The sequence below is a fragment of the Kushneria sinocarnis genome, from assembly GCF_003633775.1.
In the GTDB taxonomy this organism is placed as follows: domain Bacteria; phylum Pseudomonadota; class Gammaproteobacteria; order Pseudomonadales; family Halomonadaceae; genus Kushneria; species Kushneria sinocarnis.
In genome coordinates, this window is the sequence record NZ_RBIN01000001.1 from 56,884 (window position 1) to 170,874 (window position 113,991).

Sequence of the window (113,991 nt, forward strand, 5' to 3'; positions counted from 1 at the left end):
TGCCAGCCCACCGGGCGGACCCAGCACGGCGACCACGGCCAGCCCGAGATAGGTATTGAAGCGCAGGGTGGACTGCACCAGCACCCCGAAGCGGGCCGCCGGCCAGCCGGCCAGCCGGCGCATGCCGAGCAGCCCCAGCCAGCCGATGCCCAGTGCCAGCGTGATACCGAGGGCCAGCTGACCGAGCGCGGGGTCATCGAAGGACGCGGTAGCGAGATGGTGGAACAGCAGGGCGGGAAACAGCAGAAAGTAGTTCAGCCGCTCGGCAGGGCCCCAGAAGGTCTCATCGGGGAACCCGACCCGTCGCAGCCCGCTGCCCAGCAGCAGCAGGGCAAACAGCGGCCACAGCGCCGGCAGCAGTACGCTCATGCCGACCTCCCGGGTAATGGACGCCATGGCGGCTGTCGGCCGCAGCAACCGTCAGCCACACACAAAAGGGGCGACCCGAAGGTCGCCCCGAAGATCATGCCTGCGGCCCGCCTCAGCTGCCGCGCCGATTGCGCAGCTGGGAGAGCGTGCGCAGCCGGGCGGTCGCCTCGGCGAGTTCGGCCAGCGCCCGCGAGTAGTCGAGCTCGGAGTGCTGTTCATCCAGCGCCCGGCGCGCCTCGTCACGCGCCCGCTGGGCCTCCGCCTCGTCGATGTCGCGCGCCCGGTCGGCGGTGTCGGCCAGCACCGAAATGACATCGGGCTGGACCTCCAGAAAGCCGCCGGAGACGTAGTAGATCTCCTCTTCGCCACTCTCCCGGGTCAGATACACCGGCCCCGGTGCCAGCTCCGTCAGCAGCGGCGAATGACCCGGCATGATACCGAGCTCACCCTCGGTCCCGGTGGCGGAGAGCTGCGTCACTTCACCGGCAAAGATGCTGCGCTCGGTACTGACGATATTGCATTGCACACTGGCCATGACTGGGCTCCTGAATCTTTCCGGGACGCTTACATGCTCTCGGCTTTCTCGATCGCTTCATCGATCGTGCCGACCATGTAGAACGCCTGCTCCGGCAGCTCATCGTAATCGCCGTTGAGGATGCCCTGGAAGGCGCGGATGGTCTCCTTGAGGGAGACATACTTGCCGGGCGCGCCGGTGAAGACCTCGGCGACGAAGAACGGCTGCGACAGGAAGCGCTGGATCTTGCGTGCCCGGGCCACGGTCTGCTTGTCCTCGTCGGACAGCTCGTCCATGCCGAGGATGGCAATGATGTCCTTGAGCTCCTTGTAGCGCTGCAGCACGTTCTGCACCCCGCGGGCCACCTTGTAGTGCTCGTCACCGACCACCAGCGGATCGAGCTGGCGCGAGGTGGAGTCGAGCGGATCGATGGCCGGGTAGATGCCCAGCTCGGCGATCGAGCGCGCCAGTACCACGGTGGCATCGAGGTGCGCGAAGGTGGTCGCCGGCGACGGATCGGTCAGGTCGTCGGCAGGCACGTAGACCGCCTGCACCGAGGTGATCGAGCCGGTCCGGGTCGAGGTGATGCGCTCCTGCAGCATCCCCATCTCCTCGGCCAGCGTCGGCTGATAACCCACCGCCGACGGCATGCGGCCGAGCAGGGCCGAGACCTCGGTGCCCGCCAGCGTGTAGCGGTAGATGTTGTCGATGAAAAGCAGCACGTCGCGGCCTTCATCGCGGAAGTCCTCGGCGATGGTCAGCCCGGTCAGCGCCACGCGCAGACGGTTCCCCGGCGGCTCGTTCATCTGGCCGTAGACCAGCGAGACCTTGTCGAGTACGTCGGACTCCTGCATCTCGTAGTAGAAGTCGTTGCCCTCGCGGGTCCGCTCGCCGACGCCGGTAAATACCGAATAGCCGGAGTGCTCGGTGGCGATGTTGCGGATCAGCTCCATCATGTTGACGGTCTTGCCGACCCCGGCACCGCCGAACAGCCCGACCTTGCCGCCCTTGGCGAAGGGGCAGATCAGGTCGATGACCTTGATGCCGGTTTCCAGCAGGTCGCTGGAGGCCGCCTGATCGGCGTAGGAGGGCGCCTCGCGGTGGATCGGGCTGCGCTTCTCCTCGCCGATCTCGCCACACTCGTCGATCGGCTCGCCGAGCACGTTCATGATCCGGCCCAGCGTCTTCTGCCCCACCGGCACCGAGATCGGCGCCCCGGTGTTCTCGACCGCGAGACCGCGGCTCAGCCCTTCGGTGGTCCCCATGGCGATGGTGCGCACGATACCGTCGCCGAGCTGCTGCTGGACCTCCAGAATGGTATCGGTGTCGGTGACGCGAATGGCGTCGAAGATCCGGGGGACCTCGTCGCGGGCAAACTCGACGTCAATCACCGCGCCGATGATCTGTACGATACGTCCGCTCATGATGATTCCTCTTGAACCTGTAAAAAAACTGTCCGTTCGCTAGACCGCTGAAGCCCCGCCGACGATTTCGGAAATCTCCTGGGTAATCGCCGCCTGACGCGCCTTGTTGTACTGCAGCTGCAGATCGTCGATCAGGTCTCCGGCGTTGTCGGTCGCGTTCTTCATCGCGATCATCCGCGCCGACTGTTCGCTGGCGATGTTCTCGACCACCGCCTGGTAGACCTGGGACTCGACATAGCGCACCAGCAGTCTGGAGAGCAGCGCCCTGGCATCGTCCGGCTCATACAGGTAATCCCAGAGGCCATCCCGGGTCCTGTCCTCCTGGTCGGACTCGTCGTCGACCAGCGGCAGCAGCTGGCGAATCACCGGCTTCTGACTCATGGTGTTGATGAACTGATTGGAGACGATGTCGATCCGATCGATCTCACCATTGTCGAAGGCTTCCAGCATCACCCGGACGCTGCCGACCAGGTCGCCGGCCTCCGGGGCATCGCCGAGGTTGCCGCGCGCCGCGAGCAGATTGCCGCCGTACTTGCGGAAGAATACCGCTCCCTTGGTGCCCAGGGCACAGAAGGAGGGCTCGACTCCCTGCTCCCGCCAGGCGCTGATCTCGCGCATCAGCGAACGAAACAGATTGCTGTTGAGACCACCACACAGGCCACGATCGGAAGTCACCACGATATACCCGATCCGCTTCACCTCGCGCTCGGTCATGTACGGATGCTGATACTCCGGATTGGACCGGGCGATGTGCCGAACCACCTGCCGGATCTGGCGGGCGTAGGGCTGGCTCGTCGCCATGCGCTCCTGGGCACGACGCATCTTCGACGCCGCGACCATTTCCATGGCGCTGGTGATCTTCTGGGTGTTCTTGATGCTCCCGATCTGGGACTTGATCTCTTTTCCGGCTGCCATAGCGATGTCCTGTTGATCGACCCGTCAGCGGACGGGCGTGCTGCCCGTCCGCCCTGCGGCTGTCAGTAGCTCTGGGTCGATTTGAACTGTTCGACGCCCTGCTTGAGACCCTGCTGGATCTCGTCGTCGTAGCCGCCGGTCTGATCGATCTTCTGCATCAGCTCACTGTGCTCGGAGGACATGTAATCCTGCAGCGCATGCTCGAAGTCGAGTACCTTGTCGACCGGCACGTCCTCGAGGTAGCCCTCGTTGGCGGCATACAGCGATACGGCCATCTGGGACACCGACATCGGCGAGTACTGGCGCTGCTTCATCAGCTCGGTCACCCGCTGACCGTGTTCGAGCTGCTTGCGGGTGGCCTCGTCGAGATCGGAGGCAAACTGCGAGAAGGCCGCCAGTTCGCGATACTGCGCCAGCGCCAGGCGGATACCGCCGCCGAGCTTCTTGATGATCTTGGTCTGGGCGCTGCCGCCGACACGGGAAACCGACAGGCCGGCGTTGATGGCCGGGCGTACCCCCGAGTTGAACAGATCGGTCTCGAGGAAGATCTGGCCGTCGGTGATCGAGATCACGTTGGTCGGCACGAACGCGGAGACGTCACCGCCCTGGGTCTCGATGATCGGCAGTGCGGTCAGCGAGCCGGTCTTGCCGGTGACTTCACCGTTGGTGACCTTCTCGACGTGCTCGGCGTTGACGCGCGAGGCGCGCTCGAGCAGCCGCGAGTGCAGGTAGAAGACGTCGCCGGGATAGGCCTCACGGCCCGGCGGACGACGCAGCAGCAGCGAGATCTGGCGATAGGCGACGGCCTGCTTGGAGAGATCGTCATAGACGATCAGGGCATCCTCGCCGCGATCGCGGAAGTACTCGCCCATGGTGCAGCCGGCATAGGGGGCGATGAACTGCATCGCCGCCGGATCGGCCGCACCGGCAGCCACCACGATGGTGTGCTCCATGGCGCCGTGCTCTTCGAGCTTGCGCACCACGTTGGCAATCGTCGACTGCTTCTGGCCGATGGCCACGTAGATGCAGGTGACGCCCTTGCCCTTCTGGTTGATGATGGTATCGACGGCGATCGCCGACTTGCCGACCTGGCGGTCGCCGATGATCAGCTCACGCTGGCCGCGGCCGATCGGTACCATCGAATCGATCGGCTTGAGACCGGTCTGGACCGGCTGATCGACACCCTGGCGGGCGATGACGCCGGGCGCGACCTTCTCGACGGCATCGGTCTCGCTGGCTTCGAGATCGCCCTTGCCGTCGATCGGACGACCCAGGGCATCCACCACGCGGCCGAGCAGTTCGCGACCGACCGGCACTTCAAGGATGCGACCGGTGCACCGACCGGTCATGCCTTCCTGAAGCTGCTGGTAGTCACCCAGCACCACGACCCCGACACTGTCGCGCTCGAGGTTGAGCACCATGCCCTGGATGTTGTGGGGGAATTCGATCATTTCGCCGAACATGGCCTCGGTCAGGCCATGAATGCGCACGATGCCATCGGACACGCTGACAATGGTGCCCTCGTTGCGCGCCTGGGCATCGATGTCGAGCTTCTCGATACGACCCTTGATGATGTCGCTGATTTCGGAAGGATTCAGTTGCTGCATGCCATGTCCCTCGACTTCAGGCGTTCAGGTCGCGCTTGAGCCGGGCCAGTCGTCCGCGCGCCGAACCGTCGATGACGGTATCGCCGCTGCGAATGATGACGCCGCCCAGAAGCGTCCTGTCCACCGAAGTGGTCATAGTGATTTCGCGATCCAGGCGCTTTTTGAGCGCGCGGGCGAGACTGTCCTGCTGCGTCTGGCTGAGTTCGAAGGCAGAGATCACCTCCACCACGGCCACCCGCTCGAATTCGGCGCGCTCGGCTTCGAACAGCTCGCTGATCGCCGGCAGCGCTGCCAGTCGCTGCTGACGCGCCAGCACGCGAATGAATTCGCGGCCACGCTCATCCAGCGTCTCGCCCAGCAGCTCGATCAGGATCTCGGCCTGGTCGCCGGAGGTCCGGGTCGGATCGGCCAGCAGGTGCGCGACGCGTTCGTCGAGTACCACACGGGCGCCCTCGGCCAGCATGGTCGACCACTGATCCACCGCCTGCTGTTCACGGGCCAGCTCGAATGCGGCCTTCGCATAGGGGCGTGCCTGGGGTGCGTTGTCCGCCATGGAGGCCTCCTCAGAGCTCGGCAGCGAGCTTGTCGAGCATCTCGCGATGCCGGTTCTCGTCGATCTCGGTTTCGAGAATGCGCTCGGCACCGGTCACGGCCAGGGCCGCCACCTGCTGGCGCAGATCTTCCCGGGCGCGCTGGAGCTCCATGTCGATCTCGCTTCTGGCCTGATCGATCATGCGCTGGCCTTCGGCCCTGGCATCATCGCGCGCTTCCTCGATCATGCGATCGGCGCGCGAACGGGTCTGCTCGAGGATCCGGCTGGCTTCCTCGCGACTCTCGCGCAGGATCCGCTCGGACTCCTCGTTGACCCGCTCCATTTCCTGGCGAGCACGATCGGCCGATGCCAGGTCTTCCTCGATCTTGCTGCGCCGCTCTTCCAGCGCCTTGGTGATCGGCGGCCATACATATTTCATGCAGAACCATACGAACACCAGAAAGGCGATGGACTGGCCGATCAAAGTTAGGTTCAGATTCACGCCGTCACCTCTCGCTACGTGGTCATTGGGGCATCACACCGGATGCCGGGCATCCGCAACGGGGATGCTCAGCCAACGAACGGATTGGCGAAGGTGAAGAACAGTGCGATACCGACACCGATCATGGCGACGGCATCCAGCAGGCCGGCGACGATGAACATCTTGACCTGCAGCTGCGGAATCATTTCGGGCTGACGAGCGGCGCCCTCCAGAAACTTGCCGCCGAGGATGCCGAAGCCGATGGCGGTGCCCAGGGCGCCCAGACCGATCAGCAGCGAAACGGCAATCGCAGTCATGCCCAGAACTTGTGCTTCCATGGTGCTCTCCAGTTTTCAAGTCACGTTGAGTTGAGGGGGAGTGGGTGAACCGATCAGTGCTCTTCGCTGGCCTGACTGAGGTAGACGATGGTCAGCATCATGAAGATGAATGCCTGAAGAACGATGATCAGCAGGTGGAACGTGGCCCAGGCAAAATGCAGGGGCAGCTGGAACAGACCGACGGAGGCGATCAGCATGAAGATCAGCTCGCCGGCATAGAGGTTACCGAACAGACGCAGTCCGAGCGAGATCGGCTTGGACAGCAGGGTCACCAGCTCGAGCAGCAGGTTGGCCGGCACCAGCAGGGCCTGCACCAGGGGATTGCTGGCCGAGAAGGGTTTCAGGGTCAGATCGGCCACGAAACCGCTGATGCCCTTCATGCGCACCATGTAGATCAGGATCAGCGCAAAGACCGTCAGCGACATGCCCAGGGTAGCGTTGATATCGGCCGTCGGCACGATCCGGAAGTAGACGTGCGACGGGTCCTCGACCCCGATCACGCTGACACCGACCGCCTGGGCCAGCTGGGGAATCCAGTCGACCGGGATCAGGTCCATCAGGTTCATCAGGAAGACCCAGACAAAGATGGTCAGCGAGAGCGGGGCGATCAGCCGGCTCTTGCCATGGAACGTTTCGCGCACCGAGCTGTCTACGAACTCGACGACCATCTCCACGGCGTTGTTCAGTTTCGAGGGCACCCCGCTGCTGGCATGGCGGGCCACCAGCCGGAACACCCAGAGGAACAGCGCACCGAGCACGATCGAGAAGAGCATGGTGTCCAGGTTGATCGCCCAGAAGCCCATGTTCGACGCCTGCTCGGCACTGTGGGCGATGGTCCACCCGTGCCCGGGATCGTACCCGAAGGTCAGGTTCTGAAGGTGATGCTTGATGTACTCGGACGTTTCCAGACTATTACCTGCTGCCATGAAGCTGCCTCGGTGATCAGGTGCGCGATCCGGTGCGAACAAGCCAGAACCCCAGCCAGTGAACGCATTGAACCAGCACGTAAGCGCCAAAAAAGAAAGCGGGGTTTGAGGGCGGCACTGCCACGAAGACCAGCGTGAACAATGCCACTGTCAAACCGAACTTTCCGGCTTCGGCCCGGTAGAACCCGTTCATGATCTCCCGGGCCAGACGGGCGCCACGCAGCCTGAAGGCCCGCCAGGCAAAATAGGCGTTGGGCAGCAGACACACCAGCGCCCCGCTGACCGCCGACAGACCGTCGCTGACGCCTCCCAGGATCAGCGCCAGCAGGCTGACCGCGGCGCCCGTCAGCGTCTGCCCCAGCAGCAGGCGACCCACCTGCGGTCGCCGGGGTCTGGCCGGTGTCATGGACCGCATGCGCTGCTCCCTGCCGCTGGAGATGATACCGGCCCCCGGGCTGTCCCGAGCGCCGGCCACTTGCCAAACCGGGCGGATTATAGGGAAGCCGTATGCTCCCATCAACGCCCCGAAAGGCAAAAAGCCAAGCAGTAACACCCGTTTGTCGACAGGGGCGGATAGATGCTCGGTCAAACCGATCCGTCTGGCAATCCCGGATTAAGTTCTCTTTAAGTGCCGAAGACTAGCGGATATGGCCAAGAATGCCATCCAGCTCTTCAAGACTGGTATAGCGGATGGTCAAACGTCCCTTGCCGCTCTTGCCATGGCTGATCCGCACCCTGGCACCGAGCAGTTCCCCGAGCTGGGTCTCCAGCCGGCCGACATCCGGCGAGGCGGGGGCCGGCTCGGCCGGCGCCTTCGCCTCGTTCATGCGCTTCACCAGCGCCTCGGTCTGACGCACGGTCAGACCGCGATCGACCACCTCGTGGGCGGCCTGACGCTGCTTTGCCCCCTTGAGGGCCAGCAGGGCGCGGGCGTGGCCGACGTCGAGATCGCCGCGCTCGAGCAGGGTCTGCACGCTCTCCTCGAGCGCCAGCAGCCGCAGCAGATTGGCAATCTGGGCGCGCGACTTGCCCAGCGTATCGGCCACCTGCTGCTGGGTCAGTTCGAACTCGTCCATCAGCCGGCGCAGGGCAACCGACTCCTCGACCGGATTGAGGTTCTCGCGCTGGATGTTCTCGATCAGTGACATCGCCAGTGCGCCCTCGTCATCGAGCTCGCGCACCACGGCGGGGATCGTCTCGAGCTCGGCGAGCTGGGCAGCCCGCCAGCGGCGCTCCCCGGCGATGATCTCGAAACGCTGCTCGTCGCCGGCATCGGCCAGCGGGCGCACCACGATCGGCTGCATCACCCCCTGGCGACGAATCGAGGCGGCCAGCTCCTCGAGCCGTTCGGGCTGGATATCGCGCCGGGGCTGATAGCGCCCGCGGGAGAGCCGGGAGAGCGGCAGGCGCTCCAGCCGCTCGCCGGCCTCGAGCTCGGGGGCCTCGTGCAGGGCACCCTCGCCACCCTCTTCGGCCGGATCGATCGCCACTTCACCGCTGGAGCGCTGCCGGGCAGTGGCACCGGCACCGATCAGGGCATCCAAACCTCTTCCGAGCGCGCGTTTACGGGTCATGCGGAAGTCACCTCGATCAACACGATCATCACAGTGGTGTTACAGCGCCAGGCGCCGGATCAGTTCCTTGGCCAGCACCCGGTAGGCGTGGCTGCCCCGCGACATCCTGGCATAGCGGGTCACCGGCAGGCCGTGGCTGGGCGCCTCGGCCACCCGTACGTTGCGAGGGATGGCCGCCCTGATCAGCTGATCACCGAAATAGTTCGCCAGCTGATTGCTGACATCGCGGGTCAGGCTGTTGCGGCTGTCGTACATGGTGCGCACGATGCCGTCCAGCGCCAGCGTCGGATTGACGCTTTCCCGGATCTGCTCGACGGTGTCGAGCAGCGCCGACAGCCCCTCCAGCGCATAGAACTCGCACTGCAGCGGGATCAGTACGCCGTGGGAGGCGGTCAGGGCGTTGACGGTCAGCATGTTGAGCGACGGCGGGCAGTCGATCAGTACCACATCGAAATCGGCCACCATGTCGCCCACGGCCCGGTCGAGACAGCGCTCGCGCCCCTCGCGCTCGAGCAGATCGACTTCGGCGGCGGTAAGATCGCCGTTGGCGGGCAGCAGGGCATAGCCGGCGCTCTCGCTGCGCAGCATGACATCGCGCGCCGCCCGATCGCCCAGCAGCACATCGAGCATGCTGCCCTCCGGCAGATCGTGCTTGTCGATGCCGCTGCCCATGGTGGCATGGCCCTGGGGGTCGAGATCGATCAGCAGAACGCGGCGCTTGAGCGATGCCAGCGAGGCGGCAAGATTGACGGCGGTGGTGGTCTTGCCGACGCCGCCCTTCTGGTTGGTCAGCGCGATGATCCGGGTCAAGAGGACAATCCCTGGTTATTGGTCGGTAGTCGCCCCGGCGGCTTCGAGACGCAGCAGATGACGATCGCCCTGCGCGCCGGGCACCGCGAGCGGCACGCAGGCAAGCGGCGTGGCCCCAGTGATCGATCCGGTCCGCAGGCTGTCGTCGCGGCCGATCATGGCCAGCCACTCGCCGCCGGGAGCCAGCAGATGCCGACTGGCGTCGATGAACGCCTGCGGTGCGGCAAAGGCACGGCTGACGATCTGCTCGAAGGGGCCGCCCGGGTACTGCTCCACCCGGGCCTGTACGGCGCTGACGCCGCTCAGGCCGAGTTCGTGCGCCGCCTGACGCTGGAAGCGAACCTTCTTGCCGTTGCTGTCGAGCAGGGTCACGGCCAGCCGTGGCGCCATGATCGCCAGCACCAGCCCCGGCAACCCGGCGCCGCTGCCGACATCCAGCACTCGCGGACCGCGCAGCCAGGGCACGATGGCCAGCGAATCGAGCAGATGGCGCTGCACCATGGCAACCGGATCACGCACCGCGGTGAGGTTATAAGCCCGGTTCCACTTGTGCAACAACGCCACCAGCGCCAGCAGCCGGCTGCGCTGTTCATCATCGGCCTCCAGCCCCAGCGCCGCGACCCCCTCGTCGAGGGTGACCTCGCAGGCCGGGTTCATTCGCCGCTGGCCCGCGCCGGGCGCTGCTGCTTCTTGAGATGGATCAGCAGCATCGACAGCGCCGCCGGAGTCACGCCGGGAATACGGCCGGCCTCGGCCAGTGTCTCGGGGCGCGCCTCGTCGAGCTTCTGGCGGATCTCGCTGGAGAGGCCATCGACCGTGTGGTAATCGAGCTCCGCCGGCAGCGGGGTCGATTCGTGACGGCGCAGCTTGTCGATCTCTTCCTGCTGCCGGGCGATGTAGCCGTCGTACTTGACCTGCACCTGCACCTGCTGACGGACGTGCGGCTGTTCGGGTGCCCCCTCGGCCAGCCCGGCAAGATCCTCGTAGTTCAGCTCGGGACGGCGCAGCAGATCGCTCAGGCGCTGCTCCTTCTCCAGCTCGCCGATCTTCGGCACCAGCTGGCGCGCCGCATCGCTGCCGGGGCGGACGCGTACCCGATCGAGCCGCTCGCGCTCGGCAGCAATCGCATCACGCCGGGTCTCGAAGGCACGATAGCGCTGATCGTCGATCAGGCCCAGCTGACGACCGGTTTCGGTCAGGCGCAGGTCGGCATTGTCCTCGCGCAGCATCAGGCGGTATTCCGCCCGCGAGGTGAACATCCGGTAGGGCTCGCGGGTGCCCATGCGGATCAGGTCATCGACCATGACGCCGAGATAGGCCTCGTCACGCCGCGGCCACCAGGCGTCCTGCCCGCTTGCCCGCCGGGCGGCGTTGAGCCCGGCGAGCAGCCCCTGGGCCGCGGCTTCCTCGTAGCCGGTGGTGCCGTTGATCTGACCGGCGAACCAGAGATTGTGGATCACCTTCGTTTCCAGCGAGTGCTTCAGATCCCGCGGATCGAAGAAATCGTATTCGATGGCGTAGCCCGGGCGCACGATGTGGGCGTTTTCCAGCCCTTCCATCGAGCGTACCAGCTCGAGCTGGACATCGAACGGCAGCGAGGTCGAGATGCCGTTGGGGTAGAGCTCGGGGGTCTCCAGGCCTTCCGGTTCGATGAAGACCTGATGGCTCTCCTTGTCGGCAAAGCGGTGAATCTTGTCCTCGATCGACGGGCAGTAGCGCGGCCCCACGCTGTCGATGGCGCCGGAAAACATCGGCGAGCGCTCGATGTTGGCGCGGATGATGTCATGGGTACGCGTGTTGGTATGCGCGATGTAACAGCTGCGCTGGGACGGATGCATGTCGGGCGTTCCCATCATCGACATCACCGGACGCGGCTCGTCCCCCGGCTGGGCGGCCAGCTTCGAGAAATCGACGCTGCGGCCGTCCAGTCGCGGCGGGGTACCGGTCTTCAGCCGATCCACCCGCAGCGGCTGTTCACGCAGGCGCCGCGCCAGCGCCGAGGCCGAGGGATCGCCGCTGCGGCCACCACCATGGTGCTGCTCACCGATGTGGATCACGCCCCCCAGGAAGGTACCGGTGCACAGCACCACGCTTTCGGCGAAAAAGCGGATGCCGCCCTGGGTGACCACGCCGCGGGCGGTATCGCCCTCGACAATCAGGTCATCCACCGACTGCTGAAACAGCGTGAGATTGGGCTGATGTTCGAGCGTGTGCCGGATGGCCGCCTTGTAACGGACCCGATCCGCCTGTGCCCGGGTGGCGCGCACGGCCGGCCCCTTGCGGGAGTTCAGCACCCGGAACTGGATGCCCGCCCGATCGGTAGCCAGCGCCATGGCACCGCCGAGCGCGTCGATCTCGCGTACCAGATGGCTCTTGCCGATGCCGCCGATGGCGGGATTGCAGGACATCTGGCCCAGCGTCTCGATGTTGTGCGTCAGAAGCAGGGTCTGACAGCCCGTTCGGGCGGCGGCGAGTGCGGCTTCGGTTCCGGCATGACCACCGCCGATGACGATGACGTCAAAGCGGTCCGGGTAATCCACGTATTGACCTCGAGCACGTTGGCCACGGCCACGCCTGCCTGATCGGCTGCTGACCGTAACGGAAATGGGGAAATCAGGGTTCGCGATTATAACGCGCCTGTGGGTAACCGTCAGGGGTTTTCCACACGAGCTCGCGTTTTCCTTCAATCAATCAATACAGGGTGTATAAAAAGGAAGTTCTGTTGTGGTTGTGATTATGGGGAGCCGCAATTTCTGTGGATAACCGATTCATTGCACCATGAATCAGTTATCTGGCGTGTTGATACGGTTGCGCACGAGTGGCGTATGAAGGGCGGATGACCGTTGCAGGAGCTGTGGATGAAAGGCCTGGTTATGCACAGGGCAGCTTATCCCCCGAGTACTGCCCAGCCTGTCCCGATGGTTGTTACCGCACTCGTCCAGAGCAGGGCAGCAGTCGGCCCCGGCAGCCACGAGCGCCGTGTGGCGTGGCTCGGAGCGACGCATGCAGGTGATGAGCGATGAATGTTATCCACAGCCATCGGAAGAGCGGATCGGCGATCCGGATGGCGGATTCAGGGAGGGTGGACATGAAAAACCCCGGCACGCTGGCCGGGGTTCGAGGAGAAGTGATCAGGCTTTCGAAGGGTCAGACGGTGAAGGATGCCCCGCAGCCACAGGTGGTAGTGGCGTTGGGGTTCTGGATCATGAAACGGGCACCCGCCAGCCCTTCCTCGAAGTCGATGGTCGAACCGACCAGGTACTGATAACTCAGCGGATCAACCACCATGGCCACCTCGCCGTTCTCGATCACGGTGTCTTCCTCGTCCACCGCTTCGGCAAAGTCGAAACCGTACTGGAAGCCCGAGCATCCGCCACCTGTCACGTAGACCCGCAGCTTGAGCGCCGGGTTGTGCTCCTCGGCGATCAGGGCCCGCAAGCGGCCTGCTGCAGCATCGGTGAAGATAAGCGGCGTCGGGACGAAGGATTCTGCCCCGCTCATCGCGGCCTCCCGAAGTATCTTGAATGAATGCCTGCATTATCGGACCCAGGCGCAACCGGGGTCAACCTGGGTGGCCGCGGGAAAGGTCGTGCTCTTTGAATTGCACCGGGGGTTGTGGCAACAATGAAGGGTCGGCAGGGTGGCTGCCAGCGACAGCCGCCTCGTCAGCGTCAGGGATGTACGAGCAGCCGGCATGACATCCATTCCTGCGCCTGTCCGCTACCGGGGAGAACCCGACTTGCCGCGTTATCGTCTCGGCATTACACGCTTCAGTCTGGATCATTTCCGCCGGCGTCTGGCGTCGGTGGATGCGCTGCCGCAGCTCTGTCTGCTTGCTGTGCTTTCCGGTGCCCTGACCGGTCTGCTGATGGCAGCCTTTCGTGAACTGATCGATGTCATCACGCTGGGATTCATGCCCGGTGGTCGTTCGGACGATTTCGAGGCGCTGCCGCCACCGATCCGTGTGCTGCTGCCGCTGGCCGCGGTGGCCCTGATCGGGGTCGGCCTGTGGCGCCAGCCGGCCGCAGCGCGCAAGCTCGGCATCGGCCACGTCATCGAGCGGCTGACCTACCATCAGGGGCAGATGCCGCTGGCCAACTGGCTCAATCAGTGGTGGGTAGGGGCCGTGACCCTGATCGGCGGACTCTCGGCCGGTCGCGAAGGACCGGCCATTCATCTCGGCGCCGGCGGTTCCTGCTGGATCGGCGAACGCCTGCGGCTGCCGCACAACAGTCTGCGGGTGCTGGTCGGCTGCGGCACCGCGGCCGGCATTTCGGCCTCCTTCAATACCCCCATTGCCGGGGTCATCTTCGCCATGGAAGTGGTGATGATGGAGTACACCCTGACCGGCTTCATGCCGGTCATCCTAGCTTCCGCCACCGGCGCGGTGGTCACCCAGATGATCTACGGCAGCATGCCCGCCTTCACCGTACCCGATACCATCGAGGCCCGGCTGTTCGATATCCCGTGGATCATTACCATGTCACTGGTCATCGGTCTGCTGGCCGGCGGTTTCATCCGGCTGGCCAGGCTGGGCCCGCAGCTGACCCGGGTGCCCCGCTGGCTGCGCCTGCTGCTGGCCGGCAGTACCACTGCGGTGGTGGCGTTCTGGTACCCCCAGGTGCAGGGAATCGGCTACGACACCGTGGGCAGCATCCTGACGCAGACCCCGGCACTCGATGTCCTGCTGGTGGTGGCGGTCGGCAAGCTGGCACTGACCGCACTGACCCTGGCCTGCGGCGTGCCGGTCGGGATCGTCGGCCCGGTGCTGGTCTGCGGGGCCGCGATCGGCGCGCTGTTCGGCATGGCGGGGCTGTTCCTGCTGCCCCAGCTGGTGCATGATCCGCACCTCTACGCCATGCTGGGCATGGCGGCGATGATGGGCGCCGTGCTGCAGGCGCCGCTGGCGGCGATCATGGCGCTGATCGAGCTGACCCACAATCCCGATTTCATCCTCTACGGCATGCTGGCAGTGGTGGTGTCCGGGCTTACCGGACGCCAGGTCTGGCACTGTCGCGGTTTCTTCATTTCGGCCCTGTTCAACCAGGGGCTGCATCCGCTGCAGCAGCCATTGACCCAGGCGCTGTCGCGGGTGGCCGTGCCGGCGGTAATGGAGCGCGCCGTGGTTCGTACCCGGCCGCGGATCACCCGGGATCAGGCGCGGACACTGCTTGATTCACGGCCGGTGTGGCTGATGATCGGCCGCGGCGAGGACAAGTCGCCGGTGGCGCTGGCGGCGTCCGATCTGGCGCGGCTGGTGCTCGGTGACAACCGCGATCCGGCGGCCGAAGGCAAGGGCGAGGATGCCATTCCGGGAGTGTCACGTTCGCGCTCGCGCAACCACGAGTCCGGCGGCGCCGAGGAGGAGGCGATCGAGGAGATCGACCTGCTGGCGATTCCCGGTCAGCGTCTCGAACTGGCTTCCGTGGATCTGCAGGCTACCCTGTCGGAAGCCTTTGATTGCATCAACGAATACGGCGTCGATGCACTCTACGTGCAGCATACGACCGCACCGATGATTCGCAAGGTTTCGGGTATCATTACCCGCGAAGCGATCGAGAACTACTATCGCTACAAGCGTTGAACGGGGCTTTCACGGCGCGGCCGCCGGGCGGGTGGTAGCGCCATGCGCGTGCTATACCCCGGCGGCCTCCCGGCCCGACCGTGTCATTCCAAGCCTGATCAGGAGCCTGCATGTTTGCCTGGATACTCGCCTTCCACCTGATTGCCGTCATCTGCTGGTTTGCGGCACTGCTCTATCTGCCACGCCTGTTCGTCTATCATTCGCAAGCCCTGCGTGATGACGATGCGCGCGGCACCCGGCGCTTTCAGCTCATGGAGCGCAGGCTCTACAAGGCCATCATGAATCCGGCCATGATCGCCTCGGTGATCTTTGGCGTCTGGCTGCTGGTGATGGATTTCCAGACCCTGATGGCGGCTGGCTGGTTCTACGCCAAGGCGGTGCTGGTGATTGCGCTGATCGGTTATCAGCATATCTGTCTGGCGCACATCAAGCGCTTTGCCGACGGTACCAACCGTCACGGCCGCAGCTATTACCGGGTCTTCAGCGTGGTTCCGGTGGTGATCCTGCTGGCCGTGGTGATCCTTTCGGAGGTGCACCCCTTCTGATGGCCACGCCTGTCGGTACACCACCCGTGGTGCTGGTGCTGGCCGGCCATGACCCGACCGGCGGCGCCGGCCTGATTGCCGATGCCGAGGCGATCCGGGCGCTGGGCGGCTGGGCGCTGACGGTGCCGACCGCCCTGACGGTACAGACCTCCCGCGACGTCGAGGCCGTCACCCCCTGTGCGGCGGGCGGTCTGACGGCGGCGGCCCGGGCGGTGGCGGCGGACATGCCGCCGGCGGCGCTCAAGGTGGGGCTGCTGGCCGATCTGGCCACGCTCGAGGCGGTGGTCGAGCTCCGTGCCCGCTGGCTGGAACTGCCGCTGGTGATCGATCCCGTGCTGCGGGCCGGCGGCGGGCAGGAACTCTCCTCGGAGGCCCTGCTGGCGGCCTTTCGCCAGCGGTTGCTGCCACTGGCGAGCGTGATTACTCCCAATCTGGCGGAGCTGGCGCGGCTGGCGCCCGGTGCCGGAACGGTGGCGGCGCGGGCCGAGGCGCTGCTGGCGGCGGGGGCCGGGGCGGTACTCGCCACCGGCACCGACGGAACCGAAGGCGAGCAGGTTATCCACACCCTGTTTCGGCCCGGCGGGACGCGACAGTGGCAGTGGCCGCGGCTGCCGGGGCAGTACCACGGCTCGGGTTGTACGCTGGCGAGTGCGCTGGCGGCCGGGCTCGCGGCCGGCCTGCCGCTCGAGCCGGCCTGTGAACGCGCCCAGCGCTTCAGCTGGGCGGCCCTGCGCCATGCCGTGCGCCCCGGTCACGGTCAGGCGCTGCCCGATCGCTGGGCCGGCATGAATGATCTGTCCACACCCGGTGATCGAGATGCATGAGAGCAACTGGCAGCGCGGCGTCTACGCCCTGACCGATGCCACCCTGCTGCCGGATGACGACACCCTGCTGACGGCGGCCGAAGGCGCCCTGCGCGGCGGACTGGCGCTGCTGCAGTACCGTGACAAATCCTCCGATGAGGCCCATCGTTACCGGCAGGCGGCGGCGCTGGCGGGCCTGTGTCGCGAGTTCGCCACGCCGCTGATCATCAACGATGATGTGGCGCTGGCGGCGCGGCTGGGCGTGGGCGTGCATCTGGGACAGCAGGATGCCGCGGTGGCCGGGGCGCGCGAGCGGCTGGGCCCCGGCGTGCTGGTGGGCGCAACCTGCCACGGCAGTCTTGAGCTGGCTGCCCGGGCCCGCCGGGCGGGCGCCAGCTATCTGGCCTTCGGCCGCTTCTTTGCCTCGCGGACCAAGCCCGGCGCGCCGCCCGCCGAGCTGTCGCTGCTCGGCGAGGCCGCCCGGTTCGGGCTGCCGCGGGTGGCCATCGGTGGTATCGATGGTGATCGGGCTGCCCGGGCCGTGGCCGCCGGGGCCGATCTGGTAGCCGTGGTGCACGCCGTCTTCGGCGCCGGTGCCGCGGCCAGCGAGGCCGCCGTACGTGAACTGCGCCAGCGGGCCGGTTTCACGAGCTGAATTCAGTGCCATCGGTGCGCCGGTGGCCCATCCGTTTCGCGAGGAGAGTGCATGACCACTTCACAGCAACAGTTCGAGCGTGCCAGCCGCCGCATTCCGGGAGGCGTCAATTCACCGGTGCGGGCCTTCAAGGGCATGGGGCAGGCCCCGGTGTTCATGAAGCGCGCGCAGGGCCCCTACCTGTTCGATGTCGAGGAGCGGCGCTATATCGACTATGTCGGTTCCTGGGGGCCGATGATCACCGGCCATGCCGACCCCGATGTGCTGGAAGCGGTGCGGTCGCGGGTCGACGACGGACTGTCGTTCGGCACGCCGACGGTCCTCGAGTCCGACATGGCCGATCTGATCTGCGAGATCATGCCGTCGATCGAGATGGTGCGCATGGTCAGCTCCGGCACCGAGGCCACCATGTCGGCCGTGCGGCTGGCGCGGGGCTATACCGGCCGCGATCGGATCGTCAAGTTCGAGGGCAACTATCACGGCCATGTCGATTCGCTGCTGGTCAAGGCCGGCTCGGGGGCCCTGACCCATGGCCAGCCGAGTTCGCCGGGCATTCCGGCCTCGCTGGCCGAGCACACCATCACGCTCTCCTACAACGACATCGAGGGCGTGCGCGAGTGCTTCGCCGAGATGGGCGATTCCATTGCCGGCGTGATCGTCGAACCGGTGGCCGGCAACATGAACTGTATCCCGCCGAGCCCCGGTTTTCTCGAAACCCTGCGCGAAGTCTGCGACGATAGCGGTGCCGTGCTGATCTTCGATGAGGTCATGACCGGTTTCCGGGTCGCGCTGGGCGGGGCCCAGGCCCACTACGGCATCACCCCGGACCTGACCTGTCTGGGCAAGATCGTCGGCGGTGGCATGCCGGTGGGCGCCTTCGGTGGCCGGCGCGACATCATGGAGCAGATCTCGCCGCTGGGGCCGGTCTATCAGGCGGGCACGCTGGCGGGCAACCCGCTGGCGATGGCCGCGGGTATTGCGCTGCTCGACAAGATCCGCGAGCCGGGCTTTCACCAGCGGCTGGGTGAGCGGGTCGAGCAGCTCTGCGAAGGGCTGGAGCGCCATGCCCGCGAGGCCGGGATCGGGCTGATCACCCAGCGCGCAGGTGGCATGTTCGGCGTGTTCTTCACCGACCAGATCCGGGTGGAGAACTTCGCCGCCGCGACCGGCTGTGATGCCGACGCCTTCCGGCGCTTCTTCACTGCCATGCTGACCCACGGGGTCTACATGGCGCCGTCGCCCTTCGAGGCCGGCTTCATGTCCAGTGCCCATGAGCAGGAACATATCGAAAAGACCCTCGAGGCGGCCCGCACGGTGCTGACCGAAATGGCCGGCTGATCTGCGGTGTGACCGGCCCCGTGCCGGTCGCGCTGCCTCATTCACCACTGCCCAGCTGCAACAGGGAGAATCTCTTGTGAGTCAGAGCCTGATTGAAGCGCTGCAGGACAGCACCTGCTACCCCCATCCGGTTTCCGGCGTGTCACTGCGGGAGACGCACATCTCCTGGGTCCTGCTGGCCGGCGAGCACGCCTACAAGATCAAGAAACCGCTCGATTTCGGGTTTCTCGATTTCTCGACCCTGGCGAAGCGCCGCCACTTCTGCGAGGAAGAGATCCGGCTCAACAGCCGGCTGGCGAGCAACATCTATCTCGAGGCGGTGCCGATCACCGGTTCGCCCGAGGCGCCGCGCATCAACGGCGCGGGGGAGGCGTTCGAGTATGCCGTGCACATGCGGGTATTCGACAACGAGGGGCTGTTCGATACGCTGCAGGCCCGGGGTGAGCTGACCGAGGCGCACATGGATGACATGGTCGATCAGCTGGTCGACTTTCACCAGCGTGCCGAGCGGGCCGCCCCCGACAGCGCCTTCGGTACCCCCGAGGTGGTACATGCGCCGGTCGCCCAGAACTTCGAGCAGCTGCATGAGCTGCTCGAGGAGCCGGCCGATCTCGACCGGCTGGGTCGGCTCGAGCAGTGGGCCGACGAGCGCTACGAGCAGCTGGCGCCGCTGATGGCCGAGCGGCTGAAGAACGGTTTCGTGCGCGAGACCCACGGTGACATGCACCTGGGCAATGTGGTGCAGTCCGATGGCCGGGCAGTGATCTTCGACTGCATCGAGTTCAACGATGAGCTGCGCTGGAACGACATCTGCTGCGAGCTCGCCTTTCTGCTGATGGATCTCGAGGTGCGCGGCGAGTGGCGGCTGTCGCATCACGTGCTCGATCGCTACCTGGAGCGCAGCGGCGATTACGAGCTGGTGCGCCTGCTGCCGTACTACAAGGCCTATCGCGCCATGGTGCGGGCCAAGATCGCCATGTTCCGGGTCGGTCAGCCGGGGCTGGATGATTCCGAAAGGGCCGGGATTCATGCCGAGTATCGTCGCTACGCCGAACTCGCCGAGCGCTATACCGAGCTCGAGATCCCCTGGCTGCTGGTCAGCGCGGGCGTGTCGGGCAGCGGCAAGAGCCATTTCACCCAGCAGGTGGTGCATGAGCTCGGCAGCATCCGCCTCCGCTCGGATGTCGAGCGCAAGCGGCTGTTCGGACTGGCGTCCGATGCCGACAGCGACTCCGCCATTGACAGCGGCATCTACACCGCCGAGGCGACCGAGCGGACCTATCAGCGGCTGGCCGAACTGGCCGGCCTGCTGCTGGATGCCGGCTTTCCGGTCTGCATCGATGCCACGGCACTCAGGCGGGCCCAGCGTGACCGGCTGCGACACGAGGCCGAACGGCGCGGCCTGCCGGCCCTGACCATCAGCTTCGAAGCCGATGAAGCGACGCTGCGGCGACGTATCGAGAAGCGGCAGCAGCAGCGCGGCGAGGCCTCGGAAGCCGGCGTCGAGGTGCTCGAGCGTCAGCTCGAGAGCCGCGAGCCCTTCGGTGATGACGAGCAGGGGCAGGTGGTGCATCTGGATACCACCGCCGAAGGCGCCTCGCATCAGCTGGTGAAACTGCTGCGGGAGCGCTTGCAGCTCTCCTGACCGGCCCGCTCGTCCGATTCCGGAGTCTGCCGGAATCGGCTCGGGTCAGCGCCGCATGTTTGACGAGAAGTTGTCCGGCAGCCGGTTCGGCTGCTGGCGCAGCAGATGCAGGGCCTGGGTGCGATTGCGCACCTTGAGCTTGCGAAAGACGTGATAGAGGTGCGACTTGACGGTATGTTCGCTGATCATCAGCCGATCGGCGATATCCTGATTGCTGGCACCGCTGTCGAGCATCCCCAGGATCTCGCGCTCACGCGGGGTCAGTGACGCCAGCGGCGTGCTGGTGCCCTCCTCGTACTGACGATACCAGTAGGCCGTCAGCAGCCGCTCCATCAGCGGCCGTGACAGCCACATCTCGCCCTCCAGCATCCGCACGATGCCCTTGCTGATCAGGCTCAGCGGGTCGTTGCGATAGAACACCCCCTGCAGTGGCACATGCATCAGCAGGGTCATGGCACGATCCTCGTCGGCCATGTTGAAGGCGGCAAAGGCGGTCCGGTCATGGCGATGACCGAGCTGTTCGAGCCAGTGCCGGACGTCGTTTTCCTCCAGATGATCATCATCGAGCAGTACAACCATCGGACCCTCATCGTGCGCGGGATCGATGAAGGCGTCCGATGCCATCAGTGATACATCGCACTCCAGCTGACGGCGCAGATAGTCCAGGAACAGTTCGTTCTGTGGACTGCTCTGGGTGACCATTACGATCGAAGCGTTGGCAGCATCCATGGATAGCCCCGGTTGAGGGTGGAACTTGATGCTCGTGATTCTCTGCGTATAGCCCGTTCGGTGCTCTCTGAAAGAGATGACAAGACAATCGATCAACCGTTTCACGGTTCAGCCTGAAATCTGAACCACTGCCTGTTCGTCTGCGTCCCAGAAAACCGAAAATCCCCGGAAATCATCAGGTTAATTTTAATTAGGTTCAAGCTGTATTCAGTTCGATCCACTAGCCTGGAAAGTCTCTGAACAATAACAGCGGCCTCCCGCCCGCAGCGGGGATGACGCCGATAGCTCGACCGGGAACTGAAGGCAAGGGCGATTATAGAACGAACGTCGCTCCGATGAGAGCGCTATCCCCCTCCCCGGAGGGCTGATGGCGCTTCTTGCACAACGCTTACATCGTCGCAGGGCAAGTACGAGTACTGCGGCGAGCCAATGATGACCGACGGAGGGTTGAGCCGTGGAGTTTCACGAACGCGTCCTGCTGGAAAATCGCGCCTGGGTCGAGGAGATGTCCCGACGCGACCCCGAAGTGTTTACCCGCCTGAATCGCGGCCAGGCACCGGAGGCGCTGTGGATCGGTTGCTCCGACAGCCGGGTGCCCGCCGAACAGATCTGCAATGCCGGACCGGGTGAGCTGTTCATTCACCGCAATGTGGCCAACGTGGTGCGCAGCGACGAGGCCGGTTTCATGGCCGTGCTGCAGTATGCCGTGGCGGCCTTGCAGGTGAAGCACATCGTGGTCTGCGGCCACCATGGCTGTGGTGGCGTGAAGGCCGCCATGGCGGATGCCGCCAGCGGTCTGGAGCACGTGGACAGCCACCTCGCCGGCGTGCGTGACACCTGCCGGAGTGGCCAGGATGAACTGGCTGCCATCACCGACGAGCGTCAACGGGTCGATCGCCTGGTGGAGCTCAATGTCATTGCTCAGGTGCGTGCGCTCGGTGAAATGTTTGTGGTGCGCGAGGCTGCCTGTCCGCCACAGCTGCACGGCATGGTGTATGCGCTGGAGAGCGGACTGCTGCGCGAGATCGTGCGCTGGGAGCGCGGGGCCGGGGCGCCGCTGTTCCCCGAAGCTGCCGAACAGCCGTCCGCCGTGGCCACGGCCTGAGCTCGTCCGGGAACGGAGATGATGCAATGAAGGGACCCTTCTCGCTCGAACACTTCAATCGCGACCTGCCCGCCGGGATCGTGGTCTTTCTGGTCGCCATCCCGCTCTGCCTGGGGATTGCGCTGGCCTCCGGAGCGCCGCCGCTGTCGGGGCTGATTGCCGGCATCGTCGGCGGTCTGGTGGTCTCCTGCCTGAGCGGTTCGGCACTCAGCGTCAGCGGCCCGGCGGCCGGCCTGACGGTGGTGGTGCTCGCGGCCATCGACTCGCTGGGGCTGGGCGGTCTGCTGATGGCGGGTGTGCTGGCCGGTGCGCTGCAGCTGCTGTTCGGCATGCTCGGACTGGGCCGGGTCGGGGCCTATGTGCCCTCGGCGGTGATCCGCGGCATGCTGGCGGCCATCGGCCTGATCCTGATTCTCAACCAGATTCCGCTGGCGCTTGGCTTCGGCCAGGGCAAGGCTCCGTCACTGCTGGCCGTGGGCGAGCTGCTCGGCGGCCTGTCACCCACGGCGCTGCTGATTGCGCTGGTCTCGCTGGCGATCCTGGTCGGCTGGGAGCGCGGTCTGGTGCCGGCCACCCTGCGCCGGATACCGGCGCCGCTGGTGGCGGTCCTGTCGGCCATTGTCATTGATCGTCTTGCCGGTGGCCTCGGGGCCCTGCCGGCGCTGGAGAGCGCCCAGCGCGTGTCGCTGCCGGGGCTCGAGGGGCCGGTGGACTTCCTCGCCCAGCTGCGCCTGCCGGACTTCGCCAGCCTGGCGAACCCGCAGCTCTACATCACGGCCGTGACCATTGCGCTGCTGGCCAGCCTGGAGACGCTGCTCAGTCTCGAGGCGGTGGATCGCATCGATCCACTGGGGCGGCAGTCGCCACCGCATCGCGAGCTCAAGGCCCAGGGGGTCGGCAACATGGTCAGTTCGCTGCTGGGCGGGCTGCCGATGACGGCGGTGATCGTGCGCAGCTCGGCCAACGTCAACGCCGGCGGGCGGACCCGGCTGTCGAGCTTCATCCACGGCATCCTGCTGCTGGCCAGCGTGGCCTTCCTGGCGAGCTGGCTGGAGCTGATTCCGCTGGCCTGCCTGGCGGCGATCCTGCTGCATACCGGTTACAAGCTGGCGCGGCCGGTCATGCTGGTGACCCTCTACCGGGAGGGCTGGAGCCGGTTCATTCCGTTCGTGGTTACCGTGGGCGCGGTGATGCTGACCAATCTGCTGCAGGGCGTGATCATCGGTATCCTGTGTGGACTCTGGTTTCTGGTGCAGGCCAACTACCGCTCGGCCATGGCCTTTACCCGCCACGGTCGGCACTGCCTGCTGCGGCTGCGGACCGATGTCTCCTTTCTGAATCGGCAGGAGCTGCGCGGCTATCTCGAGCAGGTGCCGGATGACGCACAACTGATCATTGATGGCCGGGAGGCCGGTTTCATCGACACCGACCTGTACGAGGATATCGAGCATTTCGTGCAGGGGGCCGGCGCACGCGGGATCCGCGTTGAACTGATTGCGGTCAACGGCCTGTCGGCGACCTATTACCCCGGTGTGGGCGAACAGCCTGCAGTGGCCCCGGGGACCGCTGCCGCGACCGGCTGAGCCGCTGCGGCGGGCCGGAAGGAAGCGGAGGGCGGTCCTGCTGCCCTTCGCTTGCCGTTCAGGCGTCGGAGTGCTGGCGTGCCTGACGCGGCAGGGGGGCCGGCGCGCTGCCCAGATTCTGGCGGACCCAGTTCATGGCCTGAATGCGGTTGCGTACCTTGAGCTTGCGGAAGATGTTGTACAGATGCGACTTGACCGTATGCTCGCTGACGAACAGCTGATTGGCGATATCGGTGTTGGAGGCCCCGGTACCCAGCAGCTTGAGGATCTCCAGCTCGCGCTGCGTGAGACCGTTGGCCGGGCGGTAGGCATTGACCTGCTGTCGCCGGTAGAAGCGGATCAGGCGGGTCATCAGGGTACGTGACATCCACAGTTCCTCGCTGATCAGCTTGGCGATGCCCTTGCAGATCAGTGCCAGACTGTCGCGACGATAGAAGACCCCCTGCAGCCGAAAGGTGGTGGCCAGGCTCAGGGCCTGGTTCTCGTCGACCAGATTGAACGCTGCCAGCGTCAGCCCGGCGTTGTCGGCCGCGGCCAGTTCCTCCCAGTGATACATGTCCTTTTCGTTGACGTGGTCGGCATCCAGCAGCACAACCCTGTGAATGTCGTCATCACTGCCAACGGTTTCGCGCGGTGCCACGGTGGCCACCTCACAGCCGAGCTTGTCGCGTACGTACTGCATGAACAGTTCGCTTTGCGGGTTCATCTCGGTGACCAACAGCACGATAGCTGATGCTTCCTTATCCACGATGCCTCCCCTGTCACATGCTCCCCGATGCCAGGAGCGTGAGCATGCCTGTCGATATACTAATGCGAAATGCCTTCCTGTAAAGATACGTAAAAATCAAATCCGATGTTGCTCCGATTAGCGCATGTTCGCAGTGGCCTATTCAGACTGTAACCTCGGTTGATTCCCAGCTGCCCTGCGCCAGCCTAGAATGGCGGGACGTTTTACGGATCCGGGAACGCAACCCCATGTCTAGTCAGATCATGCCTGAAACCGACAAACGTTCGCTGGTGATTGCCAGCAGCAATGCCGGCAAGCTGCGCGAATTCCGTTCACTGCTCGAGCCGCTGGGACTGAGCGTCACTTCACAGGCCGATCATGCCATATCGGCCGTGGAGGAGACCGGCTTGACCTTTGTTGAAAATGCCCTGCTCAAGGCCCGTGCCGCGAGTGCCGGCAGCGGTCTGCCGGCACTCGCCGATGACTCCGGTCTTGCCGTGGATGCCCTCGATGGCGCCCCCGGCATCTACTCCGCCCGCTACGCCGGCGAGCCAAGCGACGACGAGGCCAACAACCGTCGGCTGCTGGAGGCCATGAGCGAGGTGCCCGAGGGGTATCGTGGCGCACGTTACCACTGCGTTCTGGTCCATTTGCGCCATCCCGAGGATCCGGTGCCTACCATTGTGCACTGCGACTGGGCCGGCGAAATCCTGTCGCTGCCGCGCGGCGAGGATGGCTTCGGCTATGACCCGCTGTTCTGGGTGCCGGAGCAGGGGCTGAGCGTGGCCGAGCTCTCGCCGACGCTGAAGAATCGGCTCAGTCACCGCGGCCGGGCGCTGGCCGCGCTGGTCGAACGGCTGCGTCCTTCATGAGTCTGCCGCCGCTGGCGCTCTACATCCACGTGCCCTGGTGCGTGCGCAAGTGCCCCTACTGCGATTTCAACTCTCACGCCGCAGCCCCCGAGGCCCTGCCGGAGCGGGCCTACATCGATGCCCTGATCGCCGATCTGGACGCCGATCTGCCGCTGGCGGGCGAGCGGCCGCTGACCAGCATCTTCATCGGCGGCGGTACCCCCAGCCTGTTCAGCGGCGAGGCCTATGCCCGGCTGCTGGCGGCGATTCGCGCGCGGCTGCCGCTGAGCGCGGAGACCGAGGTCACGCTGGAGGCCAATCCGGGCACGGTGGAGCGGGCGCATTTCGACGGCTACCGGGCGGCCGGGATCAATCGCCTGTCGCTGGGGGTGCAGAGCTTCGATGATGCCGTGCTCGAACGGCTGGGCCGGATTCACGGCGGTGATGATGCCGAGCAGGCGATCGCGCTGGCCCGCCGGGCCGGTTTCGACAATCTCAACGTCGATCTGATGCACGGCCTGCCGGGGCAGGATGCCGCCGGAGCGCTCAATGATATCGAACGGGCGCTGGCGCTGGCCCCGGAGCACCTCTCCTGGTATCAGCTGACCCTCGAACCCAATACGGCCTTTTACAGCCGCCCGCCGGTACTGCCGGAGGAAGAGGTGCTGGCCGACATCCAGGAGGCCGGCCACGCCCGGCTCGAAGCGGCCGGGCTGGGGCGCTACGAGATCTCCGCCTACTGCCGGCCGGGGCGGGCGTCGCAGCACAATCTCAACTACTGGCATTTCGGCGACTACCTGGGCATCGGTGCCGGCGCCCACGGCAAGCTGAGTGCGCCGGACGGGGCCGGCGGGCTTACCATCGAGCGGCGCTGGAAGACCCGGCAGCCGGAGGATTATCTGCGCCGGCGCAATGATCCCCGTGGTTTTGTCGGGGGGCACCGGAGCATCCCCGAAGACGAGCGGCCGCTGGAATTCCTGATGAATGCGCTGCGGCTGGTCCAGGGGGTGCCGCGTCACGAGTGGAGAGCGCGTACCGGGCTCGACGAAGCCACGCTCGATGCGCACACTGAACGGGCACAACAACTGGGGCTGCTCGAGCGCGGCCCGACGCAGCTGAAGGCAACCCCGCAGGGACTGTTGTTTCTCAATGATCTGCTGGCCATGTGCGATGACGCCGAGGCCGTCTGAGGGCGGCGGGCCATCGCCGGGTCGGATTTTCTGGCAATGGAGCGAGCAAGTGAAAGCAAGGACCGGATGGATCGCATCACTGGCACTGAGTGTGGCGGTGGCGGGCTGCAGTACCGTTAACCCCTATACCGGTGAGCAGCAGACCTCATCGCTGGCCAAGGGCTCGGGCATCGGTGCGCTGCTGGGCGGCGCCACCGGCGCCCTGGCAGACAACGATCACCGTCTCGATCATGCCGCCATCGGCGCGGCCGTGGGGGCGCTGGCCGGCGGCGGCGTGGGCTACTACATGGATGCCCAGGAGGCCAAGCTGCGCCAGAAGATGCAGGGCACCGGCGTGAGCGTGACGCGTCAGGGCAATCAGGTCATGCTCAACATGCCCAGCAACATCACCTTCGCCACCGACTCTGCCAATCTCTCCCAGCAGATTCGCTCGCCGCTGGATGGCGTTCGCCAGGTGCTCGAGGAGTATCAGGATACCCGGGTGCAGATCGATGGCTATACCGACTCCACCGGCTCCGACAGCTACAACCAGCGCCTGTCCGAGCTGCGTGCCCAGGCCGTGGGCAACTATCTCGCCCGCGGCGGGGTCGACTTCAACCGGCTGATCATGAGCGGTCATGGCGAGGACAACCCCATCGCCAGCAATGACAGCGCCCAGGGCCGGGCGCAGAATCGCCGGGTCGAGATCACCCTGGTGCCGACCCAGGGGTGAGCCGGCAGCGCCGGGTCTCATGGCCCGGCGCCATGGCCCCGGTGGTTCATGCGCTGTCGACGAGGGTCGGCAGCGCTTTTTTCATGCGAGGACCCCATGCTTGCCTATCAGCACGCCTATCACGCCGGCAACTTCGCCGATGTGCACAAGCACCTGGCGCTGTATGCGCTGACCGAAGCGCTGATGAAGAAATCCTCGGCCGTGACGCTGGTGGATACCCATGCCGGCCGGGGCAGCTATCCGCTCGATGCCCCCGAAACCCGGCGGCTGGGCGAATACCGCAATGGTGTGCTGCCGCTCTGGCAGCAATCGCCGAGCGGCGATGCCCTGCTGGACGGGTGGTGCCGGCAACTGGCCGCGCATCAGCCGGCGACGGCGCTGAGTGTCTATCCCGGTTCGCCCTGGTGGCTGGCCCGAACACTGCGTGACCGGGATCAGCTGACGCTGTTCGAACTGCACCCCGGCGAACAGCGCCATCTCGATGCCGCGGCCCTGCCCGGCGAGGCCCGCATCCGCCACCGGCATGCCGACGGTCTGGCCGGGCTGGAAGCCATGCTGCCGGTGAAGACGCCGCGGCTGGCGGTGCTGATCGATCCGTCATGGGAGCTGCGCGACGAGTACGCCACGGTGGCGGCGACGCTGGAGCGGGTGATGCGCAAGGTGCGCCACGCCATCGTGCTGGTGTGGTATCCGCTGCTGCCCCAGGGGCGGCACCACACCCTGCTGGACGGGATGAAGCGTCACGGCCTGCGCAAGGTGTGGCGCAGCGAGCTGAGCCGCTTCGAGGCCACCGATCAGCCCGGACTGTATGGCTCCGGGCTGGCCCTGATCAATCCCCCCTGGCAGCTGCCCGAGCGGCTGGACGAGAGCTTTCGGCAGCTGGCCGCCCTGTATGGCCCTCCGGCCACCCATCGCAGCATGTGGTGGCTCGGCGAGTAGCGCTCACGAAGAAGCCGCGGCGTCCGGCGCCGCCATGGCGGACAGGCGGGGGCGCAGTTCACCGGCGATGCGCTCGGCGACGGCCTGCCAGCCGGCGCCCAGGGTGCGCACCAGCGCCGGATAGCCATCCTCCGGCAGGGGGCGTTCGATGCGAAACGGCTGCTGTTCGATCAGCCGGCCCCGGGCGTCCTGCAGCGTATAGCGGCCGGCCAGCACCGCCATGCCGTCATGGCGGCCCTGGAACTGCGACAGCGTGACCTGCACCCGGGCCTGTTCGGGCTGGGGGTCGTCGCCGATGCGCACCCGGCTCTGCGGCAGCTGCCCGGCCAGCGCATCGCGCAGCGTGCGGGTCAGCTGGGTGCCGATATCCTCGGCCCAGAGATGGGCCTGGGCCTGCTGCACCTCGATGTCGCTGGTCTGAAAGACGATGCCGGAGCCGTCGAGATAGGCCGCCAGCGTCACCGGCGACAGCTGCACCACCTGCCGGGTGGCGGTGTCCCCGGCGGTCACGGCGCCGTCACTGTCCGCCTCCGGCAGGGTGTAGCGGTGGAACTCGGTACTCTGGCCGGCGCAGCCGCCCAGCGCCAGCAGCAGCACGGTGAGAGGGAGCAGTCGACGCCTCATTGGGGAGCCCTCGGTTGCGGATCGTTGATCTCGTCGCGATTGAAGATCAGCGAGTTGGGTTTTTCGCTCAGGGTGCGGGCCGCCGGCTGCAGCGAATGCATCAGCTGATTGAGCTCCTTGAGCGTGCCGGTCAGCTGGTCATAGGCCGGGGCATTGCGCGAATAGCCCTTGAGCGTCTGCTGCATCGACTGCAGGGTATTCTGCAGCTCCTGCGGCAGCTCCCGGGTACTGCGCTGCTCGAGCACCTGATTGAGGGTATCGGCGGTGTCGCCGAGTTCCGCCAGCAGCTGATCGGAGTGTTCCAGCGTCCGGTTGAGCCGATCGACCGTCCCGTTCACGTCGAGCCCGTTGAGCTTGTCGAGCAGCGCGGTGACCTTCTGCTCGATCTGGGCAAAGCCGCTGGGCTGGCTGGGGAAGACCGGTACGCCGTCATACGCCTTCGCCGCCGGTGCACTGGGGTTGTCGACGAAACTGGTATCGACGAACAGCTGGCCGGTAAAGAGATTGCCGGTCTTCAGCGAGGCCCGCAGCCCGTTGTCGAACATGCCCGCCATGCGCTTGCGCCACTCCTCGAGTGCCGGCTTGTCGACCCGCGCCTGCAGGCGCTGCGGCTCGATACGGATCAGCACCGGAATCTTGAAGCTGTTGAGGGTGCTCTGGCTGAGCTTGTCGATGTGCCAGGGGACGCTGTCGACGGTGCCGATGCGCACCCCGCGGTACTCCACCGGCGCGCCGGGATTGAGCCCGCGCACGGTGTCATCGATCAGCACCACGTAGCGCAGGTTGTAGCTGAAGCTGCCCTGGTAGGCGCTTTCGCGATCGCCGTAGAGGGCGAAGTCAAGATCGCTCTGCTGGCCGATGGGATCGCCCGGCGGAATGTCCTCGGGGACACCGAAGGCCACCCCGCCGCTGATCATCGACTCCAGCGAGTCGAGATTGAGCGAGAAGCCTTCCGAGCTGACATCGAAATTGAAGCCGGCCGCCGACCAGAAGCGCGTGTTGGTGGTCACCAGCTTCTCGTAGGGGGCCTGGATGAACAGCTGATAGTGCGCCTGGCGGTCATCGGGGTCGAAGTTGACCTTCTCCACCCGGCCCACGGTATAGCCGTTGAACAGCACCGGGTCACCGACGCTCAGCGAGCCCGCCATGGTGCTGCTCAGCTGCAGCCGCAGCCCCTTCGCATCGGGGGGTGCAACCGGCGGCTGATCGAGCATCTCGAAGCTGTACTGCTCCTCCTCGCCGTGGCCGGGCTGCAGCTGGATGTAGTTGCCCGACAGCACGGTGCCCAGCCCACTGATCCCCTCGCGGCCGATGCGCGGCTTGACCACCCAGAAGCGGGTATCGTTGTTGAGCAGCCGGTCGGTGTTGTTGTTCATGCGCGCGGTGACCACGGCGTGCTGGGTGTCGTCGGAGAGGGTCACGGAGGTGACGTGACCGACCTCGACGTTGCGCGCCTTGATCAGGGTGCGGCCGGATTCGATGCCTTCGGCGCTGTCCATGACCAGGGTGATTTCCGGCCCCTGTTCGGAGAGCGAGTGATAGAGCATCCAGGCGCCGATCAGCAGGGCGATCAGCGGCACCAGCCAGACCGGCGAGATGTGTCTGAGGCGCTTACGCAGGGCCGTCGAAGCGGGCTCGCTCATGGCTCTCTTCCTGTTGCGGGTCGTCTTGCGGATCGTCGGAACGGTTATCGGCCGGTGGCGCGGGGCGATGCAGCTGCAGATCGCGATGGGCGCCGGCATCCCAGATCAGGCGAGGGTCGAAGGAGAGGGCGGCCAGCAGGGTCAGGATGACCACGGCGGCAAAGGCCAGCACCCCGGGACCGGGGGTGACCGACATCAGCGTGCCGAGCCGCACCAGCGCCACCAGCAGGGCCACCACGAATACATCGATCATCGACCAGCGGCCGATGAATTCGGTCAGCCGGTAGAGCCGCAGGCGGATCTCCGGTCGCCACGGCTCGGCCCGGCGGCTTTTCAGGCACAGCCAGCCCAGCGCCAGGATCTTGGCGATGGGAATGACCACGCTGGCCAGAAAGATGATCGCGGCGATCGGCCAGTCGCCGTGACTCAGCAGCAGCATCACTCCGCCGATGATGGTCTGGGGGGTGCCGTCGCCCAGGCTGGTAACCTGCATGATCGGCAGCGCCATGGCCGGGATGTAGAGCATCACCGACACCAGCAGCAGCGCCAGGGTCTTCTGCAGCGAGTGCCGGCCGCGCAGATGCTGGCGCTCGCCGCAGCGCGAGCAGTAGTGCGGGCCGAGCCGGCGGATGCGATTGACCTGGCCGCAGGCCGGGCAGCCCATGATGTGCTGCGCCTCGCCGGTCAGGCCGGGCACGACATTGTCGGGCAGCCGACGCTCCGGCCCCACCATGCGCTCCCACAGCCAGTCCATGTCGATCCGCCGCACGGTGCCGATCATCAGCACCACGAAGGCGCAGAAGGCCCAGAAGGAGATGCCGAAATGGATCTCCGCCATCGACAGGATCTTGACCATGCTGACCAGCACGCCCAGCAGGAAGACATCCGCCATCATCCAGCGGTGGACATGGCGGAGGCTGCGCATCATCAGGCCCGGGGCGGGCAGGCGCCGGTCGGTCAGCAAAGCGCCGTGAATCAGGATCACGCCGCACAGGAACAGCAGTGGCAGCACCAGCAGCACCAGCCACAACAGGAGCGCCAGCATCGCGTAGTGCTGTGTGGTCAGCACGGTCATGGCATCGAACAGGTCGATGGAGCGGGTCACGCCGCGCGCCTCGAAGGCGATGAACGGGAAGGGCAGTGCCAGCAGCAGGGCGATCAGCGCCGCCAGCGCCACCGCCAGGGCCTGCTGGGTGGGGCAGTGCCGGCGGCTGTAGAGCACATGATGACAGCGCGGGCAGTGCGCCGCCTCCGATCCGCCCAGAGGCGGCACGACACTGACCAGATCGCATTCGTGACAGACGCGCAGCCTGGCTGGCGATGACGATGGCGTGGTAATGGCACTCTCCGGAACGTGCGGAATCATGGCCTCCTGCCCGGCAGGGCAGTGTCTGCTTCGGCCCGCGCGGACGGCGGGCGGTGCCGAATGTGACGGTCGGTTATAAACATTCTGGCATGTATGGCGCAGCATAGTGGGCACCGGGGTGGCGGGGCAAGCTACTGCCACGGCTCCACCGAGCGCCGCTGGCGGTGATGCCAGAGTCGATGATAGTGGCCGTCGGGGCGATCGAGAAGCGCCGCGTGCGAGCCCTGCTCGATGATCCGGCCGTCCTCGATGACCACGATCCGGTCGGCATGGCGGATGGTGGAGAGCCGGTGGGCCACCACGATCAGCGTCACCCGCCCGCGCAGCCCCTCCAGCGCCCGGGTCAGGCGGGTCTCGGTGGCACTGTCGACGCTGGCGGTGGCCTCGTCGAGCAGCAGGATCCGGGGCTGGCGCAGCAGGGCCCGGGCCATCGCCAGCAGCTGGCGCTCCCCGGTGGAGAGGGTCAGGCCGCGTTCGCCCAGCGGGGTATCGAGGCCGCCGGGCAGCCGGTCGATCAGTTCGCGCAGCTGGGCGTCGTCGATGGCTGCGGCCAGCCGGGTCTCGTCGGCCTCGCTGCCGAGCAGCAGATTGTCCCGCAGGGTGGTGGAGCGCACGAACGGTTCCTGGGGCACCCCGGCCACCACGGTATTGAGGGTCTCCGGGGCCAGCTCCGCGACCGGGCGGCCATCCAGCGTGAGTGAGCCTTCACTGACCCGGCTCAGGCCGGCCAGCAGGTCGAGCAGGGTGGACTTGCCGCTGCCGGTCGGACCGACCACGCCGAGAAAGGTACCGGGAGGGATGTCGAGCGTGAGGCCGGCCAGCGTATCGCGGGCGGCGCCGTGGTGACGAAAGTGCACCTCCTCGAGCTGCAGATGGGCGTGGGCGACCGGCCGGGTATCCGTGCCCTCTGGAGCCTCGGGACGATCGAGCAGCCGCAGCAGGCGGGTACCGGCGACACTGGCCTGCTGGAAGATGTTGAAGCGCTGGGTGATCTCGATCAGCGGCTCGGAGACCCGCCCCAGCCAGGTCACGAAGGCATAGAGCACGCCGATCTCGGCGCCGGAGCCGAGATGCTCGAGGCCGTAGACCCACAGCAGCGCGGCCAGGATGAGGGTGGCGATCAGATCGAGTGCCGAGCGCAGCAGCAGCCCGGAGATGCGCACGGTACGCATGCGGGCGGCATACTGGGCTGCGTTGGTGTCGTGGAAGTGGCCGCGAAAGCGTTCGGTGCGGTTGAACGCCTGCAGCACGCTCATGCCGCCGATGGCCTCGTTGATGCGGGCATTCTGCACCGCCCGCAGCCGCCGCACCTCCATCGCGGCGTGGCCGCTGGTGCGCTGATAGAGCCAGATCACCGCGCCGGCGATGGGAATCAGCGGGGCGGCGATCAGCATCAGCTGCAGGTTCATCAGCGCCATCGCCACCAGAATGCCCGCCAGCAGCACCAGGTTCTGCAGTACCGTGGCCAGAAAGGCGACATGGAGTTCGCGGATGGCGTCGGTGTCATTGGTCACCCGGGCCACCATCTCGCCGGTGGGCGTGGCGTCATGCACATGCTGGGGCAGGCGCAGGACATGACGGAACACCCGCTGACGCAGCGCGAAGACCGCCTCCAGGCCGATGCGCGCGAAGTACAGTGTCTGCAGGTAGCGTCCCAGCGCTGCCAGCCCCTGGCTGCCGACATAGGCGCCGCCCAGCAGCAGCGGCAGCGCCCGCAGATCGCCCGGCACCAGATGATCGTCGATATAGACCTGGGCCAGCCAGGGGCCCATCACATCCAGTCCGGTCGCGATGACCAGCACCAGCAGGGCGAGCAGCAGCCGGCGGCGATCAGCCAGCAGCGGCCTGAGCAGCAGCGAGAGCAGCAGCGAGAGCAGCCGGCGATTCATGAGGGGTTCTCCTCCCGGCTGCGCTGGCTCTGCTGATGGTGCCAGAGCCGGGCGTAGTGGTCGTCATGGGCCAGCAGCTCGGCGTGGCTGCCCTGTTCGATCACGCGGCCCTCGGCCAGGACCAGCAGATGATCGGCCCCGGCGACCGCCGACAGCCGATGGCTGACGATCACGCAGGTGCGCCCCCGCTGTTCGGCCAGGGTGGCCAGCAGGCGCCGTTCGGTGCCCTGGTCGACCGCGGAGAGGGTATCGTCGAGCAGCAGGATCGGGGCCGGCGAGAGCAGCGCCCGGGCCAGCGCCACCCGCTGGCGCTGACCACCGGAGAGGGTGATGCCGCGCTCGCCGATGCGGGTCTCGAGCCCCTCCGGCAGTGCGGCCAGATCGCTGGCGAAGGCGGCCTGCTCGAGGGCCTGGCGAATCTCCGTCGGGGTGGCCTCCGGGCGCCCCAGCGCCACGTTCTCGCCCAGGGTGGCGGCGAACAGCCAGGGGTCCTGGGGCACCCAGGCGAAACTCTCGCGCAGCGCGGTCAGCGAGTACTCGCTCAGCTCGTGATCGCCGAGCCGGATGGTGCCGTGCTCGAGCGGGTACTGGCGCAGCAGCAGCCGCAAGAGGGTCGACTTGCCGCTGCCGGTGGCGCCCACGATCCCCAGCGTGCGCCCGGCGGCCAGCTCGACATGGAGATCGCGCAGCGCCGGCGTGGCGGCGCGCGGGTAGCCAAACGAGACGATGTCGATGCGCAGGGTCGGGGCTGACAGCCGGGTCCGGTGGCCCGCGTCGACAATGGTTTCGTGCTCCCCGAGGAACTCGTCCAGCCGTCGGGCGGCGGCCTCGCCACGCTGCAGGATGTTGAGGCACCAGCCCAGCGCGAACATCGGCCAGATCAGGGTGACCAGATAGAGGGTGAAGCTGGTCAGCTGCCCCAGCGTGATCACGTCGGTGAGATAGCGCCAGCTGCCGACCGTCAGGGTCAGCAGGGTGGCCGCGGCCAGCGCCAGCAGCACCACCGGGTCGTAGCACGCCTCCATCCGCTGGACGCGGAAGTTGGCCTCGGTATGATCCCGGGCACGGGCATCGAAATCGCGGATCTCGGCCTCGACCAGCGAGTTCTGGCGCAGCATGCGCAGACCGCCGATCGCTTCCTGGGTCCGGTCGTTGAGCCGTGAGAAGCTCTCCAGCGATTCGCCGAAGTGGGTCTGGACGCGGCGGGCCACGCGATAGAAGCCCCAGGCCATGAAGGGAAAGGGCACCAGCGCCAGCAGCGCCAGCGGTGCGTCGATGCCGACGATCATGATCCCCAGCGCCAGCACCAGCGTCAGTGCCCCGTCGACACTGGAGAGCACGCCCTCGCCGGCGGCGGTTTCGATGGCGTCGATATCCTGAGTGGCGCGGGCCAGCAGATCGCCGCTGCGGCGGTTCTGAAAGAAGCCGGGATCGAGCCGGGTCAGCTTGGCATAGAAGCGGTCGCGCAGCTCGATGCCCAGCCGGTACGACGTTCCGAACAGGCGCACCCGCCAGACATAGCGCAGCCCGTAGAGGGCCAGACCGACCACGCCCAGCAGCGCCACGCGCAGCAGCAGGGCACGGGCGTCGAGTTCACCGGCGCGCAGCGCATCGATGATCCGCCCGACCCACCATGGCAGTGCCATGTTGAGGACACCGACGATCAGCAGCACGGCGATGGCGCCGAGATAGGCCAGCCGGTGTTGCGAGAAGAACGCTCTCAGAAAGCGCGCCAGCGCCATGAATGCCTCCCGGGATCAGACTCGCCAGTGTAGCTCAGGCGAGGGCTTCGGGGGCAGCGAACAGCGCCATGATGCGCCTGACGGGTGGCGACGCATGTCGCCACGGCGTCATCGCTCAGGGGACGCGTGCCGTCCACTCCGGGTCGGCGAATTTCGACGCTGCCAGCTGCCGGGCGGCGTCGAGTTCCTCGTCGCTCAGGGCGCCGGGATCGAGCCGGAAGCGGGCGGCGAAGGAGTCCGCCATGCGCTGGATGATGGTCTCGCGGTCGAGCCCGGTCTGGCTGCGCAGCGGGTCGACGCGCTTGCCGGCGCTGGTGGTGCCCTTGTCGGAGAGCTTCTCGCGGCCGATGCGCAGTACCCGGGTGAGTTTGTCGGCATCGATGTCGTAGGCCATGGTGACATGGTGCAATACCGCCCCGTTGATGCGCTTCTGGGCGGCACCGGCGATCTTGCCGCCGGGCGAGGTGATGTCGTTGATCGGCACGTACCACGCCTGCACGCCCATGTCGCCGAGCGCACGGATCACCCAGTCATCGAGAAAGGCGTAGCTCTCCACGAACGTCAGCCCCTGCACCAGGCTCTCCGGCACGATCAGCGACCAGGTAATGGTGTTGCCGGGCTCGACGAACATCGCCCCGCCGCCGCTGATGCGGCGTACCACCTCGATCCCTTCGGTGTGGGCGGCGTCGAGATCGACCTCGTTGGCCAGCGACTGGAAGCTGCCGATGATGATCGCCGGGCGATCCCACTCCCAGACCCGCAGCGTCGGGCCGCGGCGGCCGGCAGCCACCTCGCGGGTGAGGATCTCATCGAGTGCCATGTGCAGCCGCGGCGCCTCCGGCGGCCGGTGGATCAGGGTAAAGCGGTGATCGCGCCAGTCACTGGCACGGGCCAGCGCCCGGCGGATCACGGTGGCAATGGCGGGCGCCGAGATGCCCACCATCACCGTTTCCGCCGGCAGCGCGGCGGTGATGCGCTCGACCAGTTCGTGGCTCTCCAGCGTGACCGGCGCGCCCTCCAGCGCGGTGTTGATCCGCGTCAGTGCCTCGTCCGGTTCGAGGAAGAAATCACCCGACAGCCGGACGCGCTGCAGGCGCTCATGCACGACTTCGAGATCGGCGACCAGCAGCTTGCCACCGGGCACCTTGTATTCACCGTGCGCCATGCGGACTCCGAAAGTTGTGACAGGTTGGCGCTTAGTCTAGCGGGTGCACGGCGCATGCATCACCCCTGCGGCGACAGGCGTGGCACTGTGGCGGGGCAGCGGATACCGGCAGCCATCGGGCTGCCGGGGTGTGGCGTGGCAGGTGGTCGGGCTGCTCAGTGAAAGCCCTGCGCCTTGGCCCGCGCCCGCCAGGCGTGCAATAGCGGCTCGGTGTAGCCCGAGGGCTGCTCGACCCCTTTGAACACCAGATCGCTGGCAGCGGCGAAGGCCGGCGAGTCATCGAGCCGGTCGGCCATCGGCCGGTAGTCCGGATCATCGGCATTCTGGCGATCGACCACGGCCGCCATGCGCGCCAGGGTTTCGCGCACCTGGGCTTCGCTGACCACGCCATGGTGCAGCCAGTTGGCGATGTGCTGACTGGAGATGCGCAGGGTGGCCCGGTCCTCCATCAGGGCCACGTCATGGATGTCGGGCACCTTGGAGCAGCCGATGCCGTGCTCCACCCAGCGCACCACATAGCCGAGAATCCCCTGGGCGTTGTTGTCCAGCTCCTGCTGGCGTTCCTCCGCTGACCAGTCGGGCTGCTCCGCCACCGGCACGGTGAGCAGGGCCTCGAGCCGCGAGCCGGGATCGGCGTGCTCCATCTGCTGCTGCAGGGCCGGGACATCCACCTCGTGGTAGTGCAGGGCGTGCAGCACGGCGGCGGTGGGCGAGGGCACCCAGGCGGTGGTGGCGCCGGCCTGCGGGTGGCCGATCTTCTGCTCCAGCATCGCCGCCATCAGCTCCGGCATCGCCCACATGCCCTTGCCGATCTGGGCGTGACCGCGCAGGCCGCAGCGCAGTCCCTGCTCGACGTTGTTGTGCTCGTAGGCATCGATCCAGGCGGTGCCCTTCATCTCTGCCTTGCGCACCATCGGCCCGGCGTTCATCACCGAGTGGATCTCGTCGCCGGTGCGGTCGAGAAAGCCGGTATTGATGAACACCACCCGGTGCCGGGCCTCGCTGATGCAGGCGGCGAGGTTGACCGAGGTGCGCCGCTCCTCGTCCATGATGCCCATCTTGAGGGTGTTGGCGGGCAGCCCGACCAGGGTTTCGATCTCGCCGAACAGCCGGTTGGTAAAGGCGACCTCGGCGGGACCGTGCATCTTGGGCTTGACGATGTAGATCGAGCCGGTGCTGGAGTTGCCATGCTCCCCCCGGGCCAGATCATGCCGGCCCAGCAGGGCCGTCATCACGCCATCGAGCAGCCCCTCGAACACCTCGTTGCCCTCGCGATCGAGCACGGCCGGGGTGGTCATCAGGTGGCCGACATTGCGCACGAACATCAGCGAGCGGCCGCGCAGCCGGAAGTTCGAGCCGTCCGGCGCGGTATAGTCGCGATCGGGATTGAGCCGCCGGGTGACGGTACGCCCGCCCTTGTCCAGCTCGGTTTCCAGGGTGCCCTGCATCAGCCCCAGCAGGTTGCCATAGACCAGTGTCTTGTCTTCGCCGTCAACGGCGGCCACCGAATCCTCGCAGTCCATGATGGTGGAGATCGCCGCCTCGATCACCAGATCCTGCACCCCGGCGCTGTCGAGCCGACCGATGGCGCCCTCGCGGTCGATCACCAGCTCCATGTGCAGGTGGTGGTGATGCAGCAGGATCGCCTCCGGAGCCTCGGCACTGCCGCGATAGCCGGCGAAGGTCGCCGGTTCGGCCAGCGTCGTGGTGCCCCCGTCCGCGGTGGTGACAACCAGCCGGCCATCCCGGACCGTGTAGCCGGTGGAGCCGACGTGAGAGCTCTCGGCGAGCGGCGCGACCCGGTCGAGGATCTCGCGTGCGCGGGCGACCACCTTCTCGCCGCGTCTGGGATTGTACTCCCGGGTGATCTCGGCGCCGTCCGTCTGACTGATCGCATCGGTGCCGTAGAGGGCATCGTAGAGGCTGCCCCAGCGGGCGTTGGCGGCGTTGAGGGCGTAGCGGGCGTTGGAGATCGGGACCACCAGCTGGGGGCCGGCCACCTCGGCGATCTCGCGATCGACGTTGCTCGTGGCCACCTGCACCGAGTCGGGTGCTGGTACCAGATAGCCGATCTCGCGCAGGAAGTCGGCGTAGGCGGTGGTGTCCTGCACCGCACCGGGATGCTCATGGTGCCAGCGGTCGAGCGCCTGCTGCAGCCGGTCGCGTTCGGCCAGCAGTTCGCGATTCTCCGGTCCCAGCCGGTGCAGCAGCTCATCGAGCCCCTGCCAGAAGGACTCGGCATCCACCCCGCTGCCGGGCAGGGCCTGTTCGTCGATGAAACGCTTGAGCCGGCTGTCGACCTCAAGCCCGTTTACCCTGGTGTACTGTGCCATCTCGCTCTCCTGTGCTCGATTTGCGGCAATGCCCGCGCCCGGACACTGCATGGCTCATGCGTCGTGCGCTCCGCTTCACTCCGCCAGCGCGGCAGCGCCCGCCTGGGCCACCTGTGAATCCTGATCCGGCTTGACCCCGGAGACGCCCACCGCGCCCACACACCGGCCATCCACGGTGATCGGCACGCCCCCGGTGAGGGTGCCCTGCAGCACCGGCGCCGAGAGAAAGGCGGTACGGCCGTTGTTGATCATCTCCTCGTAATTGCGCGTCTCGCGCCGGCCCAGTGCCGCACTGCGGGCCTTTTCGAGGGCGATGTAGGGCGAGATCGGCGCGCCGCCATCGAGGGTGCGCAGGCCGAGCGGATGGCCGCCATCATCCACCACGGCCACGGCAATCGCCCAGCCGTTGTGTTCCGCCTCCTGCTGGGCGGCGTCGAGGGCGCGATTGACGTCGGCCAGTTCAAGCGTGAATCGGGTCTGCATGCTGTTCTCTCCTGGTGAAGGGGCACCCGGCTCGGCGTGCCCTGGTGAAGGCCGCCTCAGGCGGCCCGTTCGGTGGTGGCCAGACGCTCGTCGACCAGCTCGATCCAGTGGCGCACCGGTACCCGGCTGGCGGCGGCCAGATGGCTCTGACAGCCGATGTTGGCGGTCACGATGACCTCCGGCTCGTCGGCCTGCAGCTTGCCCAGCTTGTCGTCACGCAGCTGGCGGGAAAGCTCCGGCTGGGTGATCGAGTAGGTACCCGCCGAGCCGCAGCAGAGGTGCGGATCGGTGACCGGTGAAAGCTCGAAGCCCAGCCGGCCGAGCAGCTGTTCCAGCCGGCCGCCGAGCCCCTGGCCGTGCTGCAGGGTGCAGGGGGTGTGGCAGGCCAGCCGGGTGGGGTCGGCAGCCGGCGTGGCGGCGAGCTGCGCGCTGAGCGCGTCGAGCTGCGTTGCCTGGCCGATCAGCTCGACCAGGTCGCAGGTCATGGCCGCCACCCGTTCGGCACGCTCGGCGTAATCCGGATCATCCGCCAGCAGCTCGCCGTATTCGCGCACGAAGGCGCCGCAGCCGCTGGCGGTCATCACGATCGCCTCGGCACCGGCTTCGATATGGGGCCACCAGGCATCGATGTTACGTCGGGCCCGATCGCGGCCGTCCGAGCGGGCATCAAGGTGGTAGTCCACCGCGCCGCAGCAGCCGGCTTCCGGAACCGGGGTGACGCCCAGTCCGAGGCGGTCGAGCACGCGAGCCGTGGCGGCGTTGGTATTGGGCGACAGCGAGGGCTGGACACATCCTTCCAGCAGCAGCACCTGCCGCTCATGGCGGCTTGCCGGCGGGCGGCTGCCGGCATCGATCGGTGTCGGCGGCAGTTTGGTGCGCAGGGTGTCGGGCAGCAGCGGCCGGAAGACCAGGCCGGTGCGCAGCAGGGCACGAAAGCGCTGCGGCTCGACCAGCGCATGGCGCAGGGCGTAGCGAAAGGCGCGCTCGCGTGGCGCGCGCCCCACCTGGCGTTCCACCTCGGGGCGGACCAGATCGAGCAGCTCGTGATAGCGCACCCCGGAAGGACAGGTGGTTTCGCAGTTGCGACAGTTGAGACAGCGATCCAGATGGGTCTGGGTACTGCGGGTGGCCTGGTGGCCCTCCAGCACCTCCTTCATCAGATAGATACGCCCGCGTGGCCCGTCCAGCTCGTCACCGAGCAGCTGATAGGTCGGACAGGTGGCGTTGCAGAAGCCGCAGTGTACGCAGCTGCGCAGGATCTCGTCGGCGCGTCGGCCCTCGCGGGTGGAGCGGGCCAGTTCGGTCAGTGCGGTTTGCATGGTGCTCTCCCCGGCCCGGGCAGAGGCGGGCAGGGGGCTGAAGCCGTCCCTCCTGCCATCGCCCGACCCGGGCCTGACTGTCGAACCCGGTTCAAAGCTCGGCGTACCAGCGTCCGGGATTGAAAATGCCTGCCGGATCAAGTTCGGCCTTGAGCCGGCGGTGGTAGTGCAGCAACGCCCGGGGCAGTGGTGTGAAGGGCGAAGCCGCGTTCGGCGTGAAGCAGGTGGCATGGCCGCCTGCCTCGCTGACGGTGGCACGAATGTGCGCCGGCTCGGCGTCGCTCTTGAGCCAGCGCTGGGCGCCGGCCCAGTCGATCAGCCAGTCGCCGGCCAGTGCCAGCCCGGGGGCCGTGGCCGGCAGCGAGCAGCGCCACAGCGGCCGGGGGTCGTTGAAGAAGGGCAGCTGCTGCTCACGCAGTGCCTCCCAGAAGGCCGCCGATACCTGCTCGCCGCCGAGCTGCTCGCGAGCACGTCGGATCGAACCCTCACCGCCTTCCAGACGGACATGGAGTGCCTCGCCATCGTGGCAGGCGCCGCTGAGCGGCAGCGGCTGGCGGCCCCATTCGGCGAGGTTGCGGGCGGCGCGTTCGGCGTCGAGTTCGAGCCGCAGGGTCATGCCCTGCGGGGGCTGTGGCAGTACCTTGAGCGATACCTCGGTAATGACCCCGAGGCTGCCCAGTGCGCCAGTGACCAGGCGCGAGACGTCATAGCCGGCGACGTTTTTCATCACTTCGCCACCGAGGCGCAGCTGGCGGCCCTCGCCGGTGATCAGGCGGGTGCCCAGCACATGGTCACGCACCGCGCCCGCCCACGGGCGGCGCGGGCCGGAGAGCCCACAGGCGACCATGCCGCCCACGGTGGCACCGGGGGCAAAGCGGGGCGGCTCGAAGGCCAGCTGCTGGCCGTTCTGTGCCAGCGTCGCTTCCAGTTCACTCAGCGGGGTACCGCAGCGTACCGTGACGATCAGTTCCACCGGGTCGTAATGGACAATGCCGCGATGGCCTCGCACATCCAGCGCCTCGCCCGTCACCGGGCGGCCATAGAAGGCCTTGCTGTTGCCGCCGACGATGGCAAGCGGCGTGCCCTTGGCACTGGCCTCACCGACCTGCTCGCAGAGGGCGGCGCTGTCATCGGCAAGGACGCCATCGGCGCTGTCCCGGCGGCGGCTCGACAGTTCGCTCATCAGAAGCGCTCCAGTTCCGGAAAGGGCAGCTCGCCGTGATGCACATGCAGGCCACCATATTCGGCGCAGCGGGCGAGGGTCGGAATGTTCTTGCCGGGATTGAGCAGTCCCGCGGGATCGAAGGCGCGCTTGACGGCGTGGAAGCACTCGATTTCATGGCTGTTGAACTGACTGCACATCTGGTTGATCTTCTCGCGGCCCACGCCATGCTCGCCGGTAATGCTGCCACCGACCTCGACACAGAGTTCGAGGATGCGCCCGCCGAGGACCTCGGCGCGCTCGCGCTGATCGTCGTCGCTGGCATCGAACAGGATCAGCGGATGCATGTTGCCGTCGCCGGCATGGAAGACGTTGGCGACCTGCAGCTCATACTCCTCGGCCAGATCGGCGATGCCGTGCAGCACCTCGGGCAGCCGGTGGCGGGGAATGGTGCCGTCCATGCAGTAGTAGTCCGGCGCCAGTCGGCCGACGGCGGGAAAGGCGGCCTTGCGCCCGGCCCAGAAGCGCGCGCGCTCCTGTTCGTCGCGGGCCTGGCGGACATCGGTGGCTCCGGCAGCGGCACAGATCTCGCGCACCTGTCGGCACTGTTCGTGGACATCCTCGTCGACGCCGTCGAGCTCGCAGAGCAGGATCGCCGCCGCCTCCACCGGATAGTCGGCGTGAACGAAATTCTCCGCCGCGCGGATCGCCAGGTTATCCATCATCTCCAGTCCGCCGGGGATGATGCCGCCAGCGATGATATCCGCCACCGCGCCACCGGCCTTCGAGACATCGTCGAAGCTGGCCATCAGCACCTTCGCCACTTCCGGGCGCGGCAGCAGGCGGACGGTGATCTCGACCACCACCCCCAGCATGCCCTCCGAGCCCATCATCAGCGCCAGCAGATCGAAGCCCGGGGCATCGAGTGCCTCGCTGCCCAGGGTCAGCCGCTCGCCCTCGAGAGTGACCACTTCCAGTGCCATCACGTTGTGGACCGTCAGGCCGTACTTGAGACAGTGCACGCCACCGGCATTTTCCGCCACGTTGCCGCCGATCGAGCAGGCGATCTGCGATGACGGATCGGGGGCATAGTAGAGACCGAACGGGGCGGCGGCCTCGGAGATGGCAAGATTGCGCACGCCCGGCTGCACCCGGGCGAGCCGCGCTTCGGGGTCGATCGAGAGGATCGACTTGAACTTCGACATCACCAGCAGCAGGCCGCGCTCCAGCGGCAGCGCCCCGCCGGAGAGGCCGGTACCGGCGCCGCGGGTCACCACCGGCACGTTCAGCGCCCGGCACTCGCGCATCAGGGTCTGGACCTGTTCGATGCGCTCCGGCATGGCCACCAACATCGGCACGGTGCGATAGGCCGAGAGCCCGTCGCACTCGAAGGGGCGCAGATCCTCCGGCTCGCTGAGCAGGGTCATGTGCGGCAGCACCTCGTGCAGTCGCGAGGTCACGGCCGCCTTGTCGACCGTGGGCAATGCGCCATCCAGGCGCTCATCGAACATGAAACTCATGTCACGCTCCCGCCGCGCGGCGGCATCGGAAAGCTTTTTCGACGTGACCGGCGATACCGGTCATCTGCCCTAATCTGCGATCCGGCATCGGGCGTGTCCACGCATCCGGCGACCGGTCGGACCAGTGGCGCGCACGACAGCCTCGCCCTGCGGCCAAGGTCCAATAAAAACAGGGCTCTGCAAGGCATTAGGCTAAAGGCGCAGGGTGCAGATCACGGCGCTCTTTCCCTTCTTTCGCTGCTGCAGGAGCATGCCATGAGCCTTCCCGGGACTTCCGATACCGAGCGGGCGGATGAGCTCGACGCCACGCCGAGCGAGCGGGTCGTGCAGCATCTGGAACGGCTGATCCTGGAGGGCACCCTGACCCCGGGGCAGAGCCTGCCTTCCGAGCGTCAGCTCAAGGCCCGGCTCGGGGTTTCGCGGGAGTCGCTGCGCACGGGGCTGGAGCGGTTGCGCAACCGCGGGCTGGTGGAGACCCGCAGAGGGTGTGGCTCCTTTGTCACGCTGCTGGCGCCGCGCGAGGCGCCGGAGGGGCTGGATGCACTGATGGCGCGCTATCCGCGTACCCTCGAGGATCTGCTGGAAGTGCGCATGGTACTGGAGGGGGAGGCCGCCTGGCTGGCCGCCGAACGGGCCAGTGGTGCCGATCTGGTGCGCATCCGGCGCGCCTTCGAGGCGCTGCGTGACTACAGCGCCCGCTATGATGGTGACATCGCGCGGCTGGCCCGGCTCGATCACGGCTTTCATCACGCCATCACGCTGGCGGCGCACAACCCCGTGCTGACCCATACCCTGAGCGGGCTCAACAGCTGGCTGGAGCGTTCGGTGTTCGACACCCTGAGCCATCTCTACCACTACCCGGCGCCGCGCCAGCGGCTGGAGCGTCAGCACGCCCGCATCTTCCGGGCTCTCGAGGCGCGCCGTGCCGATACCGCCCGGCGCGCCGCCCGCGATCACCTGCGCGGCATCCGCACGGATCTTGCGCGCTGGATGCCGGACCGCCCGGGCGGGGAAGAGGGCCCGTAGGCGATCCGGGCGGCGGGCGCCTCAGCCGGTCAGCGGATCGCCGACCCCGAACAGGTAGAAGGCCAGCAGCGCTATGATGCCGGTAAAGAGCACATAGTAGAGCGTGGGCAGCAGGGTGCGCCGCATCACGCTGCCCTCGCGCCCCAGCAGGCCGACCGTGGCGGAAGCCGCCACCACGTTGTGGATGGCGATCATGTTGCCCGCCGCGGCGCCGACCGCCTGGAAGGCCACCATCAGCGCGCTGGAGAGGCCCAGCGCCCCGGCCACATCGAACTGGAACTGTGCCAGCATCAGGTTGGAGACGGTATTGGAGCCGGCGATGAAGGCCCCCAGCGCGCCTACCGCCGGCGCGAACAGCGGGTAGATGCCGCCCACCCCGTCGGCCACCAGACGCGCCATCGCCACCGGCATGGCGACCAGATCGGCCTGGTTGACGCCCGAGTTGATCAGGATGCGCACCATCGGGATGGTGAAGATCAGCACGAAGCCGGCGCCCAGGATGGTGCGGGTGGATTCGTGAAAGGCCGCCCGGACCTGCGCGCCGCTCATGCGGTGCAGGAAGATGGTGATCAGCACCACCAGCACCATGATGCCACCGGGCAGGTAGAGCGGTTCGATGCTGCCGGAAATGCCGGTTTCACCGAGGATGTTGTTCCAGCCCAGCGAGATGGAGGAGAGAAACGCCTTGAGCGGCGCGATCGCGCGGGACAGGACCAGCAGCAGGGCCAGCAGCACGTAGGGCAGCCAGCCCTCCAGCACGCTCAGCCGGCGCTGACCCTCGACCTCATCGAGCCGGATGTCGATGCCGCCGATCCACTCCTGCGGCCACTGGTCACGCGGGGCGAACTCCCAGCTGTGCTTCGGCATCAGAAAGCCGCGGCGGGCGGCCGGCACCACGATCGCCAGCCCCACCAGCGCGCCGATCATCGACGGCAGGGCCGGCCCCAGCAGGATGCCGGAGATCACGAAGGGCACGCAGAAGCAGACACCGGTGAACAGGGCGAAGGGGACCGCCTCGCGGGCGTCGCGCCAGCTGCGGTTGGGGCCGAAGAAGCGCACCATCATCAGCACCAGCAGCAGCGGCATGAACAGGCCCGCAAGCGCGTGGATGATCGAGACCTCGTTGACGATCAGGTCGTAGAAGCCCTCCCAGCCCGAGCCTGCCTGCGCGAGCCGCTCGGTAATGCGATCGAGATTGAGCCCGCCGGGCACGCCGACAATCAGCGGGGTGCCGACGGCGCCGAAGGAGACCGGCGTGGACTGCGCCATCAGCCCCAGCATGACAGCCGCCATGGCCGGAAAGCCGAGCGCCACCAGCAGCGGTGCCGCCACCGCGGCAGTCGTGCCGAAGCCCGAGGCGCCCTCGATGAAGCAGGCAAACAGCCAGGCCACGATCAGCGCCTGGATGCGCCGATCGGGGGTAATACCGGAGAAGCCGTTGCGGATGGCCAGGATGCCACCGGAGTGCTTGAGGGTGTTGAGCAGCAGAATGGCGCCGAACACGATCCAGAGGATCGAGATGGTCAGCGTCAGCCCCTGGATGCTGGAGGCGATCACGCGCACCAGCGTCATGTCCCAGACGAACAGGGCAATGATCACGGCCGTCAGGAAGACCACCGGCATGGCAATGCGGGCCGGCAGACGGAAGCCGATCAGCAGCACGGCGGCCACGATCAGGGGCAGAAAGGCAATCAGCGAAAGCAGCGTCTCACTCATGGCAGGGGATTCCCGGCAGACTCTTGCGAAGGACGAAGGCGCAGCAGGCCACGACTCCGTCGGCGACAGGCATCGCTGCCAGCCTGGATCACCCCGGAAGAGACTGAACAGATGGGCTCGACCAAGGTCGAGACGCTAGACCTTGGTGGCAATGAAGGGTAACCGGTTGATGTGATGGCTTTATCTTGCGTGCTTCGAAAGCGGGGCGGAATGTCAATAGGACCATCGGGAGTGCGATGGCGTGCCGATATCGCCCGGTGCCCTGTTCATCGTGGCGTAAATTTACGACCATAGTCTAAGATGCCGGTCTGCTCCGACCGTTCGGGCCGCAGGCCGGTAGCGCCTGTCGCCTCGTACCGGCAGGTGCACCCGATCCCGTGACCGTTACAACCCTTCGCCATTGCGCCGGCCGATGCGTCCGGGCGTAATGGCTATCGTCATTTCAACCTTCGTGCGAGGTTTCATGGTTCGTCACTCCCATCCCCTGCTGGTTCTGCTGGCCCTGGCCACCGGTGGTTTTGCAATCGGCACGACCGAGTTTGCCACCATGAGCCTGCTGCCGTTCATCCAGAGCGACATGAGCATCAGCCCCTCCACGGCCAGCCACATCATCAGTGCCTATGCGCTCGGCGTGGTGATCGGTGCGCCGGTCATCACGGTGCTGGCGGCGCGGATCGACCGCAAATGGCTGCTGCTGTCGCTGATGACCCTGTTTGCGCTCGGCAACGGCCTGAGCGCGCTGGCACCGGACTACGGCTGGCTGGTGCTGTTCCGCTTTCTGAGCGGTCTGCCGCATGGCGCCTACTTCGGGCTGGCGGCGCTGATGGCAGCCTCGGTGGTGGCCAGCGGCAAGCGCACCCGCGCGGTGGGCATGGTGATGCTGGGGCTGACGGTCGCCACCATTGTCGGTGTGCCATTGGCGACCTGGCTTGGCAATGTCGCCGGCTGGCGCTGGGGCTACTGGGTGGTGACCACGCTGGCGCTGCTGACGGTGATGCTGATCGCCCTGTTCGCGCCGAAGACCGGGGTGGCCAGCGAAAGCAGCGCCAAGGGTGAGCTGCGCGCGCTCGGCAACAGCGCCGTACTGCTGACGCTGGCGATCGGCGCCATCGGGTTCGGCGGCATGTTCGCGGTCTACACCTATCTGACCTCGACGCTGGATGAGGTCACGCACATGTCGCCGGAGCTCATGCCGCTGGTGCTGGCGGTCTTCGGCCTCGGCATGACGATCGGCAACGTGATCCTGCCGCGCTTTGCCGACCGCTCGCTGATGCCGACCGCCGGCGCGCTGCTGATCTGGAGCGCGGTGGTGCTGGGGATCTTCCCGCTGGTGGCCGACAACCCTTGGCTGGTTACCATCGACGTGTTCTGCATCGGCATCTGCGGTGCGCTCGGTACCATCCTGCAGACCCGGCTGATGGATGTCGCCGGCGAGGCCCAGAATCTGGCCGCGGCGCTCAACCATGTGGCCTTCAACATGGCCAACGCGCTCGGCCCGTGGCTGGCCGGGCTGTCACTGGCGATGGGCTTCGGCTACCGCTCGACCGGCGTGGTGGGCTGCCTGCTGGCACTGGCCGGGTTCGTGATCTGGATGCTGGCGCGCCGCCAGGAGAAGCGCATGCGGGCGGCGGCGCAGGCGTAGCGCTACGTCGGCCGGGAGCCTGCAGCAGGGCGCTCCCGGCCCGGCGATCACCTTACTTGCCGATACAGAAGCTGCCGAATATCTCGCCCAGCAGCTCATCGGCGGTGAACTCGCCGGTGATCTCGCCCAGCGCGTCCTGAGCGGCGCGCAGATCCTCGGCCAGGAGCTCGCCGGCACTGGCGCCGGCCAGCTGCTCGGCCCCATGGGTGAGCGCACGGGCGGCGCGGTCCAGTGCATCGAGGTGGCGGCGGCGGGCGGAGAAGCGCCCCTCGCCGGTGGCCTGATAGCCCATCACCGCCTTGAGATGCTCCTTCAGGTTATCCACACCCGCTCCGGTGGTGGCCGAGAGGCGGATTACCGGCGGGGTTGTGGATAAATCGGGTGTTGCGGGTTCGCCGCTCTCGTCGATCTTGTTGCGCACCAGGCTGAGCTTCGCGGGATCGGGCAGGCGTTCAACGAACTCGGGCCAGATCGCCATCGGGTCGGTGGCGTCGCTTTCGCGGCTGTCGACCAGCAGCAGTACCCGGTCGGCCTTTTCGATCTCCGTCCAGGCGCGGGCCACGCCGATCTTCTCCACCGCATCCGGGGTATCGCGCAGCCCGGCGGTGTCGATGATGTGCAGCGGCATGCCGTCGAGGTGGATGTGCTCGCGCAACACGTCGCGGGTGGTGCCGGCGATATCGGTGACGATCGCCGTTTCCTGCTCGGTCAGCGCATTGAGCAGGCTGGACTTGCCGGCGTTGGGCCGCCCGGCGATCACCACGTTCATCCCCTCGCGCATCAGCGCCCCCTGGGCGGCGCTGGCACGCACCTCGGCGAGCTGGCCCCGCACCGCCTCGAGCATCGCCGCCACCCGGCCGTCACCGAGAAAGTCGATCTCCTCCTCGGGAAAGTCGATCGCCGCCTCGACGTAGACCCGCAGCTCGATCAGGCGGTCGACCAGCCCGTGCACATGGCGCGAGAACTCGCCCTGCAGCGAGTGCATGGCGTTCTCGGCGGCGGCGCGGGAGCTGGCCTCGATCAGATCGGCGATCGCCTCGGCCTGGGCGAGATCGAGCCGATCGTTCATGAAGGCGCGCTCGGAGAACTCGCCGGGGCGGGCGAGTCGGGCGCCGAGGTTGACGGCACGCTCCAGCAGCCAGTCCATGATCACCGGGCCGCCGTGACCCTGCAGCTCCAGCACGTCCTCGCCGGTAAAGGAGTTCGGCCCGGGGAAGAAGAGCGCGATACCCTCGTCGAGCACCTGCCCCTGTTCGCCCAGAAAGGGGCCGTAGTGCGCGTAGCGCGGTTGTGGGTCGTACCCGAGCACGGCCCGGGCAATGGCGGGCGCCCGGGCGCCCGAAACGCGCACGATGCCGACCCCGCCGCGACCCGGCGGGGTGGCGAGTGCCGTGATGGTGTCCTGATCGAGCATGAGCTGTCCTGATAACGGTGGGGCGCGCCGAAGGGATTGTCCGCGCTGGCCCGCGGCGCTGCAAGGGCGCTGCCGGGCGCCTTGCGGGGTGCAGGCGTGAGCCGGCCCTGTGGTACGCGCCGCGCCTGCTATCCTGCCGGGACTGACAGGCATCTTGCACCATCGCAGGAGGGTTCATCATGAGTTCCGATCTTCATCAGGTGACCGCCGTGATTACCGGCGCCTCCAGTGGCATCGGCGCTGCCACGGCCGAAGCGCTGGCCGCCCGCGGGGCCACGGTGGTACTGCTGGCCCGGCGCGAGGGGCGGGTGAGCGAGCTGCAGGAGCGGATCAACGAGCGCGGGCAGGGCCGGGTGCTGGCGCACGGTCTGGACGTGACGGACAGCGCGGCCGTGACGGCGGTGTTCGAGCGGATTGCCCATGACACCGGCGGTATCGATATGCTGGTCAACTGTGCCGGTATCGGCAGCTGGGCGCCGGCGCTCGAGGCCGATCTGGCGGACTGGCACGCCATGGTCGAGACCAATGTCACGGGGGTGCTGACGACCACCCATGCCGCGTTGCCCCATCTGGCAGCGGCCGCCGACGGCAGACGCGGCATCGCCGATATCGTCACCATCAGCTCCGTGGGGGGCCGCAAGGTGACCGGTCCCAACAGTAACGTCTATGCGGCGACCAAGCATGCCGTCAACGCCTTCACGGAAGCGCTGCGTCAGGACTTCACCCGGCGCCACATCCGGGCCGGGCTGATCGAGCCGGGCATCGTGACCACCGAAATGACGACCAGCGGCGAACGCTATGCCCCGGATGCGCGCAATGCCTCCGAATACGGGGCACTGGCGCCGGAGGATGTGGCGGATGCGGTGGTCTACATGGTGAGCCGGCCCCGCCATGCGGCGATCAATGAGATCATGCTCAGGCCCACCGAGCAGACGGTCTAATATTATAATTGCAACTGCTGCACAAGCTACGTTGAGCATCATTGGATGCCATGATTCGAAAACAGGTGAGTCATGCATGGGCATATCGGGAACAGTCAGATCGGCGTGTTTCTCTGCTACGCCGACCTCATAGGTAGGCCTTCATCGAGCGGGAACTGTCCCTGCCCAAAGTCTGGACGCAGGATCGCGAGCGTTGCCGCCGGGCCGGCATTCCCGATGAGGTCGGCTTTGCCAGCGAGCCGGAGCTGGCCCGGCGGATGCTGGAGCGCGCCTTCGATCACAACATGCCTGTTGCCCGGGTGGCTGAGGACAGTTTATGGCGGCAACCGAGCTGGTTGCTCTTTTCCGGGCGCAAGCCCTGCCAGGAAGCAGAACCCGGTGGCTTGCCAATGGTCCAATGCGCAGGAGAATGACGACTATCTTCCGAGTCGCCATTGAGTGCCACGCTCATCGGCCTCCAGCACCGCCGCCACTAGAGTGCCTTCCCTGAGGGGAGGATTCATATTACGGCTGTATCCGGTCGCCAGCGTTGCTTCAGCCATGGTCTCAAGTTGTATTTGATCAAGCGAATCAATTTGCCCCATTTCTGCCAAGGTCATGGGCAAATTGACTGCTTCCATTAGGGACAATAGCTCGCTAATGACTGTCTCGGGCTGCTTTTCCACGAGTACTTCCACCAAGGTGCCGAAGGCTACAAGTTCTCCGTGAAGCATATCGGCCATGGCCGGAATAGCTGTCATCCCCCTTATTAGGGCATGGGCCAGTGACAAGCCACCGCTCTCAAAACCAATTCCGCTATTGAGTACTGTGGTTTCAATCACAGCTTCAACTGCAGGGGTCCATTGCTGACGGCACACCGAGGCGTATGCTTCTGGTGCATACTGCTTCAGACGTTCATAGACCGTATCCGTAAACAGCAGCGCTGTATCAGACGGCATGGTCCCAAAGGAGTTTCTGCCGTTGGCTGCCTGGCACTGTCTGGCCTCGAATCGTTTGCTCAGGGCATCTCCGATACCAGCTGCGAAGAGGCGCGGAGGTGCGTTTGCGATCAGTTCACTGTCGACCAGAATCGCTGCCGGGTTACGATTCAGGTAGTCCACATCCACTACTCTGTGTGCCTCATCGTACAGGACAATCAAGCGACTGGTGGGAGCATCACTGGAAGCGGTGGTGGGACAGACCACGATGGGCAGATCGAGCGCTCGGGCTGTGCCTTTGGCAGCGTCGATCGTTTTACCACCACCAAAGGCCACTATCGAATCGGCCCTATATCCAAGAGCACTGGCAGTCAGTTCCTCGATGACCGGGCGGGTACATTCGCCCGGAAAATCGATAAACTGCGGCGTGGCGCCTATTGCACTGAGCTGCCGGGCCGTATCGGGTCGGACTTTGTCTCTGACCGCCACGTCAGTCACCAGCAGCGGGGAGTGGTATTGCAGCTCTTCGAACAGACAACCGATTTCGTCGAGTGCTCCGGGGCCCTGGGTATATCGACCCGGGAACCCCATGGTTTTGACGGACATCGTTGCTCCCTGCTCAGTCATAATAGGCGGGTGCCTGACTGAATTCCGGCCAGCGATCCGGATCGTGCCCTGGCACCACGGTAGCACCTGTCTGTTCAGCCAGCATTCGCAACTTCCTGACTGAACGGGCCACTTCGATTGCCGAGGTCAGAAAGCCGGGGAGACACTGTTCATTCCAGTGCTCCATTGTATAAGCTGCGTCGATCGCCAACAGCATTGGCCCCGTATTGGGCAGATTGACCAGAAATGACTGATGGCCGGGGGAGTGGCCCGGAGTATAAAACATCTTGAGCACACCGTCCCCGAATAGATCGAAACCATCGGTGTGTTCGGCATCAAGTAGATACCAGTCAAGATCCGGCTGGTCGATATCCCGGCGGATATATCCCGGAGCGGCAAACCAGTCCGCAGTGAAGGCATACTCGTACTCCCTGCGCTGGACAATATGGGTGGCATTGGGGAAACGGCCCACCGCTCCGGTATGGTCCAGATGCAGGTGAGACTGCACCACGTAACGGATATCCTCGACCTTGAACCCATGGGCGCGTAGCTGGTTGACACACCCTTCCTCGCGCTCGATTAGCGGCCAGTATACGTCCGTGGCTTTACCCCAGTAGCCTATCGGATCATCGGCCGCTTCAACGGCAGTGCCTCCGTCAATGACCACATTGCCGCGTGGGTGCATAATCAAAAACCAGGGGATCGGCGTTATGAACTCGTAGTGACTGGCTCCTAGCTTGATGCTGACTTCACGCTGTCGCAATGAGCCAGCCTGGAACATATACAGTCGTATATCCGACATGTTGCCTCCCGTCTCGCATTTCAGTCGGGCTGCAGGCCGCTAATATCAGTCCGAAATCCATCAGTGTCCTGTGACAGGACGCCTGATCCTGTTTCAGGTCATCAGCAATCCGCCTGCCACATCACAGACCTGACCGGTTACAAAGCTGGCTTCCTCGGAACTGAGGTAAAGTACCAGATCGGCTACTTCCTCGGGCTGCCCAAGACGGCCAAGTGATGATTGATTGATCCAGCGCTGGTTCGCGCTTTGTCCGATGGCAGCCACCATGGGGGTTTCGATACGCCCCGGAGCGACTGCATTGACCCGTATGTCATGTTGACCCAGCTCCCCGGCCAAGTGGCGAGTGAAGCCGATCAGAGCTGCCTTGGTGGTGGCGTAGTGCACTCCAACGATATCCATGTAGGTACGACCGGCGACTGAACTCATATTGACAACTGTACCGCCGCCGTTTTGCTGCATGGTCGGTGACAGTGCGCGTACCGTATTGAAGCTGCCTGTCAGATTGACCCCAATGACCTGGTTCCACTCTTCGGGAGCCATCTGATCAACCGAATGCGCCCGCCCTTCGTGTTTGGGAGAAATCCCGGCATTGTTCACCAGCCCATCGAACGAAGCCCCCAACCGGGCCTGTAGCTGGTCGCGTGCCTCCTCGACAGCTGCATAATCCGCCACGTCCGCGGCTATCCCTGCAGCTGCTCCGCCCTGTTCGCGGATGGCATCGGTCACTGTCATCACATTGTCCCCGGATAGATCCACAAGGCCGACAGCCGCGCCGCGACGAGCAAATGCATGGGCTACGGCAGCACCGATTCCCTGCCCTGCCCCGGTCACCAGCACTGTGCGCCCTCGATGACTGGGACGCTGACTGAGCTCATTCATCGGATGAACTTCTCCGCATACGACGCCCCCAGTCCGATCTGCTCGTAGTGCCGGCGAACATTGTCCAGCTTGGTAAAGACATCTTCGTAATCGAGTGCTTTCCCATAGGGATCGACATAGGTGTAGCCGCCAGTGACATGAAACAGCGTGATCATCTCCTCAACGCCTTCGGGTACGACGAGAGTATGAGTCTCGCCTGGCGGCTCGAAGGCGTAGTCTCCCGGGGTAGCGATCCAGTCATGTTCGAGGTAATGCCATTTGCCCCGTAGCGTGAAGGTATGCACAGGGCCGGTATGGCGATGCCGAGAGAGTACGCCGGCAGCCCGCACCCGCAGGATGTTGACGTAGTAACCCTGGCTGACGCTCAGCACGAGCGGTTTGAACGAAACATCTTCGGACTGGGGGATCCATTCCCGTTCATCGACATCGAGTTCAAGAGCGTCGCCGATAAACAGGTCCTGCATCATGCCGTTGGGTTGCGGCAACTGAAAGGCCACCTTGCTGTTGTCGCGCTGCTGTTCGTCTGATGTCTGTTGGCTCATGGCTTGCTCTGTATCAGTGAAAAGACATGTAGAAATTAGTGCCACCAATCCGCTTGAACAAGACACCAACAGGCATGGCTGCTTTGCGTATTGTTCATAGTTGAAATGGGAGACAGCTATGGAACTGAGAGATCTCGAGATATTTGTGCGAGTAGCAGAGGAAGGCAATTTTTCCGCTGCTGCACGACGCCTGCGACTGAAGCCCTCTTCAGTCAGCAAGGCGGTTACACGGCTGGAAAGTCGGCAGGATTGCAGGCTCGTTCAACGCTCCTCACGAGCAACGCATTTGACTCTCGAGGGCAGGAATTTCCTGGAGGCTGCCTATCACGTCATTGACGCCATGCAGGAAGTGGATGCCACCGGGGCCAAGCAACCTTCGGGTGCTCTGCGGATACGCTCGGTACCTACCTTTGCTCGCTACCAGCTGGCACCGCTCATGCCAGCCTTTCGTCGTCGATACCCGCAGATAAGCATCGAATTTCAGCTCAGCAATGAGCGCACCGCCTGGCTTGGAGATGGTTCCGATGTCGCTATCGTCAGTGGTGACTTGCCCTCCTCCGATCTGATTGCCAGAAGGATTGCCAGTAGCCGCTGGATCATCTGCGCATCTCCTGGCTACTTGGCAGCAAGAGGCTGCCCCCGGGAACTTGAAGAACTATGCCAGCATGAATGTCTGAATTTTTCGATGCCTACCCAATGGAATAACTGGTGGCATGATGCTCATGAGCATCAGACTGCAACGCCATTTACCGCCAATCACGGCGACATGCTGCTGGCACTGGCCCGATCCGGTGCGGGCATTGTCAGGCTCGCGGAATATCATATCAGCGAGGATCTTGCCGCCGGCCGTCTGGTCCCCCTGTTCCCGAAGCAGCAGGACCAGAACGGGGAGCCCATCCATGCCCTCTACAAAGATCGGCGCTACCAGAGCGCGCGTATCAGGGCCTTTCTGGATTTCCTGACGGAGCATTTCAGTGATCCGCCCTGGCATCACGCTTACGAGCAAGTGCTATTGAATGACAAAAACCGCTGAACGACACCTTGCTGTGCCGGTTATCTCAGGCCTCGCGGTCGGCAGACACCGGCGGCATCACCCCCTGCCTTCTCGCCATCTCGCAGGCAGCCCCCGGCCAAGCCTACAGGATGGGCAGCAGCACCAGCGATACCGGAATAGCGGTGATTACGATGAACTGCTGCAGTACGCTGATCCGGCCGGCGCCCATGAACAAAAGGATCGCCGCCATCAGGGCCATGGCGATTCCCCAGAAAGCGAACGATCGGGCTGGGCGCATCGTGTCCGGCCCCGACCACGAAGATGGCATAGCTCATCGAATTGCCAGTGGTAGCCACGGAGATGCTAGTCAACAGCAGAATCGCCAGCGCCAGAAAGCCATTGAAGCGACTGAGCAGCTGAATGCCCCGTTCGATGCCGGTCACTGCCGAAGTGATTAGATGGCCCCCAACACCAGTAGAATCGCCAGCTGGTACCATAACCGGCCGACAGTCCGAACAGCCGATGGAGTCCGAAGCTCATCTGGGTCGCCAGAAAACCGATTGGTCCCACGGTACCGGGATGTAGCAACCGATACGAGCGTACAGGACGCGATCCACAGTGTCCTCGACCAGCTGCACAAATAGATCACGGAGCTGCTGCGGTCAGGGAATCATATCCATAACGACTCCGTCCTACGACACAGCGCGATCTGCTGCCCAGCATTCACGGAATCAGCGACAAAACGGCGACTTTATTGCTGGCTGAACTCGGCGATCCGCTAACGTTCACCGACGCGCGCGGGATCGTGGCCTTTGCTGGCCTGTATCCGAAGCTGTTCGATCCGGCGTTGGCTATGGCACGCTGATACGCAAGACGGTATCACCGGGAGATCACAGTCGGGTCCGGATCTTCTGACCAGTGCCTGCGCTCGCCAGTTTTTCAGGCAGGTCTGGGCAGATTGGAACTGATCAGACTTGTTATCAAACAACAGAAGGCCGGCAAATGCCGGCCTTGTCATCTTTCAGCGGTCAGGTGACCGGTTCAGCCGTTCAGTACGCCATCCACCAGCGCCTTGGCTTCCTGCTGCAGGCGCTGGAGATGATCCTCGCCCTCGAAGCTTTCGGCGTAGATCTTGTAGACATCCTCGGTGCCGGAGGGGCGGGCGGCGAACCAGCCGGCGGCGGTCTCCACCTTGAGCCCGCCGATGGCGGCGCCGTTGCCCGGGGCCTCGGTCAGCTTGCGGGTGATCGGATGGCCGGCGAGCGAGTCGGCGGTGACCTGTTCCGGTGACAGCGCCTTGAGTCGTGCCTTCTGCTCGCGCTCGGCCGGGGCATCCACGCGCGCATAGACCGGCGCGCCATACTGCTCGGTCAGCGCCCGGTAGTGCTCGCCCGGATCACGGCCGGTCACGGCGGTCATCTCGGCGGCCAGCAGGCCGGCGATGATGCCATCCTTGTCGGTCGACCAAGCACTGCCGTCCATTTTCAGGAAGGAGGCGCCGGCGGACTCCTCGCCCCCGAAACCGAGACTGCCGTCGATCAGGCCGTCGACGAACCACTTGAAACCCACCGGGACCTCGACCAGCGGCCGGCCCAGTCCCTCGGCGACGCGATCGATCATCGACGAGGAGACCAGCGTCTTGCCAATGCCGGTCCGTTCACTCCACTGCGGGCGGTGGGCGAACAGGTAGTTGATCGCCACCGCCAGGTAGTGATTGGGATTCATCAGGCCGCTGGAGCGGGCAATGATGCCGTGGCGATCGTGGTCGGTATCGCAGGCAAACACCACGTTGAAGCGGTCCTTGTGGGCGATCAGCCCCGCCATGGCGTGCGGCGAGGAGCAGTCCATGCGGATCCTGCCATCCCAGTCGAGCGGCATGAAGCGGAAGGTGGCATCGACGGTGGTGGAGAGCACCTCCAGCGGCAGGTTGTAGCGTTCGGCGATGCGCGGCCAGTAGTGCACCCCGGCGCCACCGAGCGGGTCGACCGCAAAGGTCATGCCGGAGTCGCGGATGGCGGCCATGTCGATGACCTGGTCGAGGCCGCCGATGTAGCTGTCGATGAAGTCGAAGCGCCGGGTCGTCGGCGCCTCGAGCGCCTCGGCGTAGCTGATCCGGCGGATGCCGCGCAGCTCGTCGCCCAGCAGGGCATTGGCACGCTGCTGGATCCACTGGGTGACCCCGGTGTCGGCCGGACCGCCGTTGGTGGGGTTGTACTTGAAGCCGCCATCGGTGGGCGGGTTGTGCGACGGCGTGATCACGATGCCGTCGGCCAGCCCGCTGGTGCGCCCCAGGTTGTGCTCGAGAATGGCATTGGAGAGCGCCGGGGTCGGCGTATAGCCGGGCTCGAACCCGGTCTCATCAACGCCGGCATCGATGCGGGTCTCGACCCCGTTGGCGGCCAGCACCTCGAGCGCCGAAACGAAGGCCGGCTCGGAGAGGGCGTGGGTATCCATGCCGATGAACAGCGGCCCGTCGACCCCCTGCTCGTGGCGGTAGTCGCAGATCGCCTGGGTGGTGGCCAGGATGTGCCACTCGTTGAAGCTCGTCTTCAGTGACGAACCGCGATGCCCCGAAGTGCCGAAGGCAACCTGCTGCGCGGGATCGGTCGCATCCGGCCGCTCGCTGTAGTAGCGCGACACCAGACGCGGCAGATTGGCGAGACTGTGCTCGTCGGGCAGGTGCCCTGCGTTGGGATCGATGCTCATCTTGCGTTCCTTTGATGAAGACATGACTTCGAACAGACCTGCCCCAATTCTAGCAGGTCGTGGCCCGATGCCGATGTGCCCGTGTGCCGATGATCCGGGTGGCGTGACCGGGCGTGACGCGCCGGGTCAGCACTGATCGAGCGCGATATCGAGCTGCGGCGCGGAGTGGGTCAGGGCGCCGATCGAGATCACGTCGACGCCGGTGGCGGCGACCTCGCGGATGCGCTCGGGATCGATCCCGCCGGAGGCGTTGATCAGACAGCGCCCGTCGATCATCGCGACCGCCCGGCGCATCTCGGTCAGTGACATGTTGTCCAGCAGGATGGCGTGGGGCGGGTCGGCAAGCGCCTGCTCCAGCTGCGCCAGGGTATCGACCTCGAGCTCGATCATGCGCAGGTGCCCCAGCATGGCGCGGGCCCGGGCCAGCGCCGGACGTACGCCGCCGGCGGCGGCCAGGTGGTTGTCCTTGATCAGAAAGGCGTCGTCGAGCCCCAGGCGATGGTTGGTGCCGCCGCCCAGGCGCACGGCGTGCTTCTCCAGCGCGCGCAGCCCCGGGGTGGTCTTGCGGGTACAGGCGATACGCACGCCGGTGCCCTCGAGGCGGTCGACCAGCCGGCGAGTGAGGGTGGCAATCCCGGAGAGCCGGGTCATGAAGTTGAGTGCGATGCGCTCGGCGGCCAGCAGCGAGCGGGTCGGGCCGGCCAGCGTGGCAAGCGTGGCGCCGGCAGCAACCCGGTCACCATCGTGACAGTGAAGACTCACTTCAACGGTCGGATCGACCTGCATCAGCACCCGCTGCAACACGTCCAGCCCGGCGATCACGCCCGCGCGCCGCGGTACCAGCGCCAGCCGGCCGTGATGCCCGGCCGGAATCAGTGCCTCCGAGGTAATGTCGCCCCCGCGCCCGAGATCCTCGCGCAGGGCGAGCGCGACCAGCGGATCGAGCAGGGCGGCGGGCAGCGCCAGCATCGCCTCGATGGCCTGGCGGGCGCGTGTGGCGATGGTGTCGTCGAGCTGCACTTCAGGTTCGCCCCGGGCGAGGGCGAGCAGGATGCCGTCCAGGGTGATGCGCTGCATGTGCGGGCAGAGCGTGCAGCCGCGCACGAAGTCGATCTGCGGATGGCGCGAGATCAGGTTGTCGCTCATCGAGCACTCGGTCAGCAGCAGCACCCGCTCGGGCCGGTGCTCGTCGACCCAGTGCTCCAGCGCGGTGGTGGAGCCGGCGAAATCGGCAGCGGCCAGCACACCGCTGGGACATTCCGGGTGAGCGAGTACTTGCACACCGGGATGGGCCCGGCGGATGGCGCCGACCTGGGCGGGCGTGAAGCGTTCATGTACCTCGCAGTGGCCCTGCCAGACCAGGATCGAGACGTGGGTGCGGGCCGCCACGTTGCGTGCCAGATGCTCGTCGGGAAGCATGATCACGCGCTCGCTGCCCCACTCGGCGGCAATCGCTTCCACCACCGCCAGGGCGTTGGAGGAGGTGCAGCAGATATCGCTTTCGGCCTTCACCTCGGCGCTGGTGTTGACGTAGGTGACGATCGGCACGGCCGGGTAGCGCCGTTTCAGCGCGCGCACCTGCGCACCGCTGATGGAGGCGGCCAGCGAGCAGCCGGCGCGGGTATCCGGGATCAGTACCCGGCGCTCGGGGCAGAGGATCTTCGTCGTCTCCGCCATGAAGTGCACCCCGGCCTGAACGATGGTATCGGCGGCGACGCGCTTCGCCTCCCGGGCCAGCGCCAGCGAATCGCCCCGGATGTCGCCGACCAGCGCATGGATCTCCGGCGGCATGTAGTTGTGGGCCAGCACCACTGCATGGTGCTCGTGCTTGAGTCGTTCGATGGCGGCCACGCGGCGGGCGATGGCCGGCCAGTCGCCGGCACTGACATGCTCCTCGACCCGGGCGTAGAGGGGGTCGGTGGCGCGGGCGGTCGGCCGGTCATACGCCGGCAGCAGGGCCTCGATGGTGGTATCGGACGGAGGGGGCAGGGTCATGAGGGGGGCTCCTGATGATAGGCTCACAATGAGCATTAGATTCAGGCTAGGCTTTCCGTCCCTTATGCGCAAGGTGAGCAAAAGTCGTGCGTGGCGGGCCGGTGCGATGGGCATTCAGCGTCGGATCAATGCCATGGCCTATAAAGAGGGCATAACCCGTCACTTTCGGGAGGCTTTCAATGCTGTCATCCATGACCCGGCGGCGCTTTCTGGCCGGTCTGGCCGCGGCCGGGCTGGCGAGCCGGCTGCCGCCGGCCCTCGCAAGCGCCGGTGATTCGCCGATCACCCGATCGATTCCATCCAGCGGTGAAGTACTGCCGGTGATCGGCATGGGGACCTGGCGAACCTTTAACGTGGGCACCGATCCCGGCCTGCTCGATCAGCGGGCCCGCGTTCTCGAGGTCTTTTTCGAACGCGGTGGCCGAGTGGTGGACTCCTCACCGATGTATGGCTCCTCCGAAGCCGTGATGGGACGGCTGCTGGCACGTCTGGGGCGGCGTGAGGCGCTCTTTGCCGCCAGCAAGGTATGGACCCGCGACGAGGATGAAACCCGCGAGTCCGTGCAGCGCTCCGCGGATCTCTGGGGGGTGGGGCGCTTCGACCTGATGCAGGTCCACAACCTGCTGGGCTGGGAGGGCCATCTGGAAACACTGAAGGCGATGAAGGCGGCGGGCGAGCTGCGCCATGTTGGCGTGACCACCTCGCACGGCCGGCGCCACGACGAGCTCGAGCGCATCATGGCGCGCGAACCGCTGGACTTCGTCCAGCTCACCTACAACCTGCTCGATCGTGACGCCGAAGCGAGGCTGCTGCCGCTGGCCCGCGAGCGCGGCATCGCGGTAATTGCCAATCGCCCCTTCCAGGGCGGGCGCCTGTTCGAGCGCTGTCAGCCCCATCCGCTGCCCGGATGGGCCGAAGACGCAGGAGTGTCCAGCTGGGCCGAGTTCTTCCTCAAGTTCATCGTCTCCCACCCGGCGTTGACCTGTGCCATCCCTGCCACGACCCGGGTTGAACACATGCAGGAGAACATGGGCGCCCTCCACGGCCGGCTGCCGGACGAGGCGCAGCGCCGGCGCATGGCGGATTACGTCGCGAGCCTGTAGGAGAAAGGCATGGACTACGCACTGCGCGACCTGCTGATGTTCACCCCGGAGGTCTATCTGCGGCTTTTCATCCGCGTCAACGAGACGCTGGGGCCCTGGCTTGCCGTGGTAATCGCCGGGCTGGCCGTGATGGGCGGGCTGCTGGTGCACCCTGCCACGGCGGCGCGCCGGCTGGCCTTCATGGTGATGGCGGCAGGCTGGGGGCTGAGCGCGGCGTTGTTCATGGCGCGCTTCTATGCGCCCATCAACTGGCCGGTCGGCTGGCTGGCCTGGGCTTTCGCGGGGCAGGCGCTGCTGCTGGTAATGACGGTACTGCGCACACCACCCGCCAGGGCCGGCGGGCTGCCGCTGACGGTAGCGCTGGCAGTGCTGTCGGTAATGTCGCTGACCACGGCGCTGGCGGCGGGCGAGTGGGCGGCGCTGGCGCTGCCGGGTGCGACCCCGGACATGACGGTGCTCACCACGATCCTGATGCTGGCGCTGCTGCCGCGTGGCTGGCGGTGGGGGCTACTGATCGTACCGCTGCTCTGGTGCCTGTTCAGCCTGCTGACCCACTGGGCGCTGGGCCTGTGGCGCCCCCTGGGGGTGCCGGCGGCAGGGCTGGTGCTCGGCCTGGCCATCGGCTGCTGGCCGCGGCGGCGAGAGTGAGTACCGCGCTCAGGGCTCGCTCTGCAACAGCGGTGTCTGGACGCCGGGGGCCATCGGCCGGCGCCACTGCTCCCGCCTGAAACGGTAGCGTTCGGCGGGGCGACCGCCGGTGGCGTGTTCGAGCTCGCCGGTGGCTTCCACCAGTTCGGTCCTGTCCAGCGCACGGCGGAAGTTCTGCTTGTGCAGGCGCAGGCCGATGATTGCTTCGATCACCTCCTGCAGCCGTGACAGCGTAAAGCGTTCCGGCAGCAGCTCGAAGATCACCGGGCGATAGCGCAGCTTGCCGCGCAGCCGATCGATGGCGGTGGCCATGATGCGCCGGTGATCCGAGGCCATGGCCAGGCCGGGCAGCGGGTTGGCAGGCAGCGGTGCGGCGCCGTGATCACGCTGCGCTTCGCGTACCAGCCCGGCCTCGTAGAGCAGCTCGAAGCGTTCCAGCGCCGCGCCATCGATCCAGCGGGCCGCCTCGAAGCCGAAGGCGAGCCGCGCGCGCTGCCAGCGTCCGCCACTGCGATCTTCCGCCGCCCAGCGGCGCAGGGCCGGTGCGATGTCGGCATCGATCAGCGCCGGCCGCCCGTGGCGGTGATCCTCCCACGGGAAGAAGTCGTACCAGCTGCGCCAGACCGCCTCGAAGGCCCCGGGATCGTGCTGCTGCGAGGTCAGGCCGAGATAGCCGACCGAGACATGGCGCACGCGCTCATCGGATTGCCCCTCGGGGGCATGGGTACGCCCGCGGTCGCCGAAGGTGTAGAGCTGCTCGACGTAGTCCGGCGCAAAGCCGGTCTGGCCGTTGACCCACTCGCGCAGCCCGAGCTCGAAGGTGCGGTGCGCCAGCGGGTCGAAGGGGCCGGCCGGCAGGCCGTGGCGGTCGGCGGCGCAGCGATCCCGGGTGACCAGCACGCGGGGCGTGTCGCTGTCGGCGGCAATGACCACGGCGGAGAGGCCGATGGCGATAGCAGTGCTGTCCGTCATGGTGTCTTCGGTCGAACCTGCGGTCTCAAAGGCGTCATTGTGCCATGACTCCCCAATGAAAGACCCCCGCCGGAGCGGGGGTCGGAAACACGCCATGGCCTCGGGGCTCAGCTCCCGCTGCCCTTCTCGCTGCCCCTGGCGTCCATGGTGCGTTCGATGCGCCGGGTCACGAAGTACTGCTGCGCGATCGACAGGCAGTTGTTGGTGATCCAGTACAGCACCAGCCCGGCCGGGAACCACAGGAAGAAGAAGGTGAAGATGATCGGCAGCATCTTCATGATCTTCGCCTGGGTGGGGTCCGGCGGTGTCGGGTTGAGCAGCTGCTGGGCAAACATCGACAGCCCCATGATGATCGGCAGGATGAAGTACGGGTCCTGCGCGGAGAGATCATGGATCCACAGGATGAAGGGCGCATGGCGCAGCTCCACCGACTCCATCAGCATCCAGTAGAGGGCGATGAAGACCGGCATCTGGATCACCATCGGCAGACAGCCGCCCAGCGGGTTGATCTTCTCCTGCTGGTAGAACTTCATCATCTCCTGCGACATCTTCTGGCGATCGTCGCCGTGCTGCTCCTTGATGCGCTTCATCTCGGGGCCGAGCTTGCGCATCCGCGCCATCGACTTGTAGGCCTTGGCCGAGAGCGGGAAGAGGGCAGCCTTGACCAGGCAGGTCAGCAGGATGATCGACCAGCCCCAGTTACCGATCAGGGCGTGGATGTGCTTGAGCAGCCAGAACAGCGGCGAGGCGAGGAACCACAGCCAGCCGAAGTCGACGGTGAGGTTGAGGTTGGGCGCCACTGCCTCGAGCCGCTCCTGCACCTTGGGCCCCATGTACAGGGTGGCGCTGAGCTCACCGCTGTTACCGGGCGCGATGTCACGAGTGGGCCCGGCAAAGGCCGCCACGTTGCGATCCCGGCTGTCGGTATCGGTGTAGTAGAGGTTCTGCTGATCGCCTCCCGGTACCCAGGCGGTGGTGAAGTAGTGCTGGATCATCGCTACCCAGCCGCCGCGGGCATCCTGGTTGGCGAAGTTGCCGTTTCTGATGTCGTCGAAGTCCACCTTCCGGTAGTGGTCCTCGGGCGTGGAGAACGCCGCACCCAGGTAGGAGTGCATGCCCACGCCGGCCCCGCTGGTGGGATCGGGACTGCCGTCACGCGCCAGCTGACCGATGAAGCGGGCCGACACCGGGCTCTGGCTGCCGTTGTCGAGCAGGTAGCTGACCTTCACGGCATAGCTGTTCCGGTCGAAGGTGAAGCGCTTGATGACATCGACACCGTTGATGCTGCCGTGCAGATCGACGGTGAGATTCTGCTGATCGTCGCCGAGGGTGTAGCTCTGGCGCTCGGCATTGAAGCGGATGCGACCGGCATGGTCACCCAGCTGCAGCCCGGAGCGGGCGATGTAGCTGCGCCGCTGGTCATCGGAGAGCAGCACGAAGGGCCGGTCGCCGTGCAGCTGCTGCTTGTGCTGCGGCAATGCGGCATAGACGATGTCGCCGCCGCGCGGATCGATCCGCACCTGGAGCACATCGGTGGCGACACTGATCAGCGAGCTGTTGTCCTGCTGACCGGCGCCGGAACCGCTGTCGGCCATGGCCTGGTCATCGGGCTGGCTGGCGCGCTCGGCGCTGCTGTCGGGGGCATCGAGGCCCTGCTCGGAAGGCGCGGCATCGCTGCTCTGCTCGGAGAAGGCCGGCGTGTCAGTGGGCTGCTGCTGACCGTGGTAGTCCTGGTTCCACTGGATCACCATCAGGTAGGCAAGCACAGCCAGCGGGATGATGAAGAAGAGTCGTTTCAGATCCATGAGGGATTGCCCGATGGGAAGATGTATCGGCTCGGTGACGGTGTCCGGACGGAACCGGAAGACGGCGCAACCGTGGCGTGATGCGGCCGGCAGGGGTACCCGGTAAAGGCGTGGGGCAGGGCGTCGGCCCGGCTGCCGAAGGGATGTGACGCTTGGATGGTAATGGCGTGATCTCCTCGAACCGGGCCCGGATTCACTCGGGTTTCACTCGGTCACGGCGATGCTGATCGCCGGGCGGCGACGAGTCGGTCTGTTTGCCGACTTCCCTGCTCAGCCGCCGCCACATGCCGTGCAGCTGGCGCGTGATGGTATCGTTATCGAGCGATGAGGCATCGCGTCGCGCCAGCACGACGATATCCACCGCCGGCAGCCAGTGCTGACGATGGCGGATGGATTCGCGGATCAATCGCTTGAGTCGGTTGCGATCAACGGCACGACGTGCATTCTTCCTGCTGATCACCAGGCCCACGCGTACATGGCCCTGCTGATTGGGGATGGCCAGTGCCAGAAACCCGCGTCCGTGAATCCGAAAGGCTGTCCGTTCGAAAACCTGCCGGTAATCCCCGCTGCTCAGCAACCGCATCCGGCGGGGAAACCCCTTGGGATTCATGGGGCTACCGCGATCAGGCGCTCAGGCGCTTGCGGCCCTTGGCACGACGACGGGCCAGGATCTGACGACCGGCCTTGGTGGCCATGCGGGCACGGAAACCGTGATTGCGCTTGCGCTTGATAACGCTGGGCTGAAATGTGCGTTTCATGGTGACATCTTCCGAATTGAAGCATGAGGAAATCGACTGGCCGCAGTGCTTGCCCTGACCATGGGCGCACGGGGGGCCGGGAGCGGCGATTCTAGAGAATTCGCGCCGGTGGTGCAATTTTTCTCTTGCCTGACCCCCGCTGACGACGCCATGGGGCAATCCATGTCGCGAAGTGCTGTGGATAAATCTCTGGACAAGCTGCGGGCAACCCGGTGACAGATCTCCGAGAGCCCGCTTGCAGAGCCGCTGACAGGGGGCGCCCAGGGTTGTCCACAGCTCGTTCGGGGCTTGGATCAGGTGTGGATAACCCGGCGGGGCAGCGCTACAATGCCTGCCCTCGCTCGCGTCGTTGTCGAGCGGCCATTTCCCGGATCACCACGGTGAGGCCACGTGTCGATCGCACTCTGGCAACAATGTCTCGAGTATCTGCAGGACGAACTCAGTTCGCAGCAGTTCAATACCTGGATTCGTCCGCTCCAGGCCGAGGACGGTGAGGAGGCCAACGAGCTGTCGCTGCTGGCCCCCAACCGTTTCGTGCGCGACTGGGTCAGTGACAAGTATCTCAAGCGCATCAACGAGCTGATGCGCGAACTCTCCAGCGGCGGCAAGCCGCCCCGGGTATCACTGGGCATCGGCAGTCGCCGGACCGTCTCCAATCCGCGCATGGCGCCCGCCTCGAAGGAGCGCAGCGCTCCGGCAGAGGCGCCGGCCCCGGCGCCGCCGGCTGCCCCGACCGCGCCGCGCGGCGACTACCGCGACGAGCGTGAGCTGGACTCCGCCGCCACGCCCCGGCGCAGCAGCAGTGCCGGCAACAGCGGCAGCGGTGGCAGCGGCGAACGCCAGGTGCAGGTCGAGGGCAGCCTCAAGCACCAGAGCGGACTCAATCCCAACTTCACCTTCGATACCTTTGTCGAGGGCAAGTCCAACCAGCTGGCCCGGGCGGCTTCCCGCCAGGTGGCGGAGAACCCCGGGGGCGCCTACAACCCGCTGTTTCTCTACGGCGGCGTGGGGCTGGGCAAGACCCACCTGATGCACGCCGTCGGCAATCAGCTGGCCGGCCTGCGCGACAACGCGCGGGTGGTCTATCTGCACTCCGAGCGCTTCGTCGCCGACATGGTCAAGGCGCTGCAGCTCAATGCCATCAACGATTTCAAGCGCTTCTATCGCAGTGTCGATGCGCTGCTGATCGATGACATCCAGTTCTTTGCCGGCAAGGAGCGCTCCCAGGAGGAGTTCTTTCATACCTTCAATGCGCTGCTGGAAGGCGGGCAGCAGATGATCCTGACCTCCGATCGCTACCCCAAGGAGATCAGCGGCGTCGAGGAGCGCCTGAAGTCGCGCTTCGGCTGGGGGCTGACGGTCGCCATCGAACCGCCGGAGCTGGAGACGCGGGTGGCGATCCTGATGAAGAAGGCCGAGCAGTCGAAGGTCGAGCTGCCACATGATGCCGCCTTCTTCATTGCCCAGAAGATCCGCTCCAACGTGCGTGAGCTGGAAGGGGCGCTCAAGAAGGTGATCGCCGACTCGCACTTCATGGGCCAGCCGATCAACCAGGACTTCATCCGCGAATCGCTCAAGGATCTGCTGGCGCTGCAGGACAAGCAGGTCGGCGTGGACAACATCCAGCGCACCGTGGCCGAGTACTACAAGATCAAGGTGGCCGATCTGCACTCCAAGCGCCGCTCGCGCTCGGTCGCCCGGCCGCGCCAGATCGCCATGTCGCTGGCCAAGGAGCTGACCAATCACAGCCTGCCGGAGATCGGCGATGCCTTCGGCGGCCGCGATCATACCACGGTACTGCACGCCTGCCGTAAGGTGGGCGAGCTGCAGGAAGAGAACGCCGATATTCGCGAGGACTACAAGAATCTGATGCGGCTGCTGACCAGCTGAGCCGATCGGGCCGGCGCCGGGATTGTGCGGCGCCACCGTAGTCACGACAATGAACCGAAGACGTGCCCGAAAGAGTGGAGCCCATGAAACTTGCCATCACGCGTGAAGCCCTGCTGCGCCCGCTGTCCCTGGCGGCGGGCGTGGTCGAGCGCCGTCAGACCCTGCCGGTGCTCTCCAATGTGCTGCTCGAGGTCAGCGGCAACGAGCTGTCGCTGACCGGTACCGACCTCGAGGTCGAGCTGATCGGGCGCGTCGAGCCGTCCAGCGTCGAGGAAGAGGGCTCGGCCACGGTGCCGGCGCGCAAGCTGATGGATATCTGCAAGTCGCTGCCGGAGCAGTCCGAGATCACCCTGTCGGTCGAGGAGGGGCGGGCGCTGCTGCGCTCGGGGCGTTCGCGCTTCACGCTGTCGACCCTGCCGGCCGCCGAGTTCCCCAACATCGAGGAGAGCGAACAGCGCAGCGAGCTGACGCTCAACCGCGGCACGCTCAAGCATCTGATCGATTCGACCTCCTTTGCGATGGCGCAGCAGGATGTGCGCTACTACCTCAACGGCATGCTGATCGAGCTGCGCGACGGGCTGGTGCGCACGGTCGCGACCGACGGCCACCGGCTGGCGGTCTGCGAGCGCGAGGTCGAGCTTGAAATGAGCGAGCCGCAGCGGCTGATCCTGCCCCGCAAGGGGGTGGTCGAGCTGTCGCGGCTGCTCGATGACAGCGAGGAGCCGATGACCCTCACGCTGGGCACCAATCACCTGCGGGCCCGCACCGGCGCCTTTACCTTCACCTCCAAGCTGGTGGACGGCAAGTTCCCGGATTACGACCGGGTGATCCCCCGTGGCGGCGACAAGCTGGTAATTGCCGAGCGCAGCGAGCTGCGGCAGGTGCTGTCGCGGACCGCCATCCTCTCCAACGAGAAGTACCGCGGCGTGCGCCTCAACCTCGAGGCCGGCAACCTGCGCGTGCTGGCCAACAACCCCGAGCAGGAGGAGGCCGAGGAGAACGTCGGCGTCGACTACGAGGGTGCGGGGCTGGAGATCGGCTTCAACGTCGGCTATCTGGTCGATGTGCTCAACGTACTGACCACCGAGCAGGTGCAGATCACCCTGTCGGATGCCTCGAGCAGTGCCCTGCTGGAAGCCCCCGGTGGCGGTGATGCGCGCTACGTGGTCATGCCGATGCGGCTGTGAGCCGATTGCTGCCGTCTCCCGGCCCCCGGCCGGGGGCGGCTGCCCACCGCCTGCTGCCGTGCCACCGGCGCAGGCCCTGAGCCTGCCCTGCGGAGTTGCATGTCGCTCGAACGTCTTCAGCTGGTCAATCTGCGCAACCTCGGACGCCTCGACATGGCGCCCGGCGCCGGCATCAACCTGATCAACGGGGCCAACGGCAGTGGCAAGACCAGTCTGCTGGAAGGCATCCATATCCTCGGTCTGGGTCGCTCGTTCCGCACCCGCCAGCTCAGGCATGCCATCGCGCACGACCAGCCGGGGCTGACCACCTTCGGCCGGCTGGCGGGCAACCCGCCGGTGCCGCTGGGCGTGGAGCGCCGCCGCGATGCCGATGGGCTGACCATGCGGCTGGCGGGCGAGCGGGTCGAACGGATCGCCGAACTGGCCCGGCACCTGCCGCTGCAGCTGATCAACCCCGATGCCTTCCGCCTGATCGAGGGCTCGCCGGGCGCCCGGCGCGAGTTTCTCGACTGGGGCGTGTTTCACATGAAACACGATTTCTTCGATGTCTGGCGCCGCGCCAGACGGGCGCTGAAACATCGGAATGCCCTGCTCAGACATGATAGAATCGACGATCGGACACTGGCGCTCTGGAGTCACGAACTGGCGCGCTGGAGCGACACGCTCGATGCCATGCGCAGCGACTACATGGCGCGGTTTGTCCCCGTCTTCGAGGCCACGCTGGCGGAGCTGATCGAGATTCCGGAGCTGACGCTGCGCTATCAGCGCGGCTGGGATCGCGAGCGCTCGCTGGCCACGCTGCTCGAGGAGAGCGTGGCCACCGATCGCCAGATGAAGTTCACCCAGCAGGGCCCGCAGCGGGCCGATCTGCGTCTGCGGGTCGGTCGTCATCCCGGGGTCGAGGTGCTTTCGCGGGGGCAGCAGAAACTGGTGGTCAGCGCCATGAAGCTGGCCCAGGGGCGGCTGCTGGAGCAGCAGGACGAGCAGCGCTGCATCTATCTGATCGACGATCTCGCCGCCGAGCTGGATGACCGGCACCGCCGGGGGTTCTGTCGACTGCTCGAACAAATGAACTGTCAGACCTTTCTGACCAGCATCGATCCGGATGCCCTCGAGGGCTACTGGCACGCCGATACGCCAATCGAAAGGTTTCATGTGAAACAGGGACGGCTGGAGCACGCCGAAGGCGCCCGGCCAACCTGACGACCAGGGGCAAGCAATGAGCGAAAACGCCTACGACTCATCGAGTATCAAGGTCCTGAAGGGGCTGGATGCTGTCCGCAAGCGTCCGGGCATGTATATCGGGGATACCGATGATGGTACCGGCTTGCACCACATGGTCTTCGAGATCGTCGACAACTCGATCGACGAGGCGCTGGCCGGACACTGCAGCGAGATCCGGGTGGTGATCCATCCGGACGAGTCGATCACCGTCTCCGATGACGGCCGCGGCATTCCCACCGATATCCACTCGGAAGGGGTCTCCGCAGCCGAGGTGATCATGACCGTGCTGCACGCCGGCGGCAAGTTCGACGACAACTCCTACAAGGTCTCCGGCGGATTGCACGGCGTCGGGGTGTCGGTGGTCAACGCCCTCTCCGAGGAGCTCAAGCTGACCATCTGGCGCAAGAACCAGGTGCACGAGCAGACCTATCACCATGGCGTGCCGCAGTCGCCGCTGTCGGTGGTCGGCGAGACCGAAAAATCCGGTACCCAGATCAGCTTCCGGCCCTCCAGCGAGACCTTCGCCAACATCGAGTTTCACTACGACATCCTCGCCAAGCGGCTGCGGGAGCTGTCGTTTCTCAACTCGGGCGTGGCGATCCGGCTGCTCGACGAACGCGACGGGCGCGAGGAGCTGTTTCACTACGAGGGCGGGCTGCGCGCCTTTGTCGATCACCTCAACGGCAACCGCTCGACCATCAATCCGGTGTTTCACTTCAACGTGGAGCGCGACGACGGCATTGCCGTCGAGGTGGCGATGCAGTGGAACGACACCTTCGTCGAGAACATCTACTGCTACACCAACAACATCCCGCAGCGCGATGGCGGCACCCACATGGCGGGCTTTCGCGCCGCGCTGACCCGCAGCCTCAACAGCTATATCGAATCCGAGGAACTGCAGAAGAAGGCCAAGGTGACCACCTCCGGCGATGACGCCCGCGAGGGGTTGACCGCGATCATCTCGGTCAAGGTGCCCGATCCCAAGTTCTCCTCGCAGACCAAGGACAAGCTGGTCTCCTCCGAGGTCAAGACGGCGGTCGAGCAGGAAATGAGTCGTCAGCTCTCCGACTATCTGCTGGAGAACCCCAACGAGGCCAAGGCGATCGTCAACAAGATGCTCGACGCCGCCCGCGCCCGCGAGGCTGCCCGCAAGGCGCGCGAGATAACCCGGCGCAAGGGCGCGCTGGACGTCGCCGGGTTGCCGGGCAAGCTGGCCGACTGCCAGGAGAAGGATCCGACCCGCTCCGAGCTCTATCTGGTGGAGGGCGACTCTGCCGGCGGCAGCGCCAAGCAGGGCCGTGATCGGCGCACCCAGGCGATCCTGCCGCTCAAGGGCAAGATTCTCAACGTCGAGAAGGCGCGCTTTGACAAGATGCTCTCCTCGGCGGAGGTGGGCACCCTGATCACCGCGCTGGGCTGCGGCATCGGGCGCGAGGAGTTCAACGCCGACAAGCTGCGTTATCACTCGATCATCATCATGACCGACGCCGATGTCGACGGCTCGCACATCCGTACCCTGCTGCTGACCTTCTTCTTCCGCCAGATGCCGGAGCTGATCGAGCGCGGCCACGTGTTCATCGCCCAGCCGCCGCTCTACAAGATCAAGCGCGGCAAGCAGGAGATGTATCTCAAGGACGAAAACGCCCTGCTCAACCACCTCACCACCACCGCGCTGGATGGTGCCCGGCTGCACGTCAACGACACTGCCCCGGGGATTGCCGGCGAGCAGCTCGAGACGCTGGTCAGCCAGTATCGCGGGGTGATGGATCGGCTTGACCGGCTCGCCCGGGTCTATCCGGTCGAGGTGCTGCGCAAGATGATCTACACCGAGGCGCTCGACGAGGCGAAGCTGGCCGATCGCAACACCATGATGCGCTGGAGCGAGGAGTTGCAGGGGCAGATGGATGCGATGGTCGCCTACGAGGGTGGCCCGCGCTACGAGATCTCGCTTGCCTTCGACGAGGAGCGCAGTCTCTATCTGCCGAAGGTGGTGCTGACCGCCCACGGCGTCTCGACCGACTACGCGCTGGGGGCCAACTTCTTCCGTTCCGCCGATTATGGCGCCATGATCGAGCTGGGCAAGCGGCTCAACGGTCTGCTGGAAGAGGGCGCCTACATCGCCCGCGGCGAGCGCACGAAGGCGATCGAGACCTTCCACGATGCGCTGAGCTGGCTGATGAACGAGGCCAGCCGCGGCTTCAGCATCCAGCGCTACAAGGGGCTCGGCGAGATGAACCCCGATCAGCTCTGGGAAACCACCATGGACCCCGATAGCCGTCGCATGCTGCAGGTGACCATCGAGGATGCCATTGCCGCCGACATGATGTTCAACACCCTGATGGGGGATGAGGTCGAGCCGCGGCGCGACTTCATCGAACAGAATGCGCTGGTGGCCAACCTGGACATCTGATCCGGCCGACCGGGCAGCAGTGGCAGGAAAATGACAAGGCGGCCCGCGGGCCGCCTTGTTGCCGTTCACGCCGGGGCCGGGCCAGCAGTGGCCCGTCCCGTGTGTACAGCGCCTTCAGGTTTCGGCCGCCTGATACGCGGGCACTGCCTGCCGGCGGGCCCGGGCCACCCGATAACCCACTGCCCCGGCGATGAACAGCATGGTGCCGCAGCCGACGGCCAGCGCGTAAGCGCCCAGCACGGCACTGCGCGGCACATCGAACTCGCCGGCCAGCCCCGCCAGGGTCTCGGCATACTGCTGCCACAGGAAGATGCCGATCATGACCCCCGAGAGCATGGTGACGAGTGCGATCCAGCGGGAGCCGTTCATCCAGCCGGCTTCGAGGGCGTCGTCCCGTTCATGCAGAAAGGCCCGGTACTGGCGCTCCGCCGGGGTGACCTGCGTCAGCGCCGAGGCCACCAGAATGGCGAGCAGGGCGGCCAGCGTGGCAAGCATGACCGGATGCAGATAGACCGGCAGCGTGATCCAGTCGGCTTGTTTCATCAGCGACAGCGCCAGGTTGCCGACAAAGCCGACGGTCAGCCCCCAGCCGGCCCCGGCCGCGGTGATGCGCCGGCTCCAGATGCTCATCAGGGCGACCGGCCCCCACGAGGAAGCAAACAGCGTGGCCGCGAACCAGACCACGGCCATCACTGCCGGCGGCTGGAACAGCGCCAGGATCAGGGCGATCAGACCCGCGCCCAGTACCGCCATGCGGCTGGTGCGCATGGCGGACCGCTCGCTGCGCGAGGCTGGCAGGATGTCATTGGAGATGCTGAAACCGATGATCGACAGGAAGGTCGAGCAGGAGGAGAGTCCGGCGGCGAAGACGCCGGTCAGGATCACGATGCCCAGCCAGGCAGGCAGCACATTGAGGGCCGACCAGACCATGGCGCGTTCGGAGTCGAGCTCGGCGTTGTAGAGGTTGATGGCCGCGCCGGTCATCATCATCAGCGCATAGAAGACGGCCAGCGCCACGGCGGTCAGCATCGCCGAGCGCATGACCACATGCTCGTTCCGGGCCATCAGATAACGACTGGACTGCCACGGGCTGGCCGCCAGCACCGCCGCCCACACCAGCCCGAGGGTCAGCCCCCAGGTGAGAGCCTCGCCGGGACTTGAGAACTCGGCCTGCTCGCCGCTCAGCACGCCGTGCCAGAGTGCAATGCCGGGCTTGTCGGTCTGCGCCAGCAGCCCTTCGAGCACGCCGTGCCAGCCGCCCAGATCCTGGATGATGTAAAGCGAGCCGCCGAGGGCGGCGAGCGAGAAGATCACGAACATCACCGTGTCGGTCAGCATCACGCCCGGCGAGCCGGAGTAGAGGATGAAGCCGGTATAGGTCAGCCACACCAGCACCAGCCCGACCCAGTAGGGCAGGCCGGTAAGCTCGGCAAACATGATGCCGGCCCCCTGCATGACGCCCAGCAGATAGGCCCCCAGCCCCACCACGGTGGTGATGCCGGCGATGGCCTGCACGCGCCGCGAGGCAAAGCGCTTGCCGAAGAACTCCGGCACCGTCAGCGCGCTGCTGCGCCGCAGGTAGCGGCCGAAGGCCAGTGCTCCCAGCAGGCAGCCCGAGGTGCTGACGGCGGCGAAGATCAGCATCACGAAGGGGTAGCCCTGATAGGCAAAGCCGGTTTCGCCGAGAAAGGCGCTGGTACTGAGATAGCTGGCGACCAGGGTGCCCAGGATCAGAAAGGTGGGCGCATTGCGACCGGCCACCAGGTAGTCATCGAGATGCTGGACGCGGCGCCCGGCCAGGTGACCGATGACGAGATAACCGATCAGGCTGAGCAGGATGGCGATGGTGTACGTCATGGCGGTATCCATGAGGTTGTTGATGTTGTATCGCCATGATGCGAGCGATTCAGCCTGATGGCGTTCTCACTGCGCCCCCTGCCTGCCGTATTTGCGACATCGGCGGGGTAATCGACCCCGTGGCGGCGCCGGCAGGCTGATCAGATATTGACCGAATTGGCTGGTGGCAGGATCAGTGGCTGTTTTATGCTTTGAAAACAGCATTCTTCAACTGGTGTGTTCCCCGCAGGCGCGGGGATGAACCGGGATTGTTCGGGCGAGTGCGCCAGCGGTAGAGGTGTTCCCCGCAGGCGCGGGGATGAACCGCCTGCATCATGGGCCGGGCAAATTCGTTGACGGTGTTGCCTGCATTCGCGGCTCATCCTGACCATGTTTCACGTGAAACATCAGGGCCCGTCCCTTTGCTGTCATGCAGGACTTCTCATAAGCTGGCATGGCGTTTCACAACCTTCCTTCGCCATGCCCACCATCGATATCGTGCTGAACCTCAGTGCGCAGCAGTGCCGCAGTTACTATGCCGGGGCCGCCGAGCATATTCATACCCATAGTCCGGATGGCCGCAAGGTGCTGCTGCCTGCGCGGGCGCTGCATCGCATCGTGGGACCGAGCGGGGTGCAGGGGGTTTACCGGATGACGTATGACGACAATGGCCGGTTTGTGTCACTTGAGCGCATTGGTGCGCTTTGAGACGCCATTTCATGGATCATCTGCAAATCGTGTGCATCCGCTGATCAGCAGGTCGTGGCAGCGGGAGCCCAGTCCCTGTGCCAGACTTGCGGCAGTACAGGGAGGCAGCACAGATGACACTACCCATGAGCGGCTTCCGGGTGATCGATCTGACCGCGATGGTTTCCGGTCCGGTGGCGACCATGCAACTCGCCGATCAGGGCGCCGAAGTGATCAAGATCGAGCGACCGGACAGCGGCGATCAGACTCGCCTGGCGGCCAACCAGCGGCACGGTTTCTCGGCGAACTTTCTCAATAACAATCGCAACAAGCGCTCGGTCGCCCTCGATCTCAAACAGCCCGAGGGGCTGGCGGCACTGAAGCGCCTGTGCGCGAATGCCGATGTACTGGTGCAGAACTTCCGTCCCGGTGTAGCCGAGCGCATCGGCATCGGCGAGGCGGCCATTCGCGAGGTGGCGCCGAATATCATTTATGTCTCGATCAGCGGCTTCGGCGAGAGCGGGCCCTATGCCGGCAGGCCGGTCTATGATCCGCTGATCCAGTCGCTGTCGAGTCTGGCCAGTATCCAGGGCGGTTCGGACGAGGCGCGTCCCGGGCTGGTGCGCACCATCGTGCCGGACAAGCTTACCGGCTATATCGCCGCCCAGGCGATTACGGCGGCGCTGCTCGCGCGCGAGCGTGGCCAGCCCGGCCAGCATGTGCATGTGTCGATGCTCGATGCAGTGATCGATTTCCTGTGGCACTCCGACATGAACAGCCAGACCTTTGTCGGCCATGAATTCAGTCAGGCGCAGGCCGCCAGTTTCATCGACCTGATCTATCAGACCACCACCGGTTATATCAGCGTGGCGGTACAGAACGATCGCGAGTGGCAGGCGCTGACCGAGGCACTGAATGCGCCGGAGTGGCGCGAGGATCCACGCTTTGCCACCTTTGCCGATCGTCAGGACAACATCAACGCGCGCCTCGAGCTGACCCAGGAAAAACTGGCCGAGCAGAGCGCCGAGTACTGGCTCGAGCGGCTCAACGAGTTCGGCGTGCCCTGTGCGCCGGTACTGACGCGCTCGGAGATGATCGAGCACGAGCAGATTGCGGCCAATGAGCTGCTGGTCGAATACGACCATCCCGGGGTGGGCAGGCTGCGTCAGACGCGCCCGGCGGCGCGCTTCTCCCGGGCAGAGGCGCTGCCTCTGAACGGCGCGCCGACGCTGGGCGCCGATACCCGGAAGGTACTGGCGGAGAACGGGTTCAGCGATGAGGAGATCGATCGGCTGCTTGATTCGGGCGCGGCTGTCGATGAGGGGAGTACCGCCACATGATCGACTTCTACTACTGGCCGACACCCAACGGCTGGAAGATCGCTATCCTGCTCGAGGAGCTGGCACTCGACTACCGGGTGGTGCCGGTGGATATCAACGCCGGTGATCAGTTCGCCCCCGGGTTTCTGGCCATCTCGCCCAACAACCGCATGCCGGCGATCGTCGATCACGAGCCGGCCGGGGGGTATGGCGAGGCGCCACTGCCGATTTTCGAGTCCGGTGCCATCGCCCGTTATCTGGCGCAGAAGAGTGGTGTGCTCTATCCCGAAGATCCCCGGTTGCGCAAGGAGATCGACGAGTGGCTGTTCTGGCAGGTGGGCAATCTCGGCCCGATGGGCGGCCAGATGAGTCACTTCGTCAATTATGCCCCCGAGGAGCAGGCGGGCGGCTACGCCGAAACGCGCTATCGTGACGAGTATCACCGCTGCCTTGGCGTACTGGAGCGTCGGCTCGAGGGTCGGACGTATCTGGTGGGCGAGCACTACAGTATCGCTGACATCGTCAACTGGCCCTGGGTGTTGATTGCAAGGGCCATGGGGCAGCCGCTCGATGACTTCCCGCAGGTCGCTGCCTGGCGGCAGCGGGTCAAGGAGCGCCCGGCGGTGCAGCGTGGTGTCGAGCTGGGTCGGGAGTGGCGCAGCGGCGGTCAGCCGAAGAGCGAGTCGGCGCGCTCGATGCTGTTCAATCAGCGCGCCAATCACGCGGACAAGGGCCGTGATTAGGCCGCTTGCGCGACCGACCGCGATCATCAGAAACGGCAGCCCCGGTCCCGAACGGAAGCGGCCATGGTCGCTGCCGGTGCAGTCCGGGTGGCGGCGCCGGGGCCGACGCCATCGTTACCCAACCCGCTTGTAGGAGGCGCGTATGCCCAATGGACCACCGGCGCCCGAAGAGCGCCCTGAAATGCTGCAGGAGCTCGATGCCGTGCGGGCCGAGCTGCAGGCGCTGGCCGCCGAGGAGGCGGATGCCTCGCGTCGCGCCCGGCTGACGGCCCTGGAGCAGCGACTGACCCGACTCGACGGTTATGCGCTGGCGCTGCTGGATGCCGTGGAGCGCTGAAGTGAGTGCTTGCCGCGCCGTTACCCGAAGGCGCGTGCCGGCTTCGGCAGCCGATGCTCGTCGCCGGGCCCCCGGAACCGCTAGAGTGGAAGGATCACGGGGCGACGGCGGCTGCCGGCGTGTCGTGGTGACGGGGACGGGTCAACACGCAAGGTGAAAAATCATCATGACGACTTCACAACAACCTCATGAGCTGGTGCGGGTACTGGCCCGTACCGATGTACTGGCCCTGGCCTTCGGCGCGATGATCGGCTGGGGCTGGATCGTGCTGACCGGTACCGCCATTCTCAATGCCGGCAGTGTCGGGGCCATCCTGGCCTTTCTGATCGGCGGCGTGGCCATGGCGCTGATCGGGCTGACCTACGCCGAGCTGGCCGCGGCGATGCCGAAGGTGGGCGGCGAGCATGTCTACAGCTACCGGGCGCTGGGGCACTTTGCCTCGTTTCTGTGTACCTGGAGCATCGTGCTGGGCTACGTCAGCGTGGTGTCGTTCGAGGCGGTGGCACTGCCCACCGTGGTCGAGCAGCTGGTACCGGGCTATGACGTGGGGCATCTCTGGACCGTGGCCGGCTGGGACGTCAAGGCCACCTGGGTGGCCGTCGGCGTGGGCGGCTCGCTGGCCATGATGGCGATCAACTACGTCGGCATCACGACGGCGGCACTGCTGCAGAAGGTGGTTACGGCACTGATCCTGGTGGTGGGGGTGATGTTCATCACCGGCTCGCTGTTCACCGGCCATACCACCAACATGACACCTCTGTTCAATATCGACGACAGCCTGCTGGGCGGCATCATGTCGGTACTGGTGATGGTGCCGTTCCTGTTCGTCGGTTTCGACGTGATTCCCCAGGCGGCCGAGGAGATCAACCTGCCGTTTCGCGACATCGGCAAGGTGCTGATCACCTCGGTGCTGCTGGCGGTGGCGTGGTATTCGCTGATCATCCTGGGCACCAGCCTGATGCTCGATCACGGCGCCCTGAGCGGCAGTTCGCTGAGCGTGCCCGATGCCATGACCGCCGTCTTCAACAGCGGCTGGGGCGGCAATCTGATGGTGCTGGCGGGGATCGCCGGCATCATCACCAGCTGGAATGCCTTCTACATCGGCGGTTCGCGGGCGATCTATGCGCTGGCCCATGCCGGCATGCTGCCGGCTTTCCTGGGCCGGCTGCATCCGCGCCACCGCACGCCGACCAACGCCATCCTGCTGATCGGCGCGCTGTCGACCATTGCGCCGTTTCTCGGCCGGCCGGCACTGGTGTGGCTGGTGGATGCCGGTGGCCTGGGCATCGTCATCGCCTACCTGATGGTGGCACTATCGTTTCTGGTCCTGCGCCGTCGCGAGCCGTCGATGCCGCGCCCCTTCCGGGCCGGTCGGGGGCAGTGGGTCGGCGGCGTGGCGGTCGCGCTGGCGCTGGGGATGGTCTGTCTCTATCTGCCCGGCAGCCCGTCGGCGCTGACCGGCGTCGAGTGGCTGATCTTCGGCCTCTGGATGCTGGCGGGACTGGCGATGTACGGCTTCGCGCTCGCCCGCTACGGGCGTGACTATAGTGATCGCGTGATGCACGCCGAGCTGCAGCAGGAGCATGCCGACCGCTGAAGGCATGCCGCATGGCAGATCGGTAACCTCGTACCGCCGTCGGGGCGGCCCCGGCGGCGGCGGCACGACAAGGAGCAGTGAAATGACCAACGCCGAACTCAATGAGCTGAAACAGCGCTATGTCGCCAGTGGCGCTGCCAGCCCGGATCAGCACTTCGCCGACCGGGCCGAGAATGCCGAACTCTGGGATGCCGACGGCAAGCGCTTCATCGACTTCGCCGGCGGCATCGGGGTACTCAACATCGGCCATCGCCATCCGAAGGTGGTCGAGGCGGTCAAGGCCCAGCTCGACCGGGTAATGCACACCTGCCAGACCGTGATGCCCTACGAGGGGTACGTGAAGGTGGCCGAGCAGCTCAGCCGGATCTCGCCGGTCCGCGGGCACGGCAAGGTGATGCTGGCCAACTCCGGCGCCGAGGCGCTGGAGAATGCGGTCAAGGTGGCCCGCGCCGCTACCGGCCGCTCCAGCGTGATCTGCTTCTCCGGCGGCTATCACGGCCGGACCTTCATGACCATGGCCATGAACGGCAAGGTGGCGCCCTATCGCACCGACTTCGGGCCGATGCCGGGGCAGGTCTATCGTGCGCCCTATCCGATCGACGCGCTCGGGATCAGTGAAGAGGATGCGCTGCACGGTCTGAAGATGACCCTCAAGACCGATGCCAACCCGCGGGATACCGCTGCCATCGTGATCGAGCCGGTGCTGGGCGAGGGCGGTTTTCATGCCGCATCGCCGAGCTTCATGAAGCAGCTGCGCGAACTCTGCGACGAGCACGGCATCCTGCTGATCGTTGACGAGGTGCAGTCCGGCTTCGGTCGCACGGGCAGGATGTTCGCCGTCGAGCATACCGGCGTCGAGCCGGACATCATCACCATGGCCAAGAGCATGGGCGATGGCATGCCGATCTCGGCGGTCGTGGGCACCGACCGGGTCATGGATGCCTCGGGCGGCAACTCGCTGGGGGGCACCTATACCGGTAGTCCGGTCGCCTGCGCGGCGGTGCTGGCAGTGCTGGAGGTGTTCGAAGAGGAGCAGATCCTGGCGAAGAGCCAGGCGCTGGGCGAGAAGCTGGGCGAGCGCTTCGCGCACTGGGAGCAGTCCTTCTCGTGCGTGCGCAATTCGCGCCATCTGGGCGCCATGGCGGCCTTCGATCTGGTGGATGGCAGCGGCGAGCCGGCGACCGAGCTGGCCGGTGCGCTGTGCAAGCAGGCCCGCCAGCGCGGCCTGATCCTGCTCTCCTGCGGGCTCTACGGCAATACCATCCGCTTTCTGATGCCGGTGACCATCGGCGACGAGGTGCTCAACGAGGGGCTCGATATCATCGAGTCACTGCTGTCGGAGCTGAGCTGAGACGCGCCTGCGGTGTAGTGCCGTAACGACGAAAGGCCCCTGCGGGGGCCTTTTTCATGGCGGCCTGCCGGCAGGTGCTAGCGTTCGAGGGCTATTTCGCGGCGCTCCCGGGCACTCCGGTGGGCGGCCTCGATCACGCGGATGACATCGCCGGCCTGTGCGGCGCTCACCGGCAGCGGCGCGCCTTCCAGGGCGGCGGCAGCCACCCCGGCATAGAAGGCCTCGTAGCGGCCGTGCTCGGACGCAATATGCTGCTGCCGGCCCTGGGCATCGGTATAAAGCCCCCACTGCGCCTGCGGCTCCTCGCCCCAGCCCGGCTGGCCGGGAAGCCCGCCGGCCTTGAGCTGCGCCTCCTGAACATCGAGGCCGTACTTGACGAAGCTGCCGCCATCGCCGTGAACCGCCAGATGCGGCCCGGGTCCGGCCATCATGCAGGAGGCGCCGAGAATGACGCGGCGGCGGCCGTAACGCAGCAGCAGATGAAACCAGTCATCGACCCGGGCCTGCTCGCGCTGGGGCTGGACGTCGGCGGTGATCGCCTCCGGCAGGCCGAACAGCACGAGCGCCTGATCGATCAGGTGGGCGCCCAGATCGTACAGCACGCCGGACCCCGGCTCGGTGGTCTCCCGCCAGCCCGTTTTGGGCGTGGGGCGAAAGCGGTCGAAGTGCGCCTCGTAGTGCAGCACCTCCCCGAGCTGCCCGCCCCGGAGGAGTCCCGCGAGGGTTAGGAAATCGCTGTCCCAGCGGCGATTGTGGAAGACGCTGAGCAACAGCCCGCGCTCGTGGGCAAGTGCCGTCAGCGCGCGGGCGCGTTCGGCGGTCACGGTGAAGGGCTTGTCGATCACCACATGCTTGCCGGCGCGCAGGGCGTGCTCGGCCAGTTCGGCGTGGCTGGTGTTGGGGGTGGCGATCACCACCAGTGCAATCGCCGGGTCCTCGATCAGCGCGGTCGGCTCGGTGATGGTGACACCGGGCAAGTCATGCGCGATCTGCGCCTGCCGGCTGCTGGCCACGGCGGTCAGCTCGAGGCGGGGTTCGGCGCCGATCAGCGGGGCGTGAAAGGCGGCGCCGGCGGTGCCGTAGCCGATCAGTCCGGTGGTCAGGCGGTGGGATGAGGCCGTCATGCCGGGCGCTCCATGTCCGCATTCGGTTCGGGTGGCACGACTGCCGCCGGACCGGGGCGCACCGGCTCGGGCAGCCGGCAGTGCGTTACTCCTGGTGGCCGACGCGATCGGAGAGCCGGTCGAGCGTGCCGGTCAGCTCGATGGCCAGCGTCAGATCGGCCAGCTCGCGGGGGCTGAACTGGCGGATGGCCAGCAGCCGGCTCTGGTTGTCCCGCGGGCGGAAGTGGGTAAAGACCTCGCACCAGGCAAGGGCTGCCCGCTCGCGCTCGCTGTACTTGTCGGAAGAGGACCAGTCGGCCAGCTCGTCGATCTTGTCACGCGAGACCCCCATGTCGATGGCCTCGGCCACGCGCATGTGCCGACAGTTGTCGCAGCCGTTGATCTGCGAGGCACGCAGTTCGGCCAGACAGCGAATCGACGGATCGAGACTGCAGGTACGAATCGAACGGGTATTGTTATAGACCTCCTGGAGGTCGATTCGAGCGTCCCGGGCAGTGGCCATGAGTGTGTCTCCGTGCAGGGGGGAGCGAGCGCGTCCCGTAGGCAATGAGTACCGCTGGGGTACTGTTTGGTTCATGGAAGTCGATCCGCACCCGATTTGCAACAACCGGCCTTGCAATGATTGACCGCGGTTGCAAATCAGGCGTCCCGCCCCCGGGGTGCGGCGCGTTCGTGACTCAGCAGATATTCGGCGATTTCGTGCCACTCCTCGTCCAGCGACGTGGTTGCCACGGGCCGTTCGGCGCGCCGATACCAGTAGCCGGCATTGCCCAGATCGCCCTCGCGGCGGTGCAGGTGGGCATGAACCCAGGCCTCGTCGCGGCCGGAAGCGGTATCGACCTGGTCGTGTGCCTGGTGCCAGTCGGACTTGCCGGCCCACCACAGGGCCCGCAGCGGGGTGCTCATGGCCTCCGGCGGGGCGGTGTCGTCGAGGCTGTCGATGAAGCGCTGCAGTTGCCGTTGCACGTCCATGGGCTCTCCCATTGTCCGGTAACATGATCCAGGGCGGTGAGGCGCCCGCGATGCTTCGGCATCATTCGGGGCGCTGCATGCGAAAGCGCTGGGCCTCGCTGACGCTGAAGTAGTCTGCCGGGCCGCCGGCACGCATGATCGGCTCCGCCCTGGCGGTATCGTAGATGCCGTCGACCAGCATGTCTTGTGCAATGTGTACGCCGACCACTTCGCCGATCACCAGCCAGTTGTCGGTGGGTGTGCCATCGGCACTCTCGAGACGCAGGATGTGGCAGAGCCGGCACTCGAAGGAGACCGGTGTGCGTGCCACCCGGGGAGCATCGATCACCCGCGAGGGTGCCGTCGCCAGCCCGGCCAGTTCGAACTCGTCGACGCCGGGTGCCACCGGGGCCGAGCTCCGGTTCATGGCTTCTGCCAGCTCGCGGGTAGCCAGATTCCAGCAGAATTCGCCGCTCTGCTCGATATTGCTCACGCTGTCCTTGTGGCCGTAGCTGGAGAAGCCGATCATCGGCGGTGCGGCGTTCAGCGCATTGAAAAAGCTGTAGGGGGCCAGGTTGTACGTACCATCCTCGGCCACCGAGGAGATCCAGCCGATCGGGCGCGGCGCCACGATGGCCTTGAAGGGGTCGTGGGGCAGGCCGTGACCGCGGGCGGGTTCGTAGAAGTGAAAGGCTTCGCTCATGAAGGTTCCATTTCGTCTGGGGTGTGATGACACCCGGAACATGTCTGCCTTCAGCCTAAATCAGCAGCGCCGGATTGCCAGTATTGCGTGTCACCGGGGAGCATGTCGTGTCGAGGGAGTCGGAGCAGCGCATCGCCTGCTGGCTGCGCGAGGATGATGAGCGCATGGCGGCGCTGCGGGCGCTGGCCGAGCTGGCCCTGCCGGATGCCTGGCTGGCCGCCGGGTTCGTGCGCAACCTGGTCTGGGATCGGCTGCACGGCTATTCGCCGCCCACGCCACTCAACGATCTGGACGTGCTCCATTTCGATGCCACCGACTGCTCGCGTGCCTCGGAACAGGCGCTCGAGGCCCGGCTCGGGGCGCGGCTGGCGCGCCCCTGGTCGGTGCGCAACCAGGCGCGCATGCATCACCGCAATGGCGATCCCCCCTATCAGGACAGCATCGATGCGATGCGCTACTGGGTAGAGCTCGAAACGGCGGTGGCAGTGCGTCTGGTAGCGAACGATACGCTGCAGATTGCGGCGCCGTTCGGGCTGCAGTCATTGCTGGGCGGCCGGTTGACTCCCAACCCGTATCGGCCGCGGCCGCAGGCCTTTGCACGGCGCTGTGCCGACAAGGGCTGGCTGCAGCGGTGGCCGCGGCTGAGCAAGCGCTCACTTCGAGAGGCCGTCAGCCCTGATGACCCGCTCGCCTGAGTATGCGTCAGTGTTGTTCGTTCGGCTGTCGAAGGTGGCGCTGATGGCATGTTTCACGTGAAACATCAGCGCTCGCCCGGGGCGGTGAGAAAGGTCTGCTCGTCGTCGCGGGTCGCGCGGCCCAGTACGGCATTGCGCCACGGGAAGCGACCGAAGCGGCGGATGACCTCGCAGTGGTGGCGGGCATCCGGCAAATGGCGTTCCAGCCCGGGCTGGTCGAACAGGCGCAGGGCATGCTGCTGCATCGTCAGCGATTCACTGTGCATCAGCGGCATGTAGACAAAGGGGCGGTGGTGCAGGGCGAGGCGCTGATCACACTCCCGGTCGATCGCTTCCTGGGCGAGAATCAGCGCCAGCGGGTCCTGCTGCCAGGCGCGGGGATCGTCGCGGAAGAGGTTGCGGGAGAACTGGTCCAGCACGATGATCTCTGCCAGCCGGCCCTCGTCGCTGGCGCGCCAGCACCAGAGCTCGCCGGCCGCGGCGCGCGCATGCAGTGCCAGGAAGCGCTCGCGGATGGCGGCATCGACCTGCGCGTCGCGACGAAACCACTGGCGTGGGCGCAGCTCTTTGAACCAGAAGTCGAGCACCCGGGTCGGCGAGTCCGCCGCCTCGCTCATGTCGGGCCCACCGCCAGCTTCATCATCAGCCGCTTGACGGGCGTCAGGTGATTGGCCCCGCCGAGCCCGCGGCCGAACAGGTCGGCGGCCGGGGAGCGGAACAGGTCGTGCAGCTGATCGACGGCCGCCAGCATGGCGGCGTTGCGCGGCCACTGATGACGCTGATAGTGCCGCAGCGCCCGCACGTCACCGGGATCACGGCCGTAGCGCAGGGCGCGCTCGAGCTGCTCTCCCAGCTGCTCGACATCGGCCAACCCGAGGTTGACGCCCTGGCCTGCCATGGGATGAATCACGTGGGCGGCATCACCGATCAGTGCCAGCCTTGGGGCGACATAGCGCTGGGCATGCTGGCGGGTAATGGGAAACTGGCCGCGCTCGAGGATGGTCTCGATCTCGGGCAGGCGCGGCGGGAAGTGCTGGCGTATGGCGGCTCGCAGCGCTTCATCATCGAGCGACATGCGTCGCCGCACGGTATCGGGGCGATCGTACCAGATCAGCGAGGCCTGGCCTGCATGCAGCGGCAGCAGGGCAAGCGGCCCGTCCGGAGTGAAGACCTGCCAGGTGGTATGCCGATCGCGGTGTTCGGCCAGGCGGACATTGATGACCTGGGCGTTCTGCGCATAGTCGCGCGAGCGGGTGCCGATGCCGGCCTCGCGGCGCACCGTCGAGCGGGCGCCATCGGCGCCGATCAGCAGCGCAGCTTCGATGATGCGCTCGTCCTCCAGCGTGAGGCGCTGATGATCGGCCAGGGCCTCGCGGCTGCGTACGCGGCTCTCCGGCAGCAGGGTGACCCGCTCCTGCTGGCACAGCTGCTGCCACAGCGCGTAACGCAGGCGATCATTCTCGACAAAGACGCCGAAGCGGGCAAGATCGATGTCCGAGGCCTCGAAGCTCAGGGCGGCCGGGCGGTGGCAGTCACCGGCTTCCAGCCGGTCGAAGGTGTTCAGAAACTGCTCCGGCAGGTAATTCAGCACGCCGTTGCGTTCGAGCAGCGCGAGGGCGCCGGCATTGAGCGACGTGGTGCGCAGGCTCAGGGTGTCCGCAGCGATGGCTTCCGGTGCGGTATCGGCATCGATGACGGCAATCGTCAGGCCGGGGCGGCCATCGGCAGGCGAGCGGGCTTCGATCTCTCCCAGGCGTACTGCCATGGCCAGGCCCACGATACCGCCACCCTGAATCACCACATCGAAGCGCTGAAGAGTCGTGTCTGCCATGGTGTCGTCCGTCAGTGGAAAGAGGGAGGGAAGATGCTCAGGGCGTGACGCTGCGCAGCTCGCCGGCCAGCAGCCGGCGTGCGAAATCGAGCAGGGAGTCGGCCACCACGACATCCTCGGGGCGCTCGACCTGATCAAGATCGCCCAGCGTGATCCGCCCCTTGCCGGTCAGCACCAGTGCCACCCGGCAGCCGGCACTGCGGCCGGCCTGCAGGTCGCGCAGGCTGTCGCCGACCATCCAGGCGCCGTCGAGCGAGGCCAGGCCGAGTGCCTCGCGGATCTCGAACAGCATGCCGGGCCGGGGCTTGCGACTGTCGCTGGCGTCATCCGGACCGTGCGGGCACCAGGCAACATGCGCGAGCTCTCCGCCGTATCGGCGCACCTCGTGACGCATCTTGTCGTGCATGGCCGTCAGCACGGATTCATCGAAGTAGCCGCGGGCAATCCCGGACTGGTTGGTGGCCACGGCAATCTGCCAGTCACCACGATGCAGCAGGGCGATCGCTTCCAGTGCCTGGGGCATGGCGATCCACTGCTCGGGAGAGCGGATGAACTCTTCCGAATCCTCGTTGATGACGCCGTCGCGATCGAGAATGACCAGCCCTTCGCTCATGCTTCATGCCCTGTCGGTTGCGAGCTTCAAGTGTAGGGGGCGGGTCGGGGTGGGGCAACCGGAGCGCACCGGCTCCGGCTGATGTTTCACGTGAAACACGGGTCAGGGGATGATGCGATTGGCGCGCAGATCATCCAGCGCCTGCAGCAGGGTGTCGCGGGCAGGCAGGGTTTCACGGAAGCCGGCCTGGTGAATCCGGTTGACGTCGGAGATGACATCGGTCTCGGTATTGAAGACGAAGTTGCCGAAGTCCCAGCCGACCAGCCGCTCCAGATCGGGCTCTACCAGCCCATGGCGCTCGGCCAGACGGCGCCACAAATCACCCTTGTCGGCCATGTGGCTGGGCAGGTCGAGCGGTACCGGCGAGGCCGTCTCCATGTCCAGATGCCGGGCGACATCCTGCCACAGTCGCTCCCAGCGGAAGACATCGCCATTGGTGACGTTATAGGCGCGTCCGGCGATATCCGGAGTGGTCGCGGCCCAGACGCTGGCCCGGCCGAGCAGCCCGGCGTCGGTGAACTGCATCAGTACCCGATAGGCCCGTTCGCTGCCGGGAAAGCGCAGCGGAATGCCTAGCTCCTTCGATAGGGCGGCGAACACGCCCACTACCAGCGCAATGTTCATCGGGTTGCCGCGCACATTGCCGTCGACCATCACATCGGGACGCAGGGCGACATAATCCCAGGCGGCCTGGTCGGCGCGCGCTGCCAGCTGGGCCTCCTGGGCCTGATAGATGTTGGGTGGCATGTGCCCGGGGTCGCTCTCGCGGGCGGGAGTGGGCACATCGGCGCCGAGATGGATGCCGTAGATCTTGAAGCCCTGGTAGATCACCACGCGTTTTAGCGGTGCGCCGGCGGCTTCCAGCGCATCCAGCAGGTTGCCGAGCATCTGCCCGTTGCGTTCGGCCTCCACGGAGAGATCCCCATCCGGCGAGAGGGCGGCATAGAACAGGTGGGTGGTGTCGGCGGCCTGCTCGGCGATGATGCGGGCCGTGGCCTCGGCATCGGTCAGGTCGGCTCGGATGGTCTGCATGCCATCGATGTTCCGGCGGGCCAGCCCCCGGACTTCGGCGCCGGTCCTGTTCAGCTCCCGCGCCGCGCCGTGACCGATGATCCCGCTGGCACCGGCGATGAGTGTCTTCATGGCAGTCGTCATGGGGTCTCCTTCTGCATGAGTGGCCTGATGAGGGCGACAGGCGATGGCAGCTGTCACGCTGACCGCAGGGCGGGCTATAGGGTTGCGGCCGTCACCCCGGATATCCGCCCCTCAATATAGCTCCGCTCCGGGCGGCTTGCCATGACGCTGCGATAGCGCTGCGGGGGCAGGATCCGTGGCGTCGCTGCGCGAAAGTGGGCCGGCAGCCATGCCGGGCAGTGCAGCGGCAACGGGAAGGCCATGTTTCACGTGAAACGGTAGGCTGTCCGGTCCGGGGCGCCGCCACGGCTGGCGGCGTCCCGGCAGCGGCTCAGAAGCTCATGTCGATCCCCACCCAGTAGCGGCGGCCATCCTGCACCTGCCCATAGGTGTCATAGTCGATCTCGCGATCGAAGAGGTTGTAGACGCCGAACAGGAAGTCGGTCCGCTGGCTGATCTGCCAGCTTCCTCCGCTGTCGACCAGGGTATAGGAGGGCGCCCGCAGGGTCTGCGAGGAGGGGGAGCTGACCGGTTCGCTCTCCTTGCCGCGATAGGTGACCCGCGACCAGGCACTCAGCCGATCGGTGGGGTCCCAGTCCAGCCGGGTGGAGAAGAGATGGCGCGGCAGCTGGGTCAGCGGCTGGCCTTCGTAGTCGCCGGACTTCTGTTCCGAGTCGGTAAAGGTATAGCTGGCGGTCAGCTGCAGCCGTTCGGTCAGCGGGGCCTCCAGCGAGGCTTCCACGCCCCGGGTGACTGCCTCGTCAACATTGATGCGCCAGGTCGGGTCGGAGCCGAACTGGTTGGCGCCATCGGTACAGACATCGGTCGGACAGGTGACCCGGGTGATCTTGTCCTCGAAGTCATTGTGGAACAGGGTCAGGCTGGCCAGCAGGCCGTTGGGCACGTTGTAGTAGAGTCCCAGCTCCTTGTTGATCGAGGTTTCCGGCTCGAGATCGGGGTTGCCGTAGATGTTGCCGCCACGGCTGACCTGACCCCAGTCGGGGGTGATCTCGCGCAGGCTGGGCGAGCGGTAGCCGCTGGAGACGCCGCCCTTCAGCGTCCAGCGTGGTGCCAGGTTCCAGACCCCGTAGAGCCGGGGGCTGACGTGCGAGCCGTAGTTCTCGTTGTCATCCAGCCGGACGCCTGCCGTCAGCGAGAAGCTGTCGGTCATGAACCATTCGTCCTCGGCGAACAGCGCCCACTGATGGTTTTCGATCTCGGTGCGATCCGAGATCTGGTTGGTACTGCCGTCCTCGAGCTTCTCCTTCTGATAATTGATACCCAGCGAGAGCATGTGACTGGAGAAGGGCAGCACGATCCGGCTATCGGCCACGGTATTGGTGATCTCGATGTCGCGCGTGCGGTTGTCGCTGATTTCGCGCTGGACGTAGGAGTCGGTGGTGCCGAAGCCGAAGCGGCCGGCATGGGTGACGGCGTAGTGTTCGCGGTTGTACTCGTCATGGCTGTCGCTGCAGCCTCCCCGGCAGCCGTCCACCGGCACGCTGTTGCCCACCCTGGCTGCCCGGTTCTGCTCTTCGCGGCCGGCCTCGAAGGTGAAGTCGTGATTGTCGGTGGGCGTCAGCGAGAAGCGTGCCGTGGCACTCCCCAGCCGCTTGTCCTCGTAGCCGTAGGTGATGTTGTCTTCCTGGCGCGTCTGATATTCACCGTAGAGCTGCAGCCCCAGCAGGCCCTCGTGCAGCGGGCCGCTGACATACACCTGGCTCTGCTGCGAGTCGCCGGAGTCATCGTCCTCCTGCAGCGTGGTATCCACGCGCACGTTGCCATGCCAGTCATCGGCCACCTTGCGGGTGATAATGTTGATGACGCCACCGATCGCATCCGAGCCGTAGAGGGTCGACATCGGCCCGCGAATCACTTCGATGCGCTCGATCGACTGCAGTGGCGGCAGCCAGTCCTGCTCGAAACCGGCACTGCCGTTGGGGCGGGTTTCACGGGTCGACTGGCGCCGGCCGTCGACCAGGATCAGGGTGTAATCGGAGGGCATGCCACGCATGCTGATATCCTCGCCGCGATCACCGCCACCGCCGCCGGTCACGATGACGCCCGGAACCTGATCCAGCGCGTCGGTAACATCGCGGTAATTGCGTTTCTCGAGCTCCTCGCGGGTGATCACGCTGGTCGAGGCCGGGGCATTCACGACCTGCTGGGTATAGCCGGAAGCGGTCACCGTGACGGTTTCCTGGTTATCGGCGGTGCCGGTTGCCCAGGCCAGCGGTGTGGTGGCAATGCCCAGCGCGAGGGCCGTGAGCCGAGTGTAATGCTGCATGCGTACTGTTCCCCTGATCGGTGCCGTAACACCCTGTAATGCTTCTTCGAAACGGCTGCAAATGATAATTGTTATCATTAATAAAGGGAAATAATTCTACTTAAGGTTGAGCTCATGTCGCCGGCCGGCGATATCGGGCAGGGCCGGGGAAGGCGGCACGCCACCGGGGCAGCGGGAAGGTGCGAACGCCCCTGACGGGCGGGGCGTTCGGGCGAGCAGGGCTAGCGGGCGATGCCTGCCGGCAGCGGGTAGCGCCTGTCGGCGCGGCCGGCCCTGACCACCTGGCCGGGAATCTCGTGACCGACCAGCCCGGGCAGGGTTTCGGCGGTCCGCATCAGGGCATCGAGATCGACGCCGGTGGTGATGCCCATCTCCTCGAACATGTGCACCAGATCCTCGCTGCAGACATTGCCGGTGGCGCCGGGGGCGAAGGGGCAACCGCCGAGACCGCCCAGCGCGGCATCGAAGCGGATCACGCCGGCCTGCCAGCCGGCCAGTGCATTGGCCAGCCCCATGCCGCGAGTGTTGTGTAGATGCAGCGTCAGGTCGAGTTGCGGATGCCGGGCGAGCACCTGCTGGCAGAGCTCGCCGACCTGATGCGGATTGGCCATGCCGGTGGTGTCGCAGAGGCTGACCCCGTCCAGGCCCAGCGCCGCCAGCCGCGCGACGATATCCAGCACCCGCGCCGGGGGGACCGGGCCATCGAAGGGGCAGCCGAAGGCCGTGGAGAGCGAGGCATTGAGCCGGGTGGCGGGGGCGCGGTCGCGCGCCAGGGGCACCAGCTCGGCGAAGCGCTCCAGCGATTGCCAGGGCGTCATGCGCAGGTTGGCCAGACCGTGACTGTCACTGGCCGACAGCACCAGGTTGAGTTCATCGGCGCCGCTTGCCAGCGCGCGCTCGGCGCCGCGCCGGTTGGGGACCAGCGCCACGTAGCGCACGCCGTCGCGGCGCTGGATGCCGGCCATCACCTCGGAGGCGTCGGCAAGATTGGGAATCGCCTTCGGCGAGGTGAAGGAGGTCGCCTCGATGGCCGCCACGCCGGTGGCCGAGAGGGCATCGATCAGCGCAATCTTGTCCTCGGTGGGCACGAAGCGCGACTCGATCTGCAGGCCGTCACGGGGGGCCACCTCGTGGATCCGGACTCGCCGTGTCATGAGCCTTCCTCCGCGGCACTCTCGTGCAGTATGCCGCGCTCGAACAGCGCGCGCTGGGTATCGGCATCGATGCCCAGCTCGTCGAGCACCGCCCGGGTATGCTGGCCCAGTCGCGGACCGCCGCCGCCGATCCGCCCCGGCGTGCGGCTCAGCTTGGGCATCACGCCGGGGACCCGCAGCCGGCGGCCGGTTTCGGTGGTAATGGTCTCGATCATCTGCCGTGCCTGGTAGTGCGGGTCCTCGACGATATCGCGCGCGGTATAGGGGAAGCCCGACGGTACGCCGGCGGTTTCCAGCACTGCGAGCACGTGATCGCGGCTGTGCTGGCGGGTCCAATCGGTGATGGCGGTGTCGATACGTTCGGCATGCCGCGAGCGCCCGTCGTTGTGGGCCAGCGCCGGGTCTTCCGCCAGATCGTTCCGCTCGATGGTGTACATCAGACGCCTGTAGATGCTGTCGCCGTTGCCGGCGATCAGTACCTGACTGCCGTCACGGCAGGGGTAGGCATTCGAAGGGGTGATGCCGGGCAGGGCACTGCCGCCGGGCTCGCGGATCACCCCGGCGCCGTCGTATTCGGGAATCAGGCTCTCCATCATGGCGAACACCGACTCGTAGAGTGCGATGTCGATGTACTGCCCGCGACCGCTGCGATGACGCTCCTGCAGTGCCAGCAGGGCGCCGATCACGCCGTAGAGCGCCGACAGCGAATCGCCCAGGCTGACGCCGACCCGCACCGAGCGCTCGCCGGGGTGGCCGGTGAGATGGCGCAGCCCGCCCATCGCCTCGCCGATCACGCCGAAACCGGGGCGGTCGCGGTAGGGGCCGGTCTGGCCGTAGCCGGAGATGCGCACCATGATCAGCGCCGGATTGAGCGCGCTGAGCGACGCCCAGCCCAGCCCCCACTTCTCCAGCGTGCCGGGGCGGAAGTTCTCCACCACGATATCCGCCTCGGCGACGAGACGGCGCACGATCGCCTGCCCCTCGCTGCTGCGCAAGTCCAGCGACAGCGAGCGCTTGTTGCGGGTCTGCACATGCCACCACAGCGAGGTGCCGTCCTCGACGATGCGCCAGCGGCGCAGGGGATCGCCGGTGACGGGAGGCTCGATCTTGATGACATCGGCGCCGAACTCCCCGAACAGCTTGGTAGCAAAGGGGCCGGCGATCAGCTGGCCCAGTTCGAGTACCTTCAGCCCTTCCAGTGCCGAACCCTGGTCGGTTGCAGTGTCAGCGGTTGTCATGGCCCCTCCCGGATCATGGCCGTGGCCGATGGCGGCGAGATGCAAGCTCGTCCGCCTATCGTGTCAGCCAGGAGCATGGCCGAGCGGCTGGCGACGTCACAATTGGGGTTTGACCAAGGGAGCGTTCGCAATCGGCGAAGGCGCTGTCACACTGGCGCCGAGCGTCCGGCCCGGCGGCGTTCCGTGTGACCCGCGGTCGCCGGCCGTTCGCCGGGCCTGCCGGAGCGATCGGAGGACGCATGAAGCGGCTGGATTTCGTCACCCTGAGACTGTTTGTCGCGATCTCCGACGAGCGCAGCCTGACCCGCGCTGCCGAGCGCGAACACATGGCGCTCGCCGCGGTCAGCAAGCGCATCAGCGAGCTGGAAGGGCAGCTGGGAATTGCGCTGCTCTATCGCCGCCCCCGCGGCATCGAGCTGACCGCGGCCGGCCATGCCTTCCTGCATCATGCCCGCCAGCTGCTCGACCATCTCTCGCGCCTCGATGCCGACATGAGCGAATACCGCATCGGCATCAAGGGGCACATTCGGCTGCACGCCAATACTTCCTCGATCATCGAGTTTCTGCCCGATGATCTCGGCGAATTCATGGATCGCTTTCCACAGATCCGGGTGGACATGCGCGAGCGGGTCAGCCACGAGATCGTGGGCGCGGTGCGTGATGGGCTGGCCGACATCGGGCTCCATGCCGGCCATGTGCCTGCCGAGGGGCTGGAGGCCCGGCTGTGGCGGCGTGACCGGCTGGTGCTGGTCACCCGGGCCGATCATCCGCTGGCCGGGCGTTGCCGGGTGGCGCTGGCCGAGGCACTCGACAACGACTTCATCGGTCTCGAACAGGACACCTCCCTGCAGGAGCTCCTGCAGCAGGGCTCGCGCGGGCTCGCGCGGCCGCTGCGGATGCGTATCCAGGTGCGCAGCTTCGAGGGTATCTGTCGCATGATCGACCGGGGCATGGGCGTCGGCATCCTGCCGCAGCGCGCGGTCGGGGCGGTGCGCCACGGGCTGGCACTGGCCACCGTGCCGCTGGCCGACGAGTGGGCGGTGCGCGAGCTGCATCTCGCGGTACGCGACTATCAGGCGCTGCCGGTGATTGCCCGTCAGCTGGTGGATCACCTGCTGCGCTGTGCCGAACGCGACGCTGCGCCGCCGTGAGCCTCGTTCGAGCGGGGCGCGGGACTACGACCAAGGTCCTGGCGCTTCGCCGCTGACGAAGGGGCGCTTGTTCAATCACCAATATCCAGCCCGGTCCCCGGCTGGCTAGAGTCGCTGTTCGGTACTCGCAACGATGCACGTCGCCGCATGCGGCGGCTGACCGCTTCCGGGAGGAAAGGAACATGCCACGACTGTCAGAGCCGGTGCGCAAGCGCCGTGTCTGGTTCGGTTTCATCGTGCTCTTTGCCCTGATCAATCCCTGGTATTTCCCTGACGGAGTGAGCACAACGCTGATCCTGGGCGTGCCGCTCTGGGCCCTGATCGTGCTGGCGGCGTCACTGGCGCTGTCGCTGTTCATTACCTGGACGGTCACTACCCAGTGGCGGACCGACAGCGATGAACGCTTCGCTGCGCCGGTGCATGATCGCCAGCACGACGGGGAGAGGTAAGCCATGGAGATGGAGCTGGCATTCAGCGGCTGGTCGGGCATCTTCGTGCTGGGGCTCTACGGTGCCCTGATGCTCGGGGTCGGGTTCTACGCCTTCCTGCGCAACCGGGGCATGCGCGAAAGCCTCGACGAATACTACCTGGGCGGGCGCGGGCTGGGCGTCATGGTGCTCTTCTTCACCTTCTTTGCCACCCAGTACAGCGGCAACACCGTGATCGGCTATCCGCCGGCCGCCTACCGCATGGGGTATCACTATCTGGTCTCGGTGCCCTTTTTCATCATGATCATCATGGTGTATCTGTTCTTCGCCCCCAGGCTCTACGCGCTGGGGCGACGCTTTCGCCTGCTCACCCCGGTGGACTGGATCGATCTGCGCTTCCGCTCGAAGCGGGTAACGGTGCTGGCGGCCATCCTGATGCTCTACGGGCTGGCCAACTACCTGTTGGAGCAGTTCGTGGCGATCGGGCAGGGGGTGTCGGGGCTGACCGGTGGCACCATTCCCTATCAGGTGGGGGTGATCTTCTTCATCGTCATCATGGTGGCCTACAGCTGGCTGGGCGGCATGCGGTCGGTGGCCTGGACCGACACCATCCAGGGGCTGGCGCTGCTGTTCGGCGTCTTTACCCTGCTGCTCGGCTCGCTCTACTACTTCGGCGGGCCGGCCGGGGCCGCCGAGCAGATGCAGGCCAGCGCGCCGGAGAAGCTCAGCCCGCCCGAGGGGCCGGCGCTGATGCGCTGGTTCAGCCTGCTGGTGCTGGTGGGGATCGGCGCGGCCATCTATCCCCATGCGGTACAGCGCATCTTCGCCGCCAGAAGTGAGGCTACCCTCAAGCGCTCCTTCATCCGCATGGCGTGGATGCCGTTTCTCACCGCCGGCGTGGTGTTCATGGTCGGCATCATCGGCATTGCCGCCTTTCCGGGGCTGAGTACCGCCGAGTCGGAGCAGCTGGTGGGCATCATGGCCAATGCGCTGGCCAATCAGCATCCGTTCTTCTACTGGGCGATGGTGCTGCTCTTCGGCGGGGTGATCGCGGCGATCGTCTCCACCGCCGATTCGGTCCTGCTGACCTTCTCATCGATCATCTCCAATGATCTCTACGGCCGCTACATCCGGCCCGATGCCAGCGAGTACCGGAAGGTGCTGACGGGCAAGCTGGCAGGGCTGGTGGCGGTGGTGATCCTGGTGCTGATTGCCTGGTATCCGCCGGCCACCCTCTATCAGATCTTCGTGCTCAAGTTCGAGCTGCTGATCCAGACCGCGCCGGCGCTGGTGCTGGGGCTCTACTGGACCCGGCTGAGCGAGCGGGCGGTCTTCACCGGCATGCTGGCCGGGGCGCTGCTGGCCTGCCTGTTCACCTTCCTCGGCTACCGCCCGCTGGGCATCTACAGCGGACTCTGGGGGCTCGTGCTCAATCTGGCGATCTGCGTGGGCGGGACGCTGCTCTCCGGGGCCACCGAGGAGCGCCGCCGGCACGCCAGCGAAGTGATCGGCTTTCGCTACTGAGAGCGAGGGTGCAAACGGCAGGTAAGCGGGGGCGTGCAGTCCGGGTGTTTCACGTGAAACACCCGGGCGCTGGTCAGTCGAGCGGCTTTTCCAGCACCGCAAACTGCAGGTCATCGCGCCTGGGCGTGCCGAAGCGGGGGTCGTCATGGGGGAAGGGGCGCGTTTCCCCGGTTTGTTGATAGCCGCGGCGCTCGTACCAGGCAATCAGTTCGTGACGTACGTCGATGACCGTCATGTTCATGTCCCGGCAGGCGAGCTCGTCACGCGCCAGTCGCTCCGCCTCGGCCAGCAGGGCGCGGCCCACGCCGTGCCGCTGGCACTCCGGGAGAACGGCAAACATGCCGAAATGGGCATGTCCGTCGATGCCTTCCAGATGGGCGCAGGCGACCGGCTCGCCGCTGCCGCGATCCTCGCCGATCAGCACCAGCGCATGAGGCCGTGCCAGATCCTCGGCCAGCATCTCCGGCATGATGCGGGTGCCGTCGAGCAGATCGGCTTCGTGAGTCCAGCCGGCCCGGCTGGCCTCGCCCCGATAGGCCGTGGTGACCAGCTCGACCAGCGCCGGAATGTCCTCCGGCGTGGCGTGGCGGAACTGCAAAAGCGGCACCCGGCTCATGAGACCTCCAGCAGCGAGATGTCGGCCACCGCGAGGAAGAGCGCCTGCAGGCGGGCGAGCAGGGCCAGCCGGTTGCGTCGCAGCGCCTCGTCGTCACTCATGACCATGACCCGATCGAAGAAGGTATCGACCGGCTCCTTGAGTCCCGCCAGTGCATCCAGTGCCTGCTGATACTGCTGGGCCTCGATCAGCGGGGCGGTCTCCTGCCGGCGGCCCTCGACGGCCTCGAACAGTGCCCGCTCGGCGTCATCGACCAGGCGCGCCTGATCGACCCCGTCGGGGATATCGCCGCTCTGGCGTGCCAGGATGTTGGCCACCCGCTTGTTGGCGGCCGCCAGTGCCTGCGCCTCGGGGCGATGGGTGAAGAGGTGCACGGCGCGCAGCCGGCGCTCGAAGTCGAACGGCCGGGTTACCGGCCGGGCACGCACTGCCAGATAGGTCTCGGTGGCCATGCCCTCGCTGTCGGCCCAGGCGCGGAAGCGATCGAGCATGTAGTCGAGCACCTCGTTGACCACCCGGTCGGCATCCTCGATGGCGGCATGCTGGCGAGCCGCCGTGGTCAGCAGTTCGCGCAGGTCGAGATCGAGTTCGGCGCCGATCAGGATCGACAGCACCCCGATGGCGGCGCGGCGCAGGGCGAACGGGTCGCGGGTGCCGGAGGGCTTCTGGCCGATGCCGAAGATCCCGGTGAGGGTGTCCAGTCGGTCGGCCAGCGCCACCGCAAGCGCCGGGCCGCGCTCGGGGATCTCGTCACCGGCGAAGCGCGGCAGGTACTGCTGGTGCAGGGCGCGGGCGACGGCGTCCGATTCGCCATCGAAGCGGGCGTAGTAGGCCCCCATTATCCCCTGCAGTTCGGGGAACTCCAGCACCATTTCGGTGACCAGGTCGCACTTGGCGAGATGGGCGGCCCGGCGGCTCTGGTCGACATCGAGCCCGCTCTGCCCGGCAATGGTGCCGGCCAGCTCGGTGATGCGCCGGCTCTTGTCGGCCAGCGTCCCCAGCTGCTGCTGGAAGACCACCTGCTCCAGCGCGTCGAAGCGCTCCTCGAGCCGCTGCCGGCGGTCGGTCTCGAAGAAGAAGGCGGCATCCGCCAGCCGGGGGCGGATCACACGCTCGTTGCCTTCGATGACCTGCTGCGGATCACGGCTCTCGAGGTTGGCGATGGTGATGAAGGCCGGCAGCAGCCGGTCATCGTCGCCCAGCAGGTGGAAGTACTTCTGATTGCCCTTCATCGACGAGATCAGACACTCCGCCGGCACCTCGAGAAAGCGCTCGTCGAAGCGGCCGGTCAGCGCCACCGGCCACTCCACCAGTCCGGTGACCTCATCGAGCAGCTGCTCGTCGACCACGGCGGTGGCGTCCAGCAGCGCGGCCTCGGCTCGCACCTGCTCGAGAATCATGTTGCGCCGCCGTGGCAGATCGGCAATCACCTTCCCCGGTGATTCGAGCCGGGCGAGATAGTCATCGGCGTGGGCCAGCTCGAGCGGGTCGGGATGATGGAAGCGGTGGCCACGAGTGGCCCGGCCGGCCGTCAGCCCCAGCACCTCGGCCTCGACCACTTCACTGCCATAGAGCATCACCAGCCAGTGCACCGGACGCGAGAATTCGGTCCGGGAGGCGCCCCAGCGCATCCGTTTGGGCACCGGCAGGGCGTCCACGGCGCTGCGCACCATGCCGGGCAGCAGGGCCACGGTGGTGTCACCCGGCTGGGTGTAGCGATGGCCGAGCCGCTCGCCCTTGTCGGTATCGAGGTGGCTGAGCTGCGCAACGTCGAGCCCCAGCGAGCGGGCAAAGCCGGTGGCGGCCTTCGTCGGCTGGCCCTCGGCATCGAAGGCGGCACTGACCGCCGGACCGAGGCGTTCGACATCGCGATCGGGCTGGCGCTCGGCCAGATGGGTGATGGTGACGGCCAGCCGGCGGGGGGTGGCGTGCGGATGGATCTCGCCGAAGCCGATGTCGGCCTCCGCCAGGCTCTGACGCAGGCTGCCGGCCAGCGCATCGGCCAGCGGCGCCAGCGCCTCCGGGGGCAGCTCCTCGCAGCCCAGTTCCACCAGCAGGGTATTGTCGGCTGCCATCAGCTCGTTTCCTTCTGACCGATCAGTTCATTGCGCAGCGCTTCGCTTGCCATGGGGAAGCCGGCGGCCTCCCGCGAGGCGTAGTAGGCGTGGGCCACGTTGCGGGCGAGGGTGCGCACCCGCAGGATGTAGCGGGCCCGCTCGGTCACCGAAATGGCGTGGCGGGCATCGAGCAGGTTGAAGGTGTGCGAGGCCTTGAGCACCTTCTCGTAGGCCGGCAGCGGCAGCTCGGCCTCGAGCAGGGTGGCGCAGTCGCGTTCGCAGTGCTCGAAATCGGCCAGCAGGGTCGGCACGTCGGCGTGCTCGAAGTTGTAGGCGGACTGCTCGCGCTCGTTCTGCAGATAGACATCCCCGTAGGTGACCTCGCTGCCGTCCGGACCGCGCGCCCAGATCAGGTCATAGACGCTGTCGACGTCCTGCAGGTACATGGCGATGCGTTCCAGCCCGTAGGTCAGCTCGCCCATCACCGGATGGCACTCGATCCCGCCGGCCTGCTGGAAGTAGGTGAACTGGGTCACCTCCATGCCGTTGAGCCAGACTTCCCAGCCCAGCCCCCAGGCGCCGAGGGTGGGGGACTCCCAGTTGTCCTCGACAAAGCGCACGTCGTGGACCAGCAGGTCCAGTCCGAGCCGTTCGAGCGAGCCCAGATAGAGCGCCTGCAGGTTCTCGGGCGAGGGCTTCATTACCACCTGGAACTGGTAGTAGTGCTGCAGCCGGTTGGGATTCTCGCCATAGCGGCCATCGGTCGGGCGGCGCGATGGCTGCACGTAGGCGGCATTCCAGCTCTCCGGGCCGATCGAGCGCAGGAAGGTGGCAGGGTGAAAGGTACCGGCGCCGACCTCCATGTCGAGCGGCTGCATGATCACGCAGCCCTGTTCGGCCCAGTACTGCTGCAGGGCGAGGATCAGGCCCTGAAAGGTGCTCACGTCGGGCGTCGACGCGGTCGTCGCTTGAGCAGTCATCGAAAGGTACCGTTGGCCCATGAATTCATCGACCGGCAAGTATACAATCAGCGACCAGTGGGTTATAGGGCCGCGGCCGGGAGTGCCGGCACGAACGGCGGCCGGCGCCGCGGGGCAGCGCATGTCGCACCGGCGGTGTTACCCTGAGGGCGCCGCCGCCGGCGGCCTTCGGATACGGCAGTTGCAGGAGAGAGCCAATGATCGTGGTCACAGGGGGTGCCGGCTTCATCGGCGCCAATATCGTCAGGGCCCTCAACGAGCGCGGCCGCAGCGACATCATGGTGGTCGATGACCTGTCCGACGGACGCCGCTTCGTCAATCTTGCCGACTGCCGCATTGCCGACTACCTCGACAAGGATGATTTCCTCGCCCGGGTGCGCGACCAGTCGCGGCTGCCGGCGATCGAGGCGATCTTCCACGAGGGCGCCTGCTCGGATACCACCGAGTGGGACGGCCGCTACATGATGGCCAACAACTTCGAATACTCGAAGGTGCTGCTCGACTACTGCCAGGCGCACCAGATTCCCTTCCTCTACGCCTCCTCGGCGGCGGTCTACGGGGGCAGTGACGTCTTCCGTGAGGCGCCCGAGCACGAGCGTCCGCTCAACGTCTACGGCTACTCCAAGCTGGCCTTCGATCAGCACGTGCGGGCCCGCTGGGACCGGCTGACCACCCAGGTCGCCGGCTTTCGCTACTTCAATGTCTATGGCCCGCGCGAGCAGCACAAGGGCAGCATGGCGAGCGTCGCCTTCCATCACTACAGCCAGATGGCGCGGGGCGAGCAGCCGAAGCTGTTCGGCGCCCATGACGGCTACGAGGCCGGCATGCAGAGCCGTGACTTCATCCACGTCGCTGACGTGGTCGACGTCAACCTGTGGTTTCTCGACCATCCCGAGTGCTCGGGCATCTTCAATCTGGGGACCGGCCGGGCCGAACCCTTCCAGGCGATTGCCGATGCGGTCATCGAGTTCCAGGGGCACGGGCAGGTCGACTACATCGACTTCCCCGAGCATCTCAAGGGGCGCTACCAGAGCTATACCCGGGCCGATATCGGCCGGCTGCGGGCGATCGGCTACGACCGTGAATTCCGCACGGTCCATGAAGGCGTCACCGACTACATGCAGTGGCTGACCCGCGCCTCCCATGGCTGAGGCGGGTATCCTCTCTCCCTCGGCGGTGCGCGGTGAACGCATTCTGGTGGTCGGCCCCGCCTGGGTCGGCGACATGGTCATGGCGCAGAGCCTGTTCATGGTGCTGCGCCGGCGCGATCCCGAGGCGGTCATCGATGTCATCGGGCCGAAGTGGTCGACGCCGATCCTCGAGCGCATGCCCGAGGTGCGCGAGGCGCTGACCCTGGATGTCGGCCACGGCGATGTCGAGCTGGCCGCCCGCTGGCGGCTGGGGCGCTCGCTGAAGGGGCGCTATGATCGCGCCATCGTGCTGCCCCGCTCGTGGAAGTCGGCGCTGGTGCCCTTTGCCGCCGGCGTGCCGCATCGCACCGGTTTTGTCGGCGAGCAGCGCTACGTGCTGCTCAACGACCGGCGTCAGCGCAACCGCACGGTGCTCGATCAGACCGTCAAGCGCTTCGTCGCGCTGGGCGTGCCGGTCGAGGAGTCCGCGCCGCTGGCCCAGGTGCCTCATCCGCACCTGACGCTGGATGCCGCCAACCAGCGCCGGCTGCGCGAGGCCTACTCGCTTACCCGGCCGCTGATCGGGCTGATGCCCGGGGCGGAGTATGGCCCTGCCAAGCAGTGGCCGCTCACCTACTTCCGGCGGGTGGCGCAGCAGATGGTGGCGCGTGGCCATCAGGTGATCGTGCTGGGCGGAGAGAAGGACCGTCCGGCCGGCGACACCATCAGCGACGCCCTCGAGGGGGTGGTCAACCTGTGCGGCCGGACATCGCTGGCGGATGCCGTGGACCTGCTGGGCAGCTGTGAACAGGTGGTCACCAACGACTCCGGCCTGATGCACGTGGCGGCCGCGGTGGGGACCCGCCTGCAGGCCATCTACGGCTCCTCCAGCCCGCGCTATACGCCGCCGCTGACGGCCCATGCCGATATCCACTGGCTGGAACTCTCCTGCTCGCCCTGCTTCGAGCGCACCTGCCCGCTGGGGCACACCAACTGCCTCAACCAGCTCGATCCGGGGCGCATCATCGCCCACCTGGCCCCGGAGACCTGACGCCGACCCGCGCGGGCCGACGCCGCGCCGGCTCAGTCGCCGCCGAGCGAGCTTTTCAGGCGCAGGTCCGCGTCGTGGCGTTCCAGCGCCAGCTCGATCAGCCGCCCGACCAGCGCCGGATAGCTCAGCCCGCTGGCCTGCCACAGCTTGGGGTACATGCTGATGCGGGTGAAGCCGGGCAGGGTGTTGACCTCGTTGATGATCACCTCGCCCGCCGGCGTGAGAAAGACATCCACCCGGGCCAGCCCGGCACACTCCAGGGTGCGGAAGGCGTGCAGCGCCACCCGGCGGATCTCGTCGCTGCTCGCCCGGTCGATATCGGCCGGGACGGCAATGGTGGCGCCGTCATCGCTGATGTACTTGGTGTCGTAGGAGTAGAAGCTGTCGCCGCTGACCACGATCTCGCCACAGACACTGGCCTCGGGGTTGTCGTTGCCGAGAATGGCGCACTCGATCTCGCGGCCCTGCACGGCGGATTCGACCAGCACCTTGTGATCGAACGACAGCGCCACTTCCAGCGCACGCGCGAGTTCGGCGGCATCGCCGACCCGGCTGACCCCCACCGAGGAGCCCTGATTGGCCGGCTTGACGAACAGCGGACTGCCCAGCTCGGCGCTCAGGGCGTCGAAATCGGCCTGTCCGGCGTCATGGCGGTGAAAGGTGACGAAGGGGGCCACGGCCAGCCCGGCATCGCGCAACAGCCGCTTGGTCATGTCCTTGTCCATGCCCACGGCCGAGCCGAGCACCCCGGAGCCGACAAAGGGCAGGTTGGCCATGCGCAGCAGCCCCTGCAGCGAGCCATCCTCGCCCAGGGTGCCGTGCACGATGGGGAAGACCACGTCGAGCTGGTCAAGCACGCCGGCGTGTTCGGGCTCGATCAGCTGATCGCGCTCACGGCCCGGCACCAGCGCCACATCGCGCTGCGAGCGGTGGAGCGCGATGCGGGCAGGATCGTCGGCATTGAGCAGAAAGTCCGAGGCCTCGTTGATGTGCCATTGGCCCTGTCGGTCGATGCCGATCAGGGTGACCTCGAAGCGCTCCCGGTCGAGGGCATCGACGATGTTGCGGGCCGACTGCAGGGATACCTCGTGTTCGGCCGACTTGCCGCCGAAGATGACACCGACTCTGATCCTGCCCATGGGCTGCTCCTTCTGCTCGTACTGGCCATGATTGCGTGGGCGCATGATGCCATGTTCACCGCCCCCTGTCGGCCGTGATGCCCGCCGGCGACCGGTGTGATGCTCAGGCCGGCGCGAGCAGGCGCTGATAGAGCGCCAGATAGGCGTCTCCCATGGCCTCGGGGGTGAACTCGGCCAGCCGCTGCCGGGCGCCACCGACCAGCCGGGTGCGCTGGGCCGGATCGTGACGCAGGGCCACGATCTGCTCGCTCAGCGTGGTGGCGTCATCGGGGGGGATCAGCACGCCGGTGCGGCCGTCGATGACAATATCGGGGATGCCGTCCACCCGACTGGCGATGATCGGTACGCCGGCATCCATGGCATCGAGCAGGGTCGAACCCAGTCCCTCGTTGCGCGAGGGAAAGACGAACAGGTCAAAGGCCGCCAGATAGTCGCCGACATGGGGCTGGAAACCCTCCCAGAGCACGTTGTCGAGATCGCGGCTCTCCTCGCGCAGGGCCTCGCCGTCCTCGCCCTCGCCGAGCAGCACGAACAAGAGATCGGGGTGCTCGCTGCGCAGCCGGCGGGCCGCCTCGATGATCAGGCGCTGCCCCTTGTGGCGATCCACCAGGGCGCCGACATGGCCGACCACGAAGCGGCCGCTGAAGCGCTCCTTGAGCGTCTCGCCGATCACCGAGTGGCGGGGCAGGTGGGAGAGGGCGCTGGGAATGCGCTCGACCGGACACCAGTGCCGCTCGTTGAGGTGCGCCTCGATCGGGGAGGAGATCGCGACCGCCATGGCGGCGTCGCCGTAGGTGCGCCGATTGAAGGGCTTGTCGCGGACCGGCTGGGGCACCCGGCGGGTCAGCAGATAGGGCGTGCGTCGCAGCTGTCGGTGCAGCCAGGCCCAGTGCACGGCCCGGGCCTCGTGGGCGTGGACCAGATCGGCGCGCGGCCCCTGGAACTGCCCGGCCAGGGGGTGCGCCGCGGTGATGAAAGTGAGCGTTTGCAGACCCTCCAGCTCCTGCCTCATGGGGGAGTCGGCCCGACAGACCAGGCTCTGCTCGATGCCATGGGCGGCCAGTGCCAGGATCAGCAGGACGGTCTGGCGTTCACCGCCGCGGAAGTCGCGGGCCAGATTGACGTGTCGAATGTGAATGTGCAAGTGAGTACTCACCTTGTCTGCAGATCGGAGATGTGGCGACGTCCTGACGCATGACTACCAGATGCGCTCGAAGTCCTCGGCCTCGCGCACCTTCGCGTCGCGCTGGTATTCCAGCAGCTTGGCGTATTTCAGATAGGCATTGAGTGCCGCCGACAGGGCCACCGACAGCCCGTCGACCCCGGCGGTAAAGCCGCGCTGGAAGAGATACTTGCGCATGAAGGCGTTGCTGCCGTGCAGCCAGGGCGACCAAGCGTTCACCCGCCGCCCCTTGAGGTACATGATCTTGGCGGCGCGCCTGGAGAAGCGGCCGCCGGCCTTGGTGAACAGCTCGCCGAGATCGGCAAAGGAGTAGTGCTCCAGATCGGCATCGAGCCGTACCGTCCGGGTGGCCTGCACGGAAGCGTGCTGGCGGGTGTCGGAGAAGGCCGTGCGGTCGCGGTCGAACAGGCGGATGCAGTAGTCGGGATACCAGCCGCAGGCCCTGACCCAGCGCGACCCGATGAAGTTGCGCCGGCGCAGGGCGTAGCCGTCCGGGCCGTCGTCGGAGAGCGCGAGCGCCCTGATGGCAGTAACGGCCTGCTCGGTGAGCCGTTCGTCCGCGTCCAGCGACAGCACCCAGCGGTGGCTGGCGAGCGCGGGGCCGACGTTCTTCTGCGGGCCGTCACCGAGGTAGGGCTGCTCGACCACCCGGGCCCCCATCGCCCGGGCGCGCGCGAGCGTGGCATCGCTCGACCCCGAGTCGACCACGATCAGCTCACTGCAGACCTGCGCCAGCGAGGCCAGGCAGGCTTCAATGTTGTCGGCTTCATCGAGCGTGATGACCACGCCGCTGATCGGCGTGGTGCCCTGCCGGGAATCGGTCATGGTCAGCGCCTCATCGGAAAAACCGTTTCATGGCCTGTACGGCATCGAAGACCGCAGGCGAGAAGTCCTGCTCGGGCAGCGGATTCATCTGCCGGTCATAGACCGTCCAGTCGCCGCTGTTGCTGATCTCGGTGATGCGATCCTTTTCGAGGATACCGTATTCGGTATAGCTGCCGGCCTCGACCCAGCTGCGATCGACCTCGCCGCCGAGCAGATCATGGCCGAGGCTGTAGTCGCTCGGCGGATTGCTGCAGTTCAGGGCATGGGTCATCAGGGTCGGCACCACGCTGAAGTGGCTGGTGCGGCCATGGTGCACTTCATCGGCCACGCCGGGGCCGTGGATCACCAGCGGCACGCCGGTCTGCCAGCGGGTGAAGTTGCCGTTGTGGCCCCAGTAGTTGTGGCCCGAGTCGTTGAACTCCTGGCCGTGGTCGGAGGTGAAGACCACCATGGTGTTCTCCCACTCGCCGTGCGACTTGAGATCGCGGATGACGCGGCCGATCAGCCGGTCATCGTAGTGCGCGGCGTTGCGGTGCAGGTTGCGGATCGGCGTCGGATCGGTATTCGGACCGAGCCGGGCGTACTCCATCTGCCGGGCCGAGGGCTGCCACGGCATCTCGGCATCGTCGGGCACGCTGTAGCCGTGCGGGGCGTCATAGAACAAAAAGCCGAACCAGGGCTGATCGGGGTGGTCGCGCCGCCGGTTCTGCTGCCACTCCAGCCACTCCTCGGTCATGTGCGCGTCCCGGGCGGCGGGCGTGTCGCCCTGGTGGGTGCGCAGGCGCAGGTCGGGCACCGAAGCGAAGGCGGTGCGATCGAGCCCGACGCCGTTGAGGCTGGCCGAGGCAAAGATGCCCAGCGGGTAGTCGTGCTGCTGCAGGGTACGGATCAGCAGGCTCGGGGTCTGGGAGTTCTCCATGAACTGCCAGTAGTTGCCCGACAGGCCGTAGAGCAGGCTGAAGGTACCGCTGCGGGTGCCGTTGCCGCCGCTGTAGTGCTGGGTGAAGCGCGCCCCGTTGCGGGCGACGGCCGCCATGTTGGGAGTCGTCTTGTCATCGAGTTCGTCGAAGCGCCAGGAGTCCAGCAGCACGATCAGCACGTTGGGGGCATCCGCGCCCGGCTGGCAGTTCAGCGGTGTCTTCGGCCAGTCGAGGTTGGCACTGTCGTGGCTGCCGCCCATCTTCAGGCCCTGTTCACGCGCGGCCCGGGGGTCGAGCCAGCCGTGCTTCTCCATGAAGTCCTTGGCCGTGGCGGGATAGAACAGCGGATAGATGGCGGTCTGCTGGGTGACCGAGCGGTTGTAGCGGGCATCGCCGATGAGATGGATGACATGGCTGGCGATCGCCAGCAGCAGCAGCACGATGAAGCTCTTCCATACCGGGAAGCGCACCTCGCGGGCCCGGGAAAAGAGACGCCAGGCGAGCCACAGCTCGATCAGCGCGAAGCCGAGCATGACGCCGATGGCCATCAGCCAGGAGAACAACGAGAAGCTGAAGGTGTCGCCGTTGCTGTCATGCAGGAACATCGACAGCATGAAGTGATTGACGTGGAAGCGGTACTGGGCGAAGACCTCGGTATCCAGCGCCAGCGCCCACAGCCCCAGGGTGGCGATCAGGGTGGCGGGCAGGATCATCCAGCGCCGGCGCAGGAAGAGCGCCAGCAGGCCCAGCGGCAGCCAGCCGAGCATCGCCAGCACGCCGAAGTGGCCAAGCCAGGTGGTCACCAGAAAGGCCCAGCCCGATAGGGTACCGGGCACGTCGAGCCAGGGCAGGTAGCGCAACGCCACCAGCCAGATGATGACCAGATTGATCAGTGCAAAGAAGGCGCTGGCGCGCAGCCGGAAGCTGCGCGAATCGTGCGACGTTCTCGGTGGTGTACGGGAGGACGAGGTGTTGGATGCCATGAGCGGAGCTTCAGACCTGTTGCGGAGCCGTGGAGAATTCAGCGTGATAACCCCCGAGAATGCCGGCCATCAGGGACTCGGCACGCTCGGGCGCGAAACGTTGCAGTGACCGCTGCAGGCGGTCGAGATTGCGCTGCTGCCAGCGCCCCGGTGAGCGCAGGCGGCAGCGGTCGAGGTCGATCACCCAGGCCCGGGCGGTCGGCGATTCGCTGACCAGCAGGTTGCGGGCGTTGAGATCGACATGGTCCAGTCCGGCCGCGTGACAGCGCCGGATGGCGCAGCCGGTAGCCGCCAGCAGCCGGGGATCGACTCCCGGCTCGGCGATCACGCTGGCCAGCGCCCGGGTGCCGAGCAGCCGCTCGGTGATCAGTGCCCCCTCATGCAGGGCACCGAAGCGCCAGATACAGGCCCCGATCGGACGGGGGACCGGCAGCCGGGCATCGTGCAGCGTGGCGGTCAGGCGGAATTCGCGAAAGGGGCGGCTGCGCTCGGCCCCCTGCCAGAGGTAGCGCTGGCGGGAGAGCCGGGCGGCCAGTCCGCCACGGTGATAGTGGCGCAGTACCCAGTGCCGGTCGCCATGCACGATGAACAGACTGGCGCCGCGCCCCGGCGCTTCGCCGGTCACCGCCCGGCGCTGCCGCCAGTAATCGCCCCGGAACCAGTCGGCGTTCATTTGTGGCGCTGATTCGGGGTCATATAGAATGTGCGCATTCGCTTTTCGGGACGTAGCCATCCGCATGAAGCATCCTCTGCCCGCCCACCCGGCACATCTGTGCGTGCTGCGACTGTCCGCGCTGGGTGACGTCTGCAATCTGGTCCCTGCAGTGCGTGCGCTGCAGCGTCAGTGGCCGCAGGTACGAATCACCTGGATCATCGGCCGGGGGGAGTACAGTTTACTGACCGGCCTCTCCGGGGTCGAGTTCGTGGTGTACGACAAGTCCTCCGGGCTGGCCGGCATGCGCCGGATCTGGCGCGAGCTCGGCGACGTGCACTTCGACGCGCTGCTGCACATGCAGCAGTCGATCCGCGCCAGCATGCTGTCGCTGGGGCTCAACGCCGGTGTACGGCTGGGCTTCGATCGCGCCCGCGCCAAGGACTGGCAGACCTTGTTCACCCAGCGCCAGCTCGAGCCGCATCCGCACGCCCATGTGCTGGAGTCCTTCATGGACTTCGCCCGCATGATGGGGGTCGGTGATACCCGCCTGGCGTGGGATATCCCCCTGCCGCCCGAGGCGGTGACCGAAGCCGGACAGTGGGATGCCGGCCGGCGCACGCTGGTCATCAGTCCCTGCGCCAATCCGCGGCTGCGCAATTTCCGCAACTGGTCGGCGGCCGGCTACGCCGCGGTGATCGAGCATGCCCGGACCCAGCACGGTCTGACCACCATCCTGACCGGTGGGGGCAGCCCCCAGGAGCGCGAGATGGGCGCCGAGATCCGCCGCCACTGCAGCTCGGCCGAGCCGGTGGATGCCATCGGCGCCACCTCGCTCAAGGGGCTGCTGGCGCTGATCGACCGCGCCGCCGCGGTGATCGCGCCCGACTCCGGACCGGTCCACATGGCCAATGCCATGGGCACGCCGGTGGTGGGGCTCTTTGCCACCACCAACCCCGAGCGGGCGGCGCCCTACTGCTGGCGCCGGCACGTGGTCAATCGCTACCCCGATGCGGTCCGCACCTACATGCACAAGTCCCCCGAGGCCATTGTCTGGGGCAGCCGGGTACGGCACGCCGATGCCATGTCGCTGATCACCTTCGAGGATGTGATCGGCGCCCTCGACCGGCTGCTGGCGGCCCCTCGGCCCCTCGATGATCCCCGTCAGGAGAGCGCTTCATGAAGCTCGATCTCGCCGCGCTGGAGCGCGCCAGGGTCGTGGTCGTCGGTGACGTGATGCTTGATCGCTACTGGCACGGCCCGACGTCCCGCATTTCGCCGGAGGCGCCGGTGCCGGTGGTGCGGGTGGACGAAACCGAGGACCGGCCCGGCGGGGCCGCCAACGTGGCCCTCAACATCGCCGCCCTGGGGGCCCGCGTCGGCCTGGTGGGGCTGGTCGGCCATGACGACAATGCCGCCATCCTGCGCGAGCGGCTGGCCGTGGTCGGCATCGAGACCGATTTCCAGGTCAGCGAGACGGTGCCCACCATCACCAAGCTGCGCGTGATGAGTCGCAACCAGCAGCTGATCCGGCTCGACTTCGAATCGCCGCTGGTGGATGTCGATACCACGCCGCTGGAGCGCTGTGTCGAGCGCCAGCTCGAGGGCAGCGGGCTGATGATCATCTCCGACTACGGCAAGGGCACCCTCTCCCGGGTGCAGGCGCTGATCGCCGCCGGTCGCCGTGCCGGGCGGCGGGTGCTGGTCGACCCCAAGGGGCGCGACTTCACCCGCTATCGCGGCGCCAGCGTGGTCACCCCCAACCTGGCCGAGTTCGAGGCCGTGGTCGGGCCCTGCCCGGATGATGCCACGCTGGCCGACAAGGGGGAGCAGCTGCGACGCGAGCTGGGGCTCGAGGCGCTGCTGGTGACCCGCAGCGAGCGCGGCATGACGCTGATCCGCGAGGGCCGCTCGCCGCTGCATCTGCCGACCCGCGCGCGCGAGGTCTACGACGTGACCGGCGCCGGCGATACCGTCATCGGCGTGCTGGGGCTGGCGCTGGCCGCCGGGCACGACCTCGCCGAAGGGGTGGTGCTGGCCAATCTCGCTGCCGGGCTGGTGGTGGCCAAGCCGGGCACCGCCACGCTCTCCGTGGCCGAGCTCTACAGTGCGCTGCAGAGCGATCATCTGGCCGAATACGGCATCACCGGCGAGCGCGCCCTGATCGATGCGGTGCGGGCCGCCCAGGCGCGTGGCGAGCGGGTGGTGATGACCAACGGCTGCTTCGACATCCTGCACGCCGGCCACGTGGCCTATCTCGAGCAGGCCGCTGCGCTGGGGGATCGTCTGATCGTGGCGGTCAACGATGACGCCTCGGTCGCCCGGCTGAAGGGCGACGGTCGCCCGATCAACCCGCTGGAGCGGCGCATGGCGGTACTCTCCGGGTTGCGGGCGGTCGACTGGGTAGTGGCCTTCGGCGAGGATACGCCCCAGCGGCTGATCGAGACGGTGCTGCCCGATGTGCTGGTCAAGGGGGGCGACTATCAGCCCGAGGAGATCGCCGGCGGCGAGGCGGTACGCCGGGCCGGCGGCGAGGTCCGGGTGCTCGGCTTCGAGGATGGCGTCTCGACCACCGCCATGATTGCCACCATTCTCGACCGGGAACGCTGATCGCGTGGGACGACGACTCTACAGTACCACCCTCTATGCGCTGATGCCGCTGATCTGGCGGCGGGTCTGGCGGGAGGCGCTGCCGGAGCGCTCGCGCCGCGAGCGCCTCGGCCATATTCCCGCTTACGACGGCGAGCGGGTGCTCTGGGTGCATGCGGCCTCGGTCGGCGAAGTGACTACGGCGCGCAGCCTGATCCGCTCGCTGATCGACGACTATCCCGAGCACCGGGTGGTGGTGACCACCATGACCGCCACCGGCGCCCGCCAGCTGCAAGCGCTGTTTGCCGATCTGGTCACCCATCACTTCCTGCCGCTGGATTTCCCCGGTGCGGTGCGCCGCTTCATTGCCCGGCTGCAGCCGGAGCTGGGGCTGATCGTGGATACCGAGCTGTGGCCCAACCTGATTCATGCGGCCAGTGATGCCGGAGCGCCGCTGGCGGTCGTCAACGGCCGCATCACGCCAAAGGCGTTCCGGCGCTATCGACGCTTCGACGCGCTGATGCGCGAGCCGCTGCGCCGGCTGGCCTGGGTGGGCGCCAAGTCCGGTGAGGACGCCAAGCGCTTCCGCACGCTGGGGGTCGAGGCGCGCAACCTGACCGTGACCGGAGCGCTGAAATTCGATCTCGAAGTCGAGGAGACCGTCCGGGGGGCGGCCGAGGCACTGCGCACCTCGTGGGGCGAGCGGCCGGTGTGGATTGCCGCCTCGACCCACGAGGGCGAGGAGCAGGCCGTGCTGGAGGCGCATCGTCGCGTGCTGCATCAGCATCCCGAGGCGCTGCTGATCTTGGTGCCGCGTCATCCGCAGCGTTTCGACACCGTGCATGAGCTCTGTCTGAGCAGCAACATGACCACGGTGCGCCGCTCGCACCACGAAAGCGTCGGGCCGCAGACCCGGGTCTACCTGGCCGATACCATGGGCGAACTGATGCTGCTCTATGGCTGCGCCGATGCGGCCTTCGTGGGGGGCAGCTGGCTGCCCGATGTGGGCGGTCACAATCTGCTGGAACCGGCCGCGCTGGGGGTGCCGGTACTCAGCGGCGGCTGTCTGGAGAGCCTGCGCGAGATTGCCGAGGCGCTGACCGTGGATCATGCCCGGCTTGAAGTGGCTGATGGTTCGGCGCTCGCCCGGGCGCTGCTGGCACTGTTCGATGATCCGTCGGCCCGCGAGCGGCTGGGGGCGGCAGCCCATTCGATCGTCGAGACCCATCGCGGCGCGCTGGCGCTGACCCGGCGCCATGTCGCCCGGCTGGTCGAGGCCCGGCGGCTGGCTCATCTTGCCGCGGAAGAGGAAGTGGACGCCTCCTCCCGAACCTGACCCTGCCGGCCTTGCCGACTCAGCCCCCTTTCACCTGCTGCCAGCCGTAATGACGGCACTGGGTGCGGATGTGCCGCTCGAGCAGGGCCAGGCTCCGCTCGGGGGCCATGACCTGCTGGCTGGGCGGGGCGTGGGGGTCATCGACGGGGCGTTCGAAGCGGATCACGAAAGCCTGACAGCGCTCGACGTTGAGCCAGACCGTCACTTCGGTGCGATGCGTCGCGCCGGGCAGCGGCGCCAGCCGGAAGCGGATCTCCTGCTCGCGCGGCCGGATGCGCAGCGTTTCGGCCGGCAGCGGCGGCTGACGTAGGGCCTCGATCAGGGCACCAGGGGCCGAGTGCCGGCGCCCGGCGCTGCCGAGGCCGAGCAGGGCACCGAGATCGAAGCGCTGGAGCAGGCGGGAAGTCATGGGTGTCTTTCCTGGGAACGGGAACACAGGCGAGTCCGAGTGATGCACTGGGCCATGAGCGGCCGGTGGATCGAAACCAGGCTCGCCGTAACGCTGGCCCTTCGATACGGGATCGAGTGCTGCATGTTGCGATGGCCTGATGGGGGTGAATGCTGACATCTGCTGGTATCGCTTACCACTACGGGGGGTTGCCGAGCGTGATAAACGGTTAACTCAGATTAACATAGGAGAGAGGGCGTTTTTAATGACGACCTGTTTCACGTGAAACAGGTCAGGGGCCGGGCCGTGGCCCCGTCCGGGCAGGGCTTTGGTCAGGGCCGGAGATGGCGCTCGACGCCCGTTTCGGTACCCAGCAGCAGGATATCAGCGCCGCGATGGGCAAAGAGCCCGTTGGTGACCACGCCGGTGATGTCGTTGAGCCGGGTTTCCATGGCAGCGGGGTCCTCGATCATGCGGCTGTGCAGGTCGAGGATCTGATTGCCGTTGTCGGTGAGCACGCCCTCCCGATAGACCGGGTCGAAGCCGAGCTGCACCGTCTGGCGGGCTACATGGGAGCGTGCCATCGGGATGACCTCGACGGGCAGCGGAAAGGTGCCCAGCCGGGGCACGCGCTTGGTACGATCGGCAATGCAGATGAACCGTTCGGAGCAGGCCGCCACGATCTTCTCCCGGGTCAGTGCGGCGCCGCCGCCCTTGATCATGGCAAATCCCTGATCGATCTCGTCGGCGCCGTCGATGTACAGCGGCAGCGGGCCCACGCTGTTGAGATCCAGTACCGCAATGCCGTTGCGGCGCAGCCGTTCGGCGGACTCCTCGGAACTGGCCACCGCGCCGTCGAAGTGGTGGCGATAGTCGCCCAGCAGATCGATGAAATAATTGGCCGTGCTGCCCGTGCCCACACCGATCACGGTATCCCGGGCGAGCTGTGCGCGGATCTCGTCGAGGGCCGCCTGGGCCACGGCGCGCTTCATTTCATCCTGATTGCGGGAAGTCATGGAATGGATCTCCAGGGCGTCGAAGCGGGGTATCGGAACGAACGCTTTGGTTCGCGGGCGGCCATTATAGGCAACCTGGCGGCGCCTGTAGACGCCGATGGGGCGCATTGCCGACAATGAACACGGTACAGCAGTGCATGTTTCACGTGAAACAGTAGTCCTCGCTGCCATGACGTGCCCGGCACGTCCGCTCGATGCACTGCTGCGGTCTTTCTTTCATCTTCAGGACACGAGCATGCTGGAAGCATACGCCAAGAAGATCCTTCAGGCGCGGGTCTATGATGCGGCCATTGAAACGCCGCTGTCAGCAGCGCCCTTTCTGTCCCGGCGGCTCAACAATCAGGTCTGGATCAAGCGTGAAGATCTGCAGCCGGTGTACTCCTTCAAGCTGCGCGGCGCCTACAACCGCATGGCCCAGCTTACTTGCGAACAGCGCGAGACCGGGGTAATCACCGCCTCGGCCGGCAATCACGCCCAGGGCGTGTCGCTGGCCGCGCGGCGCATGGGGGTGCAGGCCGTGATCGTGATGCCGCGCATCACGCCGGAGATCAAGGTGCAGTCGGCCCGTGCCCGCGGCGCCGAGGTGGTGCTGCACGGCGATGCCTTCAGCGAGGCACTGGAACACGCCCAGCAGCTGATGCAGGAGCACGGCTACGCCTGGATTCCACCCTTCGATGATCCGGACATCATTGCCGGCCAGGGGACCATCGCGATGGAGATCCTGCGTCAGCATCCTGAGCCGATCGAGGCGATCTTCGTGCCGGTTGGCGGCGGGGGGCTGGCAGCCGGCATCGTGGCCTACGTGAAGTACCTGCGTCCTGATATCCGCGTCTATGGTGTCGAGCCGGAAGATGCCGCCTGTCTCAAGCTGGCGCTGGAGACCGGTGAACGTCGTACCCTGCCGCAGGTGGGACTGTTCGCCGAAGGGGTGGCGGTAGCCCGGATCGGCGAGGCGCCCTTCGAGATCCTGCGCGAACACATCGACGGCGTGGTCACCGTGACCACCGACGAGATGTGTGCCGCGGTCAAGGATATCTTCGAGGATACCCGGGCAGTCTCGGAAACCTCCGGGGCGCTCTCGCTGGCCGGGCTGAAGAAGTATGCCCAGCAGCAGGGCGTCGAAGGCAAATCCCTGATCTGCATCAATTCGGGCGCCAACATCAATTTCGACCGCTTGCAGCACATTGCCGAGCGCACCGAGCTGGGCGAGCAGCGCGAGGCCATCCTGGCGGTCACCATTCCCGAACGACCGGGCAGCTTCAAGCGCTTCTGTGAGGTCATCGGCGAGCGCATGGTCACCGAATTCAACTACCGCTATGCCGATGGTGAACGGGCCCACATCTTCGTCGGCCTGCGGGTGCGCCCGGGCGGACGCGATCGGGATGCCGTGATCGAACAGCTGCGCGCCGCGGACTATCCGGTGGAGGATCTCACCGACAACGAGCTCGCCAAGCTGCATATCCGCCATCTGGGCGGCGGTCGCACCCCCTGGACGGATGACGAGCAGCTCTACCGCTTCGAGTTCCCCGAGCGTCCGGGGGCGCTGATGAACTTCCTCGATCACCTGCCCGAGGGCTGGAACATCTCGCTGTTCCACTACCGCAATCACGGCGCGGCCTATGGTCGGGTGCTGGTCGGCATGCAGGTCACCGAGGACCAGGCCGGGCTCGAGCATTACCTGGATACCATCGGCTATCGCTACTGGCGCGAAACCGACAATCCGGCCTACCGACTGTTCATGACCTGAAATGGCGCATCACAATCGGGATAATCGCCGTTTTGATGTGTTGTCGATGACCGGGCGGCGTCCTATGATCGGCGACGCCGTTGCTGGAGACGGCCCTTTCCACATGGAGTCGCAATGAAACGCAAGCCCGATCTGGTTCTGATCCTGGTCTTTATCTTCGGTATCGGCATGGTGGCCACCGGCTACGCCCAGACCCTGATGGGCTCCTGAGCACTGCCGCGGGCCGCCTGCGGCTCAGCCGGCCGCCGGGGACGGGTCAGTGATGCGGTCGGATGATGGCGCGGTCGCTGACCACGGCGTCGAGCGGCACATCCCAGGCAGCGACCGGCAGCGCGTCGACCTGCTGGCAGTCGTGGGCCAGCCCGATCAGGGTGGGTCTGGCGCCGCGATGGCGGGTGAAGGCCAGGGTGCGATCATAGAAGCCGCCGCCCATCCCCAGACGCTGCCCCTGCTGATCGAAGCCCACCAGTGGCATCAGGATCGTGTCCAGTGCCCAGGCCGGCAGGCGGCGGTGGCGCTGGGCGCTCTGGCGCAGTGCCGGCTCGGGAATGCCGAAGCGGTTGGTCACCAACCGGGTATCGTGGCGCAGCTCGACGAACCAGAGTCGGTTGTGCACCAGCGGGCGCAGCACCGGCAGATAGATGTGCACGCCGCGACGGCGCAGGGTGGCGATCAGCGGTCGTGGATCGATCTCGCCATCGCTGGGCAGGTAGAAGGCCAGATGAGAGGCCCGCAGGATCTCGGGCATCGCCAGCAGGTGCTGACGCAGGGCGAGTGCCGCCTGATGTCGGGCGCGGGCATCCAGGGCCCGGCGGCGGCGACGCAGCAGTCGACGCAGGGCGCGACGATCGTGGTCGGCACTCACGGGATCACTGGCGGATGAGTCACGCAGGGAACGAAAGGGTGAGGGCGCACTGCGCAGGGGCATGAGGGTTCTCCGGGCTGCCGCTGTTGTCGTGGCCCTGAACCTAATGGTTCAGGTGGGTGGCCGCAGACGGGTCATCAGGCTTTCCGCCGCGCGGACATGCACACAGACCCGCCTAGCGTTTGGCCTCCCTGGAGGTTGCTATAGGCTCGAGGGTCTATAAACAACTGGCGAACAACCCAGAGAACGAGCCCTAGTCTAACAGAAGGTACTCGTGGCGGCGAAAGCCTGCAGGCCGATCAGGCGCTGTTGTTCCGGTTGCGATGCTCGAGGCCCTGTTCGAGCTGCTCGGACAGGCGGGCCAGGCGCTCTTCCAGCGCCTTGCGGGCGGCCATCTCGCGAATCAGCTCGTGCGTGATGTTGAGGCCGGCCATCATGGCCACCTTGTCGATGCTGATGGTACGACCGCGGGACTGGATGCCGTTCATGGCC

The 113,991-nt window shown here is 66.4% G+C and carries 104 protein-coding genes, 1 other RNA gene and 1 pseudogene (2 of these 106 cut by a window edge); 40 read left to right on the plus strand and 66 right to left on the minus strand.

Annotated features, from left to right (window positions below; all coding sequences use genetic code 11):
- From C7446_RS00255 to erpA, 15 genes are all read right to left on the minus strand, one after another.
- On the minus strand, positions 1–369 hold the 5' end (the start) of the coding sequence (locus C7446_RS00255) for an AEC family transporter (RefSeq protein ID WP_121170152.1). Its footprint begins 543 nt before the window's first position; 369 of the gene's 912 nt are visible here — the first part of the coding sequence; the start codon lies at positions 367–369; its stop codon lies beyond the left edge, outside the window.
- Positions 370–481: 112 nt separating this feature from the next.
- Positions 482–904, minus strand: coding sequence for a F0F1 ATP synthase subunit epsilon (locus C7446_RS00260; protein WP_121170154.1), 423 nt, complete (start codon positions 902–904; stop codon positions 482–484).
- 29 nt (positions 905–933) lie between these two features.
- Positions 934–2,307, minus strand: coding sequence for a F0F1 ATP synthase subunit beta (gene atpD, locus C7446_RS00265; RefSeq protein ID WP_121170156.1), 1,374 nt, complete (start codon positions 2,305–2,307; stop codon positions 934–936).
- Positions 2,308–2,346: 39 nt separating this feature from the next.
- A complete protein-coding gene (gene atpG, locus C7446_RS00270; RefSeq protein ID WP_121170158.1) occupies positions 2,347–3,222 on the minus strand; it encodes a F0F1 ATP synthase subunit gamma in 876 nt (291 codons plus the stop codon).
- Between the two features lie 62 nt (positions 3,223–3,284).
- Positions 3,285–4,829: a F0F1 ATP synthase subunit alpha gene (atpA, locus tag C7446_RS00275; protein WP_121170160.1), complete on the minus strand. Its 1,545-nt coding sequence runs from the start codon at positions 4,827–4,829 to the stop codon at positions 3,285–3,287.
- Between the two features lie 16 nt (positions 4,830–4,845).
- Positions 4,846–5,382 carry a F0F1 ATP synthase subunit delta gene (locus tag C7446_RS00280; protein ID WP_121170162.1) on the minus strand — a complete coding sequence of 179 codons (537 nt, stop codon included), beginning with the start codon at positions 5,380–5,382 and terminating at the stop codon, positions 4,846–4,848.
- A gap of 10 nt (positions 5,383–5,392) precedes the next feature.
- Complete coding sequence (locus C7446_RS00285) at positions 5,393–5,863, minus strand: F0F1 ATP synthase subunit B (RefSeq protein ID WP_121170164.1); 471 nt, start codon at positions 5,861–5,863, stop codon at positions 5,393–5,395.
- 68 nt (positions 5,864–5,931) lie between these two features.
- Complete coding sequence (gene atpE, locus C7446_RS00290; RefSeq protein ID WP_070980198.1) at positions 5,932–6,180, minus strand: F0F1 ATP synthase subunit C; 249 nt, start codon at positions 6,178–6,180, stop codon at positions 5,932–5,934.
- 53 nt (positions 6,181–6,233) lie between these two features.
- Positions 6,234–7,106: a F0F1 ATP synthase subunit A gene (atpB, locus tag C7446_RS00295; RefSeq protein ID WP_121170166.1), complete on the minus strand. Its 873-nt coding sequence runs from the start codon at positions 7,104–7,106 to the stop codon at positions 6,234–6,236.
- A 16-nt stretch (positions 7,107–7,122) separates the two neighbouring features.
- Entirely contained in the window at positions 7,123–7,521 is a 399-nt protein-coding gene (locus C7446_RS00300) for an ATP synthase subunit I (protein ID WP_121170168.1), read from the minus strand.
- A gap of 223 nt (positions 7,522–7,744) precedes the next feature.
- Positions 7,745–8,680: a ParB/RepB/Spo0J family partition protein gene (locus C7446_RS00305; RefSeq protein WP_121170170.1), complete on the minus strand. Its 936-nt coding sequence runs from the start codon at positions 8,678–8,680 to the stop codon at positions 7,745–7,747.
- A gap of 39 nt (positions 8,681–8,719) precedes the next feature.
- Positions 8,720–9,490: a ParA family protein gene (locus tag C7446_RS00310; RefSeq protein ID WP_121170172.1), complete on the minus strand. Its 771-nt coding sequence runs from the start codon at positions 9,488–9,490 to the stop codon at positions 8,720–8,722.
- A gap of 15 nt (positions 9,491–9,505) precedes the next feature.
- Positions 9,506–10,147: a 16S rRNA (guanine(527)-N(7))-methyltransferase RsmG gene (gene rsmG / locus C7446_RS00315; protein ID WP_121170174.1), complete on the minus strand. Its 642-nt coding sequence runs from the start codon at positions 10,145–10,147 to the stop codon at positions 9,506–9,508.
- Complete coding sequence (gene mnmG / locus C7446_RS00320; RefSeq protein WP_121170176.1) at positions 10,144–12,030, minus strand: tRNA uridine-5-carboxymethylaminomethyl(34) synthesis enzyme MnmG; 1,887 nt, start codon at positions 12,028–12,030, stop codon at positions 10,144–10,146. Before mnmG ends, rsmG begins: the two co-directional genes overlap by 4 nt.
- Before the next feature lie 607 nt (positions 12,031–12,637).
- A complete protein-coding gene (gene erpA / locus C7446_RS00325; RefSeq protein ID WP_121170178.1) occupies positions 12,638–12,991 on the minus strand; it encodes an iron-sulfur cluster insertion protein ErpA in 354 nt (117 codons plus the stop codon).
- 238 nt (positions 12,992–13,229) lie between these two features.
- On the opposite strand from erpA, the gene C7446_RS00330 reads away from it, so the two are divergent.
- From C7446_RS00330 to C7446_RS00355, 6 genes are all read left to right on the plus strand, one after another.
- Positions 13,230–15,074, plus strand: a complete 1,845-nt coding sequence (locus tag C7446_RS00330; protein ID WP_245977575.1) for a chloride channel protein — start codon at positions 13,230–13,232, stop codon at positions 15,072–15,074.
- A 110-nt stretch (positions 15,075–15,184) separates the two neighbouring features.
- Positions 15,185–15,619 carry a CopD family protein gene (locus C7446_RS00335; RefSeq protein WP_121170182.1) on the plus strand — a complete coding sequence of 145 codons (435 nt, stop codon included), beginning with the start codon at positions 15,185–15,187 and terminating at the stop codon, positions 15,617–15,619.
- Positions 15,619–16,443: a bifunctional hydroxymethylpyrimidine kinase/phosphomethylpyrimidine kinase gene (thiD, locus tag C7446_RS00340; protein ID WP_121170184.1), complete on the plus strand. Its 825-nt coding sequence runs from the start codon at positions 15,619–15,621 to the stop codon at positions 16,441–16,443. Before C7446_RS00335 ends, thiD begins: the two co-directional genes overlap by 1 nt.
- Complete coding sequence (gene thiE / locus C7446_RS00345; protein WP_121170186.1) at positions 16,436–17,077, plus strand: thiamine phosphate synthase; 642 nt, start codon at positions 16,436–16,438, stop codon at positions 17,075–17,077. Before thiD ends, thiE begins: the two co-directional genes overlap by 8 nt.
- 51 nt (positions 17,078–17,128) lie before the next feature.
- Complete coding sequence (hemL, locus tag C7446_RS00350) at positions 17,129–18,415, plus strand: glutamate-1-semialdehyde 2,1-aminomutase (RefSeq protein ID WP_121170188.1); 1,287 nt, start codon at positions 17,129–17,131, stop codon at positions 18,413–18,415.
- Between the two features lie 76 nt (positions 18,416–18,491).
- Positions 18,492–20,060 (plus strand): bifunctional aminoglycoside phosphotransferase/ATP-binding protein, encoded by a 1,569-nt coding sequence (locus tag C7446_RS00355; RefSeq protein WP_121170190.1) that lies wholly within the window; start codon positions 18,492–18,494, stop codon positions 20,058–20,060.
- A 45-nt stretch (positions 20,061–20,105) separates the two neighbouring features.
- On the opposite strand, the gene C7446_RS00360 is transcribed toward C7446_RS00355, so the two are convergent.
- Entirely contained in the window at positions 20,106–20,789 is a 684-nt protein-coding gene (locus C7446_RS00360) for a response regulator transcription factor (RefSeq protein ID WP_121170192.1), read from the minus strand.
- A gap of 454 nt (positions 20,790–21,243) precedes the next feature.
- On the opposite strand from C7446_RS00360, the gene C7446_RS00365 reads away from it, so the two are divergent.
- Complete coding sequence (locus tag C7446_RS00365; RefSeq protein ID WP_121170194.1) at positions 21,244–21,894, plus strand: carbonic anhydrase; 651 nt, start codon at positions 21,244–21,246, stop codon at positions 21,892–21,894.
- A gap of 26 nt (positions 21,895–21,920) precedes the next feature.
- Positions 21,921–23,477, plus strand: a complete 1,557-nt coding sequence (locus C7446_RS00370) for a SulP family inorganic anion transporter (protein WP_121170196.1) — start codon at positions 21,921–21,923, stop codon at positions 23,475–23,477.
- A gap of 58 nt (positions 23,478–23,535) precedes the next feature.
- Here the strand turns inward: C7446_RS00370 and C7446_RS00375 are convergent, their stop codons facing one another.
- Positions 23,536–24,225, minus strand: coding sequence for a LuxR C-terminal-related transcriptional regulator (locus C7446_RS00375; RefSeq protein ID WP_342768331.1), 690 nt, complete (start codon positions 24,223–24,225; stop codon positions 23,536–23,538).
- Between the two features lie 227 nt (positions 24,226–24,452).
- Between C7446_RS00375 and rdgB the strand changes: the two genes are divergently transcribed.
- The 4 genes from rdgB (at position 24,453) to C7446_RS00395 (ending at position 27,896) form a co-directional block, all read left to right on the plus strand.
- Entirely contained in the window at positions 24,453–25,076 is a 624-nt protein-coding gene (gene rdgB / locus C7446_RS00380; protein WP_245977577.1) for an RdgB/HAM1 family non-canonical purine NTP pyrophosphatase, read from the plus strand.
- Positions 25,073–26,245, plus strand: a complete 1,173-nt coding sequence (gene hemW / locus C7446_RS00385) for a radical SAM family heme chaperone HemW (RefSeq protein ID WP_121170198.1) — start codon at positions 25,073–25,075, stop codon at positions 26,243–26,245. Before rdgB ends, hemW begins: the two co-directional genes overlap by 4 nt.
- A 49-nt stretch (positions 26,246–26,294) precedes the next feature.
- The gene (locus C7446_RS00390; protein WP_245977578.1) at positions 26,295–26,957 is read left to right on the plus strand and encodes a YiaD family glycine zipper/OmpA-like lipoprotein; all 663 of its coding nucleotides are present in this window, start codon (positions 26,295–26,297) and stop codon (positions 26,955–26,957) included.
- A gap of 96 nt (positions 26,958–27,053) precedes the next feature.
- Complete coding sequence (locus C7446_RS00395) at positions 27,054–27,896, plus strand: 23S rRNA (adenine(2030)-N(6))-methyltransferase RlmJ (protein WP_121170202.1); 843 nt, start codon at positions 27,054–27,056, stop codon at positions 27,894–27,896.
- A 3-nt stretch (positions 27,897–27,899) separates the two neighbouring features.
- Here C7446_RS00395 and C7446_RS00400 read toward each other — a convergent pair whose 3' ends face one another.
- The 11 genes from C7446_RS00400 to glcD all read right to left on the minus strand — a co-directional run bounded on the left by C7446_RS00400 (position 27,900) and on the right by glcD (position 43,142).
- Positions 27,900–28,520, minus strand: coding sequence for a PqiC family protein (locus C7446_RS00400; RefSeq protein WP_121170204.1), 621 nt, complete (start codon positions 28,518–28,520; stop codon positions 27,900–27,902).
- A complete protein-coding gene (gene pqiB / locus C7446_RS00405; RefSeq protein WP_121170206.1) occupies positions 28,517–30,163 on the minus strand; it encodes an intermembrane transport protein PqiB in 1,647 nt (548 codons plus the stop codon). The genes C7446_RS00400 and pqiB overlap by 4 nt, the downstream gene beginning before the upstream one ends.
- On the minus strand, positions 30,132–31,529 hold the full coding sequence (locus tag C7446_RS00410; RefSeq protein WP_121170208.1) for a paraquat-inducible protein A: 1,398 nt from the start codon (positions 31,527–31,529) through the stop codon (positions 30,132–30,134). Before C7446_RS00410 ends, pqiB begins: the two co-directional genes overlap by 32 nt.
- 131 nt (positions 31,530–31,660) lie before the next feature.
- Complete coding sequence (locus tag C7446_RS00415; protein WP_121170210.1) at positions 31,661–33,418, minus strand: ABC transporter ATP-binding protein; 1,758 nt, start codon at positions 33,416–33,418, stop codon at positions 31,661–31,663.
- A complete protein-coding gene (locus C7446_RS00420; RefSeq protein ID WP_121170212.1) occupies positions 33,415–35,160 on the minus strand; it encodes an ABC transporter ATP-binding protein in 1,746 nt (581 codons plus the stop codon). The genes C7446_RS00415 and C7446_RS00420 overlap by 4 nt, the downstream gene beginning before the upstream one ends.
- A 115-nt stretch (positions 35,161–35,275) precedes the next feature.
- Positions 35,276–36,325 carry a lipoate-protein ligase LplAB gene (gene lplAB / locus C7446_RS00425; RefSeq protein WP_121170214.1) on the minus strand — a complete coding sequence of 350 codons (1,050 nt, stop codon included), beginning with the start codon at positions 36,323–36,325 and terminating at the stop codon, positions 35,276–35,278.
- Positions 36,326–36,480: 155 nt separating this feature from the next.
- Positions 36,481–38,658 (minus strand): malate synthase G, encoded by a 2,178-nt coding sequence (locus tag C7446_RS00430; protein WP_121170216.1) that lies wholly within the window; start codon positions 38,656–38,658, stop codon positions 36,481–36,483.
- Positions 38,659–38,733: 75 nt separating this feature from the next.
- On the minus strand, positions 38,734–39,141 hold the full coding sequence (locus tag C7446_RS00435; protein WP_121170217.1) for a heme-binding protein: 408 nt from the start codon (positions 39,139–39,141) through the stop codon (positions 38,734–38,736).
- 56 nt (positions 39,142–39,197) lie between these two features.
- A complete protein-coding gene (glcF, locus tag C7446_RS00440; RefSeq protein ID WP_121170219.1) occupies positions 39,198–40,460 on the minus strand; it encodes a glycolate oxidase subunit GlcF in 1,263 nt (420 codons plus the stop codon).
- Between the two features lie 91 nt (positions 40,461–40,551).
- Positions 40,552–41,643, minus strand: coding sequence for a glycolate oxidase subunit GlcE (glcE, locus tag C7446_RS00445; RefSeq protein WP_121170221.1), 1,092 nt, complete (start codon positions 41,641–41,643; stop codon positions 40,552–40,554).
- Entirely contained in the window at positions 41,643–43,142 is a 1,500-nt protein-coding gene (glcD, locus tag C7446_RS00450; protein WP_121170223.1) for a glycolate oxidase subunit GlcD, read from the minus strand. Before glcD ends, glcE begins: the two co-directional genes overlap by 1 nt.
- A 255-nt stretch (positions 43,143–43,397) precedes the next feature.
- Here glcD and C7446_RS00455 point away from each other — a divergent pair, with 255 nt between their 5' ends.
- The gene (locus tag C7446_RS00455) at positions 43,398–44,168 is read left to right on the plus strand and encodes an FCD domain-containing protein (protein ID WP_121170225.1); all 771 of its coding nucleotides are present in this window, start codon (positions 43,398–43,400) and stop codon (positions 44,166–44,168) included.
- 21 nt (positions 44,169–44,189) lie between these two features.
- Here C7446_RS00455 and C7446_RS00460 read toward each other — a convergent pair whose 3' ends face one another.
- The gene (locus C7446_RS00460) at positions 44,190–45,884 is read right to left on the minus strand and encodes an L-lactate permease (RefSeq protein ID WP_121170227.1); all 1,695 of its coding nucleotides are present in this window, start codon (positions 45,882–45,884) and stop codon (positions 44,190–44,192) included.
- A 463-nt stretch (positions 45,885–46,347) separates the two neighbouring features.
- Between C7446_RS00460 and C7446_RS00465 the strand changes: the two genes are divergently transcribed.
- Entirely contained in the window at positions 46,348–47,526 is a 1,179-nt protein-coding gene (locus tag C7446_RS00465; protein ID WP_121170978.1) for an MFS transporter, read from the plus strand.
- A gap of 52 nt (positions 47,527–47,578) precedes the next feature.
- On the opposite strand, the gene mnmE is transcribed toward C7446_RS00465, so the two are convergent.
- Positions 47,579–48,940 (minus strand): tRNA uridine-5-carboxymethylaminomethyl(34) synthesis GTPase MnmE, encoded by a 1,362-nt coding sequence (gene mnmE / locus C7446_RS00470; protein ID WP_121170229.1) that lies wholly within the window; start codon positions 48,938–48,940, stop codon positions 47,579–47,581.
- A gap of 179 nt (positions 48,941–49,119) precedes the next feature.
- Here mnmE and C7446_RS00475 point away from each other — a divergent pair, with 179 nt between their 5' ends.
- Together C7446_RS00475 and C7446_RS16855 are read left to right on the plus strand one after the other, a co-directional pair.
- On the plus strand, positions 49,120–49,881 hold the full coding sequence (locus C7446_RS00475; protein ID WP_121170231.1) for an SDR family oxidoreductase: 762 nt from the start codon (positions 49,120–49,122) through the stop codon (positions 49,879–49,881).
- 155 nt (positions 49,882–50,036) lie between these two features.
- Positions 50,037–50,294, plus strand: a complete 258-nt coding sequence (locus C7446_RS16855; protein WP_425454098.1) for a transposase — start codon at positions 50,037–50,039, stop codon at positions 50,292–50,294.
- A gap of 3 nt (positions 50,295–50,297) precedes the next feature.
- Here C7446_RS16855 and C7446_RS00485 read toward each other — a convergent pair whose 3' ends face one another.
- The 4 genes from C7446_RS00485 to C7446_RS00500 form a co-directional block, all read right to left on the minus strand.
- Positions 50,298–51,404, minus strand: a complete 1,107-nt coding sequence (locus C7446_RS00485; protein ID WP_121170235.1) for a glycerol dehydrogenase — start codon at positions 51,402–51,404, stop codon at positions 50,298–50,300.
- A gap of 13 nt (positions 51,405–51,417) precedes the next feature.
- Positions 51,418–52,206 carry an AttM family quorum-quenching N-acyl homoserine lactonase gene (attM, locus tag C7446_RS00490; protein WP_121170237.1) on the minus strand — a complete coding sequence of 263 codons (789 nt, stop codon included), beginning with the start codon at positions 52,204–52,206 and terminating at the stop codon, positions 51,418–51,420.
- Positions 52,207–52,299: 93 nt separating this feature from the next.
- Positions 52,300–53,085 (minus strand): SDR family oxidoreductase, encoded by a 786-nt coding sequence (locus tag C7446_RS00495; RefSeq protein ID WP_121170239.1) that lies wholly within the window; start codon positions 53,083–53,085, stop codon positions 52,300–52,302.
- Complete coding sequence (locus C7446_RS00500; protein WP_211327813.1) at positions 53,082–53,627, minus strand: 2,4'-dihydroxyacetophenone dioxygenase family protein; 546 nt, start codon at positions 53,625–53,627, stop codon at positions 53,082–53,084. Before C7446_RS00500 ends, C7446_RS00495 begins: the two co-directional genes overlap by 4 nt.
- A 118-nt stretch (positions 53,628–53,745) precedes the next feature.
- Here C7446_RS00500 and C7446_RS00505 point away from each other — a divergent pair, with 118 nt between their 5' ends.
- Entirely contained in the window at positions 53,746–54,660 is a 915-nt protein-coding gene (locus tag C7446_RS00505) for a LysR family transcriptional regulator (protein ID WP_121170241.1), read from the plus strand.
- 103 nt (positions 54,661–54,763) lie between these two features.
- Here C7446_RS00505 and C7446_RS16860 read toward each other — a convergent pair.
- Positions 54,764–55,016 (minus strand): annotated as a pseudogene (locus C7446_RS16860) (BCCT family transporter); the annotation flags it as partial.
- Between the two features lie 317 nt (positions 55,017–55,333).
- Here C7446_RS16860 and C7446_RS00515 point away from each other — a divergent pair.
- On the plus strand, positions 55,334–55,486 hold the full coding sequence (locus tag C7446_RS00515) for a transposase (RefSeq protein ID WP_281272322.1): 153 nt from the start codon (positions 55,334–55,336) through the stop codon (positions 55,484–55,486).
- Positions 55,487–55,662: 176 nt separating this feature from the next.
- Here the strand turns inward: C7446_RS00515 and pgm are convergent, their stop codons facing one another.
- Both pgm and nadA read right to left on the minus strand, forming a co-directional pair.
- Positions 55,663–57,327, minus strand: coding sequence for a phosphoglucomutase (alpha-D-glucose-1,6-bisphosphate-dependent) (gene pgm, locus C7446_RS00520; protein WP_121170245.1), 1,665 nt, complete (start codon positions 57,325–57,327; stop codon positions 55,663–55,665).
- Positions 57,328–57,453: 126 nt separating this feature from the next.
- Positions 57,454–59,322: a quinolinate synthase NadA gene (gene nadA, locus C7446_RS00525; RefSeq protein WP_121170247.1), complete on the minus strand. Its 1,869-nt coding sequence runs from the start codon at positions 59,320–59,322 to the stop codon at positions 57,454–57,456.
- A gap of 179 nt (positions 59,323–59,501) precedes the next feature.
- Between nadA and C7446_RS00530 the strand changes: the two genes are divergently transcribed.
- Together C7446_RS00530 and C7446_RS00535 are read left to right on the plus strand one after the other, a co-directional pair.
- Complete coding sequence (locus C7446_RS00530; RefSeq protein WP_121170249.1) at positions 59,502–60,425, plus strand: aldo/keto reductase; 924 nt, start codon at positions 59,502–59,504, stop codon at positions 60,423–60,425.
- Positions 60,426–60,434: 9 nt separating this feature from the next.
- Positions 60,435–61,073 (plus strand): hypothetical protein, encoded by a 639-nt coding sequence (locus C7446_RS00535; RefSeq protein WP_121170251.1) that lies wholly within the window; start codon positions 60,435–60,437, stop codon positions 61,071–61,073.
- A 9-nt stretch (positions 61,074–61,082) separates the two neighbouring features.
- On the opposite strand, the gene C7446_RS00540 is transcribed toward C7446_RS00535, so the two are convergent.
- From C7446_RS00540 to rpmH, 4 genes are all read right to left on the minus strand, one after another.
- Positions 61,083–62,045 carry an NUDIX hydrolase gene (locus tag C7446_RS00540; protein ID WP_121170253.1) on the minus strand — a complete coding sequence of 321 codons (963 nt, stop codon included), beginning with the start codon at positions 62,043–62,045 and terminating at the stop codon, positions 61,083–61,085.
- A 107-nt stretch (positions 62,046–62,152) separates the two neighbouring features.
- The gene (yidC, locus tag C7446_RS00545) at positions 62,153–63,850 is read right to left on the minus strand and encodes a membrane protein insertase YidC (RefSeq protein ID WP_121170255.1); all 1,698 of its coding nucleotides are present in this window, start codon (positions 63,848–63,850) and stop codon (positions 62,153–62,155) included.
- A 193-nt stretch (positions 63,851–64,043) separates the two neighbouring features.
- Positions 64,044–64,460, minus strand: a complete 417-nt coding sequence (gene rnpA, locus C7446_RS00550) for a ribonuclease P protein component (RefSeq protein WP_121170257.1) — start codon at positions 64,458–64,460, stop codon at positions 64,044–64,046.
- A 13-nt stretch (positions 64,461–64,473) separates the two neighbouring features.
- The gene (gene rpmH / locus C7446_RS00555) at positions 64,474–64,608 is read right to left on the minus strand and encodes a 50S ribosomal protein L34 (protein ID WP_070980262.1); all 135 of its coding nucleotides are present in this window, start codon (positions 64,606–64,608) and stop codon (positions 64,474–64,476) included.
- 390 nt (positions 64,609–64,998) lie between these two features.
- Between rpmH and dnaA the strand changes: the two genes are divergently transcribed.
- The 4 genes from dnaA (at position 64,999) to gyrB (ending at position 71,319) form a co-directional block, all read left to right on the plus strand.
- Complete coding sequence (dnaA, locus tag C7446_RS00560) at positions 64,999–66,498, plus strand: chromosomal replication initiator protein DnaA (protein WP_121170259.1); 1,500 nt, start codon at positions 64,999–65,001, stop codon at positions 66,496–66,498.
- An 83-nt stretch (positions 66,499–66,581) separates the two neighbouring features.
- Positions 66,582–67,685 carry a DNA polymerase III subunit beta gene (gene dnaN, locus C7446_RS00565; protein WP_121170261.1) on the plus strand — a complete coding sequence of 368 codons (1,104 nt, stop codon included), beginning with the start codon at positions 66,582–66,584 and terminating at the stop codon, positions 67,683–67,685.
- A 99-nt stretch (positions 67,686–67,784) separates the two neighbouring features.
- On the plus strand, positions 67,785–68,888 hold the full coding sequence (gene recF / locus C7446_RS00570) for a DNA replication/repair protein RecF (RefSeq protein ID WP_121170263.1): 1,104 nt from the start codon (positions 67,785–67,787) through the stop codon (positions 68,886–68,888).
- A gap of 16 nt (positions 68,889–68,904) precedes the next feature.
- Positions 68,905–71,319: a DNA topoisomerase (ATP-hydrolyzing) subunit B gene (gene gyrB / locus C7446_RS00575; protein WP_121170265.1), complete on the plus strand. Its 2,415-nt coding sequence runs from the start codon at positions 68,905–68,907 to the stop codon at positions 71,317–71,319.
- Positions 71,320–71,433: 114 nt separating this feature from the next.
- Here the strand turns inward: gyrB and C7446_RS00580 are convergent, their stop codons facing one another.
- Positions 71,434–73,176, minus strand: a complete 1,743-nt coding sequence (locus C7446_RS00580) for a sodium:solute symporter family protein (protein ID WP_121170982.1) — start codon at positions 73,174–73,176, stop codon at positions 71,434–71,436.
- A gap of 369 nt (positions 73,177–73,545) precedes the next feature.
- Between C7446_RS00580 and C7446_RS00585 the strand changes: the two genes are divergently transcribed.
- The 6 genes from C7446_RS00585 to gabT all read left to right on the plus strand — a co-directional run bounded on the left by C7446_RS00585 (position 73,546) and on the right by gabT (position 79,189).
- A complete protein-coding gene (locus C7446_RS00585; protein ID WP_245977581.1) occupies positions 73,546–73,863 on the plus strand; it encodes a DUF2835 family protein in 318 nt (105 codons plus the stop codon).
- 113 nt (positions 73,864–73,976) lie between these two features.
- Positions 73,977–75,182 carry a CaiB/BaiF CoA transferase family protein gene (locus tag C7446_RS00590; protein WP_121170268.1) on the plus strand — a complete coding sequence of 402 codons (1,206 nt, stop codon included), beginning with the start codon at positions 73,977–73,979 and terminating at the stop codon, positions 75,180–75,182.
- On the plus strand, positions 75,179–75,904 hold the full coding sequence (locus tag C7446_RS00595; protein WP_121170270.1) for a glutathione S-transferase family protein: 726 nt from the start codon (positions 75,179–75,181) through the stop codon (positions 75,902–75,904). Before C7446_RS00590 ends, C7446_RS00595 begins: the two co-directional genes overlap by 4 nt.
- A 142-nt stretch (positions 75,905–76,046) precedes the next feature.
- On the plus strand, positions 76,047–76,241 hold the full coding sequence (locus C7446_RS00600) for a hypothetical protein (protein WP_121170272.1): 195 nt from the start codon (positions 76,047–76,049) through the stop codon (positions 76,239–76,241).
- Between the two features lie 166 nt (positions 76,242–76,407).
- Positions 76,408–77,838 carry an APC family permease gene (locus C7446_RS00605; protein ID WP_121170274.1) on the plus strand — a complete coding sequence of 477 codons (1,431 nt, stop codon included), beginning with the start codon at positions 76,408–76,410 and terminating at the stop codon, positions 77,836–77,838.
- Positions 77,839–77,920: 82 nt separating this feature from the next.
- Complete coding sequence (gene gabT / locus C7446_RS00610; protein ID WP_121170276.1) at positions 77,921–79,189, plus strand: 4-aminobutyrate--2-oxoglutarate transaminase; 1,269 nt, start codon at positions 77,921–77,923, stop codon at positions 79,187–79,189.
- A 77-nt stretch (positions 79,190–79,266) separates the two neighbouring features.
- Here gabT and C7446_RS00615 read toward each other — a convergent pair whose 3' ends face one another.
- From C7446_RS00615 to C7446_RS00630, 4 genes are all read right to left on the minus strand, one after another.
- Positions 79,267–80,313, minus strand: a complete 1,047-nt coding sequence (locus C7446_RS00615; RefSeq protein ID WP_121170278.1) for an oxidoreductase — start codon at positions 80,311–80,313, stop codon at positions 79,267–79,269.
- Between the two features lie 85 nt (positions 80,314–80,398).
- Positions 80,399–80,815: a carboxymuconolactone decarboxylase family protein gene (locus C7446_RS00620; protein ID WP_170149957.1), complete on the minus strand. Its 417-nt coding sequence runs from the start codon at positions 80,813–80,815 to the stop codon at positions 80,399–80,401.
- A gap of 137 nt (positions 80,816–80,952) precedes the next feature.
- The gene (locus tag C7446_RS00625) at positions 80,953–81,285 is read right to left on the minus strand and encodes a hypothetical protein (protein ID WP_211327814.1); all 333 of its coding nucleotides are present in this window, start codon (positions 81,283–81,285) and stop codon (positions 80,953–80,955) included.
- A gap of 61 nt (positions 81,286–81,346) precedes the next feature.
- On the minus strand, positions 81,347–81,967 hold the full coding sequence (locus C7446_RS00630; RefSeq protein ID WP_121170282.1) for a flavin reductase family protein: 621 nt from the start codon (positions 81,965–81,967) through the stop codon (positions 81,347–81,349).
- A 107-nt stretch (positions 81,968–82,074) separates the two neighbouring features.
- Between C7446_RS00630 and C7446_RS00635 the strand changes: the two genes are divergently transcribed.
- The gene (locus tag C7446_RS00635) at positions 82,075–82,662 is read left to right on the plus strand and encodes a nucleotidyltransferase family protein (protein ID WP_245977583.1); all 588 of its coding nucleotides are present in this window, start codon (positions 82,075–82,077) and stop codon (positions 82,660–82,662) included.
- Positions 82,663–82,727: 65 nt separating this feature from the next.
- Here C7446_RS00635 and C7446_RS00640 read toward each other — a convergent pair whose 3' ends face one another.
- The 7 genes from C7446_RS00640 to C7446_RS00670 form a co-directional block, all read right to left on the minus strand.
- Positions 82,728–83,279, minus strand: a complete 552-nt coding sequence (locus tag C7446_RS00640) for a DUF924 family protein (protein ID WP_121170284.1) — start codon at positions 83,277–83,279, stop codon at positions 82,728–82,730.
- Positions 83,276–84,493 carry an FAD-dependent monooxygenase gene (locus C7446_RS00645; RefSeq protein ID WP_170149958.1) on the minus strand — a complete coding sequence of 406 codons (1,218 nt, stop codon included), beginning with the start codon at positions 84,491–84,493 and terminating at the stop codon, positions 83,276–83,278. The genes C7446_RS00640 and C7446_RS00645 overlap by 4 nt, the downstream gene beginning before the upstream one ends.
- A gap of 37 nt (positions 84,494–84,530) precedes the next feature.
- Positions 84,531–85,106 carry a D-glycero-beta-D-manno-heptose 1,7-bisphosphate 7-phosphatase gene (gene gmhB, locus C7446_RS00650; RefSeq protein WP_121170288.1) on the minus strand — a complete coding sequence of 192 codons (576 nt, stop codon included), beginning with the start codon at positions 85,104–85,106 and terminating at the stop codon, positions 84,531–84,533.
- Between the two features lie 102 nt (positions 85,107–85,208).
- On the minus strand, positions 85,209–86,261 hold the full coding sequence (locus C7446_RS00655) for an SDR family oxidoreductase (RefSeq protein WP_121170290.1): 1,053 nt from the start codon (positions 86,259–86,261) through the stop codon (positions 85,209–85,211).
- 310 nt (positions 86,262–86,571) lie between these two features.
- The gene (locus C7446_RS00660) at positions 86,572–88,527 is read right to left on the minus strand and encodes a ligand-gated channel protein (protein WP_121170292.1); all 1,956 of its coding nucleotides are present in this window, start codon (positions 88,525–88,527) and stop codon (positions 86,572–86,574) included.
- A gap of 221 nt (positions 88,528–88,748) precedes the next feature.
- On the minus strand, positions 88,749–89,681 hold the full coding sequence (locus C7446_RS00665; protein WP_121170294.1) for a hydroxymethylglutaryl-CoA lyase: 933 nt from the start codon (positions 89,679–89,681) through the stop codon (positions 88,749–88,751).
- Positions 89,678–90,919, minus strand: coding sequence for a CaiB/BaiF CoA transferase family protein (locus tag C7446_RS00670; RefSeq protein WP_121170296.1), 1,242 nt, complete (start codon positions 90,917–90,919; stop codon positions 89,678–89,680). The genes C7446_RS00665 and C7446_RS00670 overlap by 4 nt, the downstream gene beginning before the upstream one ends.
- A 239-nt stretch (positions 90,920–91,158) precedes the next feature.
- On the opposite strand from C7446_RS00670, the gene C7446_RS00675 reads away from it, so the two are divergent.
- The 3 genes from C7446_RS00675 to C7446_RS00685 all read left to right on the plus strand — a co-directional run bounded on the left by C7446_RS00675 (position 91,159) and on the right by C7446_RS00685 (position 94,022).
- Positions 91,159–92,070 carry a LysR family transcriptional regulator gene (locus C7446_RS00675; protein ID WP_121170298.1) on the plus strand — a complete coding sequence of 304 codons (912 nt, stop codon included), beginning with the start codon at positions 91,159–91,161 and terminating at the stop codon, positions 92,068–92,070.
- A 182-nt stretch (positions 92,071–92,252) separates the two neighbouring features.
- The gene (locus C7446_RS00680; RefSeq protein ID WP_121170300.1) at positions 92,253–92,519 is read left to right on the plus strand and encodes a hypothetical protein; all 267 of its coding nucleotides are present in this window, start codon (positions 92,253–92,255) and stop codon (positions 92,517–92,519) included.
- A 3-nt stretch (positions 92,520–92,522) separates the two neighbouring features.
- On the plus strand, positions 92,523–94,022 hold the full coding sequence (locus tag C7446_RS00685; protein WP_121170302.1) for a sodium:solute symporter family protein: 1,500 nt from the start codon (positions 92,523–92,525) through the stop codon (positions 94,020–94,022).
- 73 nt (positions 94,023–94,095) lie between these two features.
- Here the strand turns inward: C7446_RS00685 and C7446_RS00690 are convergent, their stop codons facing one another.
- The 3 genes from C7446_RS00690 to glyQ are packed head-to-tail and all read right to left on the minus strand — an operon-like array spanning position 94,096 to position 97,675.
- Positions 94,096–94,638 carry a GNAT family N-acetyltransferase gene (locus tag C7446_RS00690; RefSeq protein ID WP_245977585.1) on the minus strand — a complete coding sequence of 181 codons (543 nt, stop codon included), beginning with the start codon at positions 94,636–94,638 and terminating at the stop codon, positions 94,096–94,098.
- Positions 94,635–96,713, minus strand: a complete 2,079-nt coding sequence (gene glyS / locus C7446_RS00695) for a glycine--tRNA ligase subunit beta (protein WP_121170304.1) — start codon at positions 96,711–96,713, stop codon at positions 94,635–94,637. Before glyS ends, C7446_RS00690 begins: the two co-directional genes overlap by 4 nt.
- A complete protein-coding gene (gene glyQ, locus C7446_RS00700; protein WP_121170306.1) occupies positions 96,713–97,675 on the minus strand; it encodes a glycine--tRNA ligase subunit alpha in 963 nt (320 codons plus the stop codon). Before glyQ ends, glyS begins: the two co-directional genes overlap by 1 nt.
- A gap of 197 nt (positions 97,676–97,872) precedes the next feature.
- Here glyQ and rfaD point away from each other — a divergent pair, with 197 nt between their 5' ends.
- On the plus strand, positions 97,873–98,826 hold the full coding sequence (gene rfaD, locus C7446_RS00705) for an ADP-glyceromanno-heptose 6-epimerase (protein WP_121170308.1): 954 nt from the start codon (positions 97,873–97,875) through the stop codon (positions 98,824–98,826).
- A complete protein-coding gene (gene waaF / locus C7446_RS00710; protein WP_121170310.1) occupies positions 98,819–99,856 on the plus strand; it encodes a lipopolysaccharide heptosyltransferase II in 1,038 nt (345 codons plus the stop codon). The genes rfaD and waaF overlap by 8 nt, the downstream gene beginning before the upstream one ends.
- A 32-nt stretch (positions 99,857–99,888) precedes the next feature.
- On the opposite strand, the gene ddlA is transcribed toward waaF, so the two are convergent.
- The 5 genes from ddlA to C7446_RS00735 all read right to left on the minus strand — a co-directional run bounded on the left by ddlA (position 99,889) and on the right by C7446_RS00735 (position 105,645).
- Positions 99,889–100,995: a D-alanine--D-alanine ligase gene (ddlA, locus tag C7446_RS00715; RefSeq protein ID WP_121170312.1), complete on the minus strand. Its 1,107-nt coding sequence runs from the start codon at positions 100,993–100,995 to the stop codon at positions 99,889–99,891.
- A gap of 103 nt (positions 100,996–101,098) precedes the next feature.
- Positions 101,099–102,139, minus strand: a complete 1,041-nt coding sequence (locus C7446_RS00720; RefSeq protein WP_342768332.1) for a glycosyltransferase family 4 protein — start codon at positions 102,137–102,139, stop codon at positions 101,099–101,101.
- A gap of 54 nt (positions 102,140–102,193) precedes the next feature.
- The gene (locus tag C7446_RS00725) at positions 102,194–103,003 is read right to left on the minus strand and encodes a glycosyltransferase family 2 protein (protein WP_121170314.1); all 810 of its coding nucleotides are present in this window, start codon (positions 103,001–103,003) and stop codon (positions 102,194–102,196) included.
- A gap of 10 nt (positions 103,004–103,013) precedes the next feature.
- Positions 103,014–104,906, minus strand: coding sequence for a DUF3413 domain-containing protein (locus C7446_RS00730; RefSeq protein ID WP_121170316.1), 1,893 nt, complete (start codon positions 104,904–104,906; stop codon positions 103,014–103,016).
- Between the two features lie 10 nt (positions 104,907–104,916).
- Entirely contained in the window at positions 104,917–105,645 is a 729-nt protein-coding gene (locus C7446_RS00735; protein ID WP_121170318.1) for a 3-deoxy-D-manno-octulosonic acid kinase, read from the minus strand.
- On the opposite strand from C7446_RS00735, the gene C7446_RS00740 reads away from it, so the two are divergent.
- The 3 genes from C7446_RS00740 to waaA are packed head-to-tail and all read left to right on the plus strand — an operon-like array spanning position 105,644 to position 109,483.
- Positions 105,644–106,741 carry a glycosyltransferase family 9 protein gene (locus C7446_RS00740; RefSeq protein WP_121170320.1) on the plus strand — a complete coding sequence of 366 codons (1,098 nt, stop codon included), beginning with the start codon at positions 105,644–105,646 and terminating at the stop codon, positions 106,739–106,741. The genes C7446_RS00735 and C7446_RS00740 overlap by 2 nt on opposite strands.
- Positions 106,738–108,168: a bifunctional D-glycero-beta-D-manno-heptose-7-phosphate kinase/D-glycero-beta-D-manno-heptose 1-phosphate adenylyltransferase HldE gene (gene hldE, locus C7446_RS00745; RefSeq protein ID WP_121170321.1), complete on the plus strand. Its 1,431-nt coding sequence runs from the start codon at positions 106,738–106,740 to the stop codon at positions 108,166–108,168. The genes C7446_RS00740 and hldE overlap by 4 nt, the downstream gene beginning before the upstream one ends.
- 4 nt (positions 108,169–108,172) lie before the next feature.
- Positions 108,173–109,483: a lipid IV(A) 3-deoxy-D-manno-octulosonic acid transferase gene (waaA, locus tag C7446_RS00750; protein ID WP_245977587.1), complete on the plus strand. Its 1,311-nt coding sequence runs from the start codon at positions 108,173–108,175 to the stop codon at positions 109,481–109,483.
- Positions 109,484–109,502: 19 nt separating this feature from the next.
- On the opposite strand, the gene C7446_RS00755 is transcribed toward waaA, so the two are convergent.
- On the minus strand, positions 109,503–109,892 hold the full coding sequence (locus C7446_RS00755) for a hypothetical protein (protein WP_121170323.1): 390 nt from the start codon (positions 109,890–109,892) through the stop codon (positions 109,503–109,505).
- A 311-nt stretch (positions 109,893–110,203) separates the two neighbouring features.
- Positions 110,204–110,887, minus strand: coding sequence for a ribose-5-phosphate isomerase RpiA (rpiA, locus tag C7446_RS00760; protein WP_121170325.1), 684 nt, complete (start codon positions 110,885–110,887; stop codon positions 110,204–110,206).
- 235 nt (positions 110,888–111,122) lie between these two features.
- Here rpiA and ilvA point away from each other — a divergent pair, with 235 nt between their 5' ends.
- Entirely contained in the window at positions 111,123–112,634 is a 1,512-nt protein-coding gene (gene ilvA / locus C7446_RS00765) for a threonine ammonia-lyase, biosynthetic (protein WP_121170993.1), read from the plus strand.
- A gap of 256 nt (positions 112,635–112,890) precedes the next feature.
- On the opposite strand, the gene C7446_RS00770 is transcribed toward ilvA, so the two are convergent.
- The 3 genes from C7446_RS00770 to C7446_RS00780 form a co-directional block, all read right to left on the minus strand.
- Entirely contained in the window at positions 112,891–113,562 is a 672-nt protein-coding gene (locus C7446_RS00770; RefSeq protein WP_121170327.1) for a 5-formyltetrahydrofolate cyclo-ligase, read from the minus strand.
- A 2-nt stretch (positions 113,563–113,564) separates the two neighbouring features.
- Positions 113,565–113,748: non-coding RNA, 6S RNA (gene ssrS, locus C7446_RS00775), on the minus strand.
- A gap of 50 nt (positions 113,749–113,798) precedes the next feature.
- Positions 113,799–113,991, minus strand: partial view of a cell division protein ZapA gene (locus C7446_RS00780; RefSeq protein WP_121170329.1) — the 3' portion only. It continues 116 nt past the right edge of the window; only the last 193 of its 309 coding nucleotides appear in the window; its start codon lies beyond the right edge, outside the window; the stop codon is at positions 113,799–113,801.

Coding starts and splice junctions, on each gene's coding strand:
- C7446_RS00260 (WP_121170154.1), bottom strand. CDS start 904: ATGGCCAGTGTGCAATGCAATATCGTCAGTACCGAGCGCAGCATCTTT.
- atpD (WP_121170156.1), bottom strand. CDS start 2,307: ATGAGCGGACGTATCGTACAGATCATCGGCGCGGTGATTGACGTCGAG.
- atpG (WP_121170158.1), bottom strand. CDS start 3,222: ATGGCAGCCGGAAAAGAGATCAAGTCCCAGATCGGGAGCATCAAGAAC.
- atpA (WP_121170160.1), bottom strand. CDS start 4,829: ATGCAGCAACTGAATCCTTCCGAAATCAGCGACATCATCAAGGGTCGT.
- C7446_RS00280 (WP_121170162.1), bottom strand. CDS start 5,382: ATGGCGGACAACGCACCCCAGGCACGCCCCTATGCGAAGGCCGCATTC.
- atpE (WP_070980198.1), bottom strand. CDS start 6,180: ATGGAAGCACAAGTTCTGGGCATGACTGCGATTGCCGTTTCGCTGCTG.
- atpB (WP_121170166.1), bottom strand. CDS start 7,106: ATGGCAGCAGGTAATAGTCTGGAAACGTCCGAGTACATCAAGCATCAC.
- C7446_RS00300 (WP_121170168.1), bottom strand. CDS start 7,521: ATGCGGTCCATGACACCGGCCAGACCCCGGCGACCGCAGGTGGGTCGC.
- C7446_RS00305 (WP_121170170.1), bottom strand. CDS start 8,680: ATGACCCGTAAACGCGCGCTCGGAAGAGGTTTGGATGCCCTGATCGGT.
- rsmG (WP_121170174.1), bottom strand. CDS start 10,147: ATGAACCCGGCCTGCGAGGTCACCCTCGACGAGGGGGTCGCGGCGCTG.
- erpA (WP_121170178.1), bottom strand. CDS start 12,991: ATGAGCGGGGCAGAATCCTTCGTCCCGACGCCGCTTATCTTCACCGAT.
- C7446_RS00335 (WP_121170182.1), top strand. CDS start 15,185: ATGTTTGCCTGGATACTCGCCTTCCACCTGATTGCCGTCATCTGCTGG.
- thiD (WP_121170184.1), top strand. CDS start 15,619: ATGGCCACGCCTGTCGGTACACCACCCGTGGTGCTGGTGCTGGCCGGC.
- thiE (WP_121170186.1), top strand. CDS start 16,436: ATGCATGAGAGCAACTGGCAGCGCGGCGTCTACGCCCTGACCGATGCC.
- hemL (WP_121170188.1), top strand. CDS start 17,129: ATGACCACTTCACAGCAACAGTTCGAGCGTGCCAGCCGCCGCATTCCG.
- C7446_RS00360 (WP_121170192.1), bottom strand. CDS start 20,789: ATGGATGCTGCCAACGCTTCGATCGTAATGGTCACCCAGAGCAGTCCA.
- C7446_RS00370 (WP_121170196.1), top strand. CDS start 21,921: ATGAAGGGACCCTTCTCGCTCGAACACTTCAATCGCGACCTGCCCGCC.
- rdgB (WP_245977577.1), top strand. CDS start 24,453: ATGTCTAGTCAGATCATGCCTGAAACCGACAAACGTTCGCTGGTGATT.
- hemW (WP_121170198.1), top strand. CDS start 25,073: ATGAGTCTGCCGCCGCTGGCGCTCTACATCCACGTGCCCTGGTGCGTG.
- C7446_RS00395 (WP_121170202.1), top strand. CDS start 27,054: ATGCTTGCCTATCAGCACGCCTATCACGCCGGCAACTTCGCCGATGTG.
- C7446_RS00400 (WP_121170204.1), bottom strand. CDS start 28,520: ATGAGGCGTCGACTGCTCCCTCTCACCGTGCTGCTGCTGGCGCTGGGC.
- pqiB (WP_121170206.1), bottom strand. CDS start 30,163: ATGAGCGAGCCCGCTTCGACGGCCCTGCGTAAGCGCCTCAGACACATC.
- C7446_RS00410 (WP_121170208.1), bottom strand. CDS start 31,529: ATGATTCCGCACGTTCCGGAGAGTGCCATTACCACGCCATCGTCATCG.
- C7446_RS00415 (WP_121170210.1), bottom strand. CDS start 33,418: ATGAATCGCCGGCTGCTCTCGCTGCTGCTCTCGCTGCTGCTCAGGCCG.
- C7446_RS00420 (WP_121170212.1), bottom strand. CDS start 35,160: ATGGCGCTGGCGCGCTTTCTGAGAGCGTTCTTCTCGCAACACCGGCTG.
- lplAB (WP_121170214.1), bottom strand. CDS start 36,325: ATGGCGCACGGTGAATACAAGGTGCCCGGTGGCAAGCTGCTGGTCGCC.
- C7446_RS00430 (WP_121170216.1), bottom strand. CDS start 38,658: ATGGCACAGTACACCAGGGTAAACGGGCTTGAGGTCGACAGCCGGCTC.
- C7446_RS00435 (WP_121170217.1), bottom strand. CDS start 39,141: ATGCAGACCCGATTCACGCTTGAACTGGCCGACGTCAATCGCGCCCTC.
- glcF (WP_121170219.1), bottom strand. CDS start 40,460: ATGCAAACCGCACTGACCGAACTGGCCCGCTCCACCCGCGAGGGCCGA.
- glcE (WP_121170221.1), bottom strand. CDS start 41,643: ATGAGCGAACTGTCGAGCCGCCGCCGGGACAGCGCCGATGGCGTCCTT.
- glcD (WP_121170223.1), bottom strand. CDS start 43,142: ATGAGTTTCATGTTCGATGAGCGCCTGGATGGCGCATTGCCCACGGTC.
- C7446_RS00455 (WP_121170225.1), top strand. CDS start 43,398: ATGAGCCTTCCCGGGACTTCCGATACCGAGCGGGCGGATGAGCTCGAC.
- C7446_RS00460 (WP_121170227.1), bottom strand. CDS start 45,884: ATGAGTGAGACGCTGCTTTCGCTGATTGCCTTTCTGCCCCTGATCGTG.
- C7446_RS00465 (WP_121170978.1), top strand. CDS start 46,348: ATGGTTCGTCACTCCCATCCCCTGCTGGTTCTGCTGGCCCTGGCCACC.
- mnmE (WP_121170229.1), bottom strand. CDS start 48,940: ATGCTCGATCAGGACACCATCACGGCACTCGCCACCCCGCCGGGTCGC.
- C7446_RS00475 (WP_121170231.1), top strand. CDS start 49,120: ATGAGTTCCGATCTTCATCAGGTGACCGCCGTGATTACCGGCGCCTCC.
- C7446_RS00485 (WP_121170235.1), bottom strand. CDS start 51,404: ATGTCCGTCAAAACCATGGGGTTCCCGGGTCGATATACCCAGGGCCCC.
- attM (WP_121170237.1), bottom strand. CDS start 52,206: ATGTCGGATATACGACTGTATATGTTCCAGGCTGGCTCATTGCGACAG.
- C7446_RS00495 (WP_121170239.1), bottom strand. CDS start 53,085: ATGAATGAGCTCAGTCAGCGTCCCAGTCATCGAGGGCGCACAGTGCTG.
- C7446_RS00500 (WP_211327813.1), bottom strand. CDS start 53,627: ATGAGCCAACAGACATCAGACGAACAGCAGCGCGACAACAGCAAGGTG.
- C7446_RS00505 (WP_121170241.1), top strand. CDS start 53,746: ATGGAACTGAGAGATCTCGAGATATTTGTGCGAGTAGCAGAGGAAGGC.
- pgm (WP_121170245.1), bottom strand. CDS start 57,327: ATGAGCATCGATCCCAACGCAGGGCACCTGCCCGACGAGCACAGTCTC.
- nadA (WP_121170247.1), bottom strand. CDS start 59,322: ATGACCCTGCCCCCTCCGTCCGATACCACCATCGAGGCCCTGCTGCCG.
- C7446_RS00530 (WP_121170249.1), top strand. CDS start 59,502: ATGCTGTCATCCATGACCCGGCGGCGCTTTCTGGCCGGTCTGGCCGCG.
- C7446_RS00535 (WP_121170251.1), top strand. CDS start 60,435: ATGGACTACGCACTGCGCGACCTGCTGATGTTCACCCCGGAGGTCTAT.
- C7446_RS00540 (WP_121170253.1), bottom strand. CDS start 62,045: ATGACGGACAGCACTGCTATCGCCATCGGCCTCTCCGCCGTGGTCATT.
- yidC (WP_121170255.1), bottom strand. CDS start 63,850: ATGGATCTGAAACGACTCTTCTTCATCATCCCGCTGGCTGTGCTTGCC.
- rnpA (WP_121170257.1), bottom strand. CDS start 64,460: ATGAATCCCAAGGGGTTTCCCCGCCGGATGCGGTTGCTGAGCAGCGGG.
- rpmH (WP_070980262.1), bottom strand. CDS start 64,608: ATGAAACGCACATTTCAGCCCAGCGTTATCAAGCGCAAGCGCAATCAC.
- dnaN (WP_121170261.1), top strand. CDS start 66,582: ATGAAACTTGCCATCACGCGTGAAGCCCTGCTGCGCCCGCTGTCCCTG.
- recF (WP_121170263.1), top strand. CDS start 67,785: ATGTCGCTCGAACGTCTTCAGCTGGTCAATCTGCGCAACCTCGGACGC.
- gyrB (WP_121170265.1), top strand. CDS start 68,905: ATGAGCGAAAACGCCTACGACTCATCGAGTATCAAGGTCCTGAAGGGG.
- C7446_RS00580 (WP_121170982.1), bottom strand. CDS start 73,176: ATGACGTACACCATCGCCATCCTGCTCAGCCTGATCGGTTATCTCGTC.
- C7446_RS00585 (WP_245977581.1), top strand. CDS start 73,546: ATGTTTCACGTGAAACATCAGGGCCCGTCCCTTTGCTGTCATGCAGGA.
- C7446_RS00590 (WP_121170268.1), top strand. CDS start 73,977: ATGACACTACCCATGAGCGGCTTCCGGGTGATCGATCTGACCGCGATG.
- C7446_RS00595 (WP_121170270.1), top strand. CDS start 75,179: ATGATCGACTTCTACTACTGGCCGACACCCAACGGCTGGAAGATCGCT.
- C7446_RS00600 (WP_121170272.1), top strand. CDS start 76,047: ATGCCCAATGGACCACCGGCGCCCGAAGAGCGCCCTGAAATGCTGCAG.
- C7446_RS00605 (WP_121170274.1), top strand. CDS start 76,408: ATGACGACTTCACAACAACCTCATGAGCTGGTGCGGGTACTGGCCCGT.
- gabT (WP_121170276.1), top strand. CDS start 77,921: ATGACCAACGCCGAACTCAATGAGCTGAAACAGCGCTATGTCGCCAGT.
- C7446_RS00615 (WP_121170278.1), bottom strand. CDS start 80,313: ATGACGGCCTCATCCCACCGCCTGACCACCGGACTGATCGGCTACGGC.
- C7446_RS00620 (WP_170149957.1), bottom strand. CDS start 80,815: ATGGCCACTGCCCGGGACGCTCGAATCGACCTCCAGGAGGTCTATAAC.
- C7446_RS00625 (WP_211327814.1), bottom strand. CDS start 81,285: ATGGACGTGCAACGGCAACTGCAGCGCTTCATCGACAGCCTCGACGAC.
- C7446_RS00630 (WP_121170282.1), bottom strand. CDS start 81,967: ATGAGCGAAGCCTTTCACTTCTACGAACCCGCCCGCGGTCACGGCCTG.
- C7446_RS00640 (WP_121170284.1), bottom strand. CDS start 83,279: ATGAGCGAGGCGGCGGACTCGCCGACCCGGGTGCTCGACTTCTGGTTC.
- C7446_RS00645 (WP_170149958.1), bottom strand. CDS start 84,493: ATGGCAGACACGACTCTTCAGCGCTTCGATGTGGTGATTCAGGGTGGC.
- gmhB (WP_121170288.1), bottom strand. CDS start 85,106: ATGAGCGAAGGGCTGGTCATTCTCGATCGCGACGGCGTCATCAACGAG.
- C7446_RS00655 (WP_121170290.1), bottom strand. CDS start 86,261: ATGACGACTGCCATGAAGACACTCATCGCCGGTGCCAGCGGGATCATC.
- C7446_RS00660 (WP_121170292.1), bottom strand. CDS start 88,527: ATGCAGCATTACACTCGGCTCACGGCCCTCGCGCTGGGCATTGCCACC.
- C7446_RS00665 (WP_121170294.1), bottom strand. CDS start 89,681: ATGACACGGCGAGTCCGGATCCACGAGGTGGCCCCCCGTGACGGCCTG.
- C7446_RS00670 (WP_121170296.1), bottom strand. CDS start 90,919: ATGACAACCGCTGACACTGCAACCGACCAGGGTTCGGCACTGGAAGGG.
- C7446_RS00675 (WP_121170298.1), top strand. CDS start 91,159: ATGAAGCGGCTGGATTTCGTCACCCTGAGACTGTTTGTCGCGATCTCC.
- C7446_RS00680 (WP_121170300.1), top strand. CDS start 92,253: ATGCCACGACTGTCAGAGCCGGTGCGCAAGCGCCGTGTCTGGTTCGGT.
- C7446_RS00685 (WP_121170302.1), top strand. CDS start 92,523: ATGGAGATGGAGCTGGCATTCAGCGGCTGGTCGGGCATCTTCGTGCTG.
- C7446_RS00690 (WP_245977585.1), bottom strand. CDS start 94,638: ATGAGCCGGGTGCCGCTTTTGCAGTTCCGCCACGCCACGCCGGAGGAC.
- glyS (WP_121170304.1), bottom strand. CDS start 96,713: ATGGCAGCCGACAATACCCTGCTGGTGGAACTGGGCTGCGAGGAGCTG.
- glyQ (WP_121170306.1), bottom strand. CDS start 97,675: ATGACTGCTCAAGCGACGACCGCGTCGACGCCCGACGTGAGCACCTTT.
- rfaD (WP_121170308.1), top strand. CDS start 97,873: ATGATCGTGGTCACAGGGGGTGCCGGCTTCATCGGCGCCAATATCGTC.
- waaF (WP_121170310.1), top strand. CDS start 98,819: ATGGCTGAGGCGGGTATCCTCTCTCCCTCGGCGGTGCGCGGTGAACGC.
- ddlA (WP_121170312.1), bottom strand. CDS start 100,995: ATGGGCAGGATCAGAGTCGGTGTCATCTTCGGCGGCAAGTCGGCCGAA.
- C7446_RS00725 (WP_121170314.1), bottom strand. CDS start 103,003: ATGACCGATTCCCGGCAGGGCACCACGCCGATCAGCGGCGTGGTCATC.
- C7446_RS00730 (WP_121170316.1), bottom strand. CDS start 104,906: ATGGCATCCAACACCTCGTCCTCCCGTACACCACCGAGAACGTCGCAC.
- C7446_RS00740 (WP_121170320.1), top strand. CDS start 105,644: ATGAAGCATCCTCTGCCCGCCCACCCGGCACATCTGTGCGTGCTGCGA.
- C7446_RS00735 (WP_121170318.1), bottom strand. CDS start 105,645: ATGCGGATGGCTACGTCCCGAAAAGCGAATGCGCACATTCTATATGAC.
- hldE (WP_121170321.1), top strand. CDS start 106,738: ATGAAGCTCGATCTCGCCGCGCTGGAGCGCGCCAGGGTCGTGGTCGTC.
- C7446_RS00755 (WP_121170323.1), bottom strand. CDS start 109,892: ATGACTTCCCGCCTGCTCCAGCGCTTCGATCTCGGTGCCCTGCTCGGC.
- rpiA (WP_121170325.1), bottom strand. CDS start 110,887: ATGACTTCCCGCAATCAGGATGAAATGAAGCGCGCCGTGGCCCAGGCG.
- ilvA (WP_121170993.1), top strand. CDS start 111,123: ATGCTGGAAGCATACGCCAAGAAGATCCTTCAGGCGCGGGTCTATGAT.
- C7446_RS00770 (WP_121170327.1), bottom strand. CDS start 113,562: ATGCCCCTGCGCAGTGCGCCCTCACCCTTTCGTTCCCTGCGTGACTCA.